This is a genomic window from Streptomyces sp. NPDC048288 (genome assembly GCF_043201555.1).
Taxonomy (GTDB): Bacteria; Actinomycetota; Actinomycetes; order Streptomycetales; family Streptomycetaceae; genus Streptomyces.
Map to the genome: position 1 here is coordinate 592,770 of NZ_JBICZD010000001.1, position 113,714 is coordinate 706,483.

The 113,714-nt window shown below is 71.7% G+C and carries 100 protein-coding genes, 1 other RNA gene and 1 pseudogene (2 of these 102 cut by a window edge); 63 read left to right on the forward strand and 39 right to left on the reverse strand.

Going from position 1 to position 113,714, the window contains the following annotated elements; all coding sequences use genetic code 11:
- A protein-coding gene (locus ACGFZS_RS02560; protein ID WP_393793569.1) for a hypothetical protein crosses the window boundary here: on the forward strand, nucleotides 1–705 show its 3' portion. Its footprint begins 75 nt before the window's first position; the window shows 705 of its 780 coding nt (coding positions 76–780); its start codon lies off the left edge, out of view; its stop codon occupies nucleotides 703–705.
- A gap of 15 nt (nucleotides 706–720) precedes the next feature.
- On the opposite strand, the gene ACGFZS_RS02565 is transcribed toward ACGFZS_RS02560, so the two are convergent.
- The 5 genes from ACGFZS_RS02565 to ACGFZS_RS02585 form a co-directional block, all read right to left on the reverse strand.
- Nucleotides 721–1,731 (reverse strand): LLM class F420-dependent oxidoreductase, encoded by a 1,011-nt coding sequence (locus ACGFZS_RS02565; RefSeq protein ID WP_393793570.1) that lies wholly within the window; start codon nucleotides 1,729–1,731, stop codon nucleotides 721–723.
- A 105-nt stretch (nucleotides 1,732–1,836) separates the two neighbouring features.
- Nucleotides 1,837–2,646 carry a hypothetical protein gene (locus ACGFZS_RS02570; protein WP_393794107.1) on the reverse strand — a complete coding sequence of 270 codons (810 nt, stop codon included), beginning with the start codon at nucleotides 2,644–2,646 and terminating at the stop codon, nucleotides 1,837–1,839.
- A gap of 153 nt (nucleotides 2,647–2,799) precedes the next feature.
- On the reverse strand, nucleotides 2,800–3,705 hold the full coding sequence (locus ACGFZS_RS02575) for an N-acetylmuramoyl-L-alanine amidase (RefSeq protein WP_393656088.1): 906 nt from the start codon (nucleotides 3,703–3,705) through the stop codon (nucleotides 2,800–2,802).
- A 22-nt stretch (nucleotides 3,706–3,727) separates the two neighbouring features.
- The gene (locus ACGFZS_RS02580) at nucleotides 3,728–4,375 is read right to left on the reverse strand and encodes a class I SAM-dependent methyltransferase (RefSeq protein WP_393793571.1); all 648 of its coding nucleotides are present in this window, start codon (nucleotides 4,373–4,375) and stop codon (nucleotides 3,728–3,730) included.
- A 204-nt stretch (nucleotides 4,376–4,579) separates the two neighbouring features.
- Nucleotides 4,580–6,334: an MFS transporter gene (locus ACGFZS_RS02585; RefSeq protein WP_393793572.1), complete on the reverse strand. Its 1,755-nt coding sequence runs from the start codon at nucleotides 6,332–6,334 to the stop codon at nucleotides 4,580–4,582.
- Nucleotides 6,335–6,494: 160 nt separating this feature from the next.
- Between ACGFZS_RS02585 and ACGFZS_RS02590 the strand changes: the two genes are divergently transcribed.
- From ACGFZS_RS02590 to ACGFZS_RS02605, 4 genes are all read left to right on the forward strand, one after another.
- Nucleotides 6,495–7,685 carry a lipid-transfer protein gene (locus tag ACGFZS_RS02590; protein ID WP_393656082.1) on the forward strand — a complete coding sequence of 397 codons (1,191 nt, stop codon included), beginning with the start codon at nucleotides 6,495–6,497 and terminating at the stop codon, nucleotides 7,683–7,685.
- 64 nt (nucleotides 7,686–7,749) lie between these two features.
- Nucleotides 7,750–9,189, forward strand: coding sequence for an MFS transporter (locus ACGFZS_RS02595; protein ID WP_393793573.1), 1,440 nt, complete (start codon nucleotides 7,750–7,752; stop codon nucleotides 9,187–9,189).
- A 165-nt stretch (nucleotides 9,190–9,354) separates the two neighbouring features.
- Nucleotides 9,355–9,891, forward strand: coding sequence for a SigE family RNA polymerase sigma factor (locus ACGFZS_RS02600; protein WP_393656078.1), 537 nt, complete (start codon nucleotides 9,355–9,357; stop codon nucleotides 9,889–9,891).
- 3 nt (nucleotides 9,892–9,894) lie between these two features.
- The gene (locus tag ACGFZS_RS02605) at nucleotides 9,895–10,662 is read left to right on the forward strand and encodes a hypothetical protein (RefSeq protein ID WP_365690399.1); all 768 of its coding nucleotides are present in this window, start codon (nucleotides 9,895–9,897) and stop codon (nucleotides 10,660–10,662) included.
- A 1-nt stretch (nucleotide 10,663) separates the two neighbouring features.
- On the opposite strand, the gene ACGFZS_RS02610 is transcribed toward ACGFZS_RS02605, so the two are convergent.
- Entirely contained in the window at nucleotides 10,664–11,296 is a 633-nt protein-coding gene (locus tag ACGFZS_RS02610) for a response regulator (RefSeq protein ID WP_393794108.1), read from the reverse strand.
- A 260-nt stretch (nucleotides 11,297–11,556) separates the two neighbouring features.
- Between ACGFZS_RS02610 and ACGFZS_RS02615 the strand changes: the two genes are divergently transcribed.
- Complete coding sequence (locus ACGFZS_RS02615; RefSeq protein ID WP_393793574.1) at nucleotides 11,557–13,128, forward strand: alpha-L-arabinofuranosidase B; 1,572 nt, start codon at nucleotides 11,557–11,559, stop codon at nucleotides 13,126–13,128.
- On the opposite strand, the gene ACGFZS_RS02620 is transcribed toward ACGFZS_RS02615, so the two are convergent.
- Nucleotides 13,106–14,377 (reverse strand): sensor histidine kinase, encoded by a 1,272-nt coding sequence (locus ACGFZS_RS02620; RefSeq protein ID WP_393793575.1) that lies wholly within the window; start codon nucleotides 14,375–14,377, stop codon nucleotides 13,106–13,108. The genes ACGFZS_RS02615 and ACGFZS_RS02620 overlap by 23 nt on opposite strands.
- Nucleotides 14,378–14,653: 276 nt before the next feature.
- On the opposite strand from ACGFZS_RS02620, the gene ACGFZS_RS02625 reads away from it, so the two are divergent.
- From ACGFZS_RS02625 to ACGFZS_RS02635, 3 genes are read left to right on the forward strand one after another with little or no spacing between them, the layout of a single operon-like run.
- Nucleotides 14,654–15,511, forward strand: a complete 858-nt coding sequence (locus ACGFZS_RS02625; protein WP_393793576.1) for a MaoC/PaaZ C-terminal domain-containing protein — start codon at nucleotides 14,654–14,656, stop codon at nucleotides 15,509–15,511.
- 29 nt (nucleotides 15,512–15,540) lie between these two features.
- Nucleotides 15,541–16,617: a Zn-dependent alcohol dehydrogenase gene (locus ACGFZS_RS02630; protein WP_355712904.1), complete on the forward strand. Its 1,077-nt coding sequence runs from the start codon at nucleotides 15,541–15,543 to the stop codon at nucleotides 16,615–16,617.
- 14 nt (nucleotides 16,618–16,631) lie between these two features.
- Entirely contained in the window at nucleotides 16,632–17,582 is a 951-nt protein-coding gene (locus tag ACGFZS_RS02635) for a 3-oxoacyl-ACP reductase (protein WP_393793577.1), read from the forward strand.
- A 58-nt stretch (nucleotides 17,583–17,640) separates the two neighbouring features.
- Here ACGFZS_RS02635 and ACGFZS_RS02640 read toward each other — a convergent pair whose 3' ends face one another.
- Nucleotides 17,641–17,793, reverse strand: coding sequence for a hypothetical protein (locus tag ACGFZS_RS02640; protein WP_393793578.1), 153 nt, complete (start codon nucleotides 17,791–17,793; stop codon nucleotides 17,641–17,643).
- Between the two features lie 93 nt (nucleotides 17,794–17,886).
- A complete protein-coding gene (locus ACGFZS_RS02645) occupies nucleotides 17,887–19,053 on the reverse strand; it encodes a hypothetical protein (RefSeq protein WP_393793579.1) in 1,167 nt (388 codons plus the stop codon).
- Nucleotides 19,054–19,241: 188 nt separating this feature from the next.
- On the opposite strand from ACGFZS_RS02645, the gene ACGFZS_RS02650 reads away from it, so the two are divergent.
- Genes ACGFZS_RS02650 through ACGFZS_RS02660 form a run of 3 tightly spaced genes read left to right on the forward strand, consistent with a single transcriptional unit; the run spans nucleotide 19,242 to nucleotide 22,085 of the window.
- The gene (locus ACGFZS_RS02650; protein WP_393793580.1) at nucleotides 19,242–20,081 is read left to right on the forward strand and encodes a Nif3-like dinuclear metal center hexameric protein; all 840 of its coding nucleotides are present in this window, start codon (nucleotides 19,242–19,244) and stop codon (nucleotides 20,079–20,081) included.
- Nucleotides 20,078–20,821, forward strand: a complete 744-nt coding sequence (locus ACGFZS_RS02655) for a zinc ribbon domain-containing protein (RefSeq protein ID WP_393794109.1) — start codon at nucleotides 20,078–20,080, stop codon at nucleotides 20,819–20,821. Before ACGFZS_RS02650 ends, ACGFZS_RS02655 begins: the two co-directional genes overlap by 4 nt.
- Nucleotides 20,822–20,840: 19 nt before the next feature.
- Nucleotides 20,841–22,085, forward strand: coding sequence for a bifunctional RNase H/acid phosphatase (locus ACGFZS_RS02660; RefSeq protein WP_393793581.1), 1,245 nt, complete (start codon nucleotides 20,841–20,843; stop codon nucleotides 22,083–22,085).
- Here ACGFZS_RS02660 and ACGFZS_RS02665 read toward each other — a convergent pair.
- On the reverse strand, nucleotides 22,057–22,731 hold the full coding sequence (locus ACGFZS_RS02665) for a bifunctional 4-hydroxy-2-oxoglutarate aldolase/2-dehydro-3-deoxy-phosphogluconate aldolase (RefSeq protein ID WP_393793582.1): 675 nt from the start codon (nucleotides 22,729–22,731) through the stop codon (nucleotides 22,057–22,059). The two genes, ACGFZS_RS02660 and ACGFZS_RS02665, sit on opposite strands and share 29 nt — an antisense overlap.
- A 73-nt stretch (nucleotides 22,732–22,804) precedes the next feature.
- A complete protein-coding gene (yaaA, locus tag ACGFZS_RS02670; RefSeq protein ID WP_393793583.1) occupies nucleotides 22,805–23,587 on the reverse strand; it encodes a peroxide stress protein YaaA in 783 nt (260 codons plus the stop codon).
- A 99-nt stretch (nucleotides 23,588–23,686) separates the two neighbouring features.
- Between yaaA and ACGFZS_RS02675 the strand changes: the two genes are divergently transcribed.
- A complete protein-coding gene (locus tag ACGFZS_RS02675; protein WP_393793584.1) occupies nucleotides 23,687–25,132 on the forward strand; it encodes an RNB domain-containing ribonuclease in 1,446 nt (481 codons plus the stop codon).
- A 52-nt stretch (nucleotides 25,133–25,184) separates the two neighbouring features.
- Here the strand turns inward: ACGFZS_RS02675 and ACGFZS_RS02680 are convergent, their stop codons facing one another.
- Nucleotides 25,185–26,807 (reverse strand): FAD-dependent monooxygenase, encoded by a 1,623-nt coding sequence (locus ACGFZS_RS02680; RefSeq protein ID WP_393794110.1) that lies wholly within the window; start codon nucleotides 26,805–26,807, stop codon nucleotides 25,185–25,187.
- A 115-nt stretch (nucleotides 26,808–26,922) separates the two neighbouring features.
- Here ACGFZS_RS02680 and ACGFZS_RS02685 point away from each other — a divergent pair, with 115 nt between their 5' ends.
- From ACGFZS_RS02685 to rnpB, 5 genes and pseudogenes are all read left to right on the forward strand, one after another.
- The gene (locus tag ACGFZS_RS02685; protein ID WP_393793585.1) at nucleotides 26,923–27,558 is read left to right on the forward strand and encodes a TetR/AcrR family transcriptional regulator; all 636 of its coding nucleotides are present in this window, start codon (nucleotides 26,923–26,925) and stop codon (nucleotides 27,556–27,558) included.
- 28 nt (nucleotides 27,559–27,586) lie between these two features.
- Nucleotides 27,587–27,820, forward strand: coding sequence for a TetR-like C-terminal domain-containing protein (locus ACGFZS_RS02690; RefSeq protein ID WP_393793586.1), 234 nt, complete (start codon nucleotides 27,587–27,589; stop codon nucleotides 27,818–27,820).
- 17 nt (nucleotides 27,821–27,837) lie between these two features.
- On the forward strand, nucleotides 27,838–28,668 hold the full coding sequence (locus ACGFZS_RS02695) for a helix-turn-helix domain-containing protein (RefSeq protein WP_393793587.1): 831 nt from the start codon (nucleotides 27,838–27,840) through the stop codon (nucleotides 28,666–28,668).
- Between the two features lie 79 nt (nucleotides 28,669–28,747).
- Nucleotides 28,748–29,470, forward strand: a pseudogene (locus ACGFZS_RS02700) (DMT family transporter); the annotation flags it as partial.
- A 115-nt stretch (nucleotides 29,471–29,585) separates the two neighbouring features.
- Nucleotides 29,586–29,989, forward strand: an RNA gene (gene rnpB / locus ACGFZS_RS02705) — RNase P RNA component class A.
- Between the two features lie 127 nt (nucleotides 29,990–30,116).
- On the opposite strand, the gene ACGFZS_RS02710 is transcribed toward rnpB, so the two are convergent.
- From ACGFZS_RS02710 to ACGFZS_RS02730, 5 genes are read right to left on the reverse strand one after another with little or no spacing between them, the layout of a single operon-like run.
- Nucleotides 30,117–31,322 carry a class I SAM-dependent methyltransferase gene (locus tag ACGFZS_RS02710; protein WP_393793588.1) on the reverse strand — a complete coding sequence of 402 codons (1,206 nt, stop codon included), beginning with the start codon at nucleotides 31,320–31,322 and terminating at the stop codon, nucleotides 30,117–30,119.
- Nucleotides 31,319–32,041, reverse strand: a complete 723-nt coding sequence (locus ACGFZS_RS02715) for a DUF1365 domain-containing protein (RefSeq protein WP_393793589.1) — start codon at nucleotides 32,039–32,041, stop codon at nucleotides 31,319–31,321. Before ACGFZS_RS02715 ends, ACGFZS_RS02710 begins: the two co-directional genes overlap by 4 nt.
- Nucleotides 32,035–33,288 (reverse strand): NAD(P)/FAD-dependent oxidoreductase, encoded by a 1,254-nt coding sequence (locus ACGFZS_RS02720; RefSeq protein WP_393793590.1) that lies wholly within the window; start codon nucleotides 33,286–33,288, stop codon nucleotides 32,035–32,037. Before ACGFZS_RS02720 ends, ACGFZS_RS02715 begins: the two co-directional genes overlap by 7 nt.
- Nucleotides 33,278–34,468 (reverse strand): FAD-dependent oxidoreductase, encoded by a 1,191-nt coding sequence (locus ACGFZS_RS02725; protein WP_393793591.1) that lies wholly within the window; start codon nucleotides 34,466–34,468, stop codon nucleotides 33,278–33,280. The genes ACGFZS_RS02720 and ACGFZS_RS02725 overlap by 11 nt, the downstream gene beginning before the upstream one ends.
- Nucleotides 34,465–35,820, reverse strand: a complete 1,356-nt coding sequence (locus ACGFZS_RS02730; protein ID WP_393793592.1) for a class I SAM-dependent methyltransferase — start codon at nucleotides 35,818–35,820, stop codon at nucleotides 34,465–34,467. The genes ACGFZS_RS02725 and ACGFZS_RS02730 overlap by 4 nt, the downstream gene beginning before the upstream one ends.
- Nucleotides 35,821–36,058: 238 nt before the next feature.
- Between ACGFZS_RS02730 and ACGFZS_RS02735 the strand changes: the two genes are divergently transcribed.
- On the forward strand, nucleotides 36,059–38,356 hold the full coding sequence (locus ACGFZS_RS02735; protein WP_393793593.1) for an ATP-binding protein: 2,298 nt from the start codon (nucleotides 36,059–36,061) through the stop codon (nucleotides 38,354–38,356).
- Here ACGFZS_RS02735 and ACGFZS_RS02740 read toward each other — a convergent pair.
- Nucleotides 38,341–39,561: a glycosyltransferase family 4 protein gene (locus tag ACGFZS_RS02740; protein ID WP_393793594.1), complete on the reverse strand. Its 1,221-nt coding sequence runs from the start codon at nucleotides 39,559–39,561 to the stop codon at nucleotides 38,341–38,343. The genes ACGFZS_RS02735 and ACGFZS_RS02740 overlap by 16 nt on opposite strands.
- A 167-nt stretch (nucleotides 39,562–39,728) precedes the next feature.
- Between ACGFZS_RS02740 and ACGFZS_RS02745 the strand changes: the two genes are divergently transcribed.
- Nucleotides 39,729–43,316, forward strand: a complete 3,588-nt coding sequence (locus ACGFZS_RS02745; protein ID WP_393793595.1) for a hypothetical protein — start codon at nucleotides 39,729–39,731, stop codon at nucleotides 43,314–43,316.
- A 24-nt stretch (nucleotides 43,317–43,340) separates the two neighbouring features.
- Here ACGFZS_RS02745 and ACGFZS_RS02750 read toward each other — a convergent pair whose 3' ends face one another.
- Nucleotides 43,341–45,785, reverse strand: a complete 2,445-nt coding sequence (locus ACGFZS_RS02750; protein ID WP_393793596.1) for a CATRA conflict system CASPASE/TPR repeat-associated protein — start codon at nucleotides 45,783–45,785, stop codon at nucleotides 43,341–43,343.
- On the opposite strand from ACGFZS_RS02750, the gene ACGFZS_RS02755 reads away from it, so the two are divergent.
- Nucleotides 45,744–46,103, forward strand: coding sequence for a CATRA system-associated protein (locus ACGFZS_RS02755; protein WP_393793597.1), 360 nt, complete (start codon nucleotides 45,744–45,746; stop codon nucleotides 46,101–46,103). The two genes, ACGFZS_RS02750 and ACGFZS_RS02755, sit on opposite strands and share 42 nt — an antisense overlap.
- Nucleotides 46,104–46,143: 40 nt before the next feature.
- Here ACGFZS_RS02755 and ACGFZS_RS02760 read toward each other — a convergent pair whose 3' ends face one another.
- Nucleotides 46,144–49,188, reverse strand: coding sequence for a CHAT domain-containing protein (locus ACGFZS_RS02760; RefSeq protein ID WP_393793598.1), 3,045 nt, complete (start codon nucleotides 49,186–49,188; stop codon nucleotides 46,144–46,146).
- A 332-nt stretch (nucleotides 49,189–49,520) separates the two neighbouring features.
- Between ACGFZS_RS02760 and ACGFZS_RS02765 the strand changes: the two genes are divergently transcribed.
- Nucleotides 49,521–50,108 carry a hypothetical protein gene (locus ACGFZS_RS02765; protein WP_393793599.1) on the forward strand — a complete coding sequence of 196 codons (588 nt, stop codon included), beginning with the start codon at nucleotides 49,521–49,523 and terminating at the stop codon, nucleotides 50,106–50,108.
- 227 nt (nucleotides 50,109–50,335) lie between these two features.
- Here ACGFZS_RS02765 and ACGFZS_RS02770 read toward each other — a convergent pair whose 3' ends face one another.
- The 3 genes from ACGFZS_RS02770 to ACGFZS_RS02780 are packed head-to-tail and all read right to left on the reverse strand — an operon-like array spanning nucleotide 50,336 to nucleotide 51,569.
- Nucleotides 50,336–50,743: a hypothetical protein gene (locus ACGFZS_RS02770; RefSeq protein ID WP_393793600.1), complete on the reverse strand. Its 408-nt coding sequence runs from the start codon at nucleotides 50,741–50,743 to the stop codon at nucleotides 50,336–50,338.
- Nucleotides 50,744–50,801: 58 nt separating this feature from the next.
- Entirely contained in the window at nucleotides 50,802–51,263 is a 462-nt protein-coding gene (locus ACGFZS_RS02775; RefSeq protein WP_393793601.1) for a DUF1877 family protein, read from the reverse strand.
- Nucleotides 51,264–51,302: 39 nt separating this feature from the next.
- On the reverse strand, nucleotides 51,303–51,569 hold the full coding sequence (locus ACGFZS_RS02780) for a hypothetical protein (protein WP_393793602.1): 267 nt from the start codon (nucleotides 51,567–51,569) through the stop codon (nucleotides 51,303–51,305).
- 315 nt (nucleotides 51,570–51,884) lie between these two features.
- Between ACGFZS_RS02780 and ACGFZS_RS02785 the strand changes: the two genes are divergently transcribed.
- A complete protein-coding gene (locus ACGFZS_RS02785) occupies nucleotides 51,885–52,880 on the forward strand; it encodes a hypothetical protein (protein ID WP_393793603.1) in 996 nt (331 codons plus the stop codon).
- 461 nt (nucleotides 52,881–53,341) lie between these two features.
- Here ACGFZS_RS02785 and ACGFZS_RS02790 read toward each other — a convergent pair whose 3' ends face one another.
- The 3 genes from ACGFZS_RS02790 to ACGFZS_RS02800 form a co-directional block, all read right to left on the reverse strand.
- Complete coding sequence (locus tag ACGFZS_RS02790) at nucleotides 53,342–54,643, reverse strand: cytochrome P450 (RefSeq protein WP_393793604.1); 1,302 nt, start codon at nucleotides 54,641–54,643, stop codon at nucleotides 53,342–53,344.
- 13 nt (nucleotides 54,644–54,656) lie between these two features.
- A complete protein-coding gene (locus ACGFZS_RS02795) occupies nucleotides 54,657–55,670 on the reverse strand; it encodes an NAD-dependent epimerase/dehydratase family protein (RefSeq protein WP_393793605.1) in 1,014 nt (337 codons plus the stop codon).
- 517 nt (nucleotides 55,671–56,187) lie between these two features.
- On the reverse strand, nucleotides 56,188–57,228 hold the full coding sequence (locus tag ACGFZS_RS02800) for a ScbA/BarX family gamma-butyrolactone biosynthesis protein (protein ID WP_393793606.1): 1,041 nt from the start codon (nucleotides 57,226–57,228) through the stop codon (nucleotides 56,188–56,190).
- A 168-nt stretch (nucleotides 57,229–57,396) separates the two neighbouring features.
- Between ACGFZS_RS02800 and ACGFZS_RS02805 the strand changes: the two genes are divergently transcribed.
- Entirely contained in the window at nucleotides 57,397–58,077 is a 681-nt protein-coding gene (locus ACGFZS_RS02805) for a ScbR family autoregulator-binding transcription factor (RefSeq protein WP_393793607.1), read from the forward strand.
- Between the two features lie 125 nt (nucleotides 58,078–58,202).
- On the opposite strand, the gene ACGFZS_RS02810 is transcribed toward ACGFZS_RS02805, so the two are convergent.
- A complete protein-coding gene (locus tag ACGFZS_RS02810) occupies nucleotides 58,203–58,769 on the reverse strand; it encodes a TetR family transcriptional regulator (protein ID WP_355712849.1) in 567 nt (188 codons plus the stop codon).
- 474 nt (nucleotides 58,770–59,243) lie between these two features.
- Between ACGFZS_RS02810 and ACGFZS_RS02815 the strand changes: the two genes are divergently transcribed.
- The 27 genes from ACGFZS_RS02815 to ACGFZS_RS02945 all read left to right on the forward strand — a co-directional run bounded on the left by ACGFZS_RS02815 (nucleotide 59,244) and on the right by ACGFZS_RS02945 (nucleotide 89,721).
- Nucleotides 59,244–59,900 (forward strand): response regulator transcription factor, encoded by a 657-nt coding sequence (locus tag ACGFZS_RS02815; RefSeq protein WP_359208044.1) that lies wholly within the window; start codon nucleotides 59,244–59,246, stop codon nucleotides 59,898–59,900.
- 84 nt (nucleotides 59,901–59,984) lie between these two features.
- Entirely contained in the window at nucleotides 59,985–60,449 is a 465-nt protein-coding gene (locus ACGFZS_RS02820) for a nuclear transport factor 2 family protein (protein WP_393793608.1), read from the forward strand.
- A 163-nt stretch (nucleotides 60,450–60,612) separates the two neighbouring features.
- The gene (locus tag ACGFZS_RS02825) at nucleotides 60,613–61,197 is read left to right on the forward strand and encodes an NAD(P)H-dependent oxidoreductase (protein WP_355712841.1); all 585 of its coding nucleotides are present in this window, start codon (nucleotides 60,613–60,615) and stop codon (nucleotides 61,195–61,197) included.
- 53 nt (nucleotides 61,198–61,250) lie between these two features.
- On the forward strand, nucleotides 61,251–62,414 hold the full coding sequence (locus tag ACGFZS_RS02830; RefSeq protein WP_393793609.1) for an acyl-CoA dehydrogenase family protein: 1,164 nt from the start codon (nucleotides 61,251–61,253) through the stop codon (nucleotides 62,412–62,414).
- Nucleotides 62,411–63,388, forward strand: coding sequence for a DUF6081 family protein (locus tag ACGFZS_RS02835; RefSeq protein ID WP_393793610.1), 978 nt, complete (start codon nucleotides 62,411–62,413; stop codon nucleotides 63,386–63,388). Before ACGFZS_RS02830 ends, ACGFZS_RS02835 begins: the two co-directional genes overlap by 4 nt.
- 64 nt (nucleotides 63,389–63,452) lie before the next feature.
- Nucleotides 63,453–65,057 carry an MFS transporter gene (locus ACGFZS_RS02840; protein ID WP_393793611.1) on the forward strand — a complete coding sequence of 535 codons (1,605 nt, stop codon included), beginning with the start codon at nucleotides 63,453–63,455 and terminating at the stop codon, nucleotides 65,055–65,057.
- Nucleotides 65,058–65,082: 25 nt separating this feature from the next.
- On the forward strand, nucleotides 65,083–65,742 hold the full coding sequence (locus ACGFZS_RS02845) for an antibiotic biosynthesis monooxygenase family protein (protein ID WP_393793612.1): 660 nt from the start codon (nucleotides 65,083–65,085) through the stop codon (nucleotides 65,740–65,742).
- Between the two features lie 509 nt (nucleotides 65,743–66,251).
- A complete protein-coding gene (locus ACGFZS_RS02850) occupies nucleotides 66,252–68,330 on the forward strand; it encodes a hypothetical protein (protein WP_393793613.1) in 2,079 nt (692 codons plus the stop codon).
- Nucleotides 68,331–68,485: 155 nt separating this feature from the next.
- A complete protein-coding gene (locus ACGFZS_RS02855; protein WP_393793614.1) occupies nucleotides 68,486–69,031 on the forward strand; it encodes an O-methyltransferase in 546 nt (181 codons plus the stop codon).
- Nucleotides 69,032–69,347: 316 nt separating this feature from the next.
- The gene (locus ACGFZS_RS02860) at nucleotides 69,348–70,838 is read left to right on the forward strand and encodes an FAD-dependent monooxygenase (RefSeq protein WP_393793615.1); all 1,491 of its coding nucleotides are present in this window, start codon (nucleotides 69,348–69,350) and stop codon (nucleotides 70,836–70,838) included.
- A 92-nt stretch (nucleotides 70,839–70,930) separates the two neighbouring features.
- Nucleotides 70,931–71,260: a TcmI family type II polyketide cyclase gene (locus ACGFZS_RS02865; RefSeq protein ID WP_355712822.1), complete on the forward strand. Its 330-nt coding sequence runs from the start codon at nucleotides 70,931–70,933 to the stop codon at nucleotides 71,258–71,260.
- Nucleotides 71,257–72,528 (forward strand): beta-ketoacyl-[acyl-carrier-protein] synthase family protein, encoded by a 1,272-nt coding sequence (locus ACGFZS_RS02870; RefSeq protein WP_355712819.1) that lies wholly within the window; start codon nucleotides 71,257–71,259, stop codon nucleotides 72,526–72,528. Before ACGFZS_RS02865 ends, ACGFZS_RS02870 begins: the two co-directional genes overlap by 4 nt.
- Nucleotides 72,525–73,739, forward strand: a complete 1,215-nt coding sequence (locus ACGFZS_RS02875) for a ketosynthase chain-length factor (protein ID WP_365695695.1) — start codon at nucleotides 72,525–72,527, stop codon at nucleotides 73,737–73,739. Before ACGFZS_RS02870 ends, ACGFZS_RS02875 begins: the two co-directional genes overlap by 4 nt.
- Before the next feature lie 71 nt (nucleotides 73,740–73,810).
- Nucleotides 73,811–74,080 (forward strand): acyl carrier protein, encoded by a 270-nt coding sequence (locus tag ACGFZS_RS02880; protein ID WP_355712813.1) that lies wholly within the window; start codon nucleotides 73,811–73,813, stop codon nucleotides 74,078–74,080.
- A gap of 155 nt (nucleotides 74,081–74,235) precedes the next feature.
- A complete protein-coding gene (locus ACGFZS_RS02885; protein ID WP_393793616.1) occupies nucleotides 74,236–75,021 on the forward strand; it encodes an SDR family NAD(P)-dependent oxidoreductase in 786 nt (261 codons plus the stop codon).
- 49 nt (nucleotides 75,022–75,070) lie between these two features.
- A complete protein-coding gene (locus ACGFZS_RS02890; RefSeq protein WP_365695697.1) occupies nucleotides 75,071–76,012 on the forward strand; it encodes an aromatase/cyclase in 942 nt (313 codons plus the stop codon).
- Between the two features lie 2 nt (nucleotides 76,013–76,014).
- Nucleotides 76,015–78,435, forward strand: a complete 2,421-nt coding sequence (locus ACGFZS_RS02895; protein ID WP_393793617.1) for an SDR family oxidoreductase — start codon at nucleotides 76,015–76,017, stop codon at nucleotides 78,433–78,435.
- Between the two features lie 63 nt (nucleotides 78,436–78,498).
- Nucleotides 78,499–79,977: an MFS transporter gene (locus ACGFZS_RS02900; RefSeq protein ID WP_393793618.1), complete on the forward strand. Its 1,479-nt coding sequence runs from the start codon at nucleotides 78,499–78,501 to the stop codon at nucleotides 79,975–79,977.
- Nucleotides 79,974–81,098 carry a 4'-phosphopantetheinyl transferase family protein gene (locus ACGFZS_RS02905; RefSeq protein ID WP_393793619.1) on the forward strand — a complete coding sequence of 375 codons (1,125 nt, stop codon included), beginning with the start codon at nucleotides 79,974–79,976 and terminating at the stop codon, nucleotides 81,096–81,098. Before ACGFZS_RS02900 ends, ACGFZS_RS02905 begins: the two co-directional genes overlap by 4 nt.
- Nucleotides 81,095–82,063 carry an ACP S-malonyltransferase gene (gene fabD, locus ACGFZS_RS02910; protein WP_393793620.1) on the forward strand — a complete coding sequence of 323 codons (969 nt, stop codon included), beginning with the start codon at nucleotides 81,095–81,097 and terminating at the stop codon, nucleotides 82,061–82,063. Before ACGFZS_RS02905 ends, fabD begins: the two co-directional genes overlap by 4 nt.
- 39 nt (nucleotides 82,064–82,102) lie before the next feature.
- Nucleotides 82,103–83,668, forward strand: coding sequence for an acyl-CoA carboxylase subunit beta (locus ACGFZS_RS02915; protein WP_365695703.1), 1,566 nt, complete (start codon nucleotides 82,103–82,105; stop codon nucleotides 83,666–83,668).
- Nucleotides 83,669–83,679: 11 nt separating this feature from the next.
- Nucleotides 83,680–83,913 (forward strand): acyl-CoA carboxylase subunit epsilon, encoded by a 234-nt coding sequence (locus ACGFZS_RS02920; protein WP_393793621.1) that lies wholly within the window; start codon nucleotides 83,680–83,682, stop codon nucleotides 83,911–83,913.
- A 53-nt stretch (nucleotides 83,914–83,966) separates the two neighbouring features.
- Nucleotides 83,967–85,721, forward strand: coding sequence for an acetyl/propionyl/methylcrotonyl-CoA carboxylase subunit alpha (locus ACGFZS_RS02925; RefSeq protein WP_393793622.1), 1,755 nt, complete (start codon nucleotides 83,967–83,969; stop codon nucleotides 85,719–85,721).
- A 7-nt stretch (nucleotides 85,722–85,728) separates the two neighbouring features.
- Nucleotides 85,729–86,727, forward strand: a complete 999-nt coding sequence (locus ACGFZS_RS02930) for a DMT family transporter (RefSeq protein WP_393793623.1) — start codon at nucleotides 85,729–85,731, stop codon at nucleotides 86,725–86,727.
- Nucleotides 86,697–87,281, forward strand: a complete 585-nt coding sequence (locus ACGFZS_RS02935; RefSeq protein ID WP_393793624.1) for an NADPH-dependent FMN reductase — start codon at nucleotides 86,697–86,699, stop codon at nucleotides 87,279–87,281. Before ACGFZS_RS02930 ends, ACGFZS_RS02935 begins: the two co-directional genes overlap by 31 nt.
- Before the next feature lie 17 nt (nucleotides 87,282–87,298).
- On the forward strand, nucleotides 87,299–88,225 hold the full coding sequence (locus tag ACGFZS_RS02940; RefSeq protein WP_393793625.1) for an alpha/beta hydrolase: 927 nt from the start codon (nucleotides 87,299–87,301) through the stop codon (nucleotides 88,223–88,225).
- Nucleotides 88,222–89,721 (forward strand): MFS transporter, encoded by a 1,500-nt coding sequence (locus tag ACGFZS_RS02945; RefSeq protein ID WP_393793626.1) that lies wholly within the window; start codon nucleotides 88,222–88,224, stop codon nucleotides 89,719–89,721. Before ACGFZS_RS02940 ends, ACGFZS_RS02945 begins: the two co-directional genes overlap by 4 nt.
- A 55-nt stretch (nucleotides 89,722–89,776) precedes the next feature.
- Here ACGFZS_RS02945 and ACGFZS_RS02950 read toward each other — a convergent pair whose 3' ends face one another.
- The gene (locus ACGFZS_RS02950; protein WP_359223171.1) at nucleotides 89,777–90,244 is read right to left on the reverse strand and encodes a nuclear transport factor 2 family protein; all 468 of its coding nucleotides are present in this window, start codon (nucleotides 90,242–90,244) and stop codon (nucleotides 89,777–89,779) included.
- Between the two features lie 106 nt (nucleotides 90,245–90,350).
- Here ACGFZS_RS02950 and ACGFZS_RS02955 point away from each other — a divergent pair, with 106 nt between their 5' ends.
- From ACGFZS_RS02955 to ACGFZS_RS02965, 3 genes are all read left to right on the forward strand, one after another.
- Entirely contained in the window at nucleotides 90,351–90,800 is a 450-nt protein-coding gene (locus ACGFZS_RS02955; protein ID WP_359223172.1) for a Clp protease N-terminal domain-containing protein, read from the forward strand.
- A gap of 173 nt (nucleotides 90,801–90,973) precedes the next feature.
- Complete coding sequence (locus ACGFZS_RS02960; protein WP_393793627.1) at nucleotides 90,974–93,325, forward strand: FdhF/YdeP family oxidoreductase; 2,352 nt, start codon at nucleotides 90,974–90,976, stop codon at nucleotides 93,323–93,325.
- 123 nt (nucleotides 93,326–93,448) lie between these two features.
- Complete coding sequence (locus tag ACGFZS_RS02965; protein WP_393793628.1) at nucleotides 93,449–94,540, forward strand: polyprenyl synthetase family protein; 1,092 nt, start codon at nucleotides 93,449–93,451, stop codon at nucleotides 94,538–94,540.
- A 285-nt stretch (nucleotides 94,541–94,825) separates the two neighbouring features.
- On the opposite strand, the gene ACGFZS_RS02970 is transcribed toward ACGFZS_RS02965, so the two are convergent.
- On the reverse strand, nucleotides 94,826–95,458 hold the full coding sequence (locus tag ACGFZS_RS02970) for a DUF1345 domain-containing protein (protein ID WP_393793629.1): 633 nt from the start codon (nucleotides 95,456–95,458) through the stop codon (nucleotides 94,826–94,828).
- Nucleotides 95,459–95,637: 179 nt separating this feature from the next.
- Here ACGFZS_RS02970 and ACGFZS_RS02975 point away from each other — a divergent pair, with 179 nt between their 5' ends.
- Nucleotides 95,638–96,534, forward strand: a complete 897-nt coding sequence (locus tag ACGFZS_RS02975; RefSeq protein ID WP_393793630.1) for an alpha/beta hydrolase — start codon at nucleotides 95,638–95,640, stop codon at nucleotides 96,532–96,534.
- 26 nt (nucleotides 96,535–96,560) lie between these two features.
- On the opposite strand, the gene ACGFZS_RS02980 is transcribed toward ACGFZS_RS02975, so the two are convergent.
- From ACGFZS_RS02980 to ACGFZS_RS02990, 3 genes are all read right to left on the reverse strand, one after another.
- Nucleotides 96,561–97,460 (reverse strand): dihydrodipicolinate synthase family protein, encoded by a 900-nt coding sequence (locus ACGFZS_RS02980; RefSeq protein ID WP_393793631.1) that lies wholly within the window; start codon nucleotides 97,458–97,460, stop codon nucleotides 96,561–96,563.
- 98 nt (nucleotides 97,461–97,558) lie between these two features.
- Entirely contained in the window at nucleotides 97,559–97,909 is a 351-nt protein-coding gene (locus ACGFZS_RS02985; protein ID WP_393793632.1) for a MazG-like family protein, read from the reverse strand.
- Nucleotides 97,910–97,940: 31 nt separating this feature from the next.
- Nucleotides 97,941–98,486 carry a DoxX family protein gene (locus tag ACGFZS_RS02990; protein ID WP_393793633.1) on the reverse strand — a complete coding sequence of 182 codons (546 nt, stop codon included), beginning with the start codon at nucleotides 98,484–98,486 and terminating at the stop codon, nucleotides 97,941–97,943.
- 122 nt (nucleotides 98,487–98,608) lie between these two features.
- Here ACGFZS_RS02990 and ACGFZS_RS02995 point away from each other — a divergent pair, with 122 nt between their 5' ends.
- Genes ACGFZS_RS02995 through ACGFZS_RS03005 form a run of 3 tightly spaced genes read left to right on the forward strand, consistent with a single transcriptional unit; the run spans nucleotide 98,609 to nucleotide 100,693 of the window.
- Nucleotides 98,609–98,935, forward strand: coding sequence for a nuclear transport factor 2 family protein (locus ACGFZS_RS02995; protein ID WP_393546667.1), 327 nt, complete (start codon nucleotides 98,609–98,611; stop codon nucleotides 98,933–98,935).
- Between the two features lie 50 nt (nucleotides 98,936–98,985).
- Nucleotides 98,986–99,663, forward strand: a complete 678-nt coding sequence (locus ACGFZS_RS03000) for a GNAT family N-acetyltransferase (RefSeq protein WP_393793634.1) — start codon at nucleotides 98,986–98,988, stop codon at nucleotides 99,661–99,663.
- A gap of 43 nt (nucleotides 99,664–99,706) precedes the next feature.
- Nucleotides 99,707–100,693 (forward strand): aldo/keto reductase, encoded by a 987-nt coding sequence (locus ACGFZS_RS03005; protein WP_393793635.1) that lies wholly within the window; start codon nucleotides 99,707–99,709, stop codon nucleotides 100,691–100,693.
- Nucleotides 100,694–100,721: 28 nt separating this feature from the next.
- Here ACGFZS_RS03005 and ACGFZS_RS03010 read toward each other — a convergent pair whose 3' ends face one another.
- Nucleotides 100,722–101,519 carry an ABC transporter ATP-binding protein gene (locus ACGFZS_RS03010; protein WP_393793636.1) on the reverse strand — a complete coding sequence of 266 codons (798 nt, stop codon included), beginning with the start codon at nucleotides 101,517–101,519 and terminating at the stop codon, nucleotides 100,722–100,724.
- 85 nt (nucleotides 101,520–101,604) lie between these two features.
- Complete coding sequence (locus tag ACGFZS_RS03015; protein ID WP_393793637.1) at nucleotides 101,605–103,086, reverse strand: ABC transporter permease; 1,482 nt, start codon at nucleotides 103,084–103,086, stop codon at nucleotides 101,605–101,607.
- Between the two features lie 200 nt (nucleotides 103,087–103,286).
- Between ACGFZS_RS03015 and ACGFZS_RS03020 the strand changes: the two genes are divergently transcribed.
- Nucleotides 103,287–104,492 carry a D-alanyl-D-alanine carboxypeptidase family protein gene (locus ACGFZS_RS03020; RefSeq protein WP_393793638.1) on the forward strand — a complete coding sequence of 402 codons (1,206 nt, stop codon included), beginning with the start codon at nucleotides 103,287–103,289 and terminating at the stop codon, nucleotides 104,490–104,492.
- Nucleotides 104,493–104,732: 240 nt separating this feature from the next.
- Here the strand turns inward: ACGFZS_RS03020 and ACGFZS_RS03025 are convergent, their stop codons facing one another.
- Together ACGFZS_RS03025 and ACGFZS_RS03030 are read right to left on the reverse strand one after the other, a co-directional pair.
- Complete coding sequence (locus ACGFZS_RS03025; RefSeq protein WP_393793639.1) at nucleotides 104,733–105,491, reverse strand: SDR family oxidoreductase; 759 nt, start codon at nucleotides 105,489–105,491, stop codon at nucleotides 104,733–104,735.
- Nucleotides 105,492–105,638: 147 nt separating this feature from the next.
- Nucleotides 105,639–106,637 carry a Gfo/Idh/MocA family protein gene (locus ACGFZS_RS03030; protein WP_393793640.1) on the reverse strand — a complete coding sequence of 333 codons (999 nt, stop codon included), beginning with the start codon at nucleotides 106,635–106,637 and terminating at the stop codon, nucleotides 105,639–105,641.
- Nucleotides 106,638–106,749: 112 nt separating this feature from the next.
- Between ACGFZS_RS03030 and ACGFZS_RS03035 the strand changes: the two genes are divergently transcribed.
- The 4 genes from ACGFZS_RS03035 to ACGFZS_RS03050 all read left to right on the forward strand — a co-directional run bounded on the left by ACGFZS_RS03035 (nucleotide 106,750) and on the right by ACGFZS_RS03050 (nucleotide 111,001).
- Entirely contained in the window at nucleotides 106,750–108,054 is a 1,305-nt protein-coding gene (locus ACGFZS_RS03035) for a multidrug effflux MFS transporter (protein ID WP_393793641.1), read from the forward strand.
- Nucleotides 107,994–109,187, forward strand: coding sequence for a serine hydrolase domain-containing protein (locus ACGFZS_RS03040; protein WP_393793642.1), 1,194 nt, complete (start codon nucleotides 107,994–107,996; stop codon nucleotides 109,185–109,187). The genes ACGFZS_RS03035 and ACGFZS_RS03040 overlap by 61 nt, the downstream gene beginning before the upstream one ends.
- A complete protein-coding gene (locus ACGFZS_RS03045) occupies nucleotides 109,184–110,185 on the forward strand; it encodes a small ribosomal subunit Rsm22 family protein (RefSeq protein ID WP_393793643.1) in 1,002 nt (333 codons plus the stop codon). Before ACGFZS_RS03040 ends, ACGFZS_RS03045 begins: the two co-directional genes overlap by 4 nt.
- A gap of 72 nt (nucleotides 110,186–110,257) precedes the next feature.
- The gene (locus tag ACGFZS_RS03050) at nucleotides 110,258–111,001 is read left to right on the forward strand and encodes a bifunctional DNA primase/polymerase (RefSeq protein ID WP_393793644.1); all 744 of its coding nucleotides are present in this window, start codon (nucleotides 110,258–110,260) and stop codon (nucleotides 110,999–111,001) included.
- On the opposite strand, the gene ACGFZS_RS03055 is transcribed toward ACGFZS_RS03050, so the two are convergent.
- The 3 genes in view from ACGFZS_RS03055 to efeB are tightly spaced (at most 3 nt apart) and all read right to left on the reverse strand, a layout consistent with a single transcriptional unit that may run on beyond the window.
- Complete coding sequence (locus tag ACGFZS_RS03055) at nucleotides 110,998–111,999, reverse strand: hypothetical protein (protein WP_393793645.1); 1,002 nt, start codon at nucleotides 111,997–111,999, stop codon at nucleotides 110,998–111,000. The genes ACGFZS_RS03050 and ACGFZS_RS03055 overlap by 4 nt on opposite strands.
- Nucleotides 111,947–112,831: an iron uptake transporter permease EfeU gene (efeU, locus tag ACGFZS_RS03060; RefSeq protein WP_393793646.1), complete on the reverse strand. Its 885-nt coding sequence runs from the start codon at nucleotides 112,829–112,831 to the stop codon at nucleotides 111,947–111,949. The genes ACGFZS_RS03055 and efeU overlap by 53 nt, the downstream gene beginning before the upstream one ends.
- 3 nt (nucleotides 112,832–112,834) lie before the next feature.
- Nucleotides 112,835–113,714, reverse strand: the 3' portion of a protein-coding gene (gene efeB / locus ACGFZS_RS03065; protein ID WP_365680004.1) for an iron uptake transporter deferrochelatase/peroxidase subunit. Its footprint extends 365 nt past the window's final position; the window shows 880 of its 1,245 coding nt (coding positions 366–1,245); its start codon lies off the right edge, out of view; it ends in the stop codon at nucleotides 112,835–112,837.

Consider the following 113,714-nt stretch of genomic DNA (forward strand, 5'->3'; position numbering starts at 1 on the left):
GCCTGGGCGGTCCTCGCCGGGTACGGCGGCACGGTGTTCGTCCGCCGGCGGCGCGGCCGGGGCGGCGGGCGGACCGTCCACGGCATGTGTTTCTACCTGCACGAGCAGCGGGTGATGGACCTCTTCCAGAGCGGCGGCTTCGCGGCGGCCCTGGAACAGGAGGTCGCCGACCGCACCAACGTCACCACCGGCTTCGGGCTCAAGGGCCGGCTCGGCCTCGGCGACGGCGGCGCCACCCAGGACATCACCCGGGAGCGGGTCACCACCTACGTCAGGCAGAACACCCCCATCACGGTGATCCGGCTGCTCATGGACACCATGCGCAAGGAGGACGTGATCGTGGACGCCGACCTGCTCACCGACCGGCTCGTGCCCAACCGGGCGCTGGGCGAGCGGCTGCGGGAACGGCGCAGCGAGCGGGTCGCGCTGAGCGACGTGATGTCGGAGTTCGTCTGGGTCACCGGCCGCTTCACCGCCCGCAGGCTCGGCGACCGCGCCCTGCTGCTGCGGGCCGGCTACGGGGCCGCCCCGGACGAGCCCGCGCACGTCAGGCTGGTCTGCTCGGTGTCCGAGGTCCGCGAGGAGTTCCGGGACGAGGAGTACCCGGACGGCGTCGAGTTCCAGGCCCGCTGCCTGGGCAAGGTCCGCAGCTGGAACCGCGAGGCCCGCGAACTGACCCTGGACCCGCTGGCCGTCTTCCGCTGAACGACCGGTGACCGACTACGAGTTCAGCTCGGCCAGCACCCGCAGGGTGTGCGGATCCGGCGCCAGCGCCAGCAGGTCGGTCACCGGGCCCTTGCGCCACAGCTCCAGCCGTTCGGCGATCCGTTCGCGCGGCCCGACCAGCGAGATCTCGTCGGCGAACGCGTCCGGCACCGCCAGCACGGCCTCCTCCCGCCGCCCCGCCAGGAACAGCTCCTGGATCCGCCGCGCCTGTGCCTCGTACCCCATGCGCGCCATCAGGTCGGCGTGGAAGTTGCGGGCCGCGTGCCCCATCCCGCCGATGTAGAAGCCCAGCATGGCCTTCACGGGCAGCAGTCCGGCGGCCACGTCGTCGCAGACCTTGACCTGGGCCATCGGCGCGACCAGGAACCCCTCGGGCAGCTCGGCGACCGCCGGGCCGTACACCTCGGGCCGGCTCGGCGCCCAGTACAGCGGCAGCCAGCCGTCGGCGATCCGGACCGTCTGCGCCACGTTCTTCGGCCCCTCGGCGCCCAGCAGGACCGGCAGGTCGGCGCGGAGCGGATGGGTGATCGGCTTCAGCGGCTTGCCGAGACCGGTCCCGTCCGGCCCCCGGTAGGGGTGCGAGTGGAAGCGCCCGGCCGACTCGACCGGCCCCTCCCGCCGCAGCACCTGCCGTACGACGTCCACGTACTCCCGGGTCGCGGTCAGCGGCGACTTCGGGAACGGGCGGCCGTACCAGCCCTCCACCACCTGCGGCCCGGACAGCCCGAGCCCCAGCATCACCCGGCCCCCCGACAGATGGTCCAGGGTCAGCGCGTGCATCGCGGTGGTGGTCGGCGAGCGGGCCGCCATCTGGGCGACGGCCGTACCCAGCCGGATGGTCGACGTCTGCGCGGCGATCCAGGTGAGCGGGGTGAAGGCGTCCGAGCCCCAGGACTCCGCCGTCCACACCGAGTGGTACCCGAGCCGCTCGGCCTCCTTCGCCAGCGGCACATGGTCCGCGGCGGGCCCGCGCCCCCAGTAGCCGAGTGCCAACCCGAGCCGCATGCCAGCCTCCTGACGGTAGATCAGGTCGAAGTCGGGACGGACTGTACGACAACGGCCCCTCACCCGGAAGGGCAAGGGGCCGTATGCGGTCTTCCGGCGGTCGGCTCAGCCGCGCTGGATCCCGGAGGTGTCCTGCAGCACGCCACGGCGGCCGTCCTGCGTCTGGGCCACCAGGGCGACGCCCCGCTGCTCGACCGCCAAGTACCAGGTGCCGGGCGCCAGTTCGGCGATCGGCGCGGTCGAGCCGTCCTCCGCGAACAGCGGCCGCGCCACCGGGACGGCGAACCAGAACGGCGAGAAGTCGGGGGCCGGCGGCTGCTGTGCGGCGGCCGGGGGCTGCTGCTGGCCGAAGGGCTGGCCGGGCTGCGGCTGGGCGCCGTACGGCTGGCCGGGCTGCGGGGCGGCGGCACCCGGGTAGCCGTAGCCGCCGGGGGGCTGGGCGCCGTAGGGCTGCGGGGCCTGCGGCTTGGGGGCCGGGATCAGGGCCGCCTGGAGCGCCGGGACCAGCGGGGTGGCGATCGCGGCGGCGGCCAGGAGCAGCGCGGCGATCAGGCCGAGGATCAGACCGGAGCCGGCGCCGATGCTGACGCCGGCGACGCTGTCGCTGAACGGGCCCAGCGGGTCGATCGTCGACCAGAACGCGGTCCACACCGAGAACACGGTGAGGCCGACGCCGATCTGGCCCAGATCGAGCCCGACGAACTTGAGCGGCTGCGGCAGCGCGCGGGCGAGGACGATCAGGACCGCGCCGGCGATGCCGCCGACGTACATGCTCATCACCAGGCCGAGGTTGTCCCAGGCGTTCGGGTTACCGTTGCCGGCCGTGTCGAACGTGTCGAGGAACGACGCGATGAACAGCAACACCGCTGCTCCGATCACCACGCCGTCGCCTCTAGTGAGGGAGCGGATATTCACTTCAGGTCCTTCGTAGGTCGTCTCGTCGGCGGAGGAGGCGTCGCGGGGTGTGCCCCACATCCTAGGAATCGAATTGCGGAAATCGTAGGAATCTCAGGAAGGACACTATCGTCCGGACGATCAGGGTGTCCGCCCGGACCTGTCCGCCGATGCCTACCCGCGCAGGAAACTCACGATCCCCTCAGAAATTCCCTGTGCCGCCTTCTGCCGCCAGGCCCCGCTCGTCAGCAGTGCCGCGTCCTTGCTATCGCGCATGTTGCCGCACTCGATGAACACCTTGGGAACCGTTGACAGATTGAGACCGCCGAGATCCTTACGTACGTCGAGACCGGTGCCGTTGCCTACGTAGTTGGACGGAGCGCTGCCGGTGACCTTCGCGAAGTCGCTCTCGATGCGCTCCCCGAGGGTGCGCGAGGAAGCCACGATCGGGCGGGTGTCGGCGGCACCGGAGTGCACGGACGCGGGCAGGATGACATGGAACCCGCGGTCGCCCTCGGGCGCTCCGTCGGCGTGGATGGAGATGGCCGCGTCGGCGTGCGCGGCGTTCCCGATCTCCGCGCGCTTGTTCACACACGGCCCCCAGGCGGGCCGGTCCCCGTCATGGGTCAGCCGCACCGTGGCGCCCTGCTTCTCCAGCAGCGCCCGCAGCCGGTGCGCGACGTCCAGCGTGAACCGGGCCTCGCTGTAACCGGCGTTGGTGGACGTCCCCGTCGTGTCGCACTCCTTCCAGTTCGTCCCGATGTTCACCTTCTGGTTGATCTCGGACGTGTGCTGGAAGTTCCCCGGGTTGTGCCCCGGATCGATCACGACGACCTTCCCCTTGAGCGAGGGCACCGCACTGGGACTCGGCACCTTCGCGTCGTCGCTCGGGGAGACCGGCGCCGACCGGGTCGTCGCCGCGCCCGCCTGCCCACCACTCCCACCGGGCTTCCCGACCCCCTCGTACACCACCCATCCGAGCAGCGCACCGGGCACCAGCGCGACAAGACCGACAGCAAGCGGCACCCGCCGCGACCGGCGCTGCTGCGGGAGATCGAATTCCGGGCCTGTGTACGACACGTCTGCGACTCTAACCGTGCCCTCAGATCCCCGCCCCCGTTCGCCGCAGGACACGCAGCGAGTCGTGGGCCGAGAGCTCGGTGAACGCGCCGGACTCCAGGGCGCGCAGGTAGACGCGGTAAGGGGCCTGCCCGGTGAACTCGTCCTTCGGGTCGGGAAAGACGTCGTGGATCAGCAGCAGTCCGCCTTCGGCCACATGGGGGGCCCAGCCCTCGTAGTCGGCGGTGGCGTGCTCGTCGGTGTGCCCGCCGTCGATGAAGACGAACCCGAGCGGCGAGTTCCAGAGCGCGGCGATCCGCGGCGACCGCCCGACCAGCGCGACGACATGCTCCTCCAGCCCCGCCCTGTGCAGGGTGCGCCGGAAGGTCGGCAGCGTGTCCATCAGCCCGAGCTCGGGGTCGACCGTCTCGGGGTCGTGGTACTCCCACCCGGGCTGCTGCTCCTCGCTGCCCCGGTGGTGGTCGACGGTGAGCACGGTGACCCCGGCCGCGCGGGCCGCGTCGGCGAGCAGGAGGGTGGAACGCCCGCAGTAGGTCCCCACTTCGAGGAGGGGCAGCCCGAGCGCCCCCGCTTCGACTGCGGCCGCATACAACGCCAGCCCCTCGTGCAGGGGCATGAACCCCTTGGCCTTCTCGAACGCGGCGAGAGTCCTGGGCTCGGGCGCTGCCATGGGGGTCCCTTCGGTAGTACGACGCTCCGGCGCCCCATGCTGTCGTACCCCCTGTCGGCGAACCGACAGGGGGTACGAATGAATCGCCCTCAGGTACCGCGCCCCTTCAGGGGCGCGGGGCTGTATCGATTTGCGGCTCCGCCGCGTGGGCGCGACCAGCCCCAGCGGCGCCGCACCCGCCAACCGGCAGACCGCGGCACCCGACTAGGCGCTGACCGTCTCCCCAGGCAGCGAAAGATCCAGATGCACCGCCCGCTCATCCCCCGCATGCGTGGCGGACGAAGCCAGCGGCCCGTGCCCCGCCGCCGTCGCGGCCAGCACATACGCCCCCTCGGCCGGCACCGCGAGCGCATACGCCCCGTCCTCGCCGGACAGCGTCGCCCCCGCCTGCCGCCCCCGCCGGTCGATCAGCGTGACCTTCGCGCGGGGGACCGGCGTGCCCTCGGCGGACAGCACCCGCCCGCGGAAGCCCCGCAGCACCGACTCGGCGTTGGCCAGCGCGGCGTCCTCCTCGCTGCTGGCGCGCAGCTGCGTGTGCTGGGCGGCGGCAGCCTCCGGCACGCTCCGCTTGGGCAGGAACAGCGCGAGCACCAGGCCCACGGCCACCGCACCCGTCGCGATCAGGAAGGAGACCCGGAAGCCGTGCATCGTCGGGATGGCGACACCGCCCACGTGGTTCGCCGTGTTCGCCAGCACCATGCCGATGACGGCGCTGGACACCGACGTACCGATGGACCGCATCAGCGTGTTGAGACCGTTCGCCGCACCCGTCTCCGACGCCGGGACCGCGCCCACGATGAGCGCCGGCAGGGACGAGTACGCGAGGCCGATGCCCGCGCCGAGGACGACCGCGATGACCAGGCTCTGCCAGGGCGCGCTCATCAGGCCGAGGCCCGCGCCGTAGCCGATCGCGATGATCAGCATGCCGAGGATGAGGGTGGTCTTGGGACCGTACTTGGCGGACAGGCGGGCGTAGACGGGCGCCGTGAACATCATGGTCAGGCCCAGCGGAGCGACCAGCAGACCGGCGGCGACCATCGACTGGCCGAGGCCGTAGCCGGTGGCCTTCGGAAGCTGCAGCAGCTGCGGAAGGACCAGCGAGACGACGTAGAAGCTGACGCCGACCATGATCGACGCGAGGTTGGTGAAGAGCACCGCCGGGCGGGCGGTGGTGCGCAGGTCGACCAGCGGGGCGGAGTGGCGCAGCTCGAACACGCCCCACAGCAGCAGGACCGCGACCGAGGCGCCGAACAGGCCGAGCGTGGTGCCGGACGACCAGCCCCAGTCGCTGCCCTTGGTGATGGGGAGCAGGAGCAGCACCAGGCCGGTGGAGAGGCCCAGCGCGCCGGCCACGTCGAAGGAGCCCTCCGCGCGCATCGGGGATTCCGGTACGAACAGGAGGGTCAGGGCTATGGAGAGCACACCGAGGCCGGCGGCGCCGTAGAACAGGGCGTGCCAGTTCATGTGCTGGGCGACCAGGGCCGCGGCGGGCAGCGCGAGACCGCCGCCGACGCCGATGGAGGAGCTCATCAGGGCCATCGCCGAGCTGAGCTTCTCGCGCGGCAGCATGTCGCGCATCAGGCCGATGCCCAGCGGGATCGCGCCCATGGCGAAGCCCTGCAGGGTGCGGCCCACGATCATCGTGAGCAGTTCGCTGGTGAGGGCGCTGATCAGCGCGCCGACCACCATCACGGCGAGGCTGAGGATGAGCATCCGCCGCTTGCCGTACAGGTCGCCGAGGCGGCCCATGATCGGAGTGGCCACGGCGCCCGAGAGGAGCGTCGAGGTCAGGACCCAGGTGGCGTTGCTGGGTTCGGTGCCCAGCAGCTGCGGCAGGTCCTTGATGACCGGGACGAGCAGGGTCTGCATCACCGCGACCACGATGCCCGCGAAGGCGAGCACCGGGACCACGGCCCCGCTCGCGCCCCGGGTGGGCTGGTCGGTCGTCGTGTGCGTCATTGAGTGAGGCCTCCCGATTGATAAGTACCGGCTAAACCTCGTATGCGCAGGCAACTATTCCGTTGCTTCGGGCTGCTAACGGAACCTTGACCGTCCCATGGGTTTCTGATCTGCCGTCAGGGGATGGCGCATTTATGAAACACGTTCTACTCTGCGCGCCATGAAGGCCTATGTTGCTGGCGTCGGTATGACCAGGTTCGAGAAGCCCGAGACCCGTGACTGGCAGTACTGGGACATGGTCCGGGAGGCGGGCGGCTCCGCCCTCGCCGATGCGGGGATCTCGTACAGCGAGGTGGAACAGGTTCCGATCGGCTACTGTTTCCAGCCCTCCACCGCCGGTCAACGAGCCGCCTATGAACTGGGTCTCACCGGCGTCCCCGTCTACAACGTCAACAACAACTGCGCCACCGGCGCGACCGCACTGATGCTCGCCCGGCAGCTCGTCGAGGGCGGCGCGGCCGACTGCGTCCTCGCCCTCGGCTTCGAGAAGATGAAGCGGGGCGCGCTGGGGAGCGGAGCCGACGGCGGGGACTTCGCGACGTCCCCCGTCGCCCGGCACTACGGCGTGATGGCCGCCCGGCACGGCTTCGAGATGACCCCGCCCACCGCGCAGATCTTCGGCGACGCGGCCCGCGAGCACATGGAGCGGTACGGCACCACCGAGGCGCAGCTCGCCGCCGTGGCCGCCAAGAACCACCGGCACTCGGCGAACAACCCGTACGCCCAGTTCCAGGACGTGTACGAGGTCGACGACATCCTCGCCGCGCGCACGGTCCACCGCCCGCTCACCAAACTCCAGTGCTCGCCCACCTCCGACGGCGCGGCGGCCGCCGTGGTCGTCTCGCAGCGCTTCGCCGAACGGCGCGGGCTCACCGGGCTCGTCGAGATCGCCGCGCAGGCGATGACGACCGACACCGAGGAGTCCTTCGCGTCCGGCTCCTGCATCGACGTCGTCGGACAGCCGATGTCCCGGGCGGCGGCCCGCCAGGTCTACGACCGCTCGGGCCTCGGCATCGAGGACGTCGACGTCGTGGAACTGCACGACTGCTTCTCCGTCAACGAGCTGCTGACGTACGAGGCGCTCGGCATGTGCGCCGTCGGCGAGTCCGGCAAGCTCGTCGAGTCCGGTGCCACGACCTACGGCGGGCGCTGGGTGGTGAACCCCTCCGGCGGGCTCATCTCCAAGGGGCATCCGCTGGGCGCGACCGGGCTCGCCCAGACCGCCGAGCTGGTCTGGCAGCTGCGGGGCACGGCCGGCGACCGGCAGGTGCCGGGCGCCCGCGTCGGCCTCGCGCACAACATCGGGCTGGGCGGGGCCGCGGTGGTGACGCTGTTCCGGAGGGCGGGGTAGGCCGCAGGACCGAGGTCCGGGTGGGCCGAAAAGCCGATGCAAGGACCGTAACCGGGTTGAGAGCATGACACCCATGCTGGAAGCCGCGGACACCTCGCACATATCCCGCCGCACCGCGTCCCCCACCTGGCTGGTGGTGGCCCTGGCGTGTGCCGGACAGTTCCTGGTCGTGCTCGACGTGTCCGTGGTGAACGTGGCGCTGCCGTCGATGCGCACGGATCTGGCGCTGAGCGCCTCCGGGCTGCAGTGGGTGGTGAACGCGTACGCCATCGCCTTCGCCGGGTTCATGCTGCTCGGCGGCCGGGCCGGTGACCTGTACGGCCGCAAGCGGATGTTCCTGGTCGGGCTCGGCCTGTTCACGCTGGCCTCGCTCGGCGGCGGGCTCGCGCAGGACGGCTGGCAGCTGCTGCTGGCGCGGGCCGTGCAGGGGCTGGGGGCGGCCGTGCTGGCGCCCTCGACGCTGACCCTGCTCACGGCCGCCGTGCCGGAGGGGGCGGCCCGGGCGCGGGCGATCGCCACCTGGACGGCGGTCGGCGCCGGGGGCGGCGCGGCCGGCGGACTGGTCGGCGGGGTGCTGGTGGACGTGCTGTCCTGGCGCTGGGTACTGCTGATCAACGTGCCGGTGGGCGCGGTCGTCCTCGCCGGGTCGCTGCGGTGGCTGACGGAGAGCCGCGCCGGGGACGGCCGACGGCTCGACCTGCCCGGCGCGCTGCTGGTGACGGCGGGCCTCGGCACGCTGGCGTACGGCATCTCGCAGACCGAGGCCGAGGGGTGGACGGCGGCGGCCACCCTGGTCCCGCTGGCCGCCGGACTCGCGCTGCTCGGCCTGTTCCTGGCGGTCGAGGCCCGTACGGCGGCCCCGCTGATGCCGCTCGGACTGCTCGGCCGGCGCACGGTGGCCTCCGCCAACGCGGCCACGCTGGTCTCCGGCTCGGCGATGTTCTGCATGTGGTACTTCATGACGCTCTACGCCCAGAACGTCCTCGGCTACTCCCCGCTGGAGGCCGGTCTCGCCCTGGTGCCCAGCTCGGTCGCGGTGCTCGTCGGCTCCAAGGCGGCGCCGCGGCTGATGCGGCGGGCGGGCGCGCGGACGGTGGCGGTGGGCGGCACGCTCGTCGCGGCGACAGGCTTCGCCTGGCAGTCGACGCTGGGCCCGGACGGTGCCTATACGACGGCCATCATGGTCCCGGGGATCCTGATGATGCTCGGCGCGGGTCTGGCCGCGACCCCGCTCGCCTCGCTGGCCACGTCCGGGGCGGCGCCGGCGGAGGCCGGGCTGCTGTCGGGGCTCGTCAACACCTCGCGGACGATGGGCGGTTCGCTGGGGCTCGCGGTGATGTCGACGATCGCGGCGGCCCGGACCGGCGGGGACGGCGGGGCGGCCGCCCTGACGGAGGGATACGCGACCGCGTTCCGCACCAGCACCGGGCTGCTCCTGGGCGGGGCGGCGCTGATGCTGCTGTGGCTGCCGCGCCGGGGAGCCGTGACGCGGCAGGGTCGGTAGCTTCGGCAGGTTCGGGGGCTTCGCCGGGTTCGGTGGCTTCGCCGGGTTCGGGGGCTTCTGCAGGTTCGGCAGGCTCGGTGGCTTCGGCGGGTTCCGGAGAATTTCCGCGGGGCGGGCAACGGTCCGGGCGGCTCGTGGACTCCTCTTTACATCTAGGAGGTGCCCATGGGGGAGCGGAAGGACGCTCGGAACGAGGAGTTCCAGAGCTTCATGATCGGCCGCTGGCCGCGGCTGATGCGTACGGCATTTCTCCTCACGGGGGAGCAGCACGCCGCCGAGGACCTGGTCCAGTCGACGCTCGAACAGGTCTTCGTGGCCTGGCGGAAGGTCGGCTCGGCCGACGACCCGGAGGCGTACGTGCGGCGCGTGATGATCAACGCGCACGCGCGCCGGCACAGAAGGAAACTCAAGGAGTTCCTCGCGCCCAGGGACGACTCGGGCCTGGTGCGCGAGGTGCCCGACACGGGGGACCGGATCGCCCAGGCCGACGACCGCAGCACCCTGCTCACGGCGCTCGCCCAACTGCCGCCGCGGCAGCGGGAGGCCGTGGTGCTGCGCTACTGGGAGGACCTGACGGAGACCCAGGCGGCCGAGGCGATGGGCTGTTCGGTCGGCACGGTGAAGAGCAACGCGGCCAAGGGGATCGCGAAGCTCCGTGCCATACCGGGACTGGCCGACATGGTGACGCAAGGGAGGGCGTGACGGATGAGCACGGACCGGAAGAACCAGGACATGACACAGGCGGAGGCGGACATCGCCCTCCTCCTCGCGGACGCCACGGACGCCGTCGAGATCGGCACGGCCCCCGTCCAGGCGGTGCTGCGCGGCGGCCGGCGCCGCCGTACCCGCCGCTGGGCGGTGGCGACGGCCACGGCGGTGGCGGTGCTGGCGGGCTCGGCGGGAGTGACGCTGGCGGTGACCGGGCTGCCGGGGGAGCACCGGTCACAGGTGGCGACCCCTGTACGCCATGTGGACAAGCCCCAGGTCACGGAGTTGGCTCACGGCACGGACCAGGGGCGGAGCTGGCGCGTGGTCATCTCCGTGTGGGGAGCGCCGCGTGACAAGGCGGAAGCGGCCGCGCAACTGGACGCGATGAGGAGCTACGGCATCGATGAGGACGCCCTGCCCGCTCTCGCGCATCTGGTCGGCAAGACGTCGTACTACACGAGCCTGTTCTACGGCGAGGGCAGCCGTTCCAGGGTGCTGCTGTTCCAGACCGTAAAGAAGTGGGACCACATGGCGGGCAGGGACATCGTGTTCGGCTCCCTGCCGCTGAAGGCGGGGGACCCGGAGCGGGACGACCGGCTCGTGGTGGGCCGGGTCGCCAAGACCGCCCAACTGGTCGAGTGCGACTTCGACGGCGGCACGAAGGCCTACGTCCGCCCCACCGCGGCCGCCGGCTCCCCGGTGGACTGGTTCGTGTGCCTGGGGCCGAAGGGGCAGGGGAACAAGACGGCGGGGGTGATCAAGTAGCTCACAGCCACCCCTGCTGACGGGCCTCCCGTACCGCCTCCGCCCGGTTGCGGGTGCCGGTCTTGCCGATCGCGGCGGAGAGGTAGTTGCGGACCGTCGACTCCGACAGATGCAGCTTCGCCGCGATGTCGGCGACGGTCGCGCCGTCCACCGAGGCCTTGAGGACGTCGCACTCGCGGGTGGTGAGCGGGTTCGGCCCGGCGCTGAGCGCGGCCGTGGCGAGCGCCGGGTCGACCACGGTCTCGCCGGTGAGCACCCGCCGGATCGCCTGGGCCAGTTCCTCGACCGGCCCGTCCTTGACGAGGAACCCGGCCGCCCCGGCCTCCATCGCCCGCCGCAGATAGCCCGGCCGGCCGAAGGTGGTGAGGATCAGCACCCGGCAGTCGGGGGCCTGCTCGCGCAGCTCCGCCGCCGCGTCCAGGCCGCTGAGGCCCGGCAGTTCGATGTCGAGGAGGGCCACGTCGGGCCGGTGGACCAGGGCCGCGTCCGCGATCGCGTCGCCGGTCCCGACCTGGGCGACGACCTCGATGTCCGGCTCCATGCCGAGCAGTAAGGCGAGCGCCCCGCGCATCATCCCCTGGTCCTCGGCGAGCAGCACCCTGATCGACTTGGCCGGCCGGTGGGACCGGGGCATCTCGTTCGCAGGCTCGTACACAGGCCAAGCGTAGCTTCAGGAGCGTCAATTAAAGAGTAGTCATTGTTCCGGCCCGCAGGTCTTGACGGCGGTTGACCGTGCTCAAACAATCACCTCTGCAATTCCCCGAATGGTCGGCGAACGGTCGGCATTTCGACAGCTGAATAGGTTCGGTATATCGATCGAACGGCGTTCGGTATATCGGCCACGCACCCGCACCGCCCTACGAGGAAACGAAGAAGAGGTGCATCGTGTTCTCAGTGACCCCAGGAGCCGCACGCTCCTGTCCGCCCCGGCTGAAGAGAGCCGTACTGTCCGTGCTCGCGGCGTTCGTGACCATCGCCGCGCTCGTCGTCGGGGCCGGCGCCCCGGAGGCGTCCGCCGCGAGCTCGCTGCCCTGTGACGTGTACGCCGCCGCCGGCACGCCCTGCGTCGCCGCGCACAGCCTGGTCCGGGCGCTGTACTCGTCGTACAGCGGCTCCCTCTACCAGGTGCAGCGTGCCTCGGACAGCGCCACGGCGAACATCGGTCTGCTGGCCACCGGCGGCTACGCCAACGCGGCCGCGCAGGACTCCTTCTGCGCCGGTACGACCTGCATCATCACCAAGATCTACGACCAGTCCAGCCAGCACAACGACCTCACCGTCGAGGGCGCGGGCGGGGCCGGCGCGGCCGATGTCGGCGCCCCGGCGGACGCCCTGCCGGTGACCGTCGGCGGGCACCAGGTCTACGGCCTGGAGATCTCGGCCGGCATGGGCTACCGGGACAACTCCACCTCGGGGGTCGCCACCAACGGCGGCGCCGAGGGGATGTACATGGTCACCTCCGGCACCCATGTGAACGGCAGCTGCTGCTTCGACTACGGCAACGCCGAGACCAACAACAAGGACACCGGCAACGGCCACATGGACGCCATCAACTTCGGCACCGAGTGCTGGTTCTCGCCCTGCTACGGCTCCGGCCCCTGGGTGCAGGCGGACCTGGAGAACGGGCTGTTCCAGTCCAACCTCGGCTACAGCACCAACTCGTCCAACACGGGCACGGGCGCGATACCGTTCGTCACCGCTTTGCTGAAGAACAACGGCCAGGATCATTTCGCACTGAAATGGGGAAACGCGCAATCGGGCGGTCTGACGACCACCTATTCCGGCAGTGAACCCAGCACCAGCAGCGGTTACTCGCCGATGCACCAGGAGGGCGCGATCGTCCTCGGCACCGGCGGCGACAACAGCAACGGCTCCATCGGCTCCTACTTCGAGGGCGTGATGACCTCCGGCATCCCGACCGACGCCGCCGACGACGCCGTCCAGTCCAACATCGTCTCCGTCGGCTACGGCGGCGCGACCGGCTCCACCGGCACCCTGGGTGCCGCCTCGGAGATCTCCCTGCAGGCCACCACGTCCTGCTGCACCACGGACTACGTCCGCCACCAGAACAACGCCGGCGTCCTGTCCGCGATCACCTCCAGCAGCTCCACCCTGGACAAGAACGACGCCACCTGGATCGTCCGCCCCGGCCTGGCGAGCAGCTCCTGCGTCTCCTTCGAGTCGCGGAACTACCCCGGCGACTACCTGCGCCACTACAACTACAAGATCTACCGGCAGCCCATGGACGGCACCACCACGTTCAGGCAGGACGCCACGTTCTGTCCGACGACCGGCAAGAGCGGCACGGGCACGTCCTTCGCGTCGTACAACTACCCGACGAAATACCTACGGCACTACAACTACAACCTCTACATAGCGAGCGACGGCGGTTCCAACGCCTGGGACAGCGCCACCTCGTGGACCGACGACGTGAGCTGGGCCGTCAGCTCGCCGTGGGCGCCGTAGCCACCATCGAGGTCAGCAGCTCCACCGCCTCGGTGGGGAGTTCCGCGGTGACCGTGAAGCCGCCGCGCGGCGCCGGGCCGGCCCTGAGGGAGCCGCCCGCCGCCGCGAGGCGCTCGGTCAGCCCCTTCAGGCCGGTGCCGCCGATGCCCCCGCTGCGGGGCTCGGCGGCCACCGCGCCCGACCCGTCGTCGGTGACCGTCAGCCGGACCCGCTCGGCGCCGCTGTCGACGGTGATCTCGCAGTGGCGGGCGTCACTGTGCCGGACCATGTTGGTGACGGCCTCGCGCACCACCCAGCCGAGGAGCGTCTCGGTCTGCGGCGCGAGCGGGGTCCCGGACTGCCGGACCACCGTCTCGACGCTCGCCGCGGCGAGGGCCGAGCGGGCCCGGGTGAGCTCGGTGGCGAGGCTGCCCTCGCGGTAGCCGGTCACCGCCTCGCGGATCTCGGTGAGCGCCTGCCGGCCGACCGACTCGATGTCGGAGACCTGCGCCAGCGCCGCGTCCATGTCCCGGGCCGCGAGCCGCCGGGCCGCCTCCGACTTCACGACGATCACCGACAGCGTGTGCCCGAGCAGATCGTGCAGATCCCGGGAGAACCGCAGCCGCTCCTTCTCCACCGCGCGCCGGGCCAGCTCCTCGCGGGCCGCGCGCAGCTCCCGTACGGCCTCGGAGAGGGAGAGGATCGCGGCGGTGATCATCGTGGAGAGGAAGGTGCCGTAGGCGATGGTGATGGCGTCGGACCCGTCCCGGTACCAGGAGACCGCGCCGGCGAAGCCGGCCAGCAGGATCCCGGCCCGGCCCAGCCAGGGGCCGCGCAGCACCGCTCCGGTGGCCAGGCCGAGCAGCGGGAAGAACATCAGCCAGTTGCCGCCGTAGCCGAGGGCCAGGCCCGTGGTCAGCAGGCCCATCAGCAGCAGGGCGACCCGGGTGGAGACGCTCTCCCGGGCCTCCCTGCGGAAGGAGCGGAAGGTCACGTAGATGTACAGCGAGTTGAAGGCGAGCAGGCCCAGGCCGCCGATCCACGGGTTGGGCGTCTTGCCCTGGAGCAGGTTGGAGAAGGAGCCAAGACCCATCAGCAGCCAGGGGAGCAGCGCGAAGCCGGTCGGCGGCGGCCCCGGATGCTCCGGCACCTTCCCGCTCCTCCGTGCGGCCCTCTGCTGCTCCTTGAAGCGGGTCATCTCCTCCCGCCACTGCGCACGCGCCCGCTGCCAGGCACCCACCTGGCACTTCACCTGCTGCCACCACGCCATGTCGCCCGTCCCCCGATCCGTACCGGTCCAGCGCTACGACCATACGAAAGGGCGGGCCCGTCCGGCAGAGGCGGATGTACGGCCCTGGGCAGGACAAATGTCATGGCCGGGCGCGACCGAATCTGACACGACGTCAGGAGCCTTCACAAGTGCGGAGCGCTGGGCTATACAAGGGGCGCTGGACTGGAACGCGTTCTAGATCCGCCCGTGGACGACCTCGGTGCGGCCGACGGTGCGGACGGCCGTGCCGAGGTCTTGAGACACCTCAGGAGCCGTATGCCCATCGACGCAGCCAAGGCCCTCGCCGCCGACCCCCGGTCCGGGGAGATCCGCTGGGAGCGCCGGGACGTCCAGCTCTACCACCTCGGCATCGGCGCGGGCCGCCCCGCCACCGACCCCGACGAACTGCGCTACACCCTGGAGTCCCGGCTGCACGTCCTGCCGAGCTTCGCCACCGTCGCGGGCGCCGGCTCGCCCGGGGTGATCAGCGGACTGTCCATGCCCGGCGTCGACGTCGACCTCGCCAAGGTGCTGCACGGCGGCCAGTCCCTCACCCTGCACCGCCCCCTCCCCGTCGCGGGCACCGCCACCGCCACCGGTCGTATCGCCGCCGTGTACGACAAGGGCAAGGCGGCCGTCCTGGTGATGCGCACCGAGGTCGCCGACGCCGACGGCCCGCTGTGGACCAACGACGCCCAGATCTTCGTCCGGGGGGAAGGGGGGTGGGGCGGCGACCGGGGGCCCGCCGGCCGTCTCGACCCGCCCACCGGCGAGCCGGACCGGACGGTGGAACGGGGCATCCGTGAGGACCAGGCCCTGCTCTACCGCCTCTCCGGCGACTACAACCCGCTGCACGCCGACCCCGAGTTCGCCAAGCTCGCCGGCTTCGACCGGCCCATCCTGCACGGCCTGTGCACCTACGGCATCACGCTCAAGGCGGTCGTGGACACCCTGCTCGGCGGGGACGTGAGCCGGGTGCGGTCGTACGGGACCCGGTTCGCCGGGGTGGTGTACCCGGGGGAGACCCTACGCATCCGGATGTGGCACGCGCCCGACTCCACACGGGTCGCCGTCAGCGCCGTCGAGCGGGACGACGCGCCCGTCCTCGCCGACACGATCGTCGAACACTCTTGATCCACTGAGCAGTTGAGGGGAGCCGCACCATGCGCGCAGCCGTTCTGCACGAGATCGGCCAGGAGAAGCTGGAGGTCCTCGACGACGTCGAGGCGGTGGGATTCGGGCCCGGCAGGGTGCGGATACGGGTGCGCGCCACGGGGCTGTGCCACTCGGACCTGTCGGCGATGAACGGGGTGCTGCCGCAGCCGGGCCCGTTCGTGCCCGGACACGAGGGCGCGGGCGAGGTCCTGGAGGTGGGGGAGGGCGTCACCCGGGTGAAGCCCGGCGACCGGGTCGTCGTCTGCTGGCTGCCGGCCTGCGGGGCGTGTCCCGCCTGCAAGCGCGGGCAGACCGAGCTGTGCCTGGCCGGGTTCATGAACGCCGGCACCCCCAACTTCCGGCGCCCCGGCGGTGATGTCTTCGGCTTCGCGGGCACCGGCACGTTCACCGAAGAGGTCGTGGTCGACGCCGGGTGCGCGGTGCCGATCCCGGACGACGTGCCCTTCGACATCGCCGCGCTGATCGGCTGCGGGGTGACCACAGGGCTCGGCGCGGCCCTCAACACGGCCGACGTGGAGGCCGGTTCGTCGGTGGCCGTCATCGGCTGCGGGGGCGTCGGCATCTCGGCGATCCAGGGCGCGCGGCTCAAGGGCGCGGCCGAGATCGTCGCCGTCGACCCGGTCGCCTCCCGGCGCGAGTCGGCCCTCCGCTTCGGGGCGACCCGGGCCGTCTCACCGGACGAACTGCCCGGCGCCAAACAGGAGGTCACCGCCGGCGAGGGCTTCGACTACGTCTTCGAGGTCGTCGGCAAGTCCGTGACCGCCCGCACCGCGTACGAGAACACCCGGCGCGGCGGCACGCTCGTCGTGGTCGGCGCGGGCGCCATGGACGACTTCCTCCAGCTCAACATGTTCGAGCTGTTCTTCGACGAGAAGCGGATCCTGCCGTCCATGTACGGCGGCGGGGACGTGGTCCGCTCCTACGAGCGCACCATCGCCCTGTGGCGGGCGGGCCGCATCGACCTGGAGGGCCTGATCACCCACCGGGTGCCGCTGGCCGAGATCAACGAGGCCCTGGACCAGATGCGCACGGGCACGGCGCTGCGCACCTGCATAGAGATCTGATGGGGAGCCGTCGTATGCCGGACTCGGAGCGGCCGCTGGACGGACGCACGGCGATCGTCACCGGCGCCGGCCGCGGACTCGGCCGGGCCGAGGCGCTCGAACTCGCCCGGCTGGGCGCGGCCGTCGTCGTCAACGACTTCGGTCAGCCCGGCCGCGACGGCTCCGGGGCGGCCTCCGCCGGACCGGCCGAGCAGGTCGCCGAGGAGATCCGCGCGGCCGGCGGACAGGCCGTCGCCCACACCGGGGACGTCGCCGACTTCACGCAGGCGCGCGAGCTTCTCGCACGGGCGACGGAGACCTACGGCCGACTCGACATCCTCGTCAACAACGCGGGCATCCTGCGGGACCGCATGGTCTTCTCCATGACCGAGGAGGAGTGGGACTCGGTGATCCGGGTCCACCTCAAGGGCCACTTCAACACCACCCGCTTCGCGGCGGCGCACTGGCGGGAGCGGTCCAAGGCGGCGGGCGGCGCGAAGGTGTACGGCCGGATCGTCAACACCTCCTCCGAGGCCTTCCTCGCCGGCTCCGCGGGCCAGCCCAACTACGCGGCCGCGAAAGGCGGGATCGTCGGCCTCACCACCTCCACGGCCCTCGCCCTCGCCAAGTACGGCGTGACCGCCAACGTGATCTGCCCGCGCGCCCGCACCCGGATGACCGAGGACGTCTTCGCCGGGTTCGAACAGCCCACCGAGGGCCTCGACCCCCTCGCCCCCGAACACGTCGCCCCGCTCGTCGGCTACCTGGCCGCACCGGCCGCCGAGCGGATCAACGGCCAACTCCTGGTCGTCCACGGCGGCATGGTCGCGATCGTCGACCGGCCGCGCGTCCAGGCCCGGTTCGACAGCAAGCAGGACACCTTCAGCTACGACGAGCTCGACGCCCTCCTCACCCCGCACTACGCGGACCGGCCGCCGGGGGAGACGTTCGCGGCGGCGGAGGTGCTGGGGCTCAAGCGCCAATAGCACCAAAGAGGAAAGCGGCCCCGCCCCCGAAAGGGCGGAGCCGCTGTCGTACCTACCGTCAGGCCGCCGCCTCGGCGGGCTCCGGCTTGCGGTGCCGGCCGCTGGGGGCCGTTTCGCTCTCCTGGCCCGAGACCTGGCCACGGTGCTTGCCGTGGCCGTCCGTCTCATGGAACTCGGCGGACAGGTGCTCGGACGTGCTGTGGTCGCTCATCGGAAGAATTCACCCCGTCAACATGATCTTTCTTACAGCGCGGCGAGTGTAACCGGCCCACCACGGGGTGAATCCAGGCGGCCACGCCGACCGCTACGGGTTCGTTACAAGCCGCGCCAACGGAGCCTGCTGCAAGGGCACCGGACGGTTCACGACAGGCTCCGGGGGATCCGGTTCAGCCGGATCCCCCGGGCCCCCCATTTCCCCGGTTTCCCCCGTTTCCCCCCAGGGCACTGCCACCACCGCCACACCGCACGGGACCTCCCCCGTGGTGTACGGCAGCAGCAGTGCCCCGTCCTGCGTCCACAGCCCGGCGCCGGCCAACCACCCTTCCGGCGCCGGGAGATGGCACACCTTGCGGGCTCTGGGCCGCCAGGCGCCGACCCAGCTGCCGAGCGGACCGTCGATCCGCAGCGCGACCCCGCAGTTCTCCGGCATCAGCACCTGCCCCGGCTGGATCGCGAACGGCGTCACCGTGCACTCCGTCGCCCGCAGGCAGTCCGGGAAGCGCACCGGCAGCGTGCTGCCGAGGACACCCCAGCCCAACCGTTCCTGCCCGGGGGAGGGCGCGTCCGAGCCGACCAGGATCAGCCCGCTGTCCGCGTCGGCGAGCAGCAGTCGGTCGTCGCTGTCGGCCGCGATCTGCAGCAGCGGCGACACCTCGCCACCCCGCCCCAGATCCACCACGACCGCCTTGGTCCGCCCGCCCAGCTCCCGGTCCAGGGCCAGCATCCGCCCGGCCCGGTCCAGCCAGACCCCGCCGGAGCAGCGCCCCGGGACCACCGCGAGCCGCTCGGGCCCGAAGGCGCCGCCCGCCACCAGCCACACGGTGGAGGAGCGCGGTCCCACCGCGACCGCGTACGCGGCGGTGCCTCCCGGCGCGGGCGGCAGCAGCCGGAGCGAAGCATCCTCGTCCGGGCACTCCACCGCGCCCAGCGGCAGCTCGCCGGTGCCGGGACCGGTCGGATAGAGCAGGGCGAAGTGGTGGCGCCCGTCCACCAGCCGGTGGATGAGCACCCGCCCGTCGCCCATCGGCTGCACCTCCGTGTCCGGCTCCTCCGGCTGGTTGCCGGGCAGCGGGACGGCGTAGGGCTCGGGGCCGTCCAGCGTCCACCGCTCCGGGAAGCAGGAACCATCCTGCTGAGCCAGCCGGGCCGCGTAGGCCCCGTCCACCGTGATGGCGCAGCCCGCCCCCGGCGCGCTGTCTCCCTCGTCTTCTTCCTCGTCCGCAGCCGAGGGTTCGATCGCACAGGCCGTCATCGTTCGGTCACCTCCGGCCACGAAGCTAGTTTTCGCACGCACAGGCGGGGGACCGGCTGTCCCTGGCTTCACACATACGGGTGCACACTCGACGATTCGCCTGAGGAAACGGGGACGGGTGTGCTGAGCGTCGCCTCCCGTGGGCGAGCAGGTACGGCCCCACGGAACAGGCAGGTAGCCTTTTCCCCGTGCCCCGTCTGTCAGAAGTCATCGCCGCGCTGGACGACCTGTGGCCCGCCGAGCGGGCCGAGTCCTGGGACGCGGTCGGCACCGTCGTGGGCGATCCCGACCAGGAGGTCACCCGGGTCCTGTTCGCCGTCGACCCGGTCCAGGACATCGTCGACGAGGCGGTGAAGCTGGGTGCCGACCTGCTTGTCACCCACCACCCCCTCTACCTGCGCGGTACGACGACGGTCGCGGCGATCCACTTCAAGGGCCGCGTCGTCCACACGCTCATCAAGAACGACATCGCGCTGCACGTCGCCCACACCAACGCCGACACCGCCGACCCGGGCGTCTCCGACGCGCTCGCGGGAGCCCTGGACCTGCGCGTCGTACGCCCCCTGGTCCCGGACCCCACCGATCCGGAGGGCCGCCGGGGCCTGGGCCGTGTCTGCGAGCTGGACCACCCGGTGACCGTCCGCGAACTCGCCGACCGGGCCGCCGCCCGCCTCCCCGCCACCGCGCAGGGCATCCGCGTCGCCGGCGACCCCGAGGCCCTCGTCCGCACGGTCGCCGTCAGCGGCGGCTCCGGCGACAGCCTCTTCGACGTCGTACGCGCCGCCGGCGTCGACGCCTTCCTCACCGCCGACCTGCGCCACCATCCGGCCTCCGAAGCGGTGGCCCACAGCCCCCTCGCGCTGCTCGACGCGGCGCACTGGGCCACCGAATGGCCCTGGTGCGAGCTGGCCGCAGCCCAGCTCGACGAAATCTCCGACCGCCACGGCTGGGACCTGCGCGTGCACGTCTCCAGGACGGTCACCGACCCCTGGACCAGCCACTCACCGTCCCTTGGAGCCCCCAACTGAACGCAGCGCCCGCCGACCAGATCCGACTCCTCGACGTCCAGGCCCTGGACGTCCGCCTCCAGCAGCTGGCGCACAAGCGGAAGTCGCTGCCCGAGCACGCCGAGATCGAGTCGCTGACCAAGGACCTCACCCAGCTGCGCGACCTGCTCGTGGCCGCGCAGACCGAGGAGAGCGACACCGCCCGCGAGCAGACCAAGGCCGAGCAGGACGTGGACCAGGTGCGCCAGCGCGCCGCCCGCGACCAGCAGCGCCTGGACTCCGGCGCGGTCACCTCCCCCAAGGACCTGGAGAACCTCCAGAAGGAGATCGTCTCCCTCGCCAAGCGCCAGGGTGACCTGGAGGACGTCGTCCTGGAGGTCATGGAGCGCCGCGAGTCCGCGCAGGAGCGGGTCGCCGAACTCACCGAGCGGGTCGGCGCGGTCCAGGGCCGGATCGACGAGGCGACCGCCCGCCGGGACGCGTCCTTCGAGGGCATCGACGGCGAGGCGGCGACGGTCACCAAGGAGCGCGAGGTCATCGCCGCCTCGGTCCCGGCCGACCTCCTCAAGCTCTACGACAAGCTGCGCGAGCAGCAGGGCGGCATCGGCGCGGCCAAGCTGTACGCCCGCACCTGCCAGGGCTGCCGCCAGGAACTCGCCATCACCGAACTGGCCGAGGTCCGCAAGGCCGCGCCCGACACCGTGGTCCGCTGCGAGAACTGCCGCCGCATCCTGGTGCGTACGGCCGAGTCGGGTCTGTAGCGACACCTAAGGGGCGCACGTGGCAAGGGAGTTCATCGTCGAGGCGGACGGCGGCTCCCGGGGCAACCCGGGACCCGCCGGCTACGGCGCGGTGGTCGTCGACGCGGCGACCGGCGAGACGCTGACGGAGGCCGCCGAGTACCTCGGCGTCGTCACCAACAACGTCGCCGAGTACCGCGGCCTCCTCGCGGGCCTGCGCGCCGCCCACACCCTCGACCCCTCCGCCGCCGTCCACGTCCGCATGGACTCCAAGCTGGTCATCGAGCAGATGTCGGGCCGCTGGAAGATCAAACACCCCGACATGAAGCCACTCGCCATGGAAGCGGGACGGATCTTCCCGCCGGACCAGGTCACCTACGAGTGGATCCCCCGCGCCGAGAACAAACACGCCGACCGCTTGGCGAACGAGGCGATGGACGCGGGGAAGCGGGGCGAGCGGTGGTCTGCTTCGGCGTCGACGGCTGAACTGGACGCGGGCGGCAGGACAGCGCCCCGTAAGGGGCGCGGGGAACTGCGCGACCAGCCCCCACGCACCGGCACTGTGACGACGACCGCCGCACCCACCGCCGACATCCGCGCCGCACACCATGTAGCGACGGCACCTCAACCGACCTCCGGCTGGGCGTCGCCAGACATGGGCGCCCCCGCCACCTTCGTCCTCCTCCGCCACGGCGAGACCCCCCTCACCCCCCAGAAACGCTTCTCCGGCAGTGGCGGCACCGACCCCGCCCTCTCCGACGTCGGCCTGGAGCAGGCGCGGCGCGTCGCCGAGGCCCTCGCCCGGCGCGGCACGATCGAGACGATCCTCGCCTCCCCGCTCACCCGCACCCGGCAGACCGCCGGCGCGGTCGCCGAGCGCCTCGGCCTCGACGTCACGATCGAGGAGGGGCTGAAGGAGACGGACTTCGGCGCCTGGGAGGGCCTCACCTTCGGCGAGGTCCGCGAGCGCCACCCGGACGACCTGAACGCCTGGCTCGCCGACCCCGAGGCACACCCCACCGGCGGCGGCGAGAGCTTCGCCGAGACCGCGACGCGCATCGCGGCCACCCGCGACAAGCTGGTCGCGGCCTACGCGGGCCGCACGGTCCTGCTGGTCACCCACGTCACGCCGATCAAGACGTTCGTACGGCTCGCCCTCGGCGCCCCGCCGGAGTCCCTGTTCCGCATGGAACTGTCGGCGGCCTCCCTGTCGGCGGTGGCGTACTACGCCGACGGCAACGCGAGCGTACGGCTCTTCAACGACACGTCCCACCTGCGTCCCTGAGTCCGTCCCCGGGACTGCCCCCGAGACCGTCCCGGAGCCCCGCCGCCGCCCGCGCCAGCGACTCGACGCGGCCCCAGTCCCCGGCGGCCACCGCATCCGCCGGGATCATCCAGGTGCCGCCCACACAGCCGACGTTGGGGAGGGCGAGGTACTCGGGCGCGTTCTCCGGTCCGATCCCGCCCGTCGGGCAGAAGCGAGCCTGCGGCAGCGGACCCGCGAGGGACTTCAGATAGGCCGTGCCGCCGGCCGCCTGCGCCGGGAAGAACTTCATCTCCCGCACCCCGCGTTCGAGCAGCGCCACGACCTCCGAGGCGGTCGACACCCCCGGCAGGAACGGCACCCCGGACGCGGTCATCGCCCCCAGCAGCCCGTCCGTCCACCCGGGGCTGACGAGGAACCGTGCCCCGGCCGTCACGCACTCCGTGACCTGACCGGGCGTGAGGACGGTCCCCGCCCCGACCACCGCGTCCGGCACGGCACCGGCGATCGCCCGGATCGCGTCGAGCGCGGCCGGGGTCCGCAGCGTCACCTCGATCGCGGGCAGCCCACCGGCCACCAGCGCCCGCGCCAGCGGTACGGCGTCGCCGGCGTCCTCGATCACGACGACGGGCACGACGGGCGCGAGATCCAGCACGGAAGTGGGCATGCCGCCATCCTGGCGAGGCGCTGCAGCTTACGCAATCACCGTTGCGCAGAATGCAATGGTGACTCGGAGGGGCTCAGTGCACCTCCGTGACCAGCACATCCACCGCCCACGCCTGCCCCGCCTTCGCCGGCGCCGCCGCCTCCACCTCGTACCCCAGGTCCCGCAACGCCTCCACCAGCTCGCCCGGCCCGGCCGGTGCGATCCCGGCGGTCAGCAGGCTCCGCACGATCCGCCCCTTCGTCGCCTTGTTGAAGTGGCTGACGACCTTCCGGGTCGGCGCGTGCAGCACCCGCACCGTCGCCGTCCGCCCGGCCAGCTCCCCCTTCGGCTTCCAGGCCGCCGCGTACGCCGCCGACCGCAGGTCCAGCACCAGCCCGGACCCGGCCGCCTCCGGCAGCACCTCGGCCATCGGCCCGCGCCAGTGCGTGCCCAACGCGCCCAGACCCGGCAGCTTCACCCCCATCGAGCAGCGGTACGACGGGATCCGGTCCGTCACCCGCACCGCGCCCCACAGCCCCGAGAAGACCAGCAGCGACCGCGCGGCGCGCCGCTTCGCGGCCGCGTCCAGGGAGGCCAGGCCGAGGGCGTCGTACAGCACCCCCGTGTAGACCTCCCCGGCGGGACGCGCACCCGCCGTGCGCAGCTCCGTGTTCTTCGCGACCTCGCCGCGCAGCCCCTCGCTCAGCCCGAGCACCTCGCGCGCCTTCTCCTCGTCGCCCGCGCACAGGTCGACCAACTCGGCGAGCACCGCCGCGCGCGCCAGAGCGAGCCCCGGCAGCGACAGCGACTCCGGCTTCAGCGGGGCACCACGACCCGAGGACGCCTTGCCCTCCGAGGGCGGCAGCAGGACCAGCACACGTACTCCTCTTCACCAACGACGTCCGGCATCGTTCGTCATCAACGCTTCGCGCCAGCGTAAGGGGCCGGAGCCGCCCGATGTGATTACGCTCGTCCTATGCCCAGCCGTCACATCCGCGTCAAGGGTGCCCCCGAGGCTCCCCTCAGGGCCGCGCTCGCCGCGCTCCGGACCGACCTCGCCGTCCCGGAGAGCTTCCCGCCCGAGGTGCTCGCGGAGGCCGAGGACGTCGCGCACCATCCGGCCGTGCCCGGGCACGACGCCACCGACATCCCCTTCTTCACGGTCGACCCGCCCACCGCGTACGACCTCGACCAGGCGATGCACCTGTCCCGGCACGACGGCGGCTACCGCGTCCGGTACGCCATCGCCGACGTCGCCGCCTTCGTCGTACCCGGCGGCGCTCTGGACTCCGAGGCGCACCACCGCGTCAACACCCTCTACTTCCCCGACCAGAAGGTGCCGCTGCACCCCGCCGTGCTGAGCGAGGGCGCGGCCAGTCTGCTGCCCGGCCAGACCTGCCCGGCCGTCCTGTGGACCATCGACCTGGACGCGGAGGGCCGGACGGTGGCCGCCGACGTCCGCCGCGCGCTCGTCCGCAGCCGGGCCAAGCTGGACTACGCGGGCGTGCAGAAGCAGATCGACGAGGGGACCGCCGAGGAGCCGGTCGCGCTGCTCAGGGAGATCGGCGAGGCGCGCGAACGCCTGGAGGTGGAGCGCGGCGGCATCTCGCTCAACGTGCCGGAGCAGGAGATCGTCGAGTACGACCACACCTACGAGCTCACCTACCGCGCCCCGCTGCCCGCCGACGCCTGGAACGCCCAGATCTCCCTGCTCACCGGCATGGCCGCCGCCGAGCTGATGCTGGCCCACGGCACCGGCGTGCTCCGCACCCTCCCGGTCGCCCCCGACGGCGCGGTCGCCCGCCTGCGCCGCACCGCGCACGCGCTGCACATCGAGTGGCCGCACCATGTCTCGTACGCGACGCTGATCCGCTCCCTGAACCCGCACCGCCCCCGCCACGCGGCCTTCCTCCAGGAGTGCACGACGCTGCTGCGCGGTGCCGGCTACACCGTCTTCCGGGCCGGCGCCCTGCCCACCCTCACCACCCACGCGGCCGTCGCCGCCCCCTACGCCCACTGCACCGCGCCCCTGCGCCGCCTCGCCGACCGCTACGCCTCCGAGCTGTGCCTGGCGGCCGCGGCCGGCGAGGACCCGCCCGACTGGGTGCTGATGGCGCTGGACACGCTCCCCAAGGAGATGGCCGAGGGTGCGCGGCGCGCGGGCACGGTGGAGCGGGAGAGCGTCGACATCGTCGAGGCGGCCCTGCTCAAGGACCGGGTCGGGGACGTCTTCGACGGCTGTGTGGTGGAGGTCGAGCAGCGCCAGCCGACCGTGGGGCGGGTGCTGCTCCAGCAGCCCGCCGTCATAGGCCGGATCGAGGCGCCCGCCGCCGGAGAGCCCCTTCCGCTGGGCGAGCGGCTGTGGGTACGGCTGACCGAGGCCGACCCGGGGACGGCGAAGGTACGGTTCGCGCCCGCGTGAGCCGTCGTACGGGACCGGTCGCGCCGTCGGACGACAGCCTCAGGAGACGGACTCAGGAGGCGACGAACCAGCGGGCCAGGACGTCGTCGAGGTCGTCGTCTGACCGGTAGTTCCCGTCCGTGCCGTCCGTGCCGTCCGTGCCGTCCGTGCCGTCCGTGCGGTCCGTGCCGTTTGCGGCCCAGGCCACGAATCCGTCGGGCCGTACCAGCAGGGCGGTCAGCTCCGGACGTCCCGGGCAGGCCGCGGTGAGGACGTCCACGCGGTCGCCGTACCCCTCCGCGCGGGCGCGCAGCTTCGGGTCGTCGGCGAGGTCGAGGAGCACGGCACGGCCGTCGTGCAGATGGTCGCCGAGCCGGGTGCCGTCGGAGAGTTCCAGGTCGGGGGCGCTGTGCCCGGTCAGCGGGTGCGCGCCGGGCAGCTCGTAGCGCTGCCAGACGCCGGATATCTGCTTGACGAGGTACGTCGTCCCGGTCGTCGTCAGCGCGAGGTCGGTGACGACCCGGCGCAGGGCGCGGGCGTGCCGGTCGGGGCGCATCACGGCGATCTGGGCGCGGGTCCAGTCCAGCACCCAGGCGCCGACCGGATGCCGTTCGGCGGTGTAGCTGTCCAGCAGGCTCTCGTCCGCGGCCCCGCGCACCACGGCGGCGAGCTTCCAGCCGAGGTTCATGGCGTCGCCGAGCCCGAGGTTGAGCCCCTGCCCGCCGAACGGCGAGTGCACATGCGCCGCGTCGCCCGCGAGCAGCACCCGGCCCCTGCGGTAGCCGTCCGCCTGCCGGGCGTTGTCGGTGAACCGGGTCGAGGAGTGCACCTCGTGGATCGTCACCTCGTCGACCCCCGACACCCGGCGCAGGGCGGCCTGCAGCTCCTCCGCGGTGATCGGCGCCGAGCGGTCAGCGGGCGGCCCGTCGAACTCGACGGTCAGGATCCGGCCGGGGAAGGGACCGTTGACGTACGTCCCGACGTCCGTCGTGTTCCAGCCCTTCCCGAGCCGCTCGCCGCCCGTCATCTCGACGACCGCCTGATAACCGGTGATCTCCGGCTCCGTACCCGGGAAGCCGAACCCGGCGAGCTTACGGACCGTGCTCCGCCCGCCGTCGCACCCCACCAGCCACCCGCTCCGGATCCGCGCGCCGTCGGCGAGGTGTACGACGACTCCGCCCTCTCCGCCCTCTCCGTTCTCTCCGCCCTCTCCGTCCTCGTCGGTGTCGAAGCCGGTCAGCTCCACGCCCCGGCGGACCTCGACGCCGAGCCGCTCGGCGCGGGCGCCCAGGATCCGCTCCAGCTCGATCTGGGGGATGCCGAGGCCGACGCCGTCGGCGGGGCCGATGTCGGTGAACGCGGGGTCGGAGTCGTCGAACAGGTCACCGCGCATCATGATCCCGGCGAAGTGCCCGGCGAACTTCGGGGGAGTCCGGGGCGCGTCCGGACCCCGATCGCCGAGGAAGGCCCGCATCCGCCACCGGTTGCGCTCCCAGGCCGCCGCGAGATCCGGCAGCATGCCCCGCCGGTACAGCGCGACCCCGCCCGCCGTGTTGATCCCGCCCGCCTTGATGGTCTCGTCGGGTTCGGCCAGCCGCTCCACGACCAGCACCCGCGCCGCCCCGCCGAGCCGCAGCTCACCGGCGAGGAAGAGCCCGACGGGCCCGCCGCCGGCCACCACCACGTCGTAGTCCATGCCGTCGTTGCCGTTGCCGTTTTCGTTGCTGCTCTTGCTGCTGCTGTTGCTGCTGTCTGTCGTCGTCATGACTTCACTGTAGTCACTAAAAGTTTCGAGCGGCTATAGTTTTCTTGTGACGGACAGAAATGCGACGGGTGGCGGCAGGCCGGGGGAGTCCCTGCGGGAGCGCAAGAAGCGGGAGACGCGGCAGCGGATCTCGAACGTGGCGACCGTGATGTTCCGGGAGCACGGCTTCGAGCAGGTGACGGTCGTCGAGGTCGCGCGGGCGGCCGGGGTCTCGGCGATGACCGTCTTCAACTACTTCCCGCGCAAGGAGGACCTGTTCCTCGACCGCATCCCGGAGGCCGTCGAGGCCTTCGCCGGAGCGGTGCGGGACCGCGCGCCCGGCGAGTCCCCGCTCGCGGCGCTGCGCCGCCTGGCCTTCCGGTTCATCGACGCCCGGCACCCGCTGGGCGGGATGGGGGAGAACTTCGTGGGCTTCTGGCCCGTCGTCGCCGAATCACCGGCGCTGCGGGCCCGGGCCCGTGAAGCGGTCGAGGAGGTGGAACGGGCGCTGGCCGGGGCGCTCGCCGAGGCCGGGCTCACCGAGCCGGAGCTGGCGGCGTCGCTGGTCGTCGCCGCGTACCGCTCGGTGTGCGTCACCTCGGTCGGCCGTCAGCTGGCGGGTGAGCCGTTCGCGGGGCTGGTCGTGGACCACCGGGAGCGGATGGGGGCGGCGTTCGACGCGCTGGAGCGGATGGCGCTGTAGGCCTTCGGGGGCCGGCGGGGGTCCGGCCTTGCTCTACTGCCTGGCCACGGAACGCCCCCTGCCCCGCACCCTCCTGCCGGAGGGTCTGGAGGACCGGGCCGCCCTTCCGCTCCTGCGGGCCTGCGGCGGCGACCGGGACCTGGCCCGTGCCACCTGGGCGTTCGCGCACGGCATGGTCGTCCTGGAGATCCACGGCCGCTTTCCGGACGACGCGGATCTGGACGCGGCATGGAAACGGGGTGTGAAGGCGTTGCACCCTTAGCGCGAGGGGGTGTGAAGGTGGCCGAACACGCACGGTGGACGAGGGCGCGGCTGGGCCGGTGCGGTCCGTCGCTCGACCTGCTGACGGCCAATTTCGAACGGCACACCTACGCCCCGCACGCACACGCCGAGTTCACCATCGGAGTGTGCGTCGGCGGCTCCGAGATCATCGACTACCGGGGCGGCCACATCAGCACCGGCCCCGGTTCGATCGTCGTCCTGGCCCCCGGCGAGATGCACACGGGCGGCCCGGCCACCCTCACCGACGGCTACGCCTACCGCGCCCTGTACGCGGACCCGGCGCTGCTGTCGGACGGCACCCTGAACGCCGGCACCCCGCACTTCCGCGACCCGGTCCTGGACGACCCGGAACTGGCCGCGGCCTTCCGCGCCGCCCACACCATCCTCTCCACCTGCCCCGACCCCCTCGAAGCCGAATCCCGCCTCCCTTGGCTACTGACGGCCCTGTCCCGCCGCCACTCCACGGCCCGCTCGGCACCGGACCGCATCCCCGGCGCCGCCGGCATCGCCCTCCTCGTCCGCGACCGCCTGGCCGACGAACTGACGGCCCCGCCGACACTCTCCGACCTGGCCACGGACCTCGGCCTCTCCCGCTACCAACTCCTGCGCGCCTTCCGTACGACCATGGGCGTCCCGCCGTACGCCTGGCTTGCCCAGTACCGCGTCGAGCGCGCCCGCGGTCTCCTGGAGGCGGGCCTGCGCCCGGCCGAGGTGGCCACCCTGGTGGGCTTCGCCGACCAGGCCCATCTGACCCGCTGGTTCCGCAGAGTCCTGGGCGTGACCCCGGCGGCGTACCGCAACAGCGTTCAAGACGCGGCACGGTCCTGACACCGATCCTTGCCGTATGACTGCACGCGGCTGGTTCTTGTTCTCCCTCATGGGAGTGATCTGGGGTGTTCCCTACCTGATGATCAAGGTGGCGGTGGACGAGGTGTCCCCGTCGACGGTGGTCTTCGCACGGTGTGCCGTGGGCGCGCTGCTGCTCCTCCCCCTGGCGATCCGCCAGGGCGGCCTCCTGAACACCCTCCGCGCCCACTGGCGCCCGATGCTGGCCTTCGCGTGCATCGAGATCATGGGCCCCTGGTTCACCCTCACCGACGCCGAACGCCACCTCTCCAGCTCCACCGCCGGCCTGCTGATCGCGGGCGTCCCGATCGTGGGCGTGGTGGCGGCGAGGTACTTCGGCGGTGAACGCGAACACCTGGGCGTCCGCCGGATCGCCGGCCTCCTCATCGGTCTCGCCGGCGTAGCCGTGCTGACGATCCCCCACCTGACCGGCGGCGACGCCCGCTCCCTGGGCGAGGTCCTCCTCACGGTCATCGGCTACGCCACCGCCCCCCTGATAGCGGCCCGCCGCCTGAAGGACGTCCCGACGCTCCAGCTGATCGCCCCCTGCCTGACCCTGGCGGCCCTGGTCTACGCCCCCGCCGCGGCAGCCACCTGGCCCACCTCCATGCCCTCCACGAACGCCCTGCTGTCCCTCCTGGCCCTGGGCGTCCTCTGCACGGCAGTGGCCTTCGTAGCCTTCCTGGAACTGATCAAGGAGATAGGCCCGACCCGCTCCACGGTGATCACCTACGTCAACCCGGCGGTCGCGGTCGCGGCGGGCGCTCTCTTCCTCGGCGAGAGCTTCACCCCGACCATCGCCGTCTCCTTCGCACTGATCCTCACCGGCTCGGTACTGGCGACGATGGCCTCGGCACCGAAGAGGCCCGCCCGCCCGGTAACATGGTCGACACGGCAGACGAGCCGGGCGGACGGCCGCGTGGAGTCCCCCTAGGGGGCTTCCCGAGGAACGTCCGGGCTCCACAGGGCAGGGTGGTGGCTAACGGCCACCCGAGGCGACTCGCGGGACAGTGCCACAGAAAGCAAACCGCCGAGGGTCTCGACCCTCGGTAAGGGTGAAACGGTGGTGTAAGAGACCACCAGTGCCCAGGGCGACCTGGGCAGCTAGGTAAACCCCACCCGGAGCAAGGTCAAGAGGGGCGCCGTAAAAAGCGCCCTGCGCGGACATTCGAGGGCTGCCCGCCCAAGTCCGCGGGTAGACCGCACGAGGCCGGCGGCAACGCCGGCCCTAGATGGATGGCCGTCACCCCGGCACCCGCGAGGGCCCGGGGCACAGAACCCGGCGTACAGCCCGACTCGTCTGCCGCTCTGCGTTTTCGCAGGTCAGACTCCATGTCCCTGCACCCTCCGTCTCCTGTGGTCCGCACGCGGTAGCAGCTGTTCAAGTACGAGCCGATAGGGCCACCCGGCGGCTGCTCGACGGGGCCCGCTCAGCGTGTGAGCCGGAGTTGCCAGAGGTCCAGGTAGCCGGATCGGAAGCCGGCTTCCGAGTACGCCAGGTAGAACTCCCAGAGACGGGGGAAGTCCGGGGCGAAGCCGAAGGAGGCGATGTCGTCGCGGGCGAGGAAGCGCGAGCGCCACAAGGCCAGGGTCCTCGCGTAGTGGTCGCCCATCCGGTGGCGTCCACTGATGCGGAGTGTGGTCGGGCCGAGAGCTTCCTCCACGGCGCGGAGCGAGGGGATCTGCCCTCCGGGGAAGACGTATTTCTGGATCCAGGTGCGGACGTCCTTCGTGGCGAGCATTCGGTCGTGGGGCATGGTGATCGTCTGGAGCGCGGCGCGTCCGCCGGGCGCCAGGAGGCGGTCGAGTACCGCGAAGTAGGTCGGCCAGTATTCGGCTCCGACCGCCTCCAGCATCTCGACGGAGACAATCGCGTCGTACTCGCCCTCGACCTCCCGGTAGTCGCGCAGGAGGACCGTCACCCGGTCGGCCACGGCCGCCTCGGCGATCCGTGAGCGCGCCAGGTCACGCTGGCGTGGGGAGAGCGTCAGCGTGGTCACCTCGGCGCCGCGCAGGCCCGCCCGGACGGCGAGCCCGCCCCAGCCGGTCCCGATCTCCAGCATGCGTGTCCCCGGACCGACCCCGGCCAGGTCGAGGACGCAGTCGATCTTGCGGATCTGCGCGGCGTGCAGGTCGTCGCCGGGGCCGAACAGCGCGCACGAATACGTCATGGACGGGTCGAGGAAGAGCGCGAAGAACTCGTTGGACAGGTCGTAGTGGCGTCGGATGTTCGAGCGGGCACCCTCCAGGGTGTTGCGCTCCGCGTCTGGTCGGGTCTGATCGGCCCACCGCCGGAATGCCGTCGCGGGCCGACGGGCCGGGCGCGTCAGACGGGCCGCGACCGGCGTCAGCAGTCCTGCCGGATCGGTGCTCGTCCAGTCGCCCGCCATGTACGCCTCCCCGAACCCGACGGGGCCGACGACGGCCAGCCGGGAGAAGAAGTCCGCTGGGCGAACGATCCGCATCACCGGCGAGTCCGGGCCGCCGCGCCCGATGCGCTCACCGCCGGGGAAAGCCACTCGCACAGGGAGAGAACGCATCGCCTCGCGGAACACTCGCTCCACCATCCACGCCCGTACGGGGGCTCTCGGGGAGTCGGTGAGCAGGGGCAGGGCCTCGGTCATGGTCGCGGTCATCGGGGTGTCCTTACGGCGGGTCGGCGAGGGAAGACCGGCAGACGGCGCAGCCAGAGCACGATGCCGTGGAGGCGGATGGCGAGGCTGACCCTCTGCGGCAGCAGCGGATGGGCGAGGGCGGTCCGCAGGACGTTCGCCGGCCCGGCCCCGCGGCGCCGGCCGGTGAGGGAGGCGGAGAACACCGAACGGCCGTCCTGGAAGAGCGCGACGGTCAGTGCCAGCCGTTGCCGGGGGACGGGCAGGCGCATCCGGTACTCCCCGGCCACCTCCAGGAAGGGCGACACGTAGAAGGTCTTGCCCGTGCGGGCGCCTCCGGTCGGTGAGGGCCGCAGCAGGTAGCGGTGGCGCTGCCCGTAGGTGTTGTGGACCTCGGCGATCACCCAGGCGGGGTCGCCTGCGGGAGTGAGGCACCAGTAGACGGTCAACGGGTTGAAGACATGCCCGAACACTCGCGCGGAGGTCAGCATGAGGACACGTCCCCCGGGGAGATCGATCCCCTGCTCGCGCAGCCAGGCGTCGACCTGGGCGCGCAGCGGGCGATCCGGCTCTCCGAAGTGATCGGACGTCAGAATCCGGGTGACCGGTCTCAGCCACCACGGGTAGACGGGCAGCTCGTCGAGGTCGACCAGCCACAGGTAGAGGCGGTGCCGGAAGACCCTCCGCAGCGGCGTGCGGCGCGTGTGGGTGAGCCGGCCGACGTACAGGGCGGCGCTCACCATCGGGCCCCCAGCGCCTCCGCCGCGCGCACACCCGCCAGGCAGCCGTCCTCGTGGAAGCCCCAGCCGTGGTAGGCGCCCGCGTACACCATGACCGGGCTGTTCAACCGGGGGAGCCTGCGCTGGGCGGCCAGCGCGTCGAGCGTGAGGATCGGGTGCTCGTAGACGCGTCGCACGAGGACCGAGGCCTCGTCGACCTCCGTGGAGCCGTTGAGCGTCACGAGGTAGTCCAGCGGTTCGCTGAGCCGCATCAGCCGGTTGAGGTGGTAGCTCACGAGAACGGGGCCGCCCCCACGACAGCACTGTTTGAGCAGGTTCCAGGAGGCGTGGGTCCTCGGCCTCGACGGCAGGACGGAGGCGTCGGTGTGCAGCCAGGTCTCGTTGCGCGAATAGCCGAACTCGCCGAGGACCTGCTTCTCGTCGGTCGTGGCGTCGGTGAGCAGCGCCAAGGCTTGGTCGGCATGGGTGGCGACGACGACCCGGTCGAACGCGTGGGTCGTTCCGGCGGTGTCGATGACCTCCGCGCCGTCGGAATGCCGGGTGATCCCCCGGACCGGTGTGCCGGTCCGCACCTCGGGCAGTCGCGTGCCGATCCGCTCGACGTAGGTGCGGGATCCGCCGGAGACGGTGCGCCACCGGGGCATTGCCCGCACGCTGAGCAGGCCGTGGTTCTCCAGGAAGGTGAAGAGGGGAACGGCAGGGAAAGCCGTGCTGATCTCCGCTGCGGCAGACCAGACTGCCGAGACCAGCGGCAGGGCGAAGTGATCGGCGAAGTAGCGGGTGAACCGGTGCCTTTCCAGGAAGCCACCCAGGGTCATCGCGGTGTCTCCGGACTCCAGTAGACGGCGTGCCTCGCGGTGGAACCTCGGTATCTCCGACAGCAGGTGTACGAAGGGCCGGGCGGCCGTGCCCGGGCCCGGGAGCAGGCCCAGCCCACGCCTGCCGCCCGCGTACTCCAGACCGCAGCCTCGGCAGCGGATGCTCATCGACATCTCGCTGTCCTGGGTCGGGACGTCCAGTTCGGCGAACAGACGCAGCAGCCGCGGGTAGTTGCGGAGGTTGTGCACCAGGAATCCGGTATCGAGCGACACGGCCGCGCCGTCCGGTGCGGCCACGTCGTGGGTGTCGGCGTGCCCCCCGAGCCGGGGCTGTGCCTCGAACAACACCACGTCGTAGCGGAGACGCAGCAGGTAGGCGGCGGTCAGACCGGCGATGCCACCACCGATCACCGCGATCCTCTCAGGTCTCATCGAAGCTCCTCCGGTGTTCGGTGCGCAGGTCGAGGTCATGGCGGATCAGCGCCGCGGCCGTCAGGGCCGACCGGGCCGCCCCTTCCGCCGAGTCGATCGGATAGCTGTTGTGGATCGCCGACCCCGCGAAGTACACGCCCGGGGCAGGCCGGCGCAGGATCCGGCCGGGCCGCAGGTAGTCGCCCACGAGGATGGCCTCGCCGGGGCGCTGGTTCGGTCGCGTCCGCACCCGTCGGACGGGATGCCGCAGGTCCAGGTGGAGGCGGACCTTCTCCATCACGTACTCCTCGTCGGTGCGGGGGCTGAGCGTGCACAGCACGACGCACCGGCCGGCCTCGGGCTGCACCAGGACGTTGATGCCGTCACGCGAATACAGGACAGGGCCGGGCTCCCGCAGGACCGCCTCGCGGGCGTCGAGGTCGACGGTGAACGCCACGCAGTGAGTGTGGCCGTCTTCGTCGACGGCGTGGTCGATCCGGGAGGCGTCGAGGAGTGCCACCATGTCGGGGACGAAGGCCGTGACCACGACCGCGTCGAACTTCTCGGCGCCCGCCCGGGTGTGGACCTGGACGGTCCCGCCGGACGGCTCGATGCGGGACACCCTGCGGTCCGCCGTCAGCGTGACCCCCCGTTCCCGCAGATGGGCCACCCAGGGGTCCACGAGATACTCGTCGGTGGCCCCGGGGAGCACGAAGGCGGTCTTGGAGCGGAACAGGTTCGCCGCCATGCGCGCCAGCGGAATCGCCGAGTAGTTGCGCGCCGATCCGTACCGGTTCTCGCCACGTCCGCTGAAGTGCCGCTCCGCGAGCAGCGGCGAGGGACGCCACGCCCACAGGACCCGCAGCTTCTCCCGGAGCGGGATCTCCTTCGCCATCATGCGGTACAGGTGGGAGATCTCCACCCAGCCGGTGGTCTCGGTGTGCGCGAACCGGCGGACGCGGCGGAGGGACTCGTGCACGGTCCGGCCGTCGGGACCCTTGATCATGCCGAGGATCCGCAGGAGGTGACGGTAGTCGTCCATGAAGAAGCGGGGGCAGTGCTCGCCCCCGTCGGCCACGTCGGCCCGGCCTCCGAAGTGGACGTCCTGTTCGTACACGGTGAGTTCGGCCTCCGGATGGCTGCACAGGGCGAAGGCCGTCGTCAGCCCGGCGATGCCGGAGCCGATGATGCAGATTCTCACGCGTCCGCCTCCGGGCCGCGGGTTCCGGGAGACGCCCAGCCCGTCCCGGACCTGTCCGCGACGGACGGGAATCCGCTGCCACCGTCCGGTCGGGTCCGAACCGCGAGGATCTGGTGGACGCTCATCCGGTTGCCCTCGAAGGCGAGGGAGGCGCCGGCGAGGTACAGCCGCCAGATCCGTGCCCGGCGTGCGCCGAACCGGCGGACGATCTCCTCCCAGGCGATCTCCAACTGCTCCGACCAGGCGTCGATCGTGCGGACATAGTGCTCCCGCAGTGACTGGACGTCCCGGATCTCGAACCCGGCCTTCTCCAGGTGCGCGAGGGTCGCCGGCAGCGGGCGCATGGTCATGTCGGGCGCGATGTAGGACTCGATGAACGCGCCGCCGCCCGGCTTTTCCCTGCCGCGCGACATCTGCTGGAGAAGCAGCCGACCGCCCGGCCGCAGCGAGCGGTGGAGCATCGCGCAGTACTCGGGGTAGTTCGCCGCGCCGACATGCTCGCCCATCTCGACGGACGACACCGCGTCGTAGGAGTCCCCGACACCCTGCCGGTAGTCCTGCAACCGGACCTCGACCTCGTTCGCGAGACCCCGTTCGGCGAGCCTGGCGGTGATGTACTCGTGCTGCCGAGACGAGATGGTGATCCCGGTCGCCTGGGCACCGTGCTGTTCGGCGGCGTGGATGACCAGCGAACCCCAGCCGCAGCCGACGTCCAGCAGGCTGGAGCCCGGATGCAGGCCGAGCTTGCGGCAGATGAGATCGAGCTTGTCGCGCTGGGCGTCCGCGGGACGGTACTCGGGGGCGTCGGAGGTCCACAGGCCGCAGGAGTAGGCCATGGTCTCGTCGAGGATGGTCCGGTAGAACTCGTTGCCCAGGTCGTAGTGGTGGGCGATCGCGGCCCGGTCGCGTACCGGGGTGTGGGTGCGTCCGGTGAGCCCGGCCTCCTCGGCCGGTGGCCTGGGCGGGAGGCCGAGGGCGCCCAGTCGTACGACGAGCGGCAGCAGTGCCGGCAGCGCGCCGGGGGTGCGGACCCCGTTCCGCCGGACCGTCCGGACGTAGTCGAGGCACTCGTGCAGGGCCCGCCGGAAGTCGCCCTCGACGTCGATCCCGCCGGTGACATAGGCGCGGGACAGCCCCATCTCGCCGGGGCTGCGCAACAGATGCCGGACGGCCCTGGGACTCCGCAGCACCAGCACGGGACCGTCCTGCGGGCCCGCGCTGCTGCCGTCCCAGACACGCAGTCCCACCGGCAGGTCGGTGCCGAACAGAGTGCGGGACATCGCGGCGACACGGCCCGCTATGCCTTTCGCCGTGGCCTCCCGCAGGAAGGGAGTGGATCCTGCTTCCGTCACAGCTCTCCTCGGGATGCTGGGCCGAACACCGGCCGATAAAAGGGATGTTGCGGATGTTAGGGATCTGTCCGTAACGGGACCACGAGTTGTGTCGTAGTGCGCTCAGAGCTGGAGAACGCTGGACTACTCTGGACGCCGCGCCCGTCTGAGCGAACCGGGCGTCTGGAGACGATCGGTGTCCGAAGAACCGCCGCGCACGAACGGCTCACGTGGTTCCCCTTCACGCCAGGATCTGGCGATGGCTCTGTGGAGCGCGATCCGCAGCTCTGAGCAACGCCAGCGCCGCGACCTCGACCGCACGGTGCTGGCGCAGCGGGTCGGCGTCTCGCCGAGCAGCCTGTACGCCTACCTCAAGGGACGGACACTGCTCCGGAGTACCACGCTCGACAGGTTGCTGGACGAGCTGAAGTCCACACCGGCGGAGAAGCGCGAACTCGCCTCGCTGCGCGAGGCGGTCGAGCTGGCCGACCAGCGGGACCGTGTCGTCGACAGTCCACCGTCCGGGCTCCCCACGCCCCGGCAACTCCCGCCCATGACACGTGGCTTCGCCGGTCGCGCGAGCGAACTCCGCACGCTTGACGCGTTGCTCGCGGACGAGACTTCCGGCACGCCGTTCATCGCCGTGATCCACGGAACGGCCGGCGTCGGCAAGACCACCCTGGCGCTGTGCTGGGCGCATCGGCTCAAGGACCGCTATCCGGACGGTCAACTCCACGTGAATCTGCGCGGTTTCGACGCCGACCAGGCGCCTGATCCCGGACAGGCGCTCGACGGCCTGCTGCAAGCGCTGGGCGCGGCAACCGAGTCCGTCCCCTGCGAGCTGGATGCCAAGGCCGCGTTGTTCCGCAGCTTCCTGGCCGGCCGGCGGATGCTTCTCGTACTCGACAACGCGCGGTCGGCGGAGTTCGTCCGTCCCCTGCTACCCGCCGCCGGCGGGACCCTGGTGATCATCACCAGCAGGAACCAGATGGACGGACTGGCCGTACGGGAGGGCGCTCACCGGCTCGCACTGGGGGTTCTCCCCTACAAAGACGCGCTGGCCCTGCTGGAACGGCGGCTCGGTGCGCCCCGGCTGGCCGCCGAGGCGTCGGCGGCCGACGAACTGGTGGAGCTGTGCGCCCGGTTGCCGCTCGCGCTGAGCGTCTCGGCAACCAAGGTGGGGGCGTCGCTGGAGAGGTTCGTCCGCCGTACCCGCGAGGTCCACGACCGGCTGGAGGCCCTCGGCTCGCACGAGAGCGACCTGGACCTGCGCACGGTGTTCCAGACGTCCTACGCCTTGTTGCCCGGACCCGCGGCCCGGCTGTTCCGTCTGCTCGGTCTGCACGCGGGGCCCGACATCGACGAGTACGCCTGCGCCGCCCTGCTGGACGACGACGTCTCGGCCGCCCGCGCCGCGTTGGGTGTGCTGGCCTCGGGGAGCCTCGTCGGTGAACAGCCCGGCGTCCGGTTCGGGTCGCATGATCTTCTCCGGGCCTTCGCACGGAGCCTCGCCGACGACATTCCGCTGGAGGACCGGCGGGCGGCGGTCTCACGCGTGCTGGACCACTACCTCGGCGCGGTCGTCCACGCGGGCCGGTACATCCAGGTGTGCCGACCCGAGGACCTGCCCTGGGCGCCGCCGTCGCGGCAGCTGCCTCCCCTCGGGGACTACGGCGAGGCGATGGCCTGGCTCACGGCCGTTCTCCCCACCCTCAGGGCAACGGTCGCTCAGGCCGTGGCCGAGGGGTTCGACTCGCATGCCTGGCGCCTGGCCTGGGCCTCGGCGGTGTTCCTCCGCCGGACCGGTCGGCGCGCGGACCGGGTTCTCATCCAACATGCCGGTCTGACCGCGGCCCTCCGGTCGGGTCCTCCCGCGGTCGTGGCCACCTCGCGGCGGCTCCTGGCCGACGCCCTGACCCGCGTGGGGCAGATCCCCCGGGCGCTGTCCCTGCTGCACACCTCCCTCGCGACCTGCGCGGAACTCGGCGACAACCGCGGGGTCTTTCAGGCCCGCCTCTCTCTGATCCGCACCCACGAAGCGGCGGGGGCCTCGGCCACGGCACTGCGGCATGCCGAAGCCGCCTACGGACTGACCGCCTCGTTGGGCGACAGCCTGGCCCGCGCGGACGCCCTGACCTGCCTGGCCAAGCAGGAACAGCACCTGAACAGGCATGCCGAAAGCCTCCACCACGCGCGGCGCGCCCTGCGCCTGTACGCGCGGATCGGCTATGCCGAGGGCGAGGCCGACATCCTGCGGACCATCGGCCGGGCGGAACAACGGCTGGGCCGTCCCGAGGATGCGGTGGCCCGCTACGAGCGCTCTTTGGAGCTCGACCGTCTCCTGGGCGACCGGTTCTGGGAGGCCCACAAACTCCAGGACCTCGCAGGGGCCCTCGAAGCCGCCGGTGACGTCGGTGCCGCCCGTCTGCGCCGTGAGCAGGCGTGGGCGGCTTTCGACGCCCTCCGCCACCCCACCGCCGATCTCATCCGTGCCGAACTCGACGGCGCCGGCCCGACCCGTCCCGGGTCCGTCGCACGGACTCAGAACGGGTCCTGACGCAGCAGGCCCAGGACCTGGCCGGCCACGGCCGCCCAGGTCCGCTCGGCCTGCGCGGCACGGCGCATCCGATCCGCCGTGGCGAACGCCGCGGCCGGGTCGCGCAGCACCGCGGCGATCTGGTGGCCCCACCGCATCACGTCTTCGGTGTCGTGCAGGGTCACGGGGACCACCGCGCGCGCGGCCTCGGCCGGGGGAAGGATCTCCCTCAGCAGCATCCCGAGCCCGCTCCTGCCACTGACCAGAACGGGAGTACCCGCCACGACCGCCTCCAGGCCCACCAGTCCGAAACCCTCCGCCCGGGACGGCATGAGCGCGAGGATGGCCCGCGCCAGGTCCTGGTCCAGCCGTTCGGACTCGGAGCAGAAGGGCCGGACGGTGACACCGAGCGCGGGATCGGCCGCCCAGCCGACGACGGCTTCGCGCAGCGCGTCACAGCCCGAGGGCGAGGCACCGCGCACGAGCAGTTCGACTTCGGGCTCGGCGTCCCCCCGAAGACGCAGGGCATGTGCCAGAGCACGCGCGCCGAGATCGACGCCCTTGATCTGCCAGTCCTCCATCCTGCCCATGAGCAGCACCTGAAGGGGGCCGCCCGGGGTGGGGCGCCGCGCCGCACCTCCCGCGCGGTCGAACCCGGGGTCGAAACGCAGCGGTTCACCGCTGTCGGGAAACACCGACAGGTCCCGCTGGAGCCGCTGGTGCAGCCGGGGGCCGACGGCGGCCGCCCAGGTGGCGCCCCGCGCCAGGTCGAGTTCCAGCAGGGTGCGGGCGTCGGCACGGAGCCCGGCGTCGTCGTCCAGGCCGGGACGCCAGTGCTCCAGTTCGTCCGGCGCCACATGGACCACCTGAAGGAGCCTGGCGGAAGGGTAGTGGTCCGCCACACAGCAGCGCGCCGCGGGGCCGGTGATCCGGCCGTGGCCGATCACCAGAGCCGGTACGGTGCCCTGCGGCAGCGGGGGCCGGCGGAGCAGACCGGTCCTCGGGTCGTGGCCCGGGACGGCGGAGGCCACAGCCAGCCGTACTCCCGCGGCGGCGGCCTCCTGCTTCTCGGCGTCCGTCGCCTCGGTCAGGACGCAGTGGACATCGGCTCCGGCACGGCCCAGAGCGAGGCACAACTCGCGACTGAGGGTGCTCAGCCCTCCCGCGCCGGAATGCCATTCGGTGGCGTGGACAAGGACAGTGGGTGCGTTCTTCTCGGTCGGCATGAGCGGTATCCCAGCAAGCCGCCGGCCGTCCGGCAGCCGCCTTCCGGGGCTCCTGCCACCCGGATGGGCAAGCGCACGACGCGCCATCTGCGGACGTGCTTTGCTGGCCTTCCGGAAAGTCTTCCGGGCCGGAAGCCCGGCAGCACCATGAGGAGACGGCCGACCGGATGGCGGACCACAAGCAACAGCTCTTGCGGCAGAAGATCAGCGAGGCCGTCGCGGAGTTCGGCGGTTACAACTCGATCGGAAAAGCGGGACGGGTCTCCAAGAGCACTTGGAACGACGTGGTCCTCGGCAAGACCCTGCCGAACGCCGAGCCCACCTGGCAGGACATGCTTGCGGTCCTGGCGACGCTGCCCGCGCACCGGTTCCACGACGTCGACTGGGACCGGCTCTACCGGGAAGCCTGTCGCGAGGCAGGCAAGGACCTTCCGCACGAGAACCCGCCACTGGTGGCCGCCGGCCCGGCAGCGGCGAAGGCGCCCTCCCGGCACTACCTCGACAGGGGGCTCGCCTCGGTCCAGGTGTTCGCGCTCCCCCCGGTCTCACGACTGGAGATCGTGTCCGGGGCACTGGAGGAGAGCGACGGCCGTCCCCTGCTCCTGATCGGGGAGGGCGGCCTCGGCAAGAGTGTGCTGCTCGCGGAGCTGGCCAGGCATCTGGGCCGCACCGTGCCCGGCGCGGTCGTCCTCGTGCCCTGTGCCCGGATTCCGTCCCATGCCGACCTGACGACGGTTCAGGCAGCCGACGCCGCGCTCGCGACGGCCGCAGGGCTGCCCGAGACAAGCCTGGTCACGTTCGCGAGACGACTGCGTGAGGCCTACGGCGAGGTCCACGTCCTCGTCGACACCCTCGACGCCGTTCTGACCGAGCACAGCGCCGCCGCGCTCACGGACACGCTCGAAGAGGTCGCCGGGCACTCCCGTCTGATCGTCACCTGCCGGACCCGCGAGTACGACGACATGATCAACGACCCGCTGCGGGGTGCCCGGTTCGGCGATCAGCGCTGCGAGGCGTTCAAGCTGCCCGTCCTGAGACGGGAGGAGATCCTCCGGTGGGCCGACCACTATGTACGGAGCCTGGACCGCAGCGACCACGAGCGGGAACGCTTCCTCGACCGCCTCTCCGACGTGGTGTCGGCGGCGACCGTCCAGCAGGTCTGCGCGGTGCCGCTGCGTCTCGCCCTGGCGTGCGACCTCTACAGCGCGGAGGACATCCTGCCCTCCGACCTCACCATCACCGGACTGTACTTCGCCTACTGGGAACGGCGCATCGCCCGCGACCGGGAGGGCCGCCGCACCACCGTCGCCGCCGCGCGCGAGGCCGCCGCGCTCGCCCTGGCGCGGGCCCTGCTCGTCGGAAGCACCGACCGGCTCGCGCTCGAGGAGGCCGAGGCCCGCCTGCCGTCCGAAGTGGGCGCGCTGCTGAGCGAGGGCGTTCTCCAGCTTCAGGGCGGACGGGTCGGATTCTTCCACCAGACCTACGCGGAGTTCGCGATCGCCCTTCTGCTCGCCCGGGAGAGTTGCACCGCGGAACTGAATGGACTCGGCGGCCGTCTGGCCGACCACCACTCACCGTTCTGGCCCGTCGCACGGCACCTGCTCCAGATGCCCCGCGTGAGCGACGAGCGCTTCGCCAAACTGCGTGCCGTCGTGCCGCTGTTCACCTCGGAGGGTGCTCAAGTCCAGGTCCTCGCGGCGCTGGCGCGCCAGGACCCGGACACACTCCTCGATCTCGCCGCCCGGATCGGCGAGCACGACCGGGCTTTGCGGGAGGCTCTCCTGCCCCTGCTGGGCGACGCACGGGAGAGTTGCGCGCAGGCCGCGCTCCGGATCAGTGTCCCCCTGCTCCAGGACATCGAGGACAAGCTGATCAGCCCCGCAGCCCAGACCGTGGGCACGCTCCTGGCCCGGACGCACCCGCCGCTCCGGCGGACTCTGCTGATGACCGCGCTGGAGACCGTGCTGCGGCGTCGCGAGGACGGTGAGCACCACCTGCCGCAACAGACCTGGGTGCCTCTGCCCAAGGCCCTCATCGGCCCTACCCTGTCCAAAGGGCCCGACCCGATTGCCGAGCAGTGGCTGCTGGATCGCTACGCCGGACTCGGCGTCCTCGCCCAGGAGGAGATCCTGCGGACGTTCCTGCGCCGGGCCCGGAGCGGGATCGGTCCGCCGCCGGAGCAGTGGCGCGCGCTCGCCGTCGTGGCCCTGTCGGCGGAACTGCCGCCGGGACTGTCCGAGAAGGAGGAAGCCGAACTGCTCAATCGCTTCTGGCAGTCGCCGGAGGTCCGGCAGGACCGGGCGTGGAGGCGATGGCAGGACGTCCTGGGCGCCGATCTGCCCGCCCGGTGGCCGCGCGCCCAGATCCGACTTGTCGCAGAACTGGCCGACGACCCCCGCGTCCGCACCGAACTCTTGGCGGACCTGCTCCACGACAGCCCGACGATCCGGCGCGAACTGCTGCTCAACGTCGCTCGTTTCGTCGCCGACCGCGCGCCCGGCGCGATCGTGGCGAGCCTGCCTGCCCTGCCCCGTGAACCGTCACGCGCGGTCGTCGGTGTCATCGCCAAGCTGGCCACCCAGTGCACGAAAGGCCTCGAACGGCCGGCACGCGAAGAGCTCATCAGGACCCTCGTCGCCTTGGAACCGGTGGAACCGCGCAAGATCTGGCCCTCCGTCATCCAGCTCGCCGGTGCGGACCTCGACCTCCACGACACGCTCCTCGACCGTTTCACCCCGCTCGACCAGGCCCGCGGCGACACGTGGGAGAACGCCCGGAACAGCGCGCTCCAGACCTGGTTCGACACGGCGCCGCCGGAGTTCCTGCGGCAGCGCGCCCCGATCCTGCACAAGCTGCTCCCGGCCGCACAGAAGAACGCACGGATCCGCGCCACGTTGGAGGGAAGGCTCGCACTGCTCGACGACAGGGCCCGCGAGTCGCTCGGTCGGACCGTGCTGCGCGGGACGGACCCGCTGACGGCCAGCGAGGCGGCGAAGGCGCTGCGCCGGTCCGTGGCGGAGTCGGACCTCATCCTGGACGACTCCCAGGCCCGCTGGTTCCTCAGCCTGCTCGCCACCCCGCACGCCGGGGCCGCCACGGCGATCGTGGGGGTCCTCTCCGACGAAACCCGCCTGCCCGATTCCACGCTCGCGCTCGTGACACCCTCCGGTGCTGCCGCCCTCGTACGGCAGCGGCTTGAGCAAGCGGTGTCTTCGGGACGGAGCACGGATCTGCCGACCACCCTGGTCGATCTGCTGGCGCGGATGAACCGGGTCGCGCCCCTGCCACAGGACGCGAGCCGTCGCATCCTCGACGTGGTCATGAAACCGGCCCTGCGGATCTCGAAAAGATCCGCGGGGCCGACGGGGAAGACCGCACAGAACGAACTCGCCACGGACTTCGGCTGCTACGTCACCGCGGTCACCCGGCTCGCCCTGCACAGCCTTCCAGCCCTCGAAGTGGCGGAGTCGGTCCGCCGTGTCCTGTCCGGCTGGGACCCTCGCCAGATCGGCAACCGGGTCGAACGCGACATGAGCACCCTGCTGATCGCAGTGCTCCACCATCACCCGGAGTTCGCCGACTGGCTGGTCACCTCTCTGTGGCCCGCCGCGGGCCCCGGCACGAAGAGGGCGATCGGCGAGGCCTTCGCGGTCCATGAACGCCGTAGCCCCGGCAACCGCGCCCTCACCCTGGCCCAGTCCCCGGACTGCCCACCCGATCTGGCCCACCGGATGCGCAGACTGCTGCGCCAATGAGCTGCGCCGACTGTGTCAGCTTCCTCAGGCGTCGCTTCTGCTGTCCGTCACCGTCGCCACCGCGTTGAGCAACTGTTCGGCAGCCATGGCCCAGGTGCACCGCTCCGCCATCAACCGCCGAAGCTCGTCCGCGGTGTCGAAAGCGGCCTTTCGGTTGCTCAGGACCGTGGCGATCATGTGACCCCACCGAGGGATGTCCTCGCCGTCAGCCATCTTCACCGGAACGACGACGCGAGCCGCCAACTCGTCGGGCAGCACCTCTCGCAGCAGCATGCCCAAGCCGCTCCGGTCGCTCACGAGCACGGGGCGGCCCGCGACGATCGCTTCCAGCCCCACCAGCCCGAACCCCTCCGCCCGTGACGGCATGAGCACCAGGCTCGATCTTGCGATGTCATCGCGGATGGCTCGCGCGTCCTCGGTGTAGTTCCACACGTCCACGCCCAGCGACGGCTGTTGCGACCATTTCATGAACTTCTTCCTCAGGGCTTTCGCCGTACCCGGAGGTGCTCCACGCAACAGCAGCTCAGCTTCGTCAGGTCCGGCGGAACGCAGAGCCAGCGCGTGACCGACCGCTTTGGCGGCGATGTCCAGGCCTTTCACCGAGGCGTCGGCCAACCGCCCGAGCAGCAGAATCTGTGGTACTCCGCCAGGCATGCCGCGAACAGGGGTGTCATGAGCTGCCGCCCCTCGCCCGGGAACGTCGAACCCCGGATCCAGTCGAACTGGTTCGCGGATGCCGTCGTCCACCGAAAGATGACGCTGGAGCCAAAGGTGCAGCCGGGGACCGACGGCGACGACGCACCCCGCGCCGCGGGCGAGTTGCCGTTCGACGCGGCTGCGTTCCTCGGAGACCGCGGCCGGGTCGTCCTCCCTGGCCGGCTTCCACCACTCGTTGTCCTTCGGTGCCATATGGACGACGTGCACGCGCACGGCCTGACGGTAGTGTTCCTCCGCCAGCGCCATGGCCTGTGGGCCGGTGATACGGCTGTGCCCGATGACCACATCCGGAACCACCCCGTCCGGCAGTCGGGGCCGGCGCATGAGGGCCTGCTCCGGGGTACCGCCGGGCAGCAGCGGCGCTTCGACCAGCTGGATCCCTTCGGCGGAGGCGTCATCCAGCTCGGCGGCGCTGAACGCGGGTGCTGCGCAGTACACTTCGGCGCCCGCCTCCGCGAGCGCGATGCACAGATACCTGTTGAAGGCGCTCAGCCCGCCCCGGCCGGGCAGCCATTCGTCGGCGAGCGAGAGAATCCGCACCGCACGCCCCACGGGCGGGCGTCGTGGCGCTCCGCTGGGCGCGGCGGCCTGGACCGGCCCGACCTCACTCATCCGGCGTGCTCCGTCCTGGAAGGTCTCCGTGTACGAGGCGTCCTGGGCGAGTTGCCGGACGAACCAGTCGATGAGGGCTCGGTCGTTGTCGAACGGCCCGGCCCCGTCATGCCCGGTGCGACCCTGGCCGGAAAGCACCCCATCGAGCGCTGCCGCCGCGTTCTTCCCGGTGGACTCCACAGTCTGCCGCATGGTGTGCAGCTCCGCCGCGGTACGGGCCAGATCGGCCCTCACCGAGGTGAGCGCGCTCGACGGCGGCCCCGGTTCCGCAGCGGGGCCGGACAGCGCGCCGTGGGCCCGGCGCAGCAGTTCGCGAGGCGGCCGGTGCGACCACACCTTCACCTGATAACGGACTTTGGCCATGTGCATGAGATAGCGGGCCAGTGACGGCATGGCCGCGGAACCGCCCGCCGACCACGTCCACGCGTTGAGGGTGTCGTCCCGGTCCGCACGTGCAAGCACCACGAACCGCCGTTCAGTCCCCATGTCATCCACAGGCGTGATCTCCCACAGCGCCAGACCGTCGACCGTGGAGACGCCTTGACACCACCACTGGTCCGCGAGGCCGGTGGACGTCAGTGCCTCGTGGACCGCTCTGCCGAGCTCCGCAGTGGCAGGTATCCCGTGGGAATACGCTCCGGCGGCCTTTCCGAGATACAGGCGGCCGACACCCATCAGCGGGTGGGGATCGCCGAGGACGGCGTCGAGCCGCCGGTCGAGTTCGGTCCAGGGCAGCCCGGTGCGCGCCGACACCAGCACGGACAGGTTGAGAACCTCGTGCTCTCGGCGCAGCACCGCCTCGACGTGTCCGTGCCTGTCCTTCTGAGCGGCGATGAGCAGCGAGCCGGACGCGGGTGCGGAGGGAATTGTGTCGGGGAACAGGTCCTGCAGCCCGGTGCCAGTGATCGGCGTGGTGGTGCCGAGGAGTTCACGGCAGCGCGACCACATCGCCCGAACGGCTTCTTCGGCCGGCGGGTGGTCCAGGAGGGCGAACACGTGAACGGCCAGCTCCTGCTCTGCCGTCGGTGCCCCGTCCACCTGACCCCCCTGCCACAGGCCGCCGCTACAGTTGTGGCCGTGCGACCCGATTATGGCCCAGTGAGTCCCGAACCAGTGAGCCCGGCGATCGACCGGCACCACCGTGACGAAGCGCTGGCAGTGCTGTTCTGCGTTTCCCGATGGCGACTGCCGGCCCAGGTCTGGAACGACGTGGCCACCGCTGTCGGGAACCTTGCTTCGGCGCTTGCCTCCGGTGACGTGGACGCGGCCGAGGCCGCCGTCGTCGACCTGGAGATGCTCAGCGACGACCGGGCCGGCGGCATCGGGGAACCCTCCGACGAGCCTGCCCCGCCACAGGTGCGGGACATCTCGGTGTACTTGATCCACTCACTCGGCGGAGACACGCAGGACGACGCGGACGAGGCCGTGGGCGGCGGCCAGGACACCTCGAACGGGTGAGCAGGGGCTTGCGGTGGGCACTCGTCCGCTGCCGCCTCTCTCATGGCCCGATGTGGATATGCGAAGCCCACATGTACGGGGAGCGTGCGTACCGCTGCCGCAGCCGGTGAAGGGTTGTGTGCAGGGCCTGCGCGGGAGGCTGCTCGGCGAGTTCCGCGTAGACGCCGACCGCCATGTGCTCCGCGGCGATGTCCTTGACCCTCCACAGCGTGCCGATCACGTCCGGGTAGCCGGCCAGTTGAAAGGCCGATGAGATGTGGATCGCCTCGTCCACCAGCCCGGTGCCGCCGAACGCGGTGGTGCAGGCCGACAGGTACGCTCCGGTGGCCCGGCTGACGCGCAGCTCGGCGATTTCCCGCACCTTCAGATCGCCGTCATGCACCACGAGATGGCTGTCGAAGGGGTTGGCGGGATCGGTGCGGGCGTGGCAGGCGAAGTGCGCCCACGTCTTGTGGGGCAGCTCTCGCAGAACCCGCTCCCGTGTCGCCTCCGCGTCGATGAGAGACACGGTGCCCGCCGGGAGCCGGTCGGTGACTCGGGCGGCTTCCCGTCGAGCGCCCGGCAGCGGGGGCTCACCACCGGGTTCCGGTACGGCGACGACCAGCGGCCGGTCCTCCCGCGTCGGCCGACTCTGTCCATGAGCCTGGCGCAGCGTGCGCAGCGTCGGGGTATAGGACGACACTCCCCGGTCCAGGACGGTCATGCCGGGGACGCCCGGCCGTCCTGCCGCATGGATCGGCAGAACACTGAGTGCGCCCGTAGGCATCCACCACACCCGCGGCGGTGTCTGCTCGGCGCCGTACACATCGGTCATGCCGAGCGCGTCGAGAATCCGTTCCGCGAACGCCTCCCACATCCAGTGCAGGACGCCGCCGATCCGCTCGTCGCTGTCCGGAGCGCGATCATGGACGGCCGTGAGGAAGACGTTGGCCTGGGCTGTGGCCTCGGCCCGGGACAGATCGGGCAAGGGCACGAGCCGCACCCCGGATCGGTACACGACGAGGGCGTCGCAGCGGTGTTCAGCGACGTTGATCGCCACGACCGGCCCGTCCACCGGGGAGCGGGCCAGATCGTCGGCGATCTTCGGCAGGAGGAAGTCCGTGAAGCCCGGCAACTCCCTGATGCGGTCGACAAGTCGCTGCCGTTCCTCCGAAAGTCGGCTCCGGCGTACGGCGCGGTTCTCGGCCCACGGCTCCGCAGGGCTGACGGTCTGATTCAGTTCGCGTTGCACCTGCTCCCATTCCTCGGCCAGTTCCTCGTGACGATCCCGGAGGTCGGTGAGTTCACTGCGGATGGCGAGCATCTGTGCCAGCAGGATGCCCCTGCCGCGCTCAAGCAGGGCCAGAGCTCGCACCGGTTCACCGTTTCCCAGGGCAGCGGAGGCCGCCGCGCAGCCCAGTCCGGCCAGCCTGGTCAGATGGTGCTGCTGGTCGTCCGTAACCAGCCGGGAGTCCGTTACCTCACCGATCAGGCCGATCGCCTGTTCGAAGGATGTCACCGCGGCGACCGCGTCTCCGCACCCGAGTTGGATCTCTCCACAGTCCTGCGCACTGGTGGCCCGCACCAGGGGCGGGGCCAGCACCGTCGCCGCAGAGTCGTGGTACGCCTGAGCGGCCTCGGCCAGATCCTCTTCCGCGCCCCGGAGCTCGGCGCGCCGACGCAGCGCGAGACCGAGATTAGCCAGAACGGTCGCCCGTACGGGGTCCTGTGGTGGTACCAGCTCCGCCGCCCGCCGTTCTGCGGCGACCGCCGCGTCGAGGTCATCGTGCGCCCCGGTAGCGGCGAATCGCTTGGACAGGGCGGCTCCGAGGTTGGAGTGGTAGCGCGCCAGCTCGGCCTTCTCGACACCGGATGAAGCGACGGCCTGCCGGCCACGCTCCACAGCCTCGTCGATGTCCGGGCGGATCTGGGTGTGATCGAACCGGACCCGGAGCGCGGAGCACAGGTTGGACAGATATCTGGGCCGCTCCACGCCACCGGGGGGCGCTTCGGCGACCGCCCGGCGCAGCAGCCCGACCGACTCGTCGATGACGTCCTGCTCACCGGTTCGCTGGTACTGCGATCGGAGTGCGAGAGCGAGATTGTTGAGCATCGCCGGCAGTACGGGGAGGGATTCGCTCCGGTCCACCGCCTGCCTTCCGTGCGCGACCGCGAGGCCGAGGTCCGCGGTGTCCCCGGTCTGCGCATACCGGCTGCTGTACGCGGCGGCCCGGTTCGAGAGGTACTCCGCCTGCGCGAACGGATCCTCCGCGAGTTCGACCGCTTGGGCGAACAGGCCGATCGCCTCGTCTATGTCGCCCCGGTCCCCCGTGATCCGGAACCGGCTGGCAAGACTCGCGGCGAGATTGGACAGCCTCCCCGCCCGTGTCGGACCGGTTCCGGAAACAGCCGGGCGGAGTTGTTCGACAGCCAGGTCCAGATCCTTCGCGTCACCCCGGCGCTCGAACCGTGCGGTGTACGCCACCGCCAGGTTCGAGCGGAAGCCGCCGCGCGTCTCCTCGTTCACAGCTGTGTCGACGGCCCGCCTGCCGACCTCGACGGCTTCGGTGATGTCGTCATCCTCGTCGGTCATGAGAAAGCGCACACGCAGTGCGAGGGCGAGATTGGCGAGATAGCCCGCGACCTTGTCGCTGCCCGTGCCGCAGCCGGCCACCACCCGCCTGAGCAGGTCCACTCCGTCACCGACCACCCTGGGGTCATGACGGACCCGCCCCTCCTTGATCAGCTGGACGGCCCGGGAGTTCCAGGCAGGATGGAGATCCTCCTCGCCGGGCCACAGCTGCGGACCCACCTCGGCCAGGCCGGGCGGCAACAAGTCCGGAGCCTGGCGGTACAGGGTACGGAAATGGTGCAGCGCGGCGGCGATCTCCCTGTCGTCCCGCTCCGCCGCCCCGAGGTGTTCGGCGGCCACTTGCCTGTAGTGGAAGAACATGCCGAGTGTGTAGGCGATGTCCAGTCCGCCGTCGTCGATGCGGGCCAGTTCCAACGCTTCGGTGAGCGCTGGGGAACCGAGTACCGCTGTCGGGTCCGCCGCCGCTCTGTCGATGCGTTCGTCAAGGGCGGCGATCAGCTGACCGCGATCCACTGGCGCCTCCTGAGCGGCCGTTGATGCCGTGCTGATTCTCAACCGCCGACCATAGGGCACATCTCTGCTCTGGCAGGCCGACCGGAGTGCTGGAAGAATGGGGGCCTCGGATTTCCCGGCGGCGCCGGTAGCCCCGGGATTACAGTGGTGGTTTTGCCGACGGAGGGGGACCGGCGGTGGCAGGGGTCACCCTGAACATCGTGATCGGGTTGCTCACCAGCGCACTCAGCGGGAGCGCTGTCTGGCTCTGGGAGCGTGGCAGGAGCATCCGGTTCTCACGCGGCAGGTCGAGGTTCTTCGGAACACGACCGGGTGATACCTGCATCATCGTCATGAACAACCAGTGGGACCGGCCCGGCGCCACGAGCCACCACGATGTTCAGGCCATGATCGAGGTTGCGGTACTGATTCGCGAAATGAGCTGCGCGGTGTCCGTGAAGTCCAGTGACCAGTTCCACGAAGGCAACGAAGGCTGCGTGGAGTTCTGTGTCGGCGGTCCTGAGCACGGATCCAACGTTCGGACCGCAGGCCATCTGGCGCGCAACCTTCCGGGCGTGGCCATCCGCCCGTTCAGCGAGACGCCTGACTCCTTGGCCATCGCCGTCGACGGCGAGAGTTTCCCGTGGGCGCGGGGGATTCAGGAGCACGTTCTCGTGGCCAAGTTCCTTCCGCCGGCTGCGAGCAAGCCGGTCATTTTGGTTTGCGGCCAGAGCGCTCTGAGCAATCATGCCGCGGTGGCTTTTCTCCGGAATTCCCACCGCCGGCTCACCCGCGTTCTCGAATCAACCGACAGATTCTGTGTCGTCCTTCGGGTCGAGTCGATCCCCACCTACGGTTTCCACGGGACCGTCCTGGCGAGGGACGTCACCGACGCGGCGTTCGCACATGAGCCAGGTGTCCGCGTGGCGCCGCATGCATGACGGTCTGGATACGTCCCTGGGGCACATCCGCGGACGGTGCCCTGACCCTGGGCGGCTTCCGTGACCTCACCAGCCAGGGCGAGCCGTGGCTTGGCGAGCGCTTCGACGTCGAGACTGAATCCATGCGCTGTCGAGTTCGGCGACAGGAAGCATGTGAGTCACGACGCCTTCCAACTGGCGGTGTTGCGCGAAGACCTGGCCCACCACCAGGCCCGAATCCTGCTCCGCTACCTGGCACTCGCACCGCAGGAGCTGGCGGCAAGGCGACTAGGACTGCTTGCGCCTGCCCTGGTGGCCAGCAAGGCGACGAAGCCGCGCTTGGCTCCCTGGGCCGAATAGTCGCGTACGCGGAGAGTCCAGCCTTCCTTGGTGAGGGCCACCCGTCGCATCCCCTTCACCTGGGCGCGGTGCTCGTCACCCCAACCCTCGTCGTGGAGGCTCGTGACTGTGGCGTCCACGGGGTCGGGTCCGCTCTGGGACAACGGCTGCAGCAAGTAACCGACGACGCAGCCCTGCTCGTCCCTGGTGGGCTCGTCCAACAAGGACAGGCCACCGGCGTGGGCGGCGGTCTTGGTCGTGGAGTCACCCGAGGAAGCAGGTGCCGTGCCGCAGCCGGCGAGCAGGGTCAGCAGCACGCCCGTGGCGCTCGCGACGGCCGCAGCCCGTATCGGCCATGGCCAGGGACGGCGGGTCTCAGCCCTGGACGAGTTTGGCAACGCCTTCACCTGCCTGATCGGCCGCCGTGTAGAGATCACGGACGTTCTTCAGGTAACGGCCGAGGATCTCCAAGTAGCCGTCCGGGACATCACCGTGGCGAAACGTCCCCGCGATCTCGGCGGCGCGCTCGGCGACGGACCGTTCGACGTCGACGGCGGCCAGGAAACGGGCCGCGACCGTCACCTCGTCCGGCGGAAGGTAGAAGCAGGCGGTACCGAGGTCGTCGTCACCGAGGAGATCGCCCATGGTGATGGGAAGTTCGCTGATCTCCTCGGGCCCCTGAGGCAGCAGGATCTGCTCCAGGGCCTCCCACTCGCGGCCGAGAAAGCACTCGCTCTCCACGCCGCTGCGTTCACCCGAGAATCCGGATACGACATGCCGGAATCCCTTGTCCGCATCCGCAGCGGAAATCCTTCGAAGCGTCATATCCATCGCCAACTACTCCGATCCTCTTGTGATGCTCCACGACGGAACCCTCTACGAACCCCAGCCGACGACGCCAGACGGCGTCCACCCCGGCCAGAAGGTGAACAGCCACGTCATAGTTGGCAATCCGCCCGCCAGTGCTCGCGGGCTCACGCCATGAACGTTGTCCCGGTCAGGGGCAGCACCGGCTTCCAACAGGAGCCGAATCGTCACTCCTTCGCCCCGCGAACAGAACACCGCCCTCCACAACGGCGTGTTGCCATCACAGTCTGCGGCCGGCAAGGCTTCGGCGGCAGAGGCCACGATCAGCCACACCATGTCCGGGCGACCTGTTGACGCGATTCCGTGCAGAAGGGGACGGCGCGACGGGGCACACGGTGTCGTGCGAATTCGCTGTCGAAGCCTTTCGGAGGCCGCGTGTTTTCTCCGCCCGGGCAGATTCGGGAATCCGCTTGTGGCGCACCGTCCATCCGTCTACGCTACGACTGGGCAAGGAGCCTCGGATTCTACCTGGGCCACCGCCGGTCATCTTGAGGTACGGAGCGTCGGAAAGCGCCCTCGCCACCACCTCCTTTCATCCCTGCGCATCCATCCCGTCCGGCTGTCGTCTGCCGGACGGCGAAAGGTGTCCTCTTGACCATCTACTCTCAGCACGCCAACCGTGGGAAGACTCAGATCCTGGCGACCTATCAGGGGCCGGACGGCGTTACGTCCAAGACTGTGACGAGCCTCGGTGACTCGCGCCTTGCGGGTCCGATCGTCGACGCTCTCAATCGGATCTCCGCCTTCTCCACCGTCCCGGTCAGCGTTCACGACCGCCGGGAGCAGCGTGCGGACTACTACCCGCGTAAGCACCTCGCGGCACTGACAGACTCCACCGCCCGTGCCGGTCTGCTCAGCGGAGCCCACAGTCTGTGGTACGAGTACGTCTGCCTGAGGCTTCACCAGGCGCTGGCCGATCTGGAGAATGAGTTGGGGGCTGTTCCCGACACGGTCAGCCGGGCGATCAGTTCCGAACTGGAGCTGGAAAAAGAAGGGTTGTGTGCGGCACTCGACGAATTCTCCGGGAATTTCTCGGGGCCTGAGACGGAGGAAGCACGTCACTGGGATTTCGGTCATCCCTTCGTGAAACATGACGACGGAATGGACACACTCAGCGACGAGACGCGTGAACATCTTGATCGCCGTGAGGCAGGGATCAGTACGGAGGAGCGGCAGAAGGCGGTGGCCGACCTCCGGGTGCTGGTCACGGCACACTCCCGGTGCACCGGCATGTGGGCCTCGTTGGATGACCCGAGCGGCGAGATCTTTGCGGAGCCGTATGACTCTGACGGTTTCTACATGACGGTCCAAACGCCGGAACCCGGCGATGACGACGGTTCCTGGGAGATCGAAATCGGGCGTTGGGAGCCGGACGATCCCGACGAGGAGTATGGAGAACACAGCAGCGCGACGGGCAGCACCGTGATCCGTTGTGTCCTTCCTGCTGCACCGGACAGCGACGAGGTTGCGCACTTGCTGAAGGCCGTCGAAGAGAAGCCGCTGCTGCTTGCTCAGTGGGCCGAGACGCCGGTGGGCGCGGCGCTCGCAGGGACGGCGATTGTGGTAACCAAGCGCTACGACTCGTGATCGGGTGTTCGGGAAGGACGTTGGACGGCCGGCACGACGGACCTGCTGCGGCCGACTTGCTGCGCACCTGACTGGAGCCTGCAACCGCCGCCGTGGTTGTCCCTAGACAGGATGTCCACGTCACCGCCGCTGGTCACGCCCGGCCGCACCAACTGAGCGGGTGCGGGCGCGCGTCGACGGCTGATGGGCCGTCGCGCTGACGTGCGGGTGGCGGCGGAGGAGGGATGCCAGTCCCACAGGTGATATCGGGGCTCTGGTGAAGCCATGAACTGGCAAGCAGGTGATGGAAGTTCGCTCGTAGGTTGTGCCGCGAACGCTCCCCGCCCTGGCTGAAGCGATTCCGCTCCACGTGTTGCTGGGCCGGGGCGCAGTCGGCGGCGGTGTTGTCGACACCGTCGGACTTCGGGGTGTGCTGTGGCTCGGTGGACGGCCCGAGCTGTCGGGCCGTCCACCGGGCTTTGTCACGCCGTGGTCAGCAGGACGGGGAGTTCCTGGTGGCCGTTGGAGATGAAGGAGGTCAGTGGGCGCAGTTCGTTCTCGGGTATGGCGAGCTGTAGGGAGGGGAAGCGGGTGAAGAGGGCGGAGAGGGCGAGGGAGGCTTCCAGGCGGGCCAGTTGGGCGCCGAGGCAGTAGTGGACGCCGTGGCCGAAGGAGAGGTGTTCGGTTCGGGTGGGGCGGGTGAGGTCGAAGGCGTCGGCGTCGGCGCCGTGGAGTTCGGGGTCGCGGCCCGCGGCGGCGTAGGAGATGGAGATCGCCTCGCCGCGGGCTATCGTGACGCCGCCGATCTCGATGTCGTCGACGGCGTAGCGCAGGACGGAGTGGGCGCCGGGGGCGTCCAGGCGCAGCGACTCGTCGATGACGTCGTCCCAGGAGGCGCGGCCGGAGCGGACGAGGTCGAGCTGGGCGGGGTGGGTGAGGAGCCGGGTGACGGCGTTGTCGAGGAGGTTCACCGTCGTCTCATAGCCGGCGGTGAGGAGGAGGATGAGGTTGTCGGCGAGTTCCTTCTCGGTCATCGCGGCGCCTTCGTCGTCCCTGGCGGCGATGAGGTCCGTCGTGAGGTCGTCTCCGGGCTCCCGCTGCTTCAGCTCGATGAGGTCGTTCATGGCCAGGTAGAGGCGGACGACGTTGTTCTGGGCCTCCTCCTTGGACGCGGTCGTCGCGAAGAAACCCTTGATGATGCTGCGCAGTTCGGCGCGGGCCGGCTCGGGGACGCCGAAGAGTTCGGAGATGACGCTGCTGGGGAGGGGGTGGGCGTAGTGCTCCCGGAGGTCCACCGCCGAACCGGGCGGTGCCTGGGCCGCCTGCTCGGTGAGTCCGTCCAGCAGGGTGTCGACGATGTTCTCGATGCGCGGCCGCAGCGCGTTGACGCGTCGGATGCCGAACGCGCCGGCCACCGGGCGGCGCAGCCGCGTGTGCTCCGGGCCGTACGCGGTCACCATGTTCTGCACCGAGACCCAGATGGACAGCGGCCAGTCCGCCGTCACCTCTCCGTCGATCCACGCCGGCCAGTGCCGGTAGGCGTCCTTCGAGACCCGTGGGTCGAGGAGGAGCTGTTTGGTCAGCTCGGCGCTGGTGACCGACCAGGCCGGTACGCCGCCGGGGAGTTCGACCCGGGTCACGGGGCCGCGTTCGCGGATACGGAGGATCTCGCCCTGGATGTCCCGGCCGGTGGCGTCGATCGCGAACGGGCAGCTCGCGGGCGGCTGCGGAGAGGGGGAGGGGTGGGGGGAGTCGGTGGGGTGCGCGGAGTGGGTGGGCTGCATCGTCGAGTCGCCTTCAGATGGAGGGTGTGGAGGGTTTCGGCTGAGGTGTGAGGGTGGGCAGGAGGTCCCTGAGGTGGTCGCGGTACCAGGGGGCGTACGCGGCGAAGTGGTCGGTGACGCCCGGGCCGGGTTCCAGACAGGTCAGGGACCACAGCGGTGCGCTGTCGTACCAGTGGTCCGCGCCCAGCTGGACAAGCCGGGCCGTCAGGGCCGGGTCGGCGTGGTCGGCGAGGCGGGCCGGGAGCTGGGCCCGGGGCACGTCCTCGTGCGGCAGCGGCAGGCCCAGGTGTCGGCACACCGTCGTGATGAGGTCGCGTACGGCCACGGGCCGGGGGTGCGCCGCGTGCAGGACGGCCGAGGCGGGCGGCGGGGCCGGCCGGACCGCGAGGGCGGTGGTGGCCCGGGCCAGGTCGTCGACGGAGATCAGGGACAGCCTGGCCCGGCCGCCGTCGATCCAGTACGGCAGCTTCGCGATCATCCGGACGACCGCGGGGACGGCCCAGACGTCACCGGCGCCGTAGACCAGGCCGGGGCGCAGCACGGTGCCGCCGGCGGCGAGGACGCTCCGGTCGCCCGCGAGCCGCGAGGCGCTGGTCACCGAGAGCGGAGCGGCGGACGGCCGGGGTTCGCCGCGGTGCGGGCCGGGGCCGTAGACGGCGGTGGTGCTCAGCCGGACGAAGCGCCGGACGCCGGACCGGTCCGCCTCGGCCAGCAGGGCCTCGGTGCCCGCCGTGTTGACGGCGTGCGCGGTCGCCGGGTCCTCGGTGATCGTCGAGGCGAGGTGCAGGACCGTGTCGACGCCCCGGCACAGGTCGCGCAGGGACCCGGGCGCGGTGAGGCTGCCCCGGACGATATCGCCCGGGTCGGCGCAGCAGTCGGCCGGGCCGCTCTCGTGCGCCAGCAGCCGCAGCCGCGGGCGGGCCGGGTGGGCGCGCAGCCGGTGTACGACCTGATGGCCGATGAACCCGGTGGCGCCGGTGACAAGGACGGTCGGTCCGCCGTCACCCGCCCCTTCGTCACCGGACACGATCACGCCAGTTTGCGAAGGAGACGAGCCGGTTCTGTGAAGAGGGGGCGGTGATTCCGGTCCGGCCGGATACGATACGACTGCTGTATACGGCGCCGTTCGGGGCGGAACCGGGCCGGTACGGGCAGGAGTTGGGTGTGTGCGGGGGTGGTCGGCCGATGCTCTCGGCCTGTCGGACGTCTGGCACGGAGGTCTCCGTTCCTTTCCGGAATGGAAGTGTTGCCGCGGGTCGCCGTGGACCGACGCGTCGCACACCGGGCTTCCCGGCGGCACCCGGGTGACAGCCCCGTGGGCGGGGCGTGCGGACGGATGCCACCGGGCGTCGGCGTCGGTGACGGCAGCCGGACAGCGCGGGCCGGCGGCGCGGCGCATGCCGCCGGTGGGCGGCAGGGCGGAGGCCACCCGGAGCGATGTGGTGCGGGAGTCACCGGCAGTGGTGAGGACGAACCGCGGAGAAGCGGGCCGGTCGGCGGTGACGCGGACCCGTCAGATGACGCGTGAGCGGACGAAGGGACTGTCAGCCGTGCGCCGAGGTGCCTTCGAGCAGTGCGGTGAAGACCGGACGGCCGTCCTGGTGGCCGGTGATCTCGACCGCCGTCGGACGCGTCGCGTCCATGGGTCCGGTGCGGGATCCGGTGCGGGATCCGATGCGGGCCTCGATCCAGCACGGGGAGCCGAACTCCACGTAACCGAGGAACGCCACCTCGGTCGAGGACCAGTGGTACCGGCCCGGTGCGACGACCGCGTTCGCGGCCTGGAACGCCGCTTCGACGAGGGCCATCCCCGGGAAGTGGTCGTTGTCGTGGTCGAAGATCGTCGGGTGCCCGAAGTCCGCGCGCAACTGCCAGCGCCCGGACGGAGCGGTAGCGGCGGTGGCGGCGGTGGCGGCGAGGGCCGTGACCGTCGGCCCCGAGGCCGCCGGGGCGAGTACCACGTCGATCGGCCGGGTGCGGCCGACCAGTGCGGGCGTGACGGGGTCGGGCTGTACGGCGGGCCGTACGACGGACGCGAGCTGCGGCCCGCGCAGCCTGCGGTACACCGCGGGGCTGACGATGTCGAAGCGGCCGCCGCCCCGGGCCACGGTCCTGCCGTCCGCGCGCAGCGTCATCTCGCAGGTCATGGCCGCCAGCCGGGGGCCACGGAACCGGAGATCCGAGCAGACGGCCTCCACCTCGATGCGGCGGGACCCCGCGGTCACGGCCGGCCCGACCCGCTCCCGGGTGTACGCCAGGTCCCACATCACGAAGTGATGGCCCAGGGGTGCCTGGTAGGCGGCGTGGGCCAGCAGCAGACCGCACTGCCGGACGGTCTCGGCAACGAGGTTGGCTGCCGGGTTACCATTCACCGTTGTATAAAAAGGGTGATCCCCGGGCCACTCGACGCTGATCAGGTAGCGGTCGTTGGTCAGAAGCCGCCAGCCGACAGGCAGTACATCCAGTGATTTCGAGCGATGCACCAGTTCTTTGGGAACCGGATGGAGCGAGATCTCGGGCGATATGCCCGTTTCATCCGGTCTGGAGCTCTGTTCGCTCCCATGACAAACAGCGATTGCTTGCATGCCTTCCCCCCAGGAATGCCGAAGCTGAACTCGAGTCGTACTCGAGCGGGTCGTAACATACGTGTGAGTCGGTATGTAACTCAACGGTAAGTCTCACATACTGAGATTAAGGATGAGTAAAACCGGCTCTACCAGCACAGATGGGCGCACAGCCCTCGGAGGTAAGCCATGGTGACGCAGGAGCGAGGACTCGCGACCCGGCGCATGATCCTGGAGGCCGCGGGGTCGGTCTTCGCCGAACGGGGTTATAGCGCCACGACAGTGGCCGACGTGCTCAAGAAGTTGAGTCTCACCAGAGGAGCGGTGTACTTCCACTTCTCCTCCAAGGAGGAACTCGCCCGGGCCGTGCTCGCCAGCCAGGCGGACGTGCCCACGGTCGTCCGGGACATCAAGCTCCAGGAGCTGATCGACCTGGGACTGGTGTTCGCGTGCCAGCTGACCAGGGATCCGCTCCTCCAGGGCAGCGTCCGGCTGTCGCTGGAGCTGGAGGCGGTCGGGCTCGACCGGAGACTTCCCTTCCAGGGCTGGGTCGACCGGAACCACCACATCCTGGAACAGGCGCGGGCGCAGGGTGAGTTGCGTCCGCATGTGGACCTGGTGGAGACGGCCGAGCTGCTGTGCTCCTGCTTCACCGGGGTCCAGCTGTTCTCCCAGGTCATGACCGGCTGGGTGGACCTGGAGGCGCGCATCCGGGCGCTGTTGAAGCATGTGCTGCCCAACATCGCCGAGCCCTCGGTGCTGCTCCAGCTCGACCTCAGCCCGGACCGCGGGCTCAAGGTCGGGGCGGAGCTGGGCGCCCTCGCGGGGCTCAAGGAGGCCGCGGGACAGGAAGCGCCCGACGGGTGCTGACCCACTGACGTTCACGCGTGTTCGAGCTGTCGAACAGTCATCGAAGAGCTGGGGCCCACCCGCCGGGTGGGCCCCTTTCGTCGTCCCGGTCCATGCGGCCGCGTCTCGGTCCATGCGGCCAAGTCTCAGTCCATGCGGCCGACCAGCGGCGGCAGCAGATTCCATACACCGCTGACGGTTGACTCGGTCAGCCACTGCTCACTCTCGTGCCACAGCAGGGCCAGCCCCACGGTGAGCGCGATGATCGCGGAGGCCGCGCTCCCGGCCGAACCGGAACGGGTGAAGGGGTGCCGGCGCTCCGCGACCGCGACCGCGCCCCGGACGTACGACTCCCACTGTTCCAGCAGGTTGACGGCGGGTTTGCGGTCCTTCTCGCGGCTCAGTAGCACGCCGGCGCGGAACGTGACGTCCTGCCGGTACAGCTCGGTGAAGGCCTGTACGGCCTCCGCCAGGTTCTGGTTGCCGTCCTCGGCCCAGCGGCTCGTCACGCCCGCGAACCGCTCCGCCGCCGCCGCTTCCACGGCGTCCGCCAGCGCCTCCTTGCTCGGGAAGTGGAAGTAGAGGGCCCCTCTGCTCACTCCCGCGTCCGCGGAGATGGTGGACAACTTCGCCCTCGAGTAGCCGTGTTCGGCGAACGAGGTCGCGGCCGAACGAATCAACTGGGAGCGGGTCCGGGTGGCCTTGTCGCTCAATGCCGACTCCTCACATCACATCCGTGCAGGTGGCTTGCGGGTGCCGTCGAGTGCGGGGACCCACACGGCGAGAGACGCGAATATAACATTCACGCATGTATCTTTACCCGGCGTGTTCTGGGTTTTTGTCGGCCGACGGACCGGTTGTTGAACACCGAATCATGGTTGTTTTGGTAGTCAATGTCTGTTTTGAGGGTGTCGATCGGGGCTTTTGGCACGTGATTCAAGCCACTCGAAGTCCGTTGACATGCATGCGTGTCGGTTTGTAGTCTGCGGGTGCTCGATCGGTTTTCGGCGTGGGCGTCCACGCAGAGCGGGGGAAACGACGTCATGAGCCAACCGGGCACGGTTCGGCACAGAACACACGGCATGCATCACCGTCATCGCGCTTCCGATGCGCAGCGCCGCGCGTCGCGGGAAGTGGGGGTTCTCGGGTCGGGAGTCAACGTGGCTGTGGAGAGGTGGCGTGTGCTCGTGGTCGAGAGCGATACGCACGCACAACGGGGAGTCACGCACAGTCTCCGGCGGCAGGGCTGCGACGTGGTCGCCGTCGGCAGCGGCGGCAAGGCGCTGGAGATGTACGAGCACGCGGACCTGGTCCTGCTGGACCTGGAACTGCCGGATCTGCACGGCCTCGACGTGTGTGCCGCGATCCGGGCGGCGGGGGACACCCCCATCATCGCCTTCACCTGCCGCAGCAGCGAGTGGGACCAGGTGCTCGTCCTGGAGGCCGGCGCGGACGACTGCCTTCTCAAGCCCTACGACCTCAGGGAGCTGACGGCGCGGATCGGAGCGGTGATGCGCCGGACCGTCCGTCAGGCCCGCGCGCAGAACGTCATGGAGTGGGGGCCGTTGCGCATCGACATGCGGTTGCGGCAGGTCACCCTGGACGGCCGGCGCGTCGACTGCACCCGCAAGGAGTTCGACCTGCTGTGCCTGCTGGCCTCGCAGCCGGGAGCGGTCGTCTCGCGCCGTCGGCTCATGAGCCAGGTGTGGGGAGACCACTGGTCGCCGCCCAGCCGGACGATCGACACCCATGTGGCGAGCCTGCGCCGGAAGCTCGGACCCGACGAGTGGATCACGACCATCCGCGGTGTCGGCCTCTGCTTCCAGCCCGTCGGCATGCACTGAGCCACCGAGTCACCGAGCCACTCAGTCTCTTCTTCTTCTTTCGGCTTCTTCTTTCAGCTCCTTACGTCAAAGGACCGCATAGCCATGTCTGATCTCACTCCTGAGCGCGTCGGCGCCGCCTGGGCCTCCCTCGGTACCGGGGACCGCGCGAAGATCACGGAATTCTGGGACGAGAACGTGCGGTTCGAGGTTCCCGGACTGCACGCCTACTCCGGCTGGTACGAAGGGCTCGACGCCTTCCTGGAGTTCTTCGGGAACATGTTCCGGCTCTCCGGCGGCACCATGCACGGCGAGAACGTGACGGTGCTGGTGAACCCCGAGGCCGGCTACTCGGTCGACGTCAACCACATCACGGCGGTGCGCGCGGGAGCCGAGGCGGACAGCACCTCCCCCTACGACACCTTCGCCGTCGAGGCGCTGCACCTGCTGCGCTGGAGCGACGGCTGCATCGTCGAAGGCCGTTGGACCGTGCTGGGGGCGGGCGCCGAGACCACCGCGCTGTGGTGGTCGCCGCGCGACGCGGCCGGCGCGCGCCGCCAGGTCGTCTGACCCCGGCCGACACCGACCCCGGCAGGTCCGCGGCGACAGCGGAGGCCACGGCCCTGCCGGTAGCGGGTGCCGGCGCGGTGCGGCGGTGACGTGGGGACGGCCCGCCGCACCGCACCGCACTCCGAGCAGCGCACACAGCACACCAACGATCGTGAGGATCCCCATGTCCGAGGAACGTCTTCGAGTGGCTCTCATCATCGGGAGCACCCGTGCCACCCGGTTCGGCCCGACCATCGCCAAGTGGTTCGCCGAAGAGGCCCGGCAGAACGACGACATCGAGCTGGACGTCGTCGACCTGGCCGACTTCCCCCTGCCGGTCGCGGTGACCGACGCACCCGAACCCGCGGACGCGGCCACGGCGGCCGCCCTCAGCGCCCGGCTGGAGCGGGCCGAGGCCTTCGTCGTCCTGACCCCCGAGTACAACCACAGCTTCCCCGCCCCGCTCAAGGTCGCGATCGACTGGAACTACACCCAGTGGCAGGCCAAGCCGGTCGGCTTCGTCTCCTACGGCGGGCTCTCCGGCGGGCTGCGCGCGGTCGAGCAACTGCGCCAGGTCTACGCCGAGATGCATGCCGTCACCCTGCGGGACACGGTCAGCTTCCACGGCGCCGCCGCCACCTTCCACCCGGACGGCAACCCCAAGGAGCCGGCGGGCTGCGCGGCCGCCGCCAAGACCATGCTCGACCAGCTCGTCTGGTGGGGCGTCGGACTCCGCGAGGCCCGCGACCGGCGCCCCTACCGGGCCTGAGCCGGCCCGCCCGCTCTCCGCCTCAGCCGAGACGTTCAGGAAATGAGACAGCCATGACCGGGATGCTCCTTGCTCCCCGCACCACCTCGGACACCTTCGTGTCCGCCGCCCGGGCGGCGGCCGAACCGGCCGCCCGCGACGCGGCCCGGGCGGACCGCGAGCGACGGCTCTCCGCCGACGTGGTGGCGGCGTTGGTCGAGGCCGGCTTCAGCAGGGCGCTGGTCCCGGCCCGCCACGGCGGTACGGCCATCGGGTTCACCACCCTCACCGAGGCCGTCGCCGCGGTCGGCGAGGGCTGCGCCTCCGCCGCCTGGACCGGCTCGCTGCTCGCCTACACCGCGCGGTTCGCCGCCTATCTGCCCGCCGAGGGACAGGCCGAGATCTGGGCGGACGGACCGGACAGCCGGCTGGTCAGCTCCCTGGTCTCCACCACCGCCAGCGCGGTGCCCGCCGACGGCGGCTGGCGGCTCTCCGGCACCTGGACCTACGCCAGCGGGGTCGAGTTCTCCGACTGGGCGCTGCTGATGGCCATGGTGCCCGGGGCGGACGAACGGCAGGAGGCGCGCTTCTTCGCCGTACCCCGTGCCGCGTACCGGATCGAGGAGACCTGGGACACGGTCGGGATGCGGGCGACCGGCAGCCACACGGTCGTCGTGGACGAGGTGTCCGTCCCCGAGCACCGCACCTTCCTCATGGACGACATGTTCACCGGCCGGGGCGCGGTCTCCGACGAACTCCGGCACTCCCAGCCGCTGTTCGCCGTCAACGGCCTCACCTTCGCGGCCCCCGTCCTCGGCGCGGCCCGGGGCGCGCTGAAGCTGTCGGAACGCGCCCTCGCCGACAAGGCGGCCCGGGGCGCGGAGCCGGCGGAGTCCCAGCGGATCGCCCACGCCCGGGCGGCCGGTGAGATCGACGCGGCCGGGCTGCTGCTGGCCCGGGCCGCCCTGAGCGCCGACCGGGAGCGGGTCACCGAGGACGTCCTGGTGCGCAACCGACGGGACTGCGCGCTCGCCACCCAGCTGCTCGTCGGCGCCGTCGACACGCTCTTCCGGGCCGCCGGCACCCGCGGCCAGTCCGTGGCCGACCCGCTCCAGCGCATCTGGCGGGACGCCAACTCCGCGGCCAGCCACATGGTGCTGCAGTTCGAGCCCGCCGCGCTGGCCTACACCCGTGGTCCCCTGGACGCCGCCCGAGCAGGAAAGAGCCCCCGATCATGACGACCACGGACGCGGTCGGCAGCGGCCTGCTGTTCCACGAGGACTTCCGCGACGGCTTCACCACCACCGGCCCGGACGCCGCCTGGCACACCCAGGACACCGCCGGTGTCCCCGGTGGCGACGGAGTCGCCCACACCTCCGGGCTCGGCCTCGCCGTGGTGCCCACCGGCGTCAACCCGCGCACCGGCGCCCCCGCCTTCGTCTCCACCACCGGCCAGCAGGCGGACGGCGGCGCGGGCACCCGGGACCACGTCAAGTGGACGGCCATGCCGAACCGTACGGCGGGCACCGGGATACCGGGCTTCGACGCCCCCGCCACCGGCGCGCTCGTCTGCACCACCACCCTCGCCGTCTCCACCTACGGCACCGAGGGCCACCCCTTCGGAACGGCGGTCGCCGACCCGCAGGCCGACCCCCGGCTGGCCTGCGGCTCGATGATCACCGCCGATCTGGAGACCGCCTCGATCTTCGGGTTCTTCGTCACCAACACCCGCGTGTACGCCAACTACGAGCGGCTGCGCCTGCCCGGCACCACCTACGCGGCCTACACCTACGCCGTCCCGGTCGCCGACCGGGCACCCGGCGACGTCGACACCCTGCGGATCACCCTGGACCGCGCGCGCTCCACCGTGACCTGGGAGGTCAACGGCGTACCGGTGCTGTCGGTGGACCGGATCGGGCACCCCGTCCTGGACCGCGCCCACCAGCTGCTGGACCACGCGGGCGAGCCCGAGGACATCGCGCCGCGCCAACTGATATCCGGCATCGGCATGTTCACCCTGCTCGACGGCGCCCTGGGGGCCGACGCCACCGGCCTGGTCCGGATCGACTCGGCGCCCTCCCACTACGTCGACCCGCGGGCCGGCGCGCCCTGGCCGCAGAAGTTCCTCGACGAACAGAGCACACCCACCCACCGCCTCTGGGGGCAGGGCGTCGCGCTGAACGTGCGCGACCTCTCCGTCACCACCGCCTGACCGCGGGCCCCCAGCGGCCCGAAGAACTCCGCCATCCCCCCATTGAGTTGCAAAGGAACTCGTTGTGACCGCAGTAACGCCCGCCAAGGCGGGCCGCCGTGAGTGGATCGGCCTGGCAGTCCTCTGCCTGCCGGCGCTGCTCACCACCATGGACCTCACGCTGCTGTTCATGGCCGTCCCCAAGCTGACGGCCGACCTGAACCCCTCCAGCACCCAGCTGCTGTGGGCGAGCGACATCTACGGCTTCCTGATCGCCGGCTTCCTGATCACCATGGGAACGCTCGGCGAGCGCATCGGACGCCGCCGGCTGCTCCTGATCGGAGCCGTGCTCTTCGGGGTCGCCTCGGTCCTCACGGCGGAGGCGAACAGCCCCGAGATGCTGATCGCGGCCCGGGCCCTGCTCGGCATCTCGGCCGCCACCCTCGCCCCCTCGACGCTGTCGCTGCTGCGCGTCATGTTCCGGGACGAGAAGGAGAGCACCACCGCGGTCACCATCTGGACCACGTCCTTCATGGTCGGCGGTGTGGTCGGCCCGATCGCCGGTGGCCTGCTGCTGGACCACTTCTGGTGGGGCGCGCCCTTCCTGATGGCCGTACCGGTCATGGTGCTGCTGCTGATCGCCGGTCCGCTCCTGCTGCCCGAGTACAAGGACCCGGCCGGCGGCCGCCTCGACCTGCTGAGCGTCGGCATGTCGCTGGCCGCGATCCTGCCGGCCGTCTACGGCGTCAAGGAACTGGCCCGCAACGGCTTCGAGACCTGGCCGACCGTCAGCCTCGTCGTCGGCCTGGCCTTCGGTGTGGCCTTCGTGCTGCGCCAGCGCGGCCTGTCGGTCCCGCTCATGGACGTGTCCCTGTTCTCCCGCCCGGCCTTCTCGGTCTCCGTCGGCACCCTGCTGCTGACCACCGGCCTGATGATGGGCATCCAGTACCTGCTCGCCACCTACCTGCAGATCGTCCTCGGCATGTCGCCCGCCGAGGCCGGTCTGTGGCAGCTGCCGGTCATCATCCCCGGCATGGTCGCCGCCGTGGTCGGCACCGGCATCTCCCAGAAGATCGGTACGCCGCCGGTGCTCATCGCCGGCCTGCTGGTCGGCTCCGTCGGCTTCGGCGTGCTGACCCAGGTCGACGGCAACTCCGGTACGGCGCTGGTCATCACCTCGTCCGCGATCATGTTCGTCGGTCTCGCCCCGGTGATGGCGCTCGGTATCGGCACCATCGTCCAGGCGGCCCCGGTCGAGCGGGCCGGTGCCGCGTCCGCGCTGGCCTCCACCACCAACGAGCTCGGCGGCGCGGTCGGCATCGCCCTCGTCGGCAGCCTCGCCACCGCCGTCTACGGCTCCAGCCTCGACGACCACCTGCCCGCCGGGGTCACCGGTGCGGCCCACGACGCGGCGCGCAACAGCGTCTCCGAGGCGGCCGCCGTGGCCGGTCAGCTCCCCGGCAAGCTCGGCGACCAGCTGAGCGCGGCGGCCCACGACGCCTTCGCCCACGGCATGGAGGTCGCCTCCTACGTCTCCATCGGTGTGCTCCTCGCGATGGCCGCGCTCGTCGCCGTACTGCTGCGCAGGGCGCTGCCGGCCCCGGCCCCGGCCGCGCAGCCGGCGCCGCAGACGGCCGGTGCCACCGGTGCCGCCGAGGAGACGCTGCCCTCCGGCGCGCAGAGCGCCTGAGCACCCCGACAAGGAGGTTCCTCGTATGACGAGGATCAGTGTCAAGGACCAGTACTACACACTGGTCAACATCTTCGAGACGTCCCCGGAGCACCAGCACCGGCTGATCGAGATCTGGCAGAGTCTCGGCGCGGCGGACGAGCGGACCGGGCTGGTCTCGGTCAACGCCCACCTCAGCTACGACGGCAACTCCGTGATCAGCTACATACAGTGGCGCGACAAGGCCGCCTGGGAGGGCATCCTCAGCGATCCGAGCCGGCAGGAGCGCTTCAAGGAGGTCATGACCTTCGCGACGTTCGACAGCATCCACTGCGAGGTCGTGTACACCCAGCGGAACCCGAAGCTGGGCGACCCGACCATCGAGATCACGGAGCAGCAGGACGTCTTCACGGTCATCGAGGTGGCCCGCACCCGGTCGACGGCCCAGCAGGACGCGCTGCTCGCGGTGGTGGCCCAGCCCAACGCGGTGCTCGACACCACGCCGGGCTACGTCTCGCACAGCGTGCACCGGGACTTCGAGGGCGAGGCCGTCGTCAGCTACTCGCAGTGGCAGAGCGAGGAGGCGTACCAGGCCTTCCGCGCCGGCCGCGACGCGAGCGGCGGGCGGCCCGCCGCCCTGGACGGCGTCGACATCCGCGAGTACGCGCTGCGGATCGCCTACATCACCGAGGCCACCAAGATCTGACGGACCGTCACGGGTCCGTCGCAGACCCTTCCGTACACCCCTGGCGCGCCGTCCGCCCCGGAGGGCCCGCGCCAGGTGCGTACGGGAGTCCCCAGCACATCCGCGACACCGAAGGGAGGAGGTGACACCCATGACCGACGCCGCGCTGAGCGCCGCTCTGGAGGAGGTCCTCGCCACGTTCTCGGCCGAGAACGAGCTGACCGAGAACGAGTTCGAGCTCGCCCTGGGCAACGAGACCTGGTAGTCCACGGTCTCCCCGTAGCCGGCCCTCGCTGCCCCGCAGCGGGGGCCGGTCGCTTCCCCCGGAAGGCCGGAAGGCCGGAACCGGAACCGGACACCGGAGAGCCGGACCGGACACCGGAGAGCCGGACCGGGCGCCGGAAGCCGGAAGCCGGAAGCCGGAAGCCGGAAGCCGGAAGCCGGAAGCCGGAACCGGGCGCCGGAAGTCGGAGAGCCGGAATCGGACACCGAACCGGAATCAGCAGGAACAAGAAAACTAGGAGCGCGCCGTGACCGCTGGTGCCGTGGCCTCCCGGCCCGCCTGGCTGCAGGAACCGACCCTCGCATGGCGCCCCGCCGTACACGGTGTGGTGCTCTGCGCCCGACCCCATGACCTCGCCGACTGCCTCGGCCCGAACGCCGTCGGGGCGGCCGTGGCCGTCGGCCCGCCCGCCGCCGGTCACGACCATCTCTGCGGACTCCAGGAGCTGCTGGCCGTCCTGCTGCCCGCCGTGCGCGAGGCCCGGCCCGAGGTGCCGGAGCGGCACGCCGAGGTCCTCGCCCTGCTCACGCGACCGGAGGACGCGCAGGCGCCCCGGGGCCGGTTCGTGCCGGTGTCCGAGACCGCCTCGCTCGGCACCACCCGGCGCATCAGCCGGGAGTCCCACATCACCGCCGGCTGGATCGACCGCGCGGCCCGCTTCCTCGTGGACGCCCTTCCCGTGCTGGGCGAGCGGCCCGTTCTCGTCCTGGACGCCTTCGACCGCTGGGACCGTATCTCGGTCCGCATCCTGTACCGGACCGTGCTGCTCGCGGACCAGCAGGGCCGGGGCATCACCGTCCGGGGGCTGCTGAAGGACGGCGGCAGCCTGTTCCTGGAGCGGCTCTCCGGGCAGCGGGCGGTCGGCGTGTGCGGGGTGCTGCCGCCGACGGCCGAGACTCTCCCCGGTGCGCCCGGTGCGCCCGGTGCGTCCGGTGCGTCCGGCCTCGCGGTCGAACCCTGGCACTCCGACGGCTCGGCCGGCCCGCTGCGTGCCATCGGCGACGCGATCGCCCTGCAGAACTTCGAGCGGGCCGATCTGCTGATCGCCGCGCATCTGGCGGCCGTCGGAGGTGACCCCGGCCGGGCCGACGACACGGCCGACCTGATCAGGCTCCAGGCGATCTCGGAGGCGCAGACCGGGCGGATCGACAGCGCCGTCGCGAAGCTGGAACGGTCCCTGGAGCTGGCCGGGAAGCCGGAGTTGAGGGCCCATCTGAACTACCTGGTGGCGCTGCTGGTCACCAAGCGCAAGGACGACACCGACACGGCGCGCACCTTCTACCTGCGCGGCCTGGAGTGCCTGGACGAGTTGGCCGAGCCGGGTGTGGACGCGCAGGTGGAGCGGGCGTGGATCCTCAACGGGCTGGCGCTCGCCGCGGCCATCGACGCCCGCGAGACGTCGGACGCGGAGCGCCGGGACCGGCTGTTCCAGAGCGCTTTCGAACTGGAGTTTGACGCCTTCCGGATGGTCCGTGAGATGCCGGGGGACAGCGCCTTCTACCTGCGCTACAACCTCAGTCACAACCTGGCCTTCCTGCTCCAGATCACCGGCCGGCACCGGCAGGCGGAGGAGTTCCTGCGCTCGGTGTCGGCGACGATGCTCGGCACCGGCAGGCCCGAGTTCTTCGTGCCCCACCACTACGCGATCGCCGTCCTCCAGCTGCGCCGGGGCAGTCACGAGGAGGCCGCGGCCTCCTTCGCGGCGGCCGTCCGCGTCGCCCACACCCTGCGGGACCCCTTCCACCTGGAGAAGCTGCTCGCCGCCGCGGGCTACACGGACCTGCGGCGCGGCGATCACCCGGGTGCCGCCCGCCACTACCGGGACGCGGCGCGCACGGCCCGCCGGCTCTGCGACGAGACGGCGTTCGCGCAGGACCTGGCGGGACTGCTCTGGGCGCTGACCCTGCAGGGCGCCCGCTGGGACCGGCACACCCTGGCCGCGGCCCGCATCTGGTACCCCGAGGCGGCCGGAGCGTACGACCGCGGCGCCGGCCGCGACGAACTCGCCGAGGCCCTGACCGCCGCCGGCGCCGACATTTCACCCCCCTCCTCCAAACTCCCCTCCTACCTCCCCGCAGTCGACCTCGAAGGCCTCCCCGGCCGCGACCTCAACCGCTTCCTCGCCGGCATCACGGCCCGCGAGAACCCGAGCGGACTGCTGACGCAGAGCAGCGCCGACGGGACGACCGGGGCGGGCGATGCGCTGGGAGCAGGGGGGCCCGAGGGGGGTGGGGCTGCGGCAAGGAAAGCCGCGGGTCCAGGTGGGCCCGTGGTGAACGGCGTCTCCGGTTTCGGGCGGGCTGTTGTGGGGGGTGGGCGGGCGTGAGTGGGTTGCCGCGGTTGACGGGGGCTCAGGCGGATGCGTTGGCGGGGCGGTTTCTGGAGCACTGCCGGGGGGCGGGGGTGGTGGATGCGGGGGTGCCCGAGGTGTCGTGGGGGGAGTTTCATGCGTTGCGGGCGCGGTTGGCGGCGTCGTTCGAGGTGCCGACCACCACACTCACGCCGCTCGCGGCACGGGTGCTGTACGGGCTGGCGGCGGCTCGGCGGCCGGCGGCGGTGGCGACGTTGGGGTGCTTCGCGGGGAACCTGATGGCGTGGGTGTCGGGGCCGGGGTTCGGGCCCGAGCCGCGGTATGCGGGGCGGCGGTCCCTGGGGCTGGACGTGGCCGCCGAGCCGGTGGCGCTCGCCGAGGGCAACCTGCGGCGGGCCGGGTTCGCGCCGGGCGCCGGGGCCGTCGTAGGAGATGCCTTCGAGGCGGCGGAGCACAGCGCGGGGGAGCGGTGGGACCTGCTGCTCATCGACATCGACGTGCCGGGCTCGCGCAAGTCCGGCTACGCCCGGCTGCTGGAGCGCTGGCTGCCCCATCTGGCGCCGGGCGCGCTGGTGATCGCCCATGACGTGTGCCACCCGGTCTTCGCCTGGGACCTGCGGGACTACGGGGCCTTCGCCAAGGACCGGGGGGCGATCGCCACCACCACCCTGCCGGTGGACGACTGCGGGTTCGAGGTCAGCCGCTGGCCGGGCTGACCCGGAACGGGCGGTGAGGGGAAATCGATTCGGCGGAAACAATTCCGTCATCCGTGCGGCATCACTTCACAGAGACCTGACGCAACTTCGCACAGCCCTGACGAGGTTCCGCCCGAATCTTCTTGAACGGGTCGGTCGGTATGACGGACTATTTAGTCGGCTTCCGGAGACGGCGCAGCGGGCACCGCTATTGACGAGCTGTCAGTATGGGCGGGCCAATGGCGAATAATTGACCACCTGTTGAAGGTCGGTCGATCGGCCGTCGGTTAGTCATCGATTCCGAAATGAATTCCCCAGGATGACCGAGGAGAGTGGCATGGACGCCGAAGTCATAGTCGTGGGAGCCGGCCCGGCAGGGCTGATGCTCGCCGGCGAATTGCGGCTCGCCGGAGTCGACGTCGTCCTTCTGGAACGACTCGCCGAACGCACCGGTGAATCGCGCGGACTCGGCTTCACGGCACGGACGATGGAGGTGTTCGCCCAGCGCGGTCTGCTCTCCCGGTTCGGGGAGATCGAGGTCAGCGCCTTCGGGCACTTCGGCGGCCTGCCCGTCGACTTCGGCCTCCTCGACGGAGCCCACCAGGCGGCGAAGACCGTGCCTCAGTCCCACACCGAGACGGTGCTGGAGCAGTGGGTCACCGACCTCGGCACGGACGTCCGCCGCAGCCACGAGGTGCTCTCCGTCAAGGACGACGGCGACAGCGTCCTCGTCGAGGTGCGCGGCCCGGACGGCGTGCACGAGCTCCGCGCGCGCTACCTCGTCGGCTGCGACGGCGGCCGCAGCAAGGTCCGCAAGGCCGTCGGCTTCGACTTCCCCGGCACCGCGGCCACGCTGGAGATGTACCTCGCCGACGTACGCGGCCTGGACCTCGAACCGCGCATGATCGGCGAGACGCTGCCCGGCGGCATGGTGATGGTCGGTCACCTGGCCGACGGCATCACCCGGCTGATCGTCTGCGAACGCGGCACGCCTCCGCAGCGCCGTACCGAGGCCCCCGCGTACGCCGAGGTGGCGGCCGCCTGGAAGCGGCTGACCGGCGTCGACATCGCGCACGGCGAGCCGGTGTGGGTGAGCGCGTTCGGCGACGCCACCCGCCAGGTGACGCGGTACCGCAAGGGCCGGATCCTGCTGGCCGGGGACTCCGCGCACATCCATCTGCCCGCCGGCGGCCAGGGCATGAACACCAGCATCCAGGACGCCGTCAACCTGGGCTGGAAGCTCGCCGCGGTGGTCCAGGGCCGGGCGCCCGAGGCCCTGCTCGACACCTATCACGAGGAGCGCCACCCGGTCGGCCGGCGCCTGCTGATGAACACCCGCGCCCAGGGCCTGCTGTTCCTCAGCGGCGGCGAGGTCCAGCCGGTCCGTGACGTGCTCACCGAGCTCATCGCCTACCCCGAGGTGTCCCGGCACCTGGCCGGCATGGTGAGCGGCCTGGAGATCCACTACGACGTCGGCTCCGGCCCCCACCCGCTGCTCGGCCGGCGCATGCCGTCGCTGGGGGTGCGGACCCCCTCGGCCGCGCGCACCACCACCAGCTTCGACCTGCTCACCGCGGGCCGCGGGGTGCTGCTCGACCTGGAGGACACCGCCGCCCTGCGGGAGCGGGCGCGGCCGTGGTCGGACCGGGTGGACGTCGTCACGGCGACCCCGGTCGGGGTCACCGCCGGCAGCCCGCTGTCCGGCACCGCCGCGGTCCTCGTCCGCCCCGACGGCTACGTCGCCTGGGCCGCCCCCGGCAGCCACCACGACCTGCCCATGGCGCTGGAGCGCTGGTTCGGCCCGGCCCGGGCGGGCCTGCCGCGCTGACCGCCGTCCCGATCCGCCCCGAGCGCAGCGAAACCACAGCGGCAGCGCAGCGGATTCGCAGCGCATTCGCAGCGAAGGAGAAGAAGAAAACCATGCACAGCACGCTGATCGTCGCCCGGATGGAACCCGGCGCACGTTATGACGTGGCCCGGCTCTTCAAGGAGTTCGACGGCACCGAAATGCCGCACATCATGGGCACCCGGCGCCGCCAGCTCTTTCTCTACAAGGGTCTCTACTTCCATCTCCAGGAATTCGACACCGACAACGGCGGAGAGATCATCGAAGAGGCCAAGACGGATCCCCGCTTCGTGAAGATAAGCGAGGACCTCAAGCCGTACATTCAGGCCTACGACCCCGCCACCTGGCGTTCTCCCGCCGATGCCATGGCCAAGTCGTTCTACCACTGGGAAGCCTCCTCGTGACCGGTCGCCGTGTCGCCATCACCGGAATCGGAGTGCTCGCTCCGGGCGGTATAGGCGCGAAGAATTTCTGGAATCTGCTGAGCGAGGGGCGGACCTCGACGCGGGGCATCACCTTCTTCGACCCCGCTCCCTTCCGGTCCCGGGTGGCCGCGGAGATCGACTTCGACCCCGAGGAACACGGGCTGAGCCCGCAGGAGATCCGCCGGATGGACCGCGCCGCCCAGCTCGCCGTGGTGGCGACCCGGGAGGCCGTCGCCGACAGCGGCATCGCCCTGGCGGAACTCGACCCGCACCGCACCGGCGTGACCATCGGCAGCGCGGTCGGCGCCACCACCGGCCTCGACCAGGAGTACCGGGTCGTCAGCGACGGCGGCCGGCTCGACCTGGTCGACCACCGCTACGCGGTCCCGCACCTCTACAACCACTTCGTGCCGAGCTCCTTCGCGGCCGAGGTCGCCTGGGCGGTGGGCGCCGAGGGCCCCTCGACCGTCGTCTCCACCGGCTGCACCTCCGGCCTCGACTCGGTCGGGCACGCGGTGGACATCATCCGGGAGGGCACCGCGGACGTCATGATCGCGGGCAGCTCGGACGCGCCGATCTCGCCGATCACCGTCGCCTGCTTCGACGCGATCAAGGCGACCACCCCGCGCAACGACGACCCGGAGCACGCCTCCCGCCCCTTCGACGGCACCCGCAACGGCTTCGTCCTCGGCGAGGGTTCGGCGGTGTTCGTCCTGGAGGAGCTGGAGAGCGCCCGGCGCCGCGGAGCCCACATCTACGCGGAGATCGCCGGCTACGCCTCCCGCTGCAACGCCTTCCACATGACGGGACTGCGGCCGGACGGCGCCGAGATGGCCGAGGCCATCGGCGTCGCCCTCGACGAGGCCCGGATCGACCCGACGGCGATCGACTACATCAACGCGCACGGCTCCGGCACCAAGCAGAACGACCGCCACGAGACCGCCGCGTTCAAGCGCAGCCTCGGCGAGCACGCCTACCGGACGCCGGTCAGCTCGATCAAGTCGATGGTGGGCCACTCGCTCGGCGCGATCGGCTCCATCGAGATCGCGGCCTCCGCGCTGGCCATGGAGAACAACGTCGTTCCGCCCACGGCCAATCTGCACACCCCGGACCCCGAGTGCGACCTCGACTACGTGCCGATCACGGCGCGGGAGTGGCGTACCGACACCGTCCTGACCGTCGGCAGCGGCTTCGGCGGCTTCCAGAGCGCCATGGTGCTGGCCCGGCCCGACAGGAGCATCGCATGACGACCCCGGTTGTGGTCACGGGCCTCGGCATCGCCGCTCCCAACGGCCTCGGCACCAAGGACTTCTGGGCGGCCACGCTCAGGGGCGAGAGCGGCATCGGACCGGTCACCCGGTTCGTCCCGGACCAGTACCCGGCGCGGCTGGCCGGCGAGGTGCCCGGCTTCGTGGCCGAGGACCACCTGCCCGGCCGGCTGCTGCCGCAGACCGACCGGATGACCCGGCTCGCGCTGGTCGCCGCCGACTGGGCGCTGGAGGACGCCGAGGTCACCCCCAGCGAACTCAACGCCTACGACATGGGCGTGATCACCGCCAGCTCCTCCGGCGGCTTCGAGTTCGGGCAGAACGAGCTGCAGAAGCTCTGGAGCAAGGGCGGCCAGTACGTCAGCGCCTACCAGTCCTTCGCCTGGTTCTATGCCGTCAACACCGGCCAGATCTCGATCCGCAACGGCATGAAGGGCCCCAGCGGTGTCGTGGTCAGCGACCAGGCGGGCGGCCTCGACGCCCTGGCCCAGGCGCGCCGGCAGATCCGCAAGGGCACCCGGCTCATCGTCTCCGGCGCGATCGACGCCTCGATCTGCCCCTGGGGCTGGGTCGCCCAGCTCGCCGCCGAACGCCTCAGCCGGCAGGACGACCCGGACCGGGCGTACGTGCCCTTCGACGCGCTCGCCGACGGGCACGTACCGGGCGAGGGCGGCGCCATCCTCGTCCTGGAGGACGGCGCGACGGCCCGCGCCCGGGGCGCCCGGATCTACGGCGAGATCGCCGGCTACGGCGCCACCTTCGACCCCCGGCCCGACAGCGGCCGCCCGCCCGGCCTGCGCCAGGCGATCCGCGCCGCCCTCGCCGACGCAGGCGCCGAACCCGGCGACATCGACGTGGTCTTCGCCGACGCGGCGGGCGTGCCCGCGCTGGACCGCGTCGAGGCCGACGCCCTCACCGAGGTCTTCGGCCCGCGCGGAGTGGCCGTGACGGCACCCAAGACGATGACCGGCCGCCTCTACTCGGGCGCCGCGCCCCTGGACGTGGCGGCCGCGCTGCTCGCGATCCAGGACGGGGTCGTCCCGCCCACCACCAACGTGCGGCCCGCCGAGGAGTACCGGCTCGACCTGGTCACCGGAGCCCCGCGCACCGCCGCCGTCCGCACCGCCCTGGTGGTCGCCCGCGGCTACGGCGGCTTCAACTCCGCGGTGGTCGTACGCGCCGCGGACTGACCCGCCGCCCACGCGATCCCACCGCACACCCCCACCCCACCCACCCACACCGGCACACGGAGGAAACCGTCATGCCCGAACGCACCTTCACCCTCGACGACCTGCGCCGCATCCTGCTGGAGAGCGCGGGCAGCGAAGAGGGCGTCGACCTCTACGGCGACATCGAGGACAGCGACTTCGAGGAGCTGGGCTACGAGTCCCTCGCGCTCCTGGAGACCGGCGGCCGTATCGAGCGCGAGTTCGGCGTCAGCCTCGACGACGTCAACCTCTCCGACATCACCACCCCGCGGGCCCTCGTCGCCGCCGTGAACGAGCTCCTCTCGGCCGACGTCGCCGCCTGACCCCCGACCCGGCCTGACCTCCCCCGATCAGGCCGACCGAGCGGGCCGGACCGTACGTCCCCCGACGGACCGGCCCGCTCCCACCCCAGGCCCCGCCCACCCCGGGCCCCGCCTGCCACGGGCCGCCTCGCCCCTTCCCGCGCAAGGAGAAGCACATGACAGAGCAGAACGGCCGGGTCGCCCTGATCACCGGCGCCACCAGCGGAATCGGCCTCGCCGCCGCCCGCATCCTGGGCGCCGCGGGCCACCGGGTGTTCATCGGCGCCCGCAACGCCGAGAAAGTGACGGAGACGGTGAAGCAGCTGCAGAGCGAGGGCATCGACGCCGACGGCGCCACCCTCGACGTGCGCTCCACCGAATCGGCGCACGCCTTCGTCCAGGCCGCCGTCGACCGCTTCGGCACCGTCGACATCCTGGTCAACAACGCGGGCCGCAGCGGCGGCGGTGTCACGGCCGACATCGCCGAGGAACTGTGGGACGACGTCATCGACACCAACCTCAACAGCGTCTTCCGCCTCACCCACGCGGTCCTCAACACCGGCGGCCTGCGCCACAAGGACTGGGGCCGCATCATCAACATCGCGTCCACCGCGGGCAAGCAGGGCGTCGTCCTCGGCGCCCCGTACTCCGCCTCCAAGCACGGCGTGGTCGGCTTCACCAAGGCCCTCGGCAACGAGCTGGCGCCCACCGGGATCACCGTCAACGCGGTCTGCCCGGGCTACGTCGAGACGCCGATGGCACAGCGGGTGCGCGCGGGCTACGCCGCCGCCTACGAGGTCACCGAGGACGCGATCCTGGAGAAGTTCCAGGCCAAGATCCCGCTGGGCCGCTACTCCACCGCGGACGAGGTGGCCGGCCTGGTCGGCTACCTGGCCTCCGACACCGCCGCCTCCATCACCTCCCAGGCGCTCAACGTCTGCGGTGGCCTGGGCAACTTCTGAGCGCCCCGCCCCGCCCCACGACCCCGCACTCACCCCAAGGAGCCTGACCATGCCGCAGCCCGGCCTGCGCGAGGTGGAGCACGAGATCACGGTCTCGGCTCCGGCCGCCGCCGTCTACCGTCTGATCGCCGAGGTCGAGAACTGGCCGCGGATCTTCCCGCCGACCATCTACGTGGACCACCTGGAGCGCGCCGGGGACACCGAACGCATCCGGATCTGGGCCACGGCCAACGGCGAGGCCAAGAACTGGACCTCCCGCCGCGTCCTGGACCCCGGCCGGCTGCGCATCGAGTTCCGCCAGGAGGTCTCCACCCCGCCGGTCGCCGCCATGGGCGGCACCTGGATCATCGAGCCGCTCGACGAGTCCACCTCCCGGATCCGGCTGCTGCACGACTACCGTGCCGTCGACGACGACCCGGACGGCCTGCGCTGGATCGACGAGGCGGTCGACCGCAACTCCCGCTCCGAACTCGCGGCCCTGAAGACCAACGTCGAACTCGCCCACGCCGCCGAGGAGGTGACCTTCTCCTTCGAGGACTCCGTGCGGATCGCCGGCTCCGCCAAGGACGCCTACGACTTCATCAACGAGGCGCACCTGTGGCAGGAGCGGCTGCCGCACGTCGCCTCCGTCCGGCTCGACGAGGACGTGCCCGGGCTGCAGACCCTGGAGATGGAGACCCGCGCCAAGGACGGCTCCACCCACCTCACCAAGTCCTACCGGGTGTGCTTCGAGGGCCGGAAGATCGCCTACAAGCAGGTGACCCTGCCCGCCCTGATGACCCTGCACACCGGCTACTGGACCTTCACCCAGGACGCGGACGGCACGACGGCCTCCTCCCAGCACACCGTGGTCCTCAACACCGCGAACATCAGCCGGATCCTCGGCCCGGACGCCGGAGTCGCCGAGGCCCGGGAGTACGTCCACACCGCGCTGAGCACCAACAGCCGCGCCACGCTGGGGCACGCCAAGGCCCACGCCGAGGCGCGCTGACCATGTCCGGCACCCTGCGCACCCAGGTACTCGTGGTCGGGGCGGGCCCCGCGGGGCTGATGCTCGCCGGGGAACTGCGGCTCGGCGGCGCCGAGGTGCTGGTCGCCGAACGGCTGACCACGCCCACCACCGAGTCCCGGGCCTCGACCCTGCACGCCCGGACCATGGAGACCCTCGACGCCCGGGGCCTGCTGGAGTCGTTCGGCACCCCGCCGAACGAGCCGGCCGGGCACTTCGGCGGCATCCCGCTCGACCTGACCCTGCCCAGCAGCCACCCCGGGCAGTGGAAGATCCTCCAGGCGGACGTCGAACGGGTGCTGCAGGAGTGGGCCACCGGACAGGGCGCGAAGCTGCTGCGCGGCCACGAACTACGCGCGCTGACCACCACCGCCTCCGACCACGTCCTGGCCGAACTGGCCGGCCCCGACGGTCCGGTGACGGTCCGGGCGGAGTACGTCGTCGGATGCGACGGCGAGCAGAGCGCCGTACGACGGCTGGCGGGCTTCGACTTCGCCGGAACGGACGCCGAGCGGGAACTGCTGCGGGCCGACGTCGCCGGCATCGACATCCCCAACCGGCGCTTCCAGCGGCTGGAACGGGGGCTGGCGATCGCGGCCCGCCGCCCCGACGGCGTCACCCGGGTCATGGTGCACGCCTTCGGCAGCCCCGCCCGGCCCCGCACCACGGCCCCCGCCTTCATGGAGATCGCCGACGTCTGGCGCCGGGTCACCGGCGAGGAGATCGGCCACGGCACCCCGCTGTGGGTCAACTCCTTCGGCGACGCCTCCCGGCAGGTCACCGAGTACCGCAGGGGACGCGTCCTGCTGGCCGGGGACGCCGCCCACCGGCAGATGCCGATCGGCGGCCAGGCCCTCAACCTCGCCCTCCAGGACGCGGTCGACCTCGGCTGGAAGCTGGCCGCCCGGGTGACCGGCCGGGCCGGCGAGGAACTGCTCGACTCCTACCACGGCGACCGCCATCCGGTCGGCCGCCGCATCCTGGGCAACATCAGGACCCAGGCCCGGCTGCTGCTCGGCGGCGCGGAGGTGGAGGCCGTCCGCGAGGTGTTCGCGGAACTGGCCGCGCTGCCACCCGCCCGCGCCCACCTCGCCGCCATGATCGCGGGCCTCGACATCGCTTACGACTCTGCAGGCGACTCCGCGGGCGACTCTGCGGGCGACTCCGCGGGCGACGGGCATCCGCTGCTCGGCCGGCGCTTCCCCCCGCTCGCCCTGACCACCCCGGACGGCGAGGCCACCCCGGCCGCGCTGCTGCGGGCGGGCCGGGGCGTGCTGCTCGACCTCTCCGGGGACGCCGGGCGCGAGGCGGAGTGGTCCGCCGTGCTCCGCCCCTGGGCCGGGCGGGTGACCCTCGTGACGGCCCGCCTCCGGAACGGTGCCAACCCGACGGGCGGCGCGGACACCGCGGACGGCACAGCAGGCGCGGACCTCGCGGACACCGCCGCCGTCCTGCTCCGCCCGGACGGCTACACCGCCTGGGCGGCGACGCCCGGCACCACCACCGGCCTCCCGGCGGCCCTGCACCGCTGGTTCGGCACCCCGCCCGGCGCCCCCGCGCCCGGCCCACGCACCACCGCATCCGACACACCGGCCCGGGCATCCGCCGCAGCGGCCGGCCACGGCAACCTGAGGAAGGCCACGATGGGAACGCTCACCGGCAAGACAGCACTGGTCACGGGATCGAGCCGAGGCATAGGCCGGGCGACGGCCCTGCGCCTGGCCGGCGAGGGGGCACTCGTCGCCGTCCACTACACCAGCAACCAGGAGGCGGCCGACGACGTCGTCCGCACCATCGAGAAGGAGGGCGGCCGGGCCTTCGCCGTCCAGGCCGAACTCGGCGTCCCCGGCGACGTCCACGAGCTGTTCCTCGGCGTGGAGCAGGGGCTCAAGGAGCGCACCGGCACCACCGACCTGAACATCCTCGTCAACAACGCCGGGGTGATGGGCGGTGTGGCGCCGGAGGACACCACCCCCGAGCTGTTCGACCGGATCGTCGCGGTCAACGCCAAGGCGCCGTTCTTCATCATCCAGCGGGCGCTGACCGTCATGCCCGACGGCGGTCGCATCATCAACATCTCCACGGGCCTCACCAGGACCGCCAACCCCCAGGAGATCGCCTACGCGATGAGCAAGGGCGCCGTCGAGATGCTCGCCCTGCACTTCGCCAAGCACCTCGGCCCGCGCGGCATCACGATCAACAGCGTCGCCCCGGGCATCACCCGCAACGACAACCCGGTCTTCGACATCCCCGAGGCCGTCGAGCAGATGGCCCAGCTGTCGGTCTTCAACCGGGTCGGCGAACCCCGGGACGTCGCCGACGTCGTCGCGCTGCTCGCCTCCGACGAGGCCCGCTGGATCACCGGCTCCTTCGTCGACGCCAGCGGCGGCACCCTCGTCGGCTGACCGCACGACGGGGACGGACAGGACGAGACAGCGGGACGGGACAGGACGGACGGGGGCAGGACGATGAGACCGACGACCACGACACCGGTCGCCGAACAGCCCGGCGCGGACGGCACGGACGGCACGGCGGCCGGCCGGTGGAGCCCGCGCCAGTGGGCGCTGCTGACGGTGCTGGCCGGCAACATGCTCATCGACGCCCTGGAGGTGTCGGTGAGCGTGGTCGCCCTGCCCTCCGTCGGCAAGGACCTGGGGGCCGACCCGGTCACACTGCAGTGGGTCATGACCGGCTTCGCAACCGGCTTCGCGGCGGCCCTGCTGTTCGGCACCCGGCTGGTGGACCGGCTCGGACGGCGCCGGGTGTACCTCGCCGCCGTCTCCGTCTTCGCCGCCGCCTCGCTGGCCGGGGCGCTGGCCGACACCATGGGGCTGCTGGTCGCCACCCGGATCGTCAAGGGCGTGTGCGCCGCGCTCACCGCACCCACCGGGCTGGCGATCATCACCGGCACCTTTCCGGAGGGCCCCGCCCGCAACCGCGCCGTCTCCGTGTACAGCCTCTTCGGGGCGAGCGGCTTCTCCCTGGGCCTGGTGCTCTCCGGGCTGCTGACCGAGGCCAGTTGGCGCTGGACGTTCGCCTTCCCCGCCCCGGTCGCCGCGGTGCTGCTGCTGGCCGGGCTGCGGCTCGTACCCGAACAGCGCGGCAGAACCCGGGCGGACGGCGGCCGGCCCTACGAACTGCCCACCGCGCTGGGCCTGGCCGCCGCGCTCCCCGCCCTGGTGTACGGCATCGTGAACGTGCCCCGGCACGGCTGGGCCGCGCCCGGCACGCTCACCGCGTTCGGACTCGCCGCCGCCCTGACCGCGCTGGTCGTGGCCAGGGAACGGCGGGCCGAGCACCCGCTGCTGCCGCCCCGGGTGCTCGCCCGACCCGCCCTGCGGCGCTCCGCGTTCGGCGCCGCCGCGCTCAACGGGTCGTATCTGGGCCTGCTGTTCGTCGTCACCTTCCACCTCCAGACGATCCTCGGCTGGTCACCGGCGAGGACCGGTCTGGCCCTGCTGCCCGCCGCGCTGCCACTGGCGCTCTCCGCCGCGTACTCCGGGCGGCTGGTGCAGCGCTTCGGCGCCGCCCGCCTGATCGGCGTCGGCTATCTGGCACCGCCGCTCGGCTACGCCCTCTACCTCCGTACGTCGGTCCCCACCCACTACGCCACCGACGTCCTGCCCACCCTGCTCCTGCTCGGCGCGGCCTTCGTCCTCTGCTTCGCCGCGCTGCACCTCCAGGCCCTCGCCGCCGCCCCCGAGGCGGAACCCGGCGTCGCGAGCGGCGTCTACCAGACGGCCGTCCAGTTCGGGGCCGTCCTGATGCCCGCCCTGGTGGCCGCGCTCATGACGGCCCACCGCCCGGGACCCGGAGCCTCCGCCGCCGACACCCTCGCCGCCTACCACCCGGCCCTCCTCCTCATCACCACCGTCGGCCTCACCGGCCTCGCCGTATCAGCCACCGCCTTCCTGCCCCGCCGCGCCTCCCGGTCGAGCGCGCCATGACGAACCACAGCGAGGACAAGGCGCCGACGGTCCGTTCCACCCGGCACACCACCGAGGCCACCCGGCAGCCCGCCGAGCGGGACGCCCCGGTGCCCGCCGAGCAGGATGCCCCGGTGTCCGTGGAGCGGGACGCTCGGGTGTCCGTCGAGCGGGCCGACGGGATCCCTGCCGAGCGGGGCGTCCGGGTGCCGGTGGAGCGGGCCGACGGGATCCCCGTGGAGCGGGGCGTCCGGGTGCCGGTGGAGCGGGCCGACGGGATCCCTGCCGAGCGGGGCGTCCGGGTGCCGGTGGGGCGGGCCGACGGGATCCCTGCCGAGGGGGGCGTCCGGGTGTCCGCCGTGCAGGACGACCGGATCCCCGTCGACCTCTGGTTGGTGCGGCCGCCGGTCCCGGCCGGTGGTGGGCGTCGGCTTGCTGTGGCCGAGCTCGACGGGCGGGAGCGCAGCCGGGCCGCAGGCTTTCTGCGGCCGCGGGACGGGCTGTTGTACACCGCCGCGCACATCGCCCTGCGCCGGCTGCTCGCCGCCGTGCTCGGGGTCCCGCCGCAGGACGTGGCGTACGTCCGGGAACTCTGCCCGGGCTGCGGCGCACCGCACGGCCGGCCCGCCGTGCGACCGGGCCCCGCGCCCGCGCCGCACTTCTCGCTGTCGCACAGTGGCGGGTGCGCCCTGGTCGCCGTGGCCCCGGCGCCGGTGGGGGTCGACATCCAGCGTCGGCCCACCGAGCGGGCCACGGAGATGTGCGTCGGCCTGCTGCACCCCGGTGAGCGCGCCGAGCTCGAAGCGCTGCCGCGGGACCGGCGCGGCGCCGCCCTCGGACAGCTGTGGGCCCGCAAGGAGGCCTATCTCAAGGGCATCGGCACCGGACTGGAACGCCCCGCGCACGCCGACTACCTGGGCACGCCGGGCCACGGCCCCTGGCACCGGCCCCCGCACTGGACGGTCCTCGACCTGTCCCGCGCCCCCGCCCACGCGGCCGTCGCCGTCCCGGGCGCCCCGGCCCTGCCCCTGCGGATCCGGCCGCTGCCCGCCGAGTGGCTCCACGAGGGCGACGCCGCCCCCGCGCTGGCCGGGATCGCGCACCTGACCAGGGCCGTACGTGTGAAGGAGACAACGACATGACCACCACCGCCTTCGTCTTCCCCGGCCAGGGCTCCCAGCGCGTCGGCATGGGCCGGGACCTCGTCGAGACCTGGCCCCATCTGCTCGACGCCTACTACCGGCCCGCCGACGAACTCCTCGGCCTCCCGCTCACCGAACTGTGCCGGCAGGGCCCCGCCGAGACGCTCGCCGACACCGCGATCACCCAGCCCGCGATCCTGCTCACCAGCGTCGCCGTCCTCGACGTCCTGCGCCGCCACGGGATCCGCCCCGGCCTGGTGGCCGGGCACAGCCTGGGGGAGTACGCGGCACTGGTCGCCGCCGACGCCCTGGACTGGCGCGACGCCCTGCGGCTGGTCCGGCTGCGCGGCCGGCTGATGGCCGCCGTCAACGAGCGGGTGCCCGGCCGGATGGCCGCGGTGATGGGCCTGGACCTGCGCACCGTGGAAGGCCTCTGCGCCACCGTCCAGGAGCTGACCGGCCAGGTCGTCGAGGTCGCCAACGACAACGAGTTCGCGCAGACCGTCGTCTCGGGACAGGCCGCGGCGGTCGACGAGCTGATCACGGCCGCGCGGGCCGCCGGAGCCACCCGCGCCCTCGCGCTGAAGGTCGGCGCGCCCTTCCACAGCAGCCTCATGGCGCCCGTGGAGGAGGAGTTCACCCGCGCCCTGCTGGACACCGAGTTCCGCGACCCGGCCGTCCCCGTGCTCTCCGCGGTCACGGCCGCACCGCTGACCGGTGCCGACGAGGTCGTCGACGCCCTACGACGACAGCTCACCGGCCGGGTGCGCTGGACCGAGTCGGTCACCCGCATCGCCGACGCCGGCACGGACCGGATCCTCGAAGTCGGCCCCGGCAAGGTCCTCGCCGGACTCTGCCGCCGGATCGCCCCCGGCGTCCCCGCCCACACCACGCACGACGCGGCCCATGTCGCGTCCGCCCTGGAACTGTTCGCCGCGGCCGGGGACCCCGTCACCGCCGTCTGACGGCACCTCACACCACACCACGCCGAGAAGGGGGAAACCATGCCCGCCAGTGGGAACACCGTCCAGGACCGCCTGGACGAACTGGCCGCGATCAAGGAGTCGGTCCTCGCGGGACCGGACCCCGCGGCCACCGAGCGCCAGCACGGCAAGGGAAAACTCACCGCCCGGGAACGCATCGAACTGCTCCTGGACAAGGACTCGTTCAACGAGGTCGAGCCGCTGCGCCGGCACCGCGCGGCCGGCTTCGGCCTGGAGGCCAGGAAGCCCTACACGGACGGCGTGGTCACCGGCTGGGGCACCGTCGACGGCCGGACCGTGTTCGTCTACGCCCACGACTTCCGGATCTTCGGCGGAGCCCTCGGCGAGGCGCACGCCCAGAAGATCCACAAGATCATGGACATGGCCGAGTCGGCCGGCGCGCCCGTGGTGAGCCTCAACGACGGGGCCGGCGCCCGCATCCAGGAGGGCGTCACCGCACTCGCCGGCTACGGCGGCATCTTCCAGCGCAACACCCGCGCCTCCGGCGTCATCCCGCAGATCAGCGTGATGCTCGGCCCGTGCGCCGGCGGCGCGGCCTACTCACCCGCCCTCACCGACTTCGTCTTCATGGTCCGCGACACCTCGCAGATGTTCATCACCGGACCGGACGTGGTGAAGGCCGTCACCGGCGAGGAGATCACCCAGAACGGCCTCGGCGGCGCCGATGTGCACGCCGCGACCAGCGGGGTCGCGCACTTCGCCTACGACGACGAGGAGGGCTGCCTGGAGGACGTCCGCTTCCTGCTCGGACTGCTCCCCTCCAACAACCGGGAGACCCCGCCGGCCGTCGCGACCGACGACCCGGCCGACCGCCCCACGGACGCCCTGCTGGACCTGGTCCCGGCCGACGCCAACCGCTCGTACGACGTCCGCGCCGTCATCGAGGAGATCGTCGACGACGGCGACTTCTTCGAGGTGCACGCCCTGTGGGCGCCCAACATCGTGGTCGCCTTCGCCCGGCTGGACGGGCATGTCGTGGGCCTGGTCGCCAACCAGCCCGCCGCCACCGCCGGGGTCCTCGACATCGAGTCCTCGGAGAAGGCGGCCCGGTTCGTCCAGCTCTGCGACGCCTTCAACATCCCCCTGGTCACCCTGGTCGACGTCCCCGGCTTCCTCCCCGGCGTCGACCAGGAGCACAACGGCATCATCCGGCGCGGCGCCAAGCTGCTCTACGCGTACTGCAACGCCACCGTGCCGCGCATCTCCCTGATCACGCGCAAGGCGTACGGCGGCGCGTACATCGTCATGGACTCCCGCTCCATCGGCGCCGACCTCGCCCTCGCCTGGCCCACCAACGAGATCGCGGTCATGGGCGCGGAGGGCGCCGCCAACGTCATCTTCCGCCGGGAGATCAACGCCTCCGACGACCCGGACGCGGTCCGGCGGCGAAAGATCGAGGAGTACCGCACCGAGCTGATGCACCCCTACTACGCCGCCGAACGCGGCCTGATCGACGACGTCATCGACCCGCGCGAGACCCGGGCGGTGCTGATCAGGTCCCTGGCGATGCTCCGGGCCAAGCACGCCGAACTGCCCTCCCGCAAGCACGGCAACCCGCCGCAATGAGGAGTGTCCCGATGACCACCGAACCACTGATCCGCGTCGAGAAGGGCACCGTCGGCCCCGCCGAACTGGCCGCCCTCACCGCCGTCCTGCTGCGGCGCGTCGCACACCACCAGGTCTGCGCCGAGGAGCCGTGCGCACAGTCCCCGCGCTGGAGCAGGTCGGGCACCCGCCACGCCGCGGACGCCCCGCTGAGCTGGCGCTCGGCGCACCTGCGGAACACCGCCCGCCGGCCCTGGCTGGGCTGACCACTCATCGACCGGCCCCCACCAGGGCTGCGACAAGGAAAGGATGGATCATCGTGCGTAAGGTGCTCATCGCCAACCGCGGTGAGATCGCTGTCCGCGTGGCCCGGGCCTGCCGGGACGCCGGTCTCGCGAGCGTGGCCGTCTATGCGGATCCGGACCGTGACGCTCTGCATGTCCGCGCCGCGGATGAGGCGTTCGCCCTGGGCGGTGACACCCCGGCCACCAGCTATCTGGACATCGACAAGGTGCTGCGGGCCGCCCAGGAGACCGGCGCGGACGCGGTCCACCCCGGTTACGGCTTCCTCTCGGAGAACGCCGAGTTCGCCCAGGCGGTCCTGGACGCGGGTCTGACCTGGATCGGCCCGCCGCCGCAGGCGATCCGCGATCTGGGTGACAAGGTGGCGGCCCGTCATATCGCCCAGCGTGCCGGTGCCCCGCTGGTGGCCGGCACCCCCGACCCGGTCTCCGGCGCCGACGAGGTCGTCGCCTTCGCCACCGAGCACGGCCTGCCGATCGCGATCAAGGCGGCCTTCGGCGGCGGCGGACGCGGCCTGAAGGTCGCCCGCACCCTCGAAGAGGTCCCCGAGCTCTACGAGTCCGCCGTCCGCGAGGCGGTGGCCGCGTTCGGCCGCGGCGAGTGCTTCGTCGAGCGCTACCTCGACCGCCCCCGCCACGTGGAGACCCAGTGCCTGGCCGACAAGCACGGCAACGTGGTCGTCGTCTCCACCCGCGACTGCTCCCTCCAGCGCCGCCACCAGAAACTCGTCGAGGAGGCCCCCGCGCCGTTCCTGTCCGACGCCCAGGTGGACGAGCTGTACCGCGCCTCCAAGGCCATCCTCAAGGAGGCCGCCTACGAGGGCGCCGGCACGTGTGAGTTCCTGGTCGGGCAGGACGGCACGATCTCCTTCCTGGAGGTCAACACCCGCCTCCAGGTCGAGCACCCGGTGACCGAGGAGGTCGCGGGCATCGACCTGGTCCGCGAGATGTTCCGCATCGCCGCCGGCGAGGAACTCGGCTACGGCGACCCCGAGCTGCGCGGGCACTCCTTCGAGTTCCGCATCAACGGCGAGGACCCGGGCCGCAACTTCCTGCCCGCCCCCGGCACGGTCACCCGCTTCGACGCCCCCTCCGGCCCCGGTGTCCGCCTGGACGCCGGCGTGGAGGCGGGTTCGGTCATCGGCCCGGCCTGGGACTCCCTGCTGGCCAAGCTGATCGTCACCGGCCGCACCCGCGCCGAGGCCCTGCAGCGGGCCGCCCGCGCCCTGGACGAGTTCCAGGTCGAGGGCATGGCCACCGCCCTCCCCTTCCACCGAGCGGTGGTCAGGGACCCCGCCTTCACGGGCGAGCCCTTCACGGTCCACACCCGGTGGATCGAGACCGAGTTCGCCAACGAGATCAAGCCCTTCACGGTGCCCCTCGACACCGAGACGGACGACGAGACGGGCCGCGACACCGTGGTCGTCGAGGTCGGCGGCAAGCGGCTGGAGATCTCCCTGCCCTCCACGCTGGGCATGACCCTGGCCCGCACCGGTCTGGCCGCCGGGGCCAAGCCGAAGCGCCGGGCCGCGAAGAAGTCCGGGCCGGTCGCCTCCGGTGACACCCTCGCCTCGCCCATGCAGGGCACGATCGTCAAGGTCGCCGTCGAGGAGGGGCAGCAGGTCGAGGAGGGCGACCTGATCGTCGTACTCGAAGCGATGAAGATGGAACAGCCGCTCAACGCGCACCGGGCCGGGACCGTCAAGGGTCTCGCCGCCGAGGTCGGTGCCTCCCTCACGTCCGGTGCCGTGATCTGCGAGATCAAGGACTGAACGGACGATGAGTTCCTTGGCGCTGTCGGTCCTGCTCTGTCTGGTGTCGGCGGCCTGCTATGCCGTGGGGGCGCTGTTCCAGGAGCGGGTCGCCGGCGCGGCCCGGCAGTCGGCCGTGCGGGCCACCCTGCGCTCCGGCCTCTGGTGGACGGCGCTCACCCTGAACGGCGGTGGCGGACTGCTGCACGCGCTCGCGCTTCGCTGGGGCCCGCTCACCCTCGTACAGCCGCTGGGCGCGCTCACCCTGGTGTTCGCCCTGCCCCTCGCCGCGCCGGGCCGGGCGGTGCCGGGGCGGGCGGTGTGGGCCGGGGTGGGGCTGGTCACCGGTGGGCTCGCGGTGCTGACCGGGCTGGTCGACACCGGGCCTGAGGTGCTGCTGTCCGTCCGGCAGCAGTCGGTGATCGCGGCCCTGGGCGTCGGCGCGGTGGCCCTGCTGGCCGGGGCCGCGGCCGCGACCCGGTGGCCTGCGGCACGCGGAGCCGTGCTCGGGGTGGCGGCCGGAGTGGCGTTCGGGGTGGCCTCGGTCCACGTCAAGGCGGTCGTGGCGGGCTGGGGCGTGTTCGGCGCGGGCGCCGAGGCGGCGGGGCTGTGCCTGATGGGGGTGCTCGCCCTCGCCGGGGTGGCCGCGTCCCAGGCCTCGTACCGCGGGGCCGGCCTCACTGTGCCGCTGGTGGCCACCACGCTCGCCAATCCCGTCGTCGCGTCCCTGGTCGGCGTCGCCGTCCTGGACGACGGCTTCCACCTCGGCGCCGCCGGCGGCGCCCTGGCGGTGGCCGCGGCGGCGACGGCGGCCGTCGGACTGCTGCTGGTGGTCGGCGACCGGACCGGCCCCGGGGCCGCGGGCCGCGGCGAGCGGACCGTCCTCGTGGCCGGCGGCGCCCCGCGCGCCTCGCCGGGGGAGCCGCCCGTGCCCTGCCTGTCAGCCCGTGCCAGAGACCGTGCCACAGAGAGTTCCGACCCCAGGGGAGGTCAGCCATGCCCGGAGAGTCCGTACGCCTCGCAGTGATCACCAGCAGTCCGCCGGAGAGCGGCTCGGGTCCGGTGGTCGCCCGCTGGCTGACCCGGCAGGCCGAGCAGTTCGGCGGGTTCAGCGTCGACGTGATCGACGCCGTCGCGGCCGATCTGCCGGTGGTGGTCTCCCCGGACCGGGCCGCCGCCGCCCGGCACCGGCTCGACGAGGTGGCGACCCGCATCGAGGCGGCCGACGCCTATGTGGTCGTCACCGCCGAGTACAACCACGGCTGCCCCGCTGTTCTGAAGAGCGTGCTCGACTGGCATCCCACGCAGTGGCGCGGCAAGCCGGTCTCCTTCGTCTCCTACGGCGGCCGCTCCCGGGGGCTGCGGGCGGTGGAGCAGCTGCGGCAGATCTTCGCCGAGCTCCATGTCGCCACCCTGCGGGACGGCGTCAGCTTCGCGGACGCGCGCAGCCACTTCGACGAGGACGGCAACCCACGGGACGTGCCGGGCCTCGACGCGGCGGCGAAGACCATGCTCGGCCAGCTGGTGTGGTGGGCCGTCGCCCTCCGACAGGCCCGCGGGCGCCGCCCGTACACGGCATGAGCGCGAAGGAGACGACGGTGGCGACGCAGCAGACGCGGCACACCCCGGCTTCGGCCCCCGCGCCGGAGCGCACCCTCGCGACCAGGACCTCCGGGGTCACGGACATCACCCTGGACGCGGGCGGCATCACCCTGTCGGGGCTGCACATCGCGCCGGACGGGCCGCCGCCCCGGGCGGTCGTGGTCGCCGTGCACGGGGGCGGGATGACGGCCGGGTACTTCGACGGGCAGGCGCATCCGAGCGTGTCGCTGCTGGGGCTGGGGGCGAGCCTCGGGTTCGCGGTGCTGAGCCTGGACCGTCCCGGCTACGGCCGGTCGGCCCGGGAGATACCCGAGGGGCAGAGCCTCGCCGAGCAGTCGGCGACCCTGCACGCGGCGCTCGACGACTACGCCCGGCGCTTTCCCACGGGCGCCGGGTTCCTGCTGGTCGCGCACTCCTTCGGCGGCAAGGTGGCGCTGACGGCCACCGCCGACGACGTGTGCGACCGGATCATCGGCGTGGACGTGTCCGGGTGCGGCCACCGCTACGCCGTGGACCTCGGGGAACCGCCGGGCGACCTCGCCCGCGAGTCCTGGAAGTGGCACTGGGGGCCGCTGCGGCTCTACCCGCCGAACAGCTTCCGCTACAGCAGGCCCCTGCTGGCGCCGATGCCCCCGGTGGAGCTGCGGGAGCTGCGGCAGTGGTCGGAGCTGTTCCCCGGCGTGGCCGCCCGGGTCCGGGTCCCGGTCCGGTTCACGTTCGCGGAGTACGAGAACTGGTGGCTGCACGACACCGACACCCTGACGGAGCTGGCCGGGCATCTCCGGTCGGCCCGGGTCACGGTGGACCGGCAGCCGGACGCGGGCCACAACATCAGCCTCGGCTGGGCCGCCCGCTCCTACCATCTGCGCGTCCTGGGCTTCCTGGAGGAACTGCTCGCGTGCCGCGAACAGGCGGGCCCGTGAACCAGGAGACCCGCCCGCGCCCCGCGCCGCCCACCGGCCCCACGCCCCGGTTCCGGACCATCTGGCGCTCCTGGTCGGTGTCCAACTTCCGTGCCACCGGCCGGTCTTCGTCGGTGCGTCGCAACATCCGGTCCATCGGCCGGTCTTCGTCGGTGCGTCGCAACTTCCGTGCCATCGGCCGGTCCTTGTCCGTACGTCGCAACTTCCGCGCCACCGGCCGGTCCTGGTCCGTACGCCGCAACCTCCGGTCCATCGGCCGGTCCCTGTCGGTGCGTAACTTCCGGCTGTTCTTCGTCGGCCAGCTCGTGTCGGTGATCGGTACCTGGATGATGCTCGTCACCCAGGACTGGCTGGTGCTCTCCCTGTCCGGTGACTCGGCCACCGTCCTCGGCCTGGTGACGGCGCTTCAGTTCGCGCCCATGCTGTTCCTCTCCCTCTACGGCGGCCGGCTCGCCGACCGCCACGACAAGCGGGTGATCCTGCTCGCGGCCAACCTGGTCTCGGCCGCCCTGTCCCTGATCCTGGCCCCCCTGGTGTTCACGGGGGCCGTACGCGTGTGGCACGTGTGCGTGCTGGCCTTCTGCCTCGGCCTGGTCAACGCGATCGAGACGCCGGCCCGGATGTCCTTCGTGCACGAGATGGTCGGCGGCGACCTGCTGCCCAACGCCTCGGCGCTGAGCGCCGCCTACTTCAACCTGGCGCGCGTCTTCGGGCCCGCGCTGGGCGGTCTGGCGATCACCTGGCTCGGCATCGGACCGGTGTCCCTGCTCAACGCGGCCAGCTATCTGGCCACGGTGGCGGCGCTCCTGCTGATGCGCCCCGGGGAGCTGCTGCGCCGGGCCGGCCCCGCGCGGGACGGACGGACCGTGGACGCCCTGCGGTACGTGGCGGCCCGCCCCGACCTGCTGCTGCCGTTGGCCGCGGTCGCCCTGGTCGGGGTCTTCGGCCTGAACTTCCAGCTCACCCTGCCGCTGCTGGCCAAGACCGTGTTCCACGCCGACGCCGGTTCCTTCGGACTGTTCACCTCGGCCGTCGCCGTGGGATCGCTGCTCGGCGCCCTGATCGGCACGGGACGCGTGGGCCGCCCGTCGGAGACGCTGGTGGCCGGTGCCGCCCTCGCCTTCGGGGCGGCGGAGGCGCTGGCGGGACTGGCCCCGGGACAGGGCACCGCCCTGGTCCTGCTCGCGGTCACCGGTCTGACCGCCCTCTACTTCACCCAGGCCGTCAACCACCGGGTCCAGCTGGGGTCCGACCCCGGCCACCGGGGCCGGATCCTGGCGCTCTACACCCTGCTGGTGCAGGGCTCGACCCCGTTCGGCGCCCTGCTGACCGGCTGGGTCGCCGCCCATCAGGGCGCCCGCGCGGCTCTGGTCTACGGCGGCCTGATCTCGTCGGCCGTGGGCCTGGCGGCGCTCGCTCTGCGGGCTCCGCGCACCGCCCGGATCTCCCGGGAGGGGAGGGCGGACGGTGAAGCCGACGCGATTGGCCGGATCTGATCGGCCGGTGCGGCGGAGGCCGGGGTTCCGTCGCGGAACGCCGGCCTCCGCCGGATCACTCGGCCGCCGCCGGGAGCTGCGGCGCGGTCCCGGACATCCATACCGGGCGGACCGAGGTCCGGGAGAAACGCCAGCCGTCGGCCGTGCGGCGCAGGTCCACGTCCCAGACGCCGCCCACGGTGAACAGCGGGTCGAGACCCTCGCCGAGCTTCCGGAGCGTGGCCTCGTGGTGGATATGGGTCATCAGGGAGTTCCAGGACGCCGTGGCGGCGTCCGGATCGGCCGCGTCACCCTCGACGAGAAGGTCCGTGTTCATGTACTGGATCGCCGCCCAGTCCTCCACGGCCTGCTGCGACTGGCGAACGGCCGCGGCGCCCACGGCCGTTCCGTGCGGGCTCTCGGCCTTTACGTCGTCGGTGAAGTATTCGCTGCCCCAATCCCCTTCGAAGCGGCGTTCATTGAGGGCTCGGAAAAACCGGCCCACGAGTACAGTTATTGCTCTCTCGTCCTCTTGGCTTGTCATGCCATGTAGACTGCCATCCCTGGCCGATGTATCGTCAAGTTGCTATTTAGTCAGTCGAGTTCGCATGAATTCGGCGGCGGAAGTTCGCCCGTGAAGGGAATTTCTCATGCAGGTCCAGTACACCGACCGGATGGCCGCCGCGGTGCGGTCGGCGAGCGAACTCGCCGCCGCTCAGCGCAGTCCCGAATTATTCACCATTCATCTGCTCACCGTTCTCAGTGCGCAGGACGATTCCACTTTCTCGGCTCTGCTGGTGGCCAACGGCGTGGATCTCGCGGCTTTCCATGAATTCGCCGTCAACCGCAGCCGGCAGATGATTCCGCCGGTGGCGCGGACGTCCGCGGACGACATCTCGCCGAGCCAGGAGCACGCGGCCCTGCTGGAGGGCGCGGCCGCCGAGATGCGGGAGATCGGCGACAGCGGTCTCGGCACCGAGCACCTGCTGCTGGCGGCGCTCAAGTACCGTCCCGGCAAGGGCGCCTGGGCCGTCTTCGGTCTGTCGTACGCCCCGGTCCGCAAGAGCCTGGACGCCCTGCGCAAGAACACGAACGTCTGACCCCGGGCCGTCCCGGACGACGGGGGCGCACGGGCCGTGACGGTCCGTGTCCGCCCGTGTCCGTCGTGCGCCGCGGCCCGCTCGCCTCGCCCCACCCGACCGGCGTGCCTAGCATGGCAGAGGACGCCGTCGGGTCCGGCGGTGTGCGCTCTCGACGGCGAAGGGTGAGAGCCGTGAGCACCTCCCACGACGAGCAGAAGCGGGCCCGGCCGCAGGCGGCGGGAGCCGGGGACGGGGTCGAGGCCCGGGTGGGGCCCCGGCCCGAGGGGGAGCCGTTCTTCCACCCCTACCACCACCCGGCCGCCGGCTGGGGCGCCGCCAAGAGCGTGACCAAGTTCCTGGTGCGGGAGCGGGCGCTCGTGGACGGACCGCGGGCGATCATGAAGATGAACCACGAGGGGGAGGGTTTCGACTGCCCCGGCTGCGCCTGGCCCGACGACACCAAGGGGCTCCACCTCGACCTCTGCGAGAACGGGGTCAAGCACGTCACCTGGGAGATGACCCGCAAGCGCGTCGGACGGGAGTTCTTCGCCGCCCACTCCGTCACGGAACTCTCCGGGTGGAGCGACTTCGCGCTGGAGGACCAGGGCCGGCTGACCGAGCCGATGGTGTACGACGCCGAGTCCGACCACTATGTGCCGATCAGCTGGCGGGACGCGTTCGCCCTGGCCGGGCGGGCGCTGCGGGAGCTGGACGACCCGAACCGGGCGGCGTTCTACACCTCCGGGCGGCTCGGCAACGAGGCCACCTTCCTGTACCAGCTCCTCGCCCGCGAACTCGGCACCAACAACCTGCCGGACTGCTCCAACATGTGCCACGAGGCGAGCGGACGCGGCCTCACCGACTCCCTCGGCACCGGCAAGGGCACCGTCGACCTCAAGGACTGGGACGCCACCGACGCCCTGTTCATCATGGGCGTGAACGCCGCGTCCAACGCGCCCCGCATGCTCACCGCCCTCGCCGACGCCTACCGGCGCGGCGCCCGGATCGTGCACGTCAACCCGCTGATCGAGGCCGCCGCCCGGCGCACGATCATCCCGCACGACTTCGTGGACATGGCCGTCAACCACGCCACCCGCACCGGCACCCTCGACCTCCAGGTGCGCGTCGGCGGCGACATGGCCCTGCTGCGGGGCATCGCCAAGGCCGTCCTGGACCAGTCCACGTCCGATCCCAAGGCGCTGGACCGGGAGTTCGTCGACCGGTACACCAGCGGCTTCGAGGACTACCGCAAGCTGTGCGAGGCCACGCCCTGGGAGGAGATCGAGCGCCAGTCCGGCATCGGCCGCGCCGACATCCTCCGCGCGGCCCGGATCTACCGGGACGCCGACCGCTCCGTCTTCAGCTGGTGCCTGGGCGTCAGCCAGCACGAGCACGGCGTCGACACCGTACGGGAGATCGTCAACGTCCTTCTGCTGCGCGGCAACCTCGGCCGGGAGGGCGCCGGTCCCTCACCCGTGCGCGGGCACAGCAACGTACAGGGCAACCGCACCTGCGGCATCGACCACCGGCCCGAGCCGGAGTTCCTGGACCGGCTGGCCCGGGTCTGCGGGATCGACCCGCCCCGCGCACACGGCCTCGACACCGTCGGCACCATCCAGGCGATGCTCCGCGGCGACATCGGCGTGTTCGTCGGCATGGGCGGCAACTTCGCCCTCGCCGCGCCGGACACCGAGGCCACCTACCGGGCCCTGCGCGGCTGCGCGCTCACCGTCCAGGTGAGCACCAAGCTCAACCGCAGCCATCTGGTGCACGGCCGGCAGGCACTGATCCTGCCCTGCCTCGGCCGCACCGAGAAGGACCACCAGCGCTGCGGCATCCAGAGCACCTCCGTCGAGGACTCGATGAGCATGGTGCACCTGTCGGTCGGCATGAAGAAGCCCGCCTCCGCCCACCTGCTCTCCGAACCCGCCGTCATCGCCGGCATCGCCCGCGCCGCCCTCCCCGCCAGCACCACCCCCTGGGCCTGGTACGTCGAGGACTACGACCGCATCCGCGACACCATGGCCCAAGTCCTCGACGGCTTCGAGGACTTCAACCGGCGGGTCCGGCTGCCGCTCGGCTTCCGCATCCGCCAGCCCGCCCGCGAACTGGTCTTCAGCACGCCCTCCGGACGCGCGGAGTTCTCCTCGGCACCCCTGCCGGACGTCGTCCCCGCCCCCGGCACCCTGGCGCTGGGCACCATGCGCTCCCACGACCAGTGGAACACCACGATCTACTCCGACAACGACCGCTACCGGGGCGTCAAGAACCTCCGCACCCTCGTCTTCATGAACCCGGCCGACATGCGCGAACGCGGCATCGCGGAGTTCGACCCCGTCGACATCACCAGCACCGCCAAGGACGGCACCACCCGCACCCTGAACGGCTACCTCGCCATCCCGTACGACGTGCCGCGCGGCTGCGCGGCCGGCTACATGCCCGAGATGAACGTGCTGGTCGCCCTGTGCGACTACAGCGAACAGAGCGACCAGCCGCTGATGAAGCACCTCCGCGTGACGATCGGCCGGGCCGCCGCCTCCTGAGCCCCGCCGGTGCCGGCCGGTCCGGCACCGGCGGGCGAGCGCCGGGATGCGGGAGATCGGCGTCCCGTCGCGCATCATGGACGTCCCTGTCCGTCCGCGCGCCCTCGTCAGGAGCTCCCGCCCATGCCCGACACCGACGGTGTCACCGCCCCCCTGACGGCCCGGCTGGCCGGGCACACCCAGTCCTTCGAGCGGCTCTTCGAGAAGTACTTCGACTCCCTGGAGGGCGCCCTCGACACACCGTCGTACGGCCGCTTCACCCCCGAATGCCTGGCGCTGCTGCGGGAGTTGTCCCTGCGGGGCGGCAAACGGATCCGCGTGGTGATCCTGCGCGAGGCGGCCCGCCTGGTGACCGACGGGCCCGTGGCCGGACTGGACGAGGCGGCCCTGAGCCTCGAACTGCTGCACACCCACGGCCTGGTCCACGACGACCTCATCGACGACAGCCCCACCCGGCGCGGCGGCCCCTCCACCTACTACGCCTACCGCGAGCGGTTCCCCGGCCGCCCCCGGACGGCGCTCGCCCTCACCGTGCTCGCGGGCGACCTCGCCCTGGCCCTCTCCCTGCGGGCACTGCTCGACGCGCGGGTGTCACCGCCGGTCCGCCAGGCCATGACCGAGGCCCACACCCGGGCGGCGGCCGAGACGATCCTGGGCCAGGTCGTCGACCTGGAACGCGATGTCACCGAGGAACTCCCGGACACCGAAGTCCTCCACCAGGTCGCGGACTTCAAGTCCGCCCGCTACTCGCTGCTGGCGCCCCTGGAACTGGGACTGCTGGCGGCCGGCGGACAACCGGCGCACCACGCAGGGGAGTTGCGGCGCTACGCGCGGCTGGTCGGGATCTGCGCGCAACTGCGCGACGACTATCTGGACCTGTTCGGGGACGGGACGGAGATGGGCAAGCCCACCGGCACCGACATCCGCGACGGCAAGCGCAGTTATCTGGTGACCGCCCTGCTCCCGTCGCTCCAGGGGGCGGAGCGCGCCGTGGTGGAGAGCGCGCTCGGCGATCCCGCCTGCACGGCCGCGACGATCGCCACGATCCGGGAGATCGCCGAGGAGCGCGGGGTGGCCGCCGGGCTGCGCGCCCGCATGCGCGACCACGCGGAACAGGCCGCCCTGGTGGCCACCGGCTGGCGGCCGAGATGGCGGAGCGAGGCGGTCGACTTCTTCGAGCGGCTGCCCCGGTGGAGCGTCGAGCGCTCCCGCTGAGGAACGCGTACGACGACGGGGGCGGACGGGCGGTCGGTGGCGCCGGCGTATGCCTGTTCGCGCGGTTCTCCATCACCTTCGGACCAGCTTCGCCCGGCACCGGCCGGAACACCCCGGGAGCCGTCATGACCGGCTGATACGCACGGCTGTACACGGCGGAGCGATGGCTTGGACGAGCCGGCCGCACGCGGTCAGCGCGTCCTTGTCCCAGTCCTCCTCGTCGCGCAGGAGCCGCTCCACCGCCCCTGTGCCGACCGGCTCACGCCGTGCGGCAGAGCCTTCACCTCAGCCGCTGACCATTCCCACGACGAGATTGATGGCGGTGGCGAGAATGCCGGTGCCGAAGACGTAGGACAGCAGTGTGTGACGCAGCACGATCGCCCGGATCGCCGGACTCGACACATCGGTGTCGGACACCTGATAGGTCATGCCGAGGTTGTAGCTGAAGTAGAAGAAGTCCCGGTACGCAGGCGGGGCGTCCGAGTTGAAGTCGATTCCGCCCTCGGACTCGTAATACACGTAGGCGTAACGGGCGGCGTACATCAGATGCAGTGCGGCCCAGGCCGTGAAGACACCGCACAGGGCGGTCGCGGCCGCCACGTGACCGGGGTCGGCCTTGCCGCGCAGGAGCAGCAGCACGATGGCGGACAGTCCGCACAGAGCCACGGCGACCACCACCAGTTCATCGGTCACGGGACGGAAGTCCTCACGCCGCGCATTGCGGTGGGTTGCCGTCGCGTCCATCGGCCACAGCACCGCCCAGCCCGCCAGGACGAAGCTCAGTTCCGTCGCCGCGATCGCGGCCAGCGCGCCCAGTGCTCCATCGGCGACCACCGCCACGGCCGCGCCGCCCACCGCTCCGACGATCGCCGCGCCGATGAGGCGGGGCACGGCATCCAGCGGCAGGCAACGTCTCATACGTCATCACGGTAGTCCCGTCGCCGCCGGTCAGCGCGCTGCACTGCGCCTGATCAACACGGCGGGGTGCCGGATGCCCGGCGAACACCTTCTCGTACTGCCTGTTGCGTGATGCGCCGCACACCCCTCATCATCAGGAATCCTGTTGGTTTAACTTTGTAGCGATGGGTGGTCGCGTCATGCCGTTCAGTCCCAGAATCCAGGCCAGAGGGATCCAGTTGCTGCTCGGCCGCGTGATGAGCCGTGTGCACAAGGACCTTCGGTTCGGTGAGATTCCGAAGCGCACCGAGGTACTTCGGGTGGAGACCGGGGCGGGGCCGGTGGCGTGCACCGTCTACCGGCCGCCGGCCACCGCCGAGGCACCCGCTCCCGTGTACGTGAATTTCCACGGGGGTGGGTTCGTCGTGGCTCGTCCCGAGCAGGACGACCACATCTGCCGGTACATAGCCGCCAAGGCCGGCTGTGTCGTCGTGAATGTGGACTACGCCGTCGCCCCGCAGCAGCCGTACCCCACCGCCGTCACCCAGGCGTACGACGTCACCGCGTGGATCGTCGAGAACGGCGCCGCGCACGACTGGGACGGCTCGCGCCTCGCCGTGGGTGGGCACAGCGCCGGTGCCAACCTGGCCGCCGCGGTCTGCCGTACGGCCAGGGACCGCGGCGGTTTCACACCCTTGCTGCAGATCCTCGACTCGGCACCGCTCGACCAGGTCGCCGACCCGGCCACCAAGCGGTCGCCCATCGCCAAGCCGTTGCTCACGCCCCAGCTCATGCGGATCTTCACCGCCGCCTATGTCCCGGACCCCGCGGACCGGGCCCATCCGCTCGTCTCGCCGGGACTGGCCGACGACCTCGCCGCGCTGCCGCCCGCCCTGGTCGTCGCCGGGGAGCACGACCGGTTGCGAGACGAGGGCGAGGCCTACGCCAAGGCACTGGAGGCCGCCGGCGTCCCGGTCACCCTCCGGGTCTTCCCGGGCGTCGACCACTACTTCACCCACACCGGGCCGGTACCGGCGGGGAAGGAGGCCGTCGAGTTGATGGCCGCCAGTCTGCGGACGGCGTTGAGCACACACTGATCACAGGGCCGACGCGGTTTTGCGGGTCACGCCGTCGTCCCGAGGCCCAGGTCGTCCAGCACGGAGACCAGCCGGCCTCGGGCGTCGGAGGGCAGACCTCGCAGCGGCAGCGGCAGGTTGGGCTCGGCGGTCAGGCCCAGGTGTGCGGCGGCCGCTGACATCACGCGTAGGCCGCCGTACCGGCGGGTGAGGTCCCAGAGGGGTTCCAGGTGCGCGGAGTGGGCGGTGGCCTGCTCGGCGTGGCCGGTCCGGGCGGCGCGGGTGAGGGCGAGGGCGGTGCGTGGGAACAGGCCGCCGAGGACCGAGTACCACGCCTCGCATCCGGCGTTCAGGCCGTCGGCCGCCGCCCAGTCGCCGCTCACGCCGATGCTCACCGACTCCGGGAGCCGCGCCCGCAGTGCCCTCACGCGCTGCTCCGCGGCGGCCGGGTCGTCCGGCACCGGCGGGATCTTGACCGCGGCGACGTGCGGCAACTCGGCGATACGGCCGTGGAGTTCGTCGGTGAAGTGGACGTGGGTGGTGCGCGGGTTGTCGTACACGCACAGCGGTACCGACAGTTCGCGGGTGACGTCCTCGTACAGGCCGAACACCTCGTCGTCGGTGAGCGGCTGATACGTCATCGGGGCGAGCAGGACCGCGGACGCGCCCGCCTTCTGGGCGTCCTCGGCAAGAGCGAGGACCTGTGAGGTCCGCAGGGCCCCGATGCCGACCATGACCGGCACACCGTCGGCGGCTTCGACCGCGAGCGCCGTCACGCGGGCGCGCTGTTCGCGGGTGAGGTAGGCGTAGCCGCCGGTGGAGCCCAGGGCCCCGATGGAGTCGACGCCGGCGGCGGCGAGGCGGGAGACGAGGGTGCGGAAGGCGTCCTCGTCGATGCCGTCCTCGGTGGTGGGGGTGAGGGGGAAGGCGCTGAGGCCGCGGAACATGGAGAACTCCTCGTGGCGCATCGCTGATGTACGTCGTCCACCGCTTGTGCGGTGATGCGCAAGTATCGTGCCGTCCGGCGCCGATCCGGAGTGCGGCTTCACGCCGACGGACCCAGCGGCCGACCCCTGACCCCCGTCAAGTGGGCCTCGAACACGTCCTGCGCCTCCGGAGTCAGCGTCCGGAGTGCCACCAGGGCCGTGATGGCCACGTCGCACAGTTCGCTCTGTACGTCGTCCCAGGTGTGGGTGACGCCCTTGCGCGGGTTCTGACCGGTCGCGCCGATGACCGCTTCGGCGACCTCGCCGACCTCCTCGGAGAGTTTGAGGATGCGCAGGAGGACGCCCTCCGGGCCGGAGTGGACGCGGGCGGCCTCCAGGCGTGCCCAGAGGTCGTCCACGGCGGGCCACAGGCCGACGGGGGCGGTGACGGGGGTGTCCTGTTCGCTCATGGGCCGTAGTCTGCCGCGCCCCAGCCCGGCGCTACTCCTCGAACAGCGCCTCCTGCTCGCCCTCCTGTTCCCGCCGCACCCGCTGGTTCCGCGCCCCGATCACCGCCGCCGTCACCGCGGCCGTCACACCGAGCGCCACCGGGACCATCCAGCCCCGGTCGAAGACATGCCCGAACGCGTGGTCCAGGGAGAGCCGGCCGGGACCCGAGACCGCCAGGCCGGCCGCGGTCAGGCCCAGGCTCGCCGCGTACTCGTAGCCGCCCTCCGCCGCGAAGAACCCGTTCGGCATGTGCAGCGCGGCCGCGCCCGCCATCGCACCGGCCGCCGCCGCCCCCGCCGCCGGGGTCGCGAGGCCCAGCGCCAGCAGCGTCCCGCCGCCCGCCTCCGCCAGCCCCGCCGCCATCGCGCTCTGCCGCCCGGGCGCGTACCCGACCGACTCCATGAACTGGCCCGTGCCCTCGATCCCGCCCCCGCCGAACCACCCGAGCAGCTTCTGCGCGCCGTGCGCCGCCAGCACCCCGCCGGTCCCCAGCCGGAGCAGCAGCAGCCCCACGTCTCGTCGGTCACAACAGCTCACGGCGGCTCCCATCGGCGACTACGGATCACGGGTCTCCACCGTCGCATCCGCCCCACCCGAACGGCCCGTCCGCGCCGCCGTTCGGGTGGCGGGCCCCTGGCCACGGTGTGAGGCTGACCGGCATGACCATCAAAACGGACAAGCTCAGCGATCCGGCCGTACGGGCCTTCGTCACGGCCCTCAACTCCCACGACCGCGAGAGCTTCCTCGACCTGCTTTCCCCGGGCGCCACCATGGCGGACGACGGCTCCGACCGGAACCTCGACGAGTGGATCGACCGGGAGATCTTCTCCTCCAACGGCCACATCGACGTCGACAACGAGTCCAACGGCGGCCGCTCCCTCCTCGCCCACTACCGCAACGACACCTGGGGCGAGATGGTCACCCGCTGGGACTTCACCGTCGACACCGACGGCCGCATCTCCCGCTTCGAGACGGGGCAGGCCTAGGCGGCGGAAATCCGGATGCGGCCGCCCGGCGGGGTGGCTACCGTCCGGGCGTGGCCCACACCTATCCGCCGTTGAACGTCGAAGTCCGCACACCGCGGCTGACGTTGGCCGGTGCCTCCGACGAACTGCTGGAACGGCTGGTGCCGCTCGTGCGGGCCGGGGTCGCCGACGTCGAGCCGTGGCCGTTCGACGACCCGAGCTCGTTCTACGCCGACAGCCCGGACCGCGAGTGGCGGTGGCTGCGGGCCGTCTGGGCCGGTCGCGCCCGGGTGAGCCCGGACGCGTGGCGGCTGTACTTCGCGGTGCTCGTCGACGGTGAACCGGTCGGCATGCAGGATCTCGTCGGCAGTGACTTCGCCCGGTTCGGCACGGTGTCCAGCTTCTCCTGGCTGGCCCCCGGCAGCCGCGGACAGGGGCTCGGCAGGGAGATGCGGGCGGCGATCCTGCATCTGGCCTTCGCCGGGCTGGGCGCGCGCGAGGCCGGCAGCGACGCCTTCGTCGACAACGAGGCGTCCCACCGCGTCTCCCGCGGCCTGGGCTATGAACCGAACGGCACGGACTGGGACACCCGCCGTGGCGAGCCCGCGCGGATCCAGCGGTGGCGGCTCACCAGAGACGTGTGGGAAGCGGGCCGCCGGGACGACATCGAGCTGAGCGGCGTCGAGGAGTGCCGGCCGGTCCTGGGCATCGGGCAGCGCGGGCCGGACGTCCGACAACGGCTCCGGTGATTCCCTTGTCTTCGGGTGCGCTCCAACTCCTAGCGTCTTCGCCATGGAAACCGACAGCACCACCAGGACCCTGGGACGTTCCGGCATCCGCGTCAGCGCGCTCGGCTTCGGCTGCTGGGCCATCGGCGGTGAGTGGCAGGACCCGAGCGGGCAGCCGCTCGGCTGGGGCAGGGTCGACGACGAGGAGTCCGTACGGGCCATCCACCGCGCCCTCGACCTGGGCGTCACCTTCTTCGACACCGCCGACACCTACGGCGCCGGGCACAGCGAGCGCGTCCTCGGCCGGGCCCTCGGCAAGCGGCGGGACGACGTCGTCATCGCCACCAAGTGGGGCAACCTCTTCGACGAGGAGACCCGTACCTCCCTCGGCCAGGACGACTCCCCGGCCCACGTCCGCCGCGCCCTCACCGCCTCCCTGCGCCGCCTCGGCACCGACCACGTCGACCTCTACCAGTTCCACATCTCCGACGGCGACCCGGTGCGGGCCGCCGAACTCCGCGATGTCTGCGAGGAGTTGGTGGGGGAGGGACTGATCCGTGGCTACGGCTGGAGCACCGACGACCCAGCCCGCGCCGCCGTCTTCGCGGAGGGACCGCACTGCACGGCCGTGCAGTACACCCTCAACGTGCTCCAGGACGCGCCCGAACTCACCGCGCTGAGCGAGGAGCTGGAGCTGGCCGGCATCAACCGGGGCCCGCTGGCCATGGGGTTGCTCGCGGGACGGCGGGCGGGGGCCGGGGACGGGGACATCCGGAGCAGGCCGCCGGCCTGGCTGCCCGGCTTCGGGGACGGCGCCGGGGCCGACCCCGAGTGGGTCGAGCGGATCGAGGCCGTCCGCGAGGTCCTCACCAGCGACGGGCGGACCCTCGCCCAGGGCGCCCTCGCCTGGATCTGGGCCCGCGGCCCGCGCACCCTCCCGATCCCCGGCTTCCGGTCCGTCGCCCAGGCCGAGCAGAACGCCGGCGCGCTCGCGAAGGGGCCGCTCACCGCCGAGCAGACGGCCGAGATCGACCGGCTCCTCAAGCGGTGAGCGGCCCCGGGCCGCTCACGTCCGACGGTCAGTAACCCTGGCCGCCCCCGTACTGCTGCTGCACGTACGGCTGCTGGCCGTACGCCGCCTGCTGGGCCTGCTGGGGCTGTCCGCCGTGTCCCGCCGCCTGCTGCGCGAAGCGCTGTCCGCCGCCCTGCTCGGTGAGGGTGATCTGGCCGGCCTTGATGGTGGCCAGGCGCGGGGCGCGGCGGGCGATGGAGGAGTCGTGGGTGACCATGATGAAGGTCAGCCCGTACTCGTGCCAGAGCCCTTCGAGCAGGGCCATGATGTCGTCGCGGGTGCCCTCGTCGAGGTTGCCGGTCGGCTCGTCGGCGAGCAGCACCTTCGGCTTCTTCACCAGCGCGCGGGCGATCGCGACACGCTGCTGCTGGCCGCCGGAGAGCTCGGCGGGGGCGTGCGTGAGGCGCTCGCCGAGGCCCACCGAGCGCAGGGCCTCCGCCGCGCGCTCGCGGCGCTCGGCCGGCTTGATGCCGAGCGGGACCAGGGCGGTCTCGACGTTCTCCTGGGCGGTGAGCGTCGGGATCAGGTTGAACGCCTGGAAGATGATGCCGATCTTCTCGGCGCGCAGCCGGGTCAGCTTGGTCTCGCTGACCTTGGCGAGGTCGACGTCGTCCAGCAGGACGCTGCCCTCGCTCGGGCGGTCAAGACCGCCGATCATCTGCAGCAGGGTGGACTTGCCGCCGCCGGTGGGGCCCTGGATGACGAGCTGGTCGCCGTCCTCGATGGTCAGGTCGATGCCGCGCAGCGCCTCGACCGTCTCCTTGCCCCGCGTGTAGCGCTTGGTGACTCCGGTGAGTCTGTACATGGGTTCTCCACTGGGTGCTGAGTGAGGTGGGGCGCCGCGTCCCGGGGGGATCGGAGGCGGCGCCCCGGTCAAGGGGGGCGGGGGGCTAGGAGACGCTGCGCAGGGCGTCGGCCGGGCGCATCCGCGAGGCGCGCCAGCCGCCCATCGCGCCGGCGATCAGACCGCCGGTGACCGCGAGGCCGACCGCGAGGGCGATGGTGGTCAGGGAGACGGGCGCGGTGAGCGCGATCTCCAGGGTGTTCTGGGTGGACTGCTGGCCGGGACCGCCGCCGCCCGGACCGCCGCCCATGCCGCCGCCACCGCCGGAGGTGGAGCCGAGCTGCGCGGTGAGCTTCGGGCTGATCGCCGTGACCGCGTAGGCCGCGCCGACGCCGAGGGCGATACCGAGGGCACCGCCGACCAGACCGTTGACGATGGACTCGCCGACGACCTGACGGGTCACGTTGCGCGAGGGCCAGCCGAGCGCCTTCAGGGTGCCGAACTCACGCACCCGGCGGGAGACCGCGGAGGAGGTCAGCAGGGCCGCCACCAGGAAGGCCGCCGCGAGCACCGCGATGGACAGCCACTTGCCGACGCTGGTCGCGAGGCTGGAGGCGGTGGAGAGCGAACCGGAGACGGTGGACGCCAGGTCGGCGGAGGTGGTGACCGTCGTACCCGAGATGTTCGACTGGATCTCCTTCTTCACGGTGGAGATCTGCTTCGAGTCGGTCGCCTTGACGTAGATCGTGGTGACCTGGTTCTTGGCGTCGCCGAGGGTCTGGGCGAGCTTCAGCGGGACGAACAGGTCGGTGTCGGACTCGCTGCTGTCCGGGGTCACGATGCCGATGACCGTGAACTTGGTGCCGGAGATCTTGAAGGTCGAGCCGACCTTGTACTTCTTCTCCTTGGCGTACGACTTGCTGACCAGCGCGACCTTGGCGCTGGTCTGCGCCGAGGTGAAGGTCTTGCCCGAGGTGACCTTCATCGAGGCCAGCGGGCCGAGGCCCTGGTGGGCGACGTCGACGCCGACCACCGAGTAGCTGTTCACGTTGAAGTTGGCGCCGCCGCCCTGCACCTGCGGCTGGCCGGTGGAGGTGCCGCCGCCCGGCTGCCCCTGGCCGCCGCCGCTGTTGCCGCTGGAGCTGGAGCTGGAGCCCGAGCTGCTCTGCGCCTTGCCCTGGGTGAAGGAGCCGTTGACCTTGGTGACGTTGAGGGAGAGCGCTCCGACCGCGCTCTCCACGCCCTTCTGGTCGGCGACCTTGGCGACCAGGGTCGACTTCAGGGCCTGACCGCCCTGAGTCATCACGCGGTCCGAGCTCTGCTTGGAGCTGCTGCTCGACTTGGCGTCGAACTTGAAGCTCGGACCGCCGGAGCTGCCCGAGGTGGGTGCCGACTGGGCCTTGGTCACGGTCATGTCGGTGCCGAGACCGTAGAGCGACTGGAGGACCTTGTCCTGCGCCTTGGACATACCGGCCGACACGGAGCTGACCGTGATGACCAGCGCGATACCGAGCGCCAGACCCAGTGCGATGACCAGGGCCGCCTTCTTTCTGCGGCCCAGCTCGCGCTTGAGATAGATGCCAAACATCCCGTTCCTCGAAGGTTCTTGGCGCCCGCTGTGGGCGCGGGCTCAAGCTAGGGAGAAACCTTTGAGTCGCCCTGGGTAAAAGATGTGTCAGAGCTGAGAAACGGCGAGGTCTTAGCAAACTTTCATAAGACAGCAAATTCCTGGCCGGGGGAGGGGGTACTGCCAGGTAGCCCCACTGGCCTGCGGTGTACGGTCCCGGGATGCGCGATTCCTCTCGGCTGACCCGGCGTGCCGCCCTCGGACTGACGGCCGCCGCTCTCCCCCTCTCCGCGGAGATCTCCGCGGCCGCCCCCGCCTCCGCCGCCACCGTCATAGGCGGCGAGCGGCTGGCCCGCGGCGGCATACAGGTACGCGGCGCCACCGGCCTGCCCAAGAAGATCACCGCCCGGGCCTGGCTGCTCGCCGACTGCACGAGCGGGGAGGTGCTGGCCTCCTGCAACGCGCACCGGCGGCTGGCGCCCGCGTCCACGCTGAAGATGCTGTTCGCGGACACCGTGCTGAAGAAGTTCGAGCGGAGCGGGCGCTACAAGGTCAAGGACTCCGACATCTCCGACGTCCCCTCCGGCTCCAGCCTGGTCGGCATCAAGCCCGGCCTCACCTACACCGTCGAGCAGCTGTGGCAGGGCGTCTTCCTGCGCTCCGGCAACGACGCCGTGCACGTGCTGTCCCACATGAACGGCGGCATCGCGAAGACCGTCGCCGAGATGCAGGCCAAGGCGGTCGACCTGCAGGCCCTGGACACCCATGTGGTCAGCCCCGACGGCTTCGACCACAAGGGGCAGCTGTCGTCCGCGTACGACCTGACGCTCTTCGCCCGGCACGGCCTGAAGGACGACGAGTTCCGGGGCTACTGCGGCACGAAGACCGCGGACTTCCCGGCGGGCGGCAAGAAGACCTTCCAGATCCAGAACACCGACCGCCTGCTCACCGGCTCCTGGGGCCTGGACACCTACAAGGGCCTGTTCGGCGTCAAGAACGGCTACACCAGCAACGCCGGCAACACCTTCACCGGCGCCGCCACCCGGGACGGCCGCACCCTGCTGGTCACCGTGATGCACCCGGCCAGCGGCAACAACGCCGTCTACGAGGAGACCGCCGCGCTGCTCGACTGGGGCTTCGGCAAGGGCAGTTCGGCGCAGTCGGTGGGGTTGCTGGTCGATCCGCTGAGCGAGGGCGGGGCGAGCGCGAGCCCGTCGCCGTCGAAGGCCAAGGGTGCCGCGGGGGCGGCCGGGACGGGCGCGGCCGGTTCGACGTCCTCAGGTCCGTCGCCGTGGCGGCTCGCGGAGGGCGGGGCGGGGACGCTCGCGCTGCTGGGCGCGGGGGCGTGGGCACTGCGCCGGCGCGGTGCGCGCAAGGCAGCCGCCACGGACGGCGCGGACGCCCCGGGCGACCCGCAGGCCGGCTGACGTCACGCGGCAGCCGCTCCACCCACCGGTGCGTACCCGCGGTCCCACGCGGGTCCACCCCCACTCCGGTCCGGTGGAACGGCTGCCGCCTCCCCCCTCGGTATGGTCAGCGGAATCCCAGAGCTCCAAGTGTGAAGTTCTGGTGGAGGAGAGTCGAGCATAGGCTCCTTACCGGCCGCAATACCGCGGAGGTTGGGATTCCGCTTGTATAGATTGCGGAGACTCCGGCTGAACGGCGGGTCAGCCCCGCCCGACGTACGGCATCGCCGTCGCCAGCACCGTCGCGAACTGCACGTTCGCCCCCAGCGGCAGCTCCGCCATGTGCCGCACGGTCCGCGCCACGTCTTCGACGTCCATCACGGGTTCCGGGGCGACCTCCCCGTTCGCCTGGAGCGCGCCCACCTGCATCCGGGCCGTCATGTCGGTGGCCGCGTTGCCGATGTCGATCTGCCCCACCGCGATGTCGTACGGCCGCCCGTCCAGGGAGAGCGCCTTGGTGAGGCCGGTCAGCGCGTGCTTGGTCGCGGTGTAGGCGACGGACCGCGGGCGGGGCGTGTGCGCCGAGATCGACCCGTTGTTGATGATCCGCCCGCCCCGCGGCTCCTGCTCCTTCATCTGCCGGAACGCGGCCTGTGCGCACAGGAACGCTCCGTTGAGGTTGGTGTCCACCACGTGCCGCCACGCCTCGTAGGGGAGGTCCTCGACCGGTACCCCGCCGGGGCCGAAGGTGCCCGCGTTGTTGAACAGCAGGTCCACGCGGCCGAACCGGTCCACGGTCGCCGCGAACAGCGCGTCGACGGCCGCGGGGTCCGACACGTCGGTGCGGACGGCGACGGAGGCGCCCTCGGGCGCCAGCGCGGCCGTCTCCGCGAGCCGCTCCGACCGGCGGCCGGCCAGGGCCACCGACCAGCCGGTGCGGAGCAGTTCTACGGCGACGGCGCGGCCGATGCCGGAACCGGCGCCGGTGACGATCGCGACCTTTGATGGGTTGGCATTCATGGGGCGCAGCGTAGGCGCTGCGTTGGGTGGTGCCGGGGTGGGTTGTCGGTTGGGTGCGGGTGCGTGGGGGCTGGTCGCGCCCACGCGGCGGAGCCGCATATCAGACACAGCCCCGCGCCCCTGACGGGGCGCTCTACCGCAGGGCGTTCACAGCTCGCCCGCGTAGCGGACGCCGATCTGGTCCCTGAGGGTGTCCAGGGTGCGCATGACGGCGAGGGTGCCTTCGAGGGGGACGAGGGGGGACTCCTTCTCGCCCGCCCGCAGGGCGCGCATGACCTCGCGGGCCTCGTGGCGGAGGGTGTTGCGGGGGCCGTCGGCGGGGGCCATGGCGAACTCCTGCGGGTCGCGGCCGTCGCGGTGCAGGACGAAGCGTTCGGGGTGGAAGAAGCCGTCGGGAATGTCGATCCGGCCGCGCGAGCCGGTGATGGAGGCGCTGGTGCCGGTGCCGCCGACGATGGAGCAGTGCACCATGGCGAGAGCGCCGCTCTCCCAGGAGAGCAGTGCACCCGTCTGGAGATCGACGCCCTCCTCCGAGAGCACCGCTCGCGCCGACATCCCGTCCGGCTCACCGAGCAGCAGATGGGCGAACGACACCGGGTAGACGCCGAGGTCGAGGAGCGCGCCGCCGCCCAGTGCCGGGTCCCGCAGCCGGTGCGCCGGCGGGAACGGACCCTCCAGGCCGAAGTCCGCCTGGACCGTCCGCACCTCGCCGATCGCGCCGTCCGCGACCAGCGCCGTCAGCCGCCGCACCAGCGGGTTGCAGTACGTCCACATCGCCTCCATCAGGAAGCGGTCGTGCTCCTTGGCCAGCGCGACGAGTTCCTCGGCCTCCCGCCCGTTGAGCGTGAACGCCTTCTCGCACAGCACGTTCCGCCCCGCCTCCAGGCAGAGCCCGGCGGCCGCCCGGTGCGCCGAGTGCGGAGTGGCGACGTACACGACGTCGATCTCCTCGTCCCGGGCCAGCGACTCCCAGTCGCCGTACGCCCGGCCGATCCCGAACCGCTCCGCGAACGCCTCCGCCGACGCGGTCGACCGCGAGGCCACCGCGACGATCTCGGCGTCCGGCAGATCGACGAGGTCCGCCGTGAACGCGGCGGCGATCCCGCCCGTCGCAAGGATCCCCCACCGCACGCTCTGCTCCGCCATCCCGGCCGTCCCACCCTCGCTCGTGTGTTTCCAGGCAGTCTGTACGAGCTGAGAGCATAGGCGGCGGACATCGGGGTTCACCAAGGATCACCGAGCAGGAGAGCGAGGGGCCATGCCCGAGCAGCCGGCACCGCCGACATCGGACACGCAACACTCCGCCGTACCCCGTAGGACCACCCCCGCCGCCCGCCGGGCCGGTCTCCTCCTCGTCCTCGTGCTCGGCGGGCTCACCGCGACACCCCCGCTCGCGATGGACATGTACCTCCCCTCGCTGCCGGAGGTCACCCGCTCCCTGCACGCACCCGCCGCGACCGTCCAGCTCACCCTCACCGCCTGCCTCGCCGGCATGGCCCTCGGCCAGCTGGTCGTCGGCCCGATGAGCGACCGCTGGGGCCGCCGCCGCCCGCTGCTGGCCGGCCTCGCCGTGTACGTCGTCGCCACCGCCCTGTGCGCGCTCGCGCCGAACGTCGAGACGCTGGTCGCCTTCCGGCTCGCCCAGGGCCTCGCGGGCGCGGCCGGCATCGTCATCGCGCGGGCCGTCGTACGCGACCTCTACGACGGGGTCGCCATGGCCCGCTTCTTCTCCACCCTGATGCTGGTCTCCGGGGTCGCCCCGATCGTCGCGCCGCTGATCGGCGGGCAGATCCTGCGGGTGACGGACTGGCGGGGCGTGTTCGTCGTGCTGACGGGCGTCGGCGCCGTGCTCGCCGCGGTGGTGTGGGCGAAGCTGCCGGAGACCCTCCCGGCCGCCGACCGGCACGCCGGGGGCGCGGCCACCGCCGTACGCGCCATGCGCGCCCTCCTCGCCGACCTCCCCTTCACCGGCTACATGCTCACCGGCGGCTTCGCCTTCGCCGCCCTCTTCGCCTACATAGCCGCGTCCCCGTTCGTGATCCAGGAGATCTACGGCGCCTCCCCGCAGACCTTCAGCCTGCTCTTCGGCGTCAACTCCGTCGGTCTGGTGATCGCCGGGCAGGTCAACGGCAAGGTGCTGGCCGGGCGGGTCAGCCTGGACAAGGTGCTGGGCGCGGGGCTGGTGGTGACCGTCCTCGCCGCGGCCGCCCTGCTGCTGATGTCGGCCGGCGCCTTCGGCCCGGTGGGCCTGGCCCCCGTCGCCGCCGCCCTGTTCGTCCTGATGTCCACGATGGGCCTCACCCTCCCGAACGCCCAGTCCCTCGCCCTGCTGCGCACCCGGCACGCCGCAGGCTCCGCGTCCGCGTTGCTCGGCACCACCTCGTTCCTGGTCGGCGCGATCGCCTCGCCGCTGGTCGGGATCGCCGGGGAGAGAACCGCCGTGCCCATGGCGATCGTCCAACTGGCGGGGGCACTGGTGGCACTGGCCTGCTTCGTGGGAATGTGCCGTCCCTGGGCAGCACGTGGGAACACCCGTGCGAGGGCGGAGGGAGCAGGGAGCTGAGCGTACCGAGACTGCGCGTCGAGACACCGGAACGGGCCGGGCTCGACCCCGCGGAACTCAGACACCTCGTCCGCGAGGTGCACGACCTCACCGCCGGCGTGCGGCCGTGGGCGGCCGGTGCCGTCGTGGTCGCCGGGCGCGGGCCGGTGATCGCCGTGCAGGAGGCGGCCGGCTGGGCCGTGCGCTGGTCCCGGTACGACCCCGGCTCCGACGCGGGTGTCGAACTGCCGGCCGCCGCCCGGGTCCCGATGACCGTCGACACCCCCTTCGACCTGGCCTCCCTCACCAAGCTCTTCACCGCGGTCGCCGCCGTGCAGCAACTGGAACGCGGCACCCTCGGCATCGACGCCCGGGTCGGCGCCTACCTCCCCGACTTCCACGCGGCCGCCGTGCACCGCATCACCGTCCGCCAGCTCCTCACCCACACCTCCGGCCTGCGCCCCGAACTCCCGCTCTACGACTGCGCCGACGACCCGGCCCGCCTCGACCTGCTGCGCGCCGAGGCACCGAGCAGCGCGCCCGGCGCCTACCGCTACTCGGACCTGAACCTGCTGCTGCTCCAGTACGTCCTGGAGCGGATCACCGGCCGCCCGCTCGACGTCCTGGTCCGCGAGGGCATCACCCGCCCGCTCGGCATGCACGCCACCGACTTCGGCCCCTGCCCGGGCGCCGCGGCCACCGAGGACCAGCGGCGGCCCTGGGCCAAGACGGACCGGGGGATGCTGCGGGGCGTGGTGCACGACGAGAACGCCTGGGCGCTGGGCGGGGTGGCCGGCCACGCGGGCCTCTTCTCCACCGCCCGCGACCTGGCGGTCTTCTGCCGTGCGCTGCTCGCGGGCGGCGCGTACGGCCCGGCGCGGATCCTCGGCCCCGACTTCGTGGACCTGCTGCTGGCCCCGCCCGGTCTCGGCTTCCTCGTGGACCAGCCGTGGTTCATGGGCGAGCTCGCGGGCCGGGGCGCGGCGGGCCACACCGGGTTCACCGGGACCAGCCTGGTGCTGGACCGGGCGTCGGACACGTTCCTGGTGCTGCTGACCAACACCGTGCATCCGCGCCGCAGGCCCGGCGACAGCGCCCCCCGGGCCGCCGCGGCGACCCGGCTGGCCCGCGCGGTCCATACAATCGCCGGGTGAACCACCCCGCACCCCGGAGTTCCCTGTCCCCGGCCGAGCAGCTGCGCGCCGCCCTGTCGGCCGTCCTCGACGGGCTCCCCCCGAAGCAGGCCGCCTCCGCCGTCGAACGGCTGATCGCCAGCTACCGCGGGGCGACCCCGACCGACGCGCCGATCCTGCGGGACCGGGCCGACGTGGTGGCGTACGCGGCGTACCGGATGCCGGCGACCTTCGAGGCGGTACGGTCCGCGCTGGACGCGTTCGCCGACGCGGTGCCGGAGGGATGGGCGCCGGGGAGCCATGTGGACGTCGGCGGCGGGACGGGCGCGGCGACCTGGGCGGTGACCGACACCTGGGCGGGCGAGCGGCCGGTGACGGTCCTCGACTGGGCCGAGCCGGCGCTGGCCCTCGGCCGGGAGCTCGCCGCCGCCAACCCGGCACTGCGCGAGGCGAAGTGGCAGCGCTCCCGGATCGGAGCGGCGCTCACCATCGAGAGCACCGATCTCGTCACGGTGTCGTACGTCCTCAACGAACTCGACGAGGCCGCCCGCACGGCCCTCGTCGACGCCGCCGCGGAAGCCGCGCGGGCCGTGGTGATCGTCGAGGCCGGCACACCCGCCGGATACGCCCGGATCATCGAGGCCCGCGACCGCCTGATCGCCGCCGGCTTCCACATCGCCGCCCCCTGCCCGCACAGCGCCGCCTGCCCGATCGTCCCCGGCACGGACTGGTGCCACTTCTCGGCCCGGGTCAGCCGCTCCTCCCTGCACCGCCAGGTCAAGGGCGGATCGCTGGCCTACGAGGACGAGAAGTTCAGCTACGTGGCCGCCACCCGCTTCCCGCCCGTCCCGGCTCCGGCCCGGGTGGTCCGGCGGCCCCAGATCCGCAAGGGCCAGGTCCTGCTCGACCTGTGCGAGCCCGACGAGCAGCTGCGCCGCACGACGGTCACCAAACGCCACGGCGACCTGTACAAGGCGGCCCGGGACGCGGACTGGGGCGACGCGTGGCCGCCCCACTAGCAAGTACCCCGCTTCGCACCCAGATGGGGCCATAAGGCATCCTGTCGGGACCACAGCGAGGCGAGGCGATAGATGAGCGCGACGTTCGGCGGCCGGACCGGCCGGCAGGGCAAACTCTCCCAGTGGCTGCTCGGACGGCGCGCCAAGGAAGCCGCCGGCTCCGACGACGGCGGCCGTGAGGCCCTGCTGCTCGCCGCTGCCGCGGCCGGCCTCCCAATGGCCCCCGCCGCGCACCCCGCGCCCGGCTACGGCTGCTCCTGCGACCGCGTCGGCTGCCCGGCGCCCGCCCGGCACCCGGTGTCGTTCGCCTGGCAGACGCAGTCCACCACCGACCGCGCCCAGATCGAGCGCTGGGCCCGGCACCAGCCGCAGGCCAACTTCATCACCGCGACCGGCATGACCCACGACGTCCTCGACGTCCCCCTGGAGGCCGGCCGGCAGGCGCTGGAGCGGCTGCTCGCGGCCGGTGTCGAGGTCGGTCCGGTCGCCGAGAGCGACGACGGCCGGCTGCTGTTCTTCACCCTCACCCGCGGCACCCCCGAGGACGAGGACGAGTGGTGGCCCTGCGCGCTGGACTGCCACCCCGAGACCATGGACGAGCACCCCGGCCTGCGCTGGCACTGCCGGGGGTCGTACGTCCTCGTACCGCCCGCCCGGCTCCCCGGCGACGACCGGCAGCGGGTGCACTGGGTACGCGGCCCCGAGCACGCGCTGCCCGACCCGCTGAGCCTCCTGGAGATCCTCACCGACGCCTGCGCCCGGCACGCGGGCGAGGAGGCCGACCGGGCGGGCGCCGCCTGGCCGCAGAGGCGCTAGGACCCCTCCGCCGAGGTGAGGCCCTGGATCCGCCCCAGGACCGACACCTTCCCGGTGCCCGCCGGGTCCAGCGCGACCTGGTTCGAGACGAACTGCATGGTCAGCGACTGCTTGATCTCGCCCTTGGTGAGGGCCTTGACGTCCTCGTTCGGCGTCGGCACCGAGGTGCCCGCGGCCGCGGTCTGCTTGGCGTAGTAGCGGGTGGTGAAGAACACCAGCGCCCCGCCGTCGGCGGTGCGCAGCGCGAGCGGCGCGTAATCGCCGGCGGTCAGCGGCTCGTCGATGTACTGGGTCGCCAGGCCCGGCTTGGTCGACTTCTCGCGGTCCGCGCGCCAGCCGCTGGTGTGCGCGCCGTCCGCGAAGACCGTGGAGCCGCTCTTCAGATACGTGGCGTAGTCCTGGCTCAGATCACCGGGGGAGACGGCCAGTTGGGCGCTGTCCGCCGGTACGGCCTCCGCCCAGCCGTCCTTGTCGGTGGTGAACTTCGGTACGGAGTCCGGGGCGAGCAGCGTCAGATACGCCACCTGGAACGGCTCGGAGAGGCTGTCGCGGGTGAAGACCAGCAGCCAGCGGTCGTCGCCGCCCTTGTTGCCGTGCGCGTCGGCGACGAACCAGCGGGGCCAGCCGGCCTTCTTCGGGATGGTGTACGTGACGTCGTCGAACTCCAGCGCCGAGTGGCCGGAGTTGCCGCTCGGGCTGGTGGCGTGCCCGGCCTTCAGGCGCGCGGAGTCGATGTCGGCGAGGGCGCCGGTCGTGTAGTCCGCGTCCAGGGAGCCGTCGTAGGCCTCGTCGGCCTTGTTGTACGCGGCCGTGAACTGCTTGAGCGCCTTGGCGGCCTCGGCGCGGGTGGTGGCGGGGAGCACCTCGCGCTCCCCGTGCACCACCACGCAGCCGTTCGCCGACAGCGCCACGACGGTCAGCGAGACCGCCAGGAGTGCGGTCCGGTCACGCCTGCGGAGCCGTCGAGGGCCGCGATCCCTGGTCGTCAGGTGCGTCATCAGGTGCCTTCACCTTCCCCTTCCCGGAGGCGAACCCTACCGGGGCGAGGAAGAGGGCGAGCGTCGGGACCAGGTACAGCAGCCACACCGTGACCTGAAGCACGGTCGGGTCCGGCTGGAAGTTGAACACGCCCTTCAGCAGCGTCCCGTACCAGCTGTCCGGCGGAACGGTGTCGCTGATGTCGAAGGCCTGGTGGGTCAATCCCGGGATCCAGTCGGCCTCCTGGAGGTCGTGGAAGCCGTACGCCAGCACGCCCGCCGCGACCACGACCAGCATGCCGCCGGTCCAGGTGAAGAACTTGGCGAGGTTGATCCGCAGCGCACCCCGGTAGAACAGCCACCCCAGGAACACCGCGGTGGCCAGGCCCAGCGCCACCCCGATCAGCGGGCGCGGGGTGCCGTCACTGGCCGCGTGCACGGACGCCCACACGAACAGGGCGGTCTCGAGTCCCTCGCGGCCGACGGCGAGAAAGGCGGTGGCGACCAGCGCGCCCGTGCCCATCGCGAGGGCCGCGTCCAGCTTGCCGTGCAGCTCCGACTTGAGATGCCGGGCGGTGCGCCGCATCCAGAACACCATCCACGTCACCAGGCCGACCGCGACGACGGACAGGGACCCGCCGAGCGCCTCCTGCGCCTGGAACGTCAGCTCCTGGGAACCGAATTCGAGCGCGCACCCGAAGCCCATGGCGATCAGCACCGCCACGCCGATCCCGATCCAGATCGGCCGCAGGGCGTCCGTGCGCCCGGTCTTGACCAGATAGGCGATGAGGATGCAGACGACGAGCGAGGCCTCCAGCCCTTCCCGCAGCCCGATCAGGTAGTTGGAGAACACGGCTCACGCCCCTTCGGAAAACAGTGTGCGGCCCCACCAGTCGTCCTTGTCCCGGACGCCCGGCGGAACGGCGAAGACGGCCGAACCCACGTGCTGGATGTACTCGTTGAGCGCGTCGGACGCGGACAGCCTGCGCTGCAGCGGGACGAACCCCTTGCCCACGTCCCGCATGTAGGCGAGGAAGAACAGACCGGCGTCGAGCCGGCCGAGCCCGTCGGTGCCGTCGGTGAACGAGTAACCCCGGCGCAGGATGGTGATCCCGCCGTTGGAGTCCGGGTGCGCGAGGCGCACATGGGCGTCCGGCTTCATCGCCTTCAGGAACGGTGCGTCGTGCTCCTTGGCCTTGCCGACCGGCGCGCCCTCGCCCTTGTCCCGCCCGAAGACGTCCTCCTGCTCCTGGAGCGAGGTCCGGTCCCAGGTCTCGATGTTCATGCGGATGCGCCGGGCGACGAGATACGACCCCCCGGTCATCCAGTCCGACCCGTCCCCGTCCCCGACCCACACGAACTTCTTCAGCCGGTCGGTCTCGGTCCCCGCGATGTTGCGGGTGCCGTCCTTGAACCCCATGAGGTTGCGGGGGGTCTGGGCGTCGGGGGTCGTCGACGAGGTCTTCCCGAAGCCGAGCTGGGACCAGCGGATGGCGACCTTGCCGAAGCCGATCCGGGCGAGGTTGCGGATGGCGTGCACGGCGACCTGCGGATCGTCGGCGCAGGCCTGGATACAGAGGTCGCCGCCGGTACGGCTCTTGTCGAGGTTCTCGCCGGGGAACTTCGGCAGGTCGACGAGGGCGGCGGGCCGCTGCCCGGCCAGCCCGAACTTCTCGAAGAGGGACGGCCCGAAGCCGATCGTCAGCGTCAGCCGGGACGGTTTGAGCCCGAGGGCC

Bases quoted from the DNA above. Each gene is read 5' to 3' on its own strand.
- ACGFZS_RS02565 (WP_393793570.1), bottom strand. From the start codon at position 1,731: ATGCGGCTCGGGTTGGCACTCGGCTACTGGGGGCGCGGGCCCGCCGCG.
- ACGFZS_RS02580 (WP_393793571.1), bottom strand. From the start codon at position 4,375: ATGGCAGCGCCCGAGCCCAGGACTCTCGCCGCGTTCGAGAAGGCCAAG.
- ACGFZS_RS02585 (WP_393793572.1), bottom strand. From the start codon at position 6,334: ATGACGCACACGACGACCGACCAGCCCACCCGGGGCGCGAGCGGGGCC.
- ACGFZS_RS02590 (WP_393656082.1), top strand. From the start codon at position 6,495: ATGAAGGCCTATGTTGCTGGCGTCGGTATGACCAGGTTCGAGAAGCCC.
- ACGFZS_RS02595 (WP_393793573.1), top strand. From the start codon at position 7,750: ATGACACCCATGCTGGAAGCCGCGGACACCTCGCACATATCCCGCCGC.
- ACGFZS_RS02600 (WP_393656078.1), top strand. From the start codon at position 9,355: ATGGGGGAGCGGAAGGACGCTCGGAACGAGGAGTTCCAGAGCTTCATG.
- ACGFZS_RS02605 (WP_365690399.1), top strand. From the start codon at position 9,895: ATGAGCACGGACCGGAAGAACCAGGACATGACACAGGCGGAGGCGGAC.
- ACGFZS_RS02610 (WP_393794108.1), bottom strand. From the start codon at position 11,296: ATGCCCCGGTCCCACCGGCCGGCCAAGTCGATCAGGGTGCTGCTCGCC.
- ACGFZS_RS02620 (WP_393793575.1), bottom strand. From the start codon at position 14,377: ATGGCGTGGTGGCAGCAGGTGAAGTGCCAGGTGGGTGCCTGGCAGCGG.
- ACGFZS_RS02625 (WP_393793576.1), top strand. From the start codon at position 14,654: ATGCCCATCGACGCAGCCAAGGCCCTCGCCGCCGACCCCCGGTCCGGG.
- ACGFZS_RS02630 (WP_355712904.1), top strand. From the start codon at position 15,541: ATGCGCGCAGCCGTTCTGCACGAGATCGGCCAGGAGAAGCTGGAGGTC.
- ACGFZS_RS02635 (WP_393793577.1), top strand. From the start codon at position 16,632: ATGCCGGACTCGGAGCGGCCGCTGGACGGACGCACGGCGATCGTCACC.
- ACGFZS_RS02640 (WP_393793578.1), bottom strand. From the start codon at position 17,793: ATGAGCGACCACAGCACGTCCGAGCACCTGTCCGCCGAGTTCCATGAG.
- ACGFZS_RS02645 (WP_393793579.1), bottom strand. From the start codon at position 19,053: ATGACGGCCTGTGCGATCGAACCCTCGGCTGCGGACGAGGAAGAAGAC.
- ACGFZS_RS02665 (WP_393793582.1), bottom strand. From the start codon at position 22,731: ATGCCCACTTCCGTGCTGGATCTCGCGCCCGTCGTGCCCGTCGTCGTG.
- ACGFZS_RS02675 (WP_393793584.1), top strand. From the start codon at position 23,687: ATGCCCAGCCGTCACATCCGCGTCAAGGGTGCCCCCGAGGCTCCCCTC.
- ACGFZS_RS02680 (WP_393794110.1), bottom strand. From the start codon at position 26,807: ATGGACTACGACGTGGTGGTGGCCGGCGGCGGGCCCGTCGGGCTCTTC.
- ACGFZS_RS02710 (WP_393793588.1), bottom strand. From the start codon at position 31,322: ATGACCGCGACCATGACCGAGGCCCTGCCCCTGCTCACCGACTCCCCG.
- ACGFZS_RS02715 (WP_393793589.1), bottom strand. From the start codon at position 32,041: ATGGTGAGCGCCGCCCTGTACGTCGGCCGGCTCACCCACACGCGCCGC.
- ACGFZS_RS02720 (WP_393793590.1), bottom strand. From the start codon at position 33,288: ATGAGACCTGAGAGGATCGCGGTGATCGGTGGTGGCATCGCCGGTCTG.
- ACGFZS_RS02735 (WP_393793593.1), top strand. From the start codon at position 36,059: ATGGCTCTGTGGAGCGCGATCCGCAGCTCTGAGCAACGCCAGCGCCGC.
- ACGFZS_RS02740 (WP_393793594.1), bottom strand. From the start codon at position 39,561: ATGCCGACCGAGAAGAACGCACCCACTGTCCTTGTCCACGCCACCGAA.
- ACGFZS_RS02745 (WP_393793595.1), top strand. From the start codon at position 39,729: ATGGCGGACCACAAGCAACAGCTCTTGCGGCAGAAGATCAGCGAGGCC.
- ACGFZS_RS02765 (WP_393793599.1), top strand. From the start codon at position 49,521: ATGAACAACCAGTGGGACCGGCCCGGCGCCACGAGCCACCACGATGTT.
- ACGFZS_RS02780 (WP_393793602.1), bottom strand. From the start codon at position 51,569: ATGGTGTGGCTGATCGTGGCCTCTGCCGCCGAAGCCTTGCCGGCCGCA.
- ACGFZS_RS02790 (WP_393793604.1), bottom strand. From the start codon at position 54,643: ATGCAGCCCACCCACTCCGCGCACCCCACCGACTCCCCCCACCCCTCC.
- ACGFZS_RS02800 (WP_393793606.1), bottom strand. From the start codon at position 57,228: ATGCAAGCAATCGCTGTTTGTCATGGGAGCGAACAGAGCTCCAGACCG.
- ACGFZS_RS02805 (WP_393793607.1), top strand. From the start codon at position 57,397: ATGGTGACGCAGGAGCGAGGACTCGCGACCCGGCGCATGATCCTGGAG.
- ACGFZS_RS02820 (WP_393793608.1), top strand. From the start codon at position 59,985: ATGTCTGATCTCACTCCTGAGCGCGTCGGCGCCGCCTGGGCCTCCCTC.
- ACGFZS_RS02825 (WP_355712841.1), top strand. From the start codon at position 60,613: ATGTCCGAGGAACGTCTTCGAGTGGCTCTCATCATCGGGAGCACCCGT.
- ACGFZS_RS02830 (WP_393793609.1), top strand. From the start codon at position 61,251: ATGACCGGGATGCTCCTTGCTCCCCGCACCACCTCGGACACCTTCGTG.
- ACGFZS_RS02835 (WP_393793610.1), top strand. From the start codon at position 62,411: ATGACGACCACGGACGCGGTCGGCAGCGGCCTGCTGTTCCACGAGGAC.
- ACGFZS_RS02845 (WP_393793612.1), top strand. From the start codon at position 65,083: ATGACGAGGATCAGTGTCAAGGACCAGTACTACACACTGGTCAACATC.
- ACGFZS_RS02860 (WP_393793615.1), top strand. From the start codon at position 69,348: ATGGACGCCGAAGTCATAGTCGTGGGAGCCGGCCCGGCAGGGCTGATG.
- ACGFZS_RS02865 (WP_355712822.1), top strand. From the start codon at position 70,931: ATGCACAGCACGCTGATCGTCGCCCGGATGGAACCCGGCGCACGTTAT.
- ACGFZS_RS02875 (WP_365695695.1), top strand. From the start codon at position 72,525: ATGACGACCCCGGTTGTGGTCACGGGCCTCGGCATCGCCGCTCCCAAC.
- ACGFZS_RS02880 (WP_355712813.1), top strand. From the start codon at position 73,811: ATGCCCGAACGCACCTTCACCCTCGACGACCTGCGCCGCATCCTGCTG.
- ACGFZS_RS02885 (WP_393793616.1), top strand. From the start codon at position 74,236: ATGACAGAGCAGAACGGCCGGGTCGCCCTGATCACCGGCGCCACCAGC.
- ACGFZS_RS02890 (WP_365695697.1), top strand. From the start codon at position 75,071: ATGCCGCAGCCCGGCCTGCGCGAGGTGGAGCACGAGATCACGGTCTCG.
- ACGFZS_RS02895 (WP_393793617.1), top strand. From the start codon at position 76,015: ATGTCCGGCACCCTGCGCACCCAGGTACTCGTGGTCGGGGCGGGCCCC.
- ACGFZS_RS02900 (WP_393793618.1), top strand. From the start codon at position 78,499: ATGAGACCGACGACCACGACACCGGTCGCCGAACAGCCCGGCGCGGAC.
- ACGFZS_RS02905 (WP_393793619.1), top strand. From the start codon at position 79,974: ATGACGAACCACAGCGAGGACAAGGCGCCGACGGTCCGTTCCACCCGG.
- fabD (WP_393793620.1), top strand. From the start codon at position 81,095: ATGACCACCACCGCCTTCGTCTTCCCCGGCCAGGGCTCCCAGCGCGTC.
- ACGFZS_RS02915 (WP_365695703.1), top strand. From the start codon at position 82,103: ATGCCCGCCAGTGGGAACACCGTCCAGGACCGCCTGGACGAACTGGCC.
- ACGFZS_RS02920 (WP_393793621.1), top strand. From the start codon at position 83,680: ATGACCACCGAACCACTGATCCGCGTCGAGAAGGGCACCGTCGGCCCC.
- ACGFZS_RS02930 (WP_393793623.1), top strand. From the start codon at position 85,729: ATGAGTTCCTTGGCGCTGTCGGTCCTGCTCTGTCTGGTGTCGGCGGCC.
- ACGFZS_RS02935 (WP_393793624.1), top strand. From the start codon at position 86,697: ATGCCCGGAGAGTCCGTACGCCTCGCAGTGATCACCAGCAGTCCGCCG.
- ACGFZS_RS02950 (WP_359223171.1), bottom strand. From the start codon at position 90,244: ATGACAAGCCAAGAGGACGAGAGAGCAATAACTGTACTCGTGGGCCGG.
- ACGFZS_RS02955 (WP_359223172.1), top strand. From the start codon at position 90,351: ATGCAGGTCCAGTACACCGACCGGATGGCCGCCGCGGTGCGGTCGGCG.
- ACGFZS_RS02965 (WP_393793628.1), top strand. From the start codon at position 93,449: ATGCCCGACACCGACGGTGTCACCGCCCCCCTGACGGCCCGGCTGGCC.
- ACGFZS_RS02970 (WP_393793629.1), bottom strand. From the start codon at position 95,458: ATGAGACGTTGCCTGCCGCTGGATGCCGTGCCCCGCCTCATCGGCGCG.
- ACGFZS_RS02975 (WP_393793630.1), top strand. From the start codon at position 95,638: ATGCCGTTCAGTCCCAGAATCCAGGCCAGAGGGATCCAGTTGCTGCTC.
- ACGFZS_RS02980 (WP_393793631.1), bottom strand. From the start codon at position 97,460: ATGTTCCGCGGCCTCAGCGCCTTCCCCCTCACCCCCACCACCGAGGAC.
- ACGFZS_RS02985 (WP_393793632.1), bottom strand. From the start codon at position 97,909: ATGAGCGAACAGGACACCCCCGTCACCGCCCCCGTCGGCCTGTGGCCC.
- ACGFZS_RS02995 (WP_393546667.1), top strand. From the start codon at position 98,609: ATGACCATCAAAACGGACAAGCTCAGCGATCCGGCCGTACGGGCCTTC.
- ACGFZS_RS03005 (WP_393793635.1), top strand. From the start codon at position 99,707: ATGGAAACCGACAGCACCACCAGGACCCTGGGACGTTCCGGCATCCGC.
- ACGFZS_RS03010 (WP_393793636.1), bottom strand. From the start codon at position 101,519: ATGTACAGACTCACCGGAGTCACCAAGCGCTACACGCGGGGCAAGGAG.
- ACGFZS_RS03015 (WP_393793637.1), bottom strand. From the start codon at position 103,086: ATGTTTGGCATCTATCTCAAGCGCGAGCTGGGCCGCAGAAAGAAGGCG.
- ACGFZS_RS03020 (WP_393793638.1), top strand. From the start codon at position 103,287: ATGCGCGATTCCTCTCGGCTGACCCGGCGTGCCGCCCTCGGACTGACG.
- ACGFZS_RS03025 (WP_393793639.1), bottom strand. From the start codon at position 105,491: ATGAATGCCAACCCATCAAAGGTCGCGATCGTCACCGGCGCCGGTTCC.
- ACGFZS_RS03030 (WP_393793640.1), bottom strand. From the start codon at position 106,637: ATGGCGGAGCAGAGCGTGCGGTGGGGGATCCTTGCGACGGGCGGGATC.
- ACGFZS_RS03035 (WP_393793641.1), top strand. From the start codon at position 106,750: ATGCCCGAGCAGCCGGCACCGCCGACATCGGACACGCAACACTCCGCC.
- ACGFZS_RS03050 (WP_393793644.1), top strand. From the start codon at position 110,258: ATGAGCGCGACGTTCGGCGGCCGGACCGGCCGGCAGGGCAAACTCTCC.
- ACGFZS_RS03055 (WP_393793645.1), bottom strand. From the start codon at position 111,999: ATGACGCACCTGACGACCAGGGATCGCGGCCCTCGACGGCTCCGCAGG.